The sequence below is a fragment of the Thermus oshimai DSM 12092 genome (genome assembly GCF_000373145.1).
Classification (GTDB): Bacteria; Deinococcota; Deinococci; order Deinococcales; family Thermaceae; genus Thermus; species Thermus oshimai.
The window spans coordinates 1-105,680 of the sequence record NZ_KB890614.1 but is presented as its reverse complement, the minus strand read 5'-3'; the positions used below and the strand labels follow the sequence as shown (position 1 = coordinate 105,680).

At 69.0% G+C, this 105,680-nt stretch carries 119 protein-coding genes, 4 tRNA genes and 2 pseudogenes (1 of these 125 running past the window's edge); 52 read left to right on the top strand and 73 right to left on the bottom strand.

All coding sequences use genetic code 11. The features are described 5' to 3' along the window. Nucleotides 1-1,419: the 5' portion of a form I ribulose bisphosphate carboxylase large subunit gene (locus tag B043_RS0106170; protein ID WP_018461324.1), read on the bottom strand. Its footprint begins 27 nt before the window's first position; only the first 1,419 of its 1,446 coding nucleotides appear in the window; it begins with the start codon at nt 1,417-1,419; its stop codon lies beyond the left edge, outside the window. 15 nt (nt 1,420-1,434) lie between these two features. Continuing rightward, nucleotides 1,435-2,409, bottom strand: a complete 975-nt coding sequence (glpX, locus tag B043_RS0106165; protein WP_018461323.1) for a class II fructose-bisphosphatase — start codon at nt 2,407-2,409, stop codon at nt 1,435-1,437. A gap of 70 nt (nt 2,410-2,479) precedes the next feature. Here glpX and B043_RS0106160 point away from each other — a divergent pair, with 70 nt between their 5' ends. Next, the gene (locus B043_RS0106160) at nt 2,480-3,385 is read left to right on the top strand and encodes a LysR family transcriptional regulator (RefSeq protein ID WP_016329936.1); all 906 of its coding nucleotides are present in this window, start codon (nt 2,480-2,482) and stop codon (nt 3,383-3,385) included. Here the strand turns inward: B043_RS0106160 and B043_RS0106155 are convergent. From B043_RS0106155 to tkt, 8 genes are read right to left on the bottom strand one after another with little or no spacing between them, the layout of a single operon-like run. Then, nucleotides 3,363-3,803, bottom strand: a complete 441-nt coding sequence (locus B043_RS0106155) for a phosphate-starvation-inducible PsiE family protein (RefSeq protein ID WP_018461322.1) — start codon at nt 3,801-3,803, stop codon at nt 3,363-3,365. The genes B043_RS0106160 and B043_RS0106155 overlap by 23 nt on opposite strands. A 4-nt stretch (nt 3,804-3,807) precedes the next feature. Beyond that, nucleotides 3,808-4,077, bottom strand: a complete 270-nt coding sequence (locus tag B043_RS0106150) for a hypothetical protein (RefSeq protein WP_016329938.1) — start codon at nt 4,075-4,077, stop codon at nt 3,808-3,810. 11 nt (nt 4,078-4,088) lie between these two features. Then, nucleotides 4,089-4,361 carry a hypothetical protein gene (locus tag B043_RS0106145; RefSeq protein WP_016329939.1) on the bottom strand — a complete coding sequence of 91 codons (273 nt, stop codon included), beginning with the start codon at nt 4,359-4,361 and terminating at the stop codon, nt 4,089-4,091. After that, nucleotides 4,349-4,654, bottom strand: coding sequence for a Dabb family protein (locus tag B043_RS0106140; RefSeq protein WP_016329940.1), 306 nt, complete (start codon nt 4,652-4,654; stop codon nt 4,349-4,351). Before B043_RS0106140 ends, B043_RS0106145 begins: the two co-directional genes overlap by 13 nt. Next, nucleotides 4,639-5,391 (bottom strand): HAD-IA family hydrolase, encoded by a 753-nt coding sequence (locus B043_RS0106135; protein ID WP_018461321.1) that lies wholly within the window; start codon nt 5,389-5,391, stop codon nt 4,639-4,641. Before B043_RS0106135 ends, B043_RS0106140 begins: the two co-directional genes overlap by 16 nt. Next, nucleotides 5,379-6,185, bottom strand: a complete 807-nt coding sequence (locus B043_RS0106130; protein ID WP_018461320.1) for a class II fructose-bisphosphate aldolase — start codon at nt 6,183-6,185, stop codon at nt 5,379-5,381. Before B043_RS0106130 ends, B043_RS0106135 begins: the two co-directional genes overlap by 13 nt. After that, nucleotides 6,185-6,877, bottom strand: a complete 693-nt coding sequence (locus B043_RS0106125) for a 2-phosphosulfolactate phosphatase (protein WP_018461319.1) — start codon at nt 6,875-6,877, stop codon at nt 6,185-6,187. The genes B043_RS0106130 and B043_RS0106125 overlap by 1 nt, the downstream gene beginning before the upstream one ends. Beyond that, complete coding sequence (gene tkt / locus B043_RS0106120) at nt 6,874-8,829, bottom strand: transketolase (protein ID WP_018461318.1); 1,956 nt, start codon at nt 8,827-8,829, stop codon at nt 6,874-6,876. Before tkt ends, B043_RS0106125 begins: the two co-directional genes overlap by 4 nt. Nucleotides 8,830-8,983: 154 nt before the next feature. Between tkt and B043_RS0106115 the strand changes: the two genes are divergently transcribed. Then, a tRNA-Arg gene (locus B043_RS0106115) sits at nt 8,984-9,060 on the top strand. Between the two features lie 53 nt (nt 9,061-9,113). Here B043_RS0106115 and B043_RS0106110 read toward each other — a convergent pair. From B043_RS0106110 to nth, 4 genes are all read right to left on the bottom strand, one after another. Beyond that, complete coding sequence (locus B043_RS0106110) at nt 9,114-10,640, bottom strand: DEAD/DEAH box helicase (protein ID WP_026234151.1); 1,527 nt, start codon at nt 10,638-10,640, stop codon at nt 9,114-9,116. 82 nt (nt 10,641-10,722) lie between these two features. Beyond that, nucleotides 10,723-11,937, bottom strand: coding sequence for a molybdopterin molybdotransferase MoeA (locus B043_RS0106105; RefSeq protein WP_018461316.1), 1,215 nt, complete (start codon nt 11,935-11,937; stop codon nt 10,723-10,725). Between the two features lie 10 nt (nt 11,938-11,947). Beyond that, nucleotides 11,948-13,099 (bottom strand): MFS transporter, encoded by a 1,152-nt coding sequence (locus B043_RS0106100; protein WP_338010748.1) that lies wholly within the window; start codon nt 13,097-13,099, stop codon nt 11,948-11,950. Further along, nucleotides 13,048-13,701 (bottom strand): endonuclease III, encoded by a 654-nt coding sequence (gene nth / locus B043_RS0106095; RefSeq protein ID WP_018461315.1) that lies wholly within the window; start codon nt 13,699-13,701, stop codon nt 13,048-13,050. The genes B043_RS0106100 and nth overlap by 52 nt, the downstream gene beginning before the upstream one ends. A 23-nt stretch (nt 13,702-13,724) precedes the next feature. On the opposite strand from nth, the gene B043_RS0106090 reads away from it, so the two are divergent. Beyond that, nucleotides 13,725-14,090 (top strand): ASCH domain-containing protein, encoded by a 366-nt coding sequence (locus B043_RS0106090; RefSeq protein ID WP_016329949.1) that lies wholly within the window; start codon nt 13,725-13,727, stop codon nt 14,088-14,090. Here B043_RS0106090 and B043_RS12515 read toward each other — a convergent pair. After that, nucleotides 14,056-15,792 carry a GNAT family N-acetyltransferase gene (locus tag B043_RS12515; RefSeq protein ID WP_016329950.1) on the bottom strand — a complete coding sequence of 579 codons (1,737 nt, stop codon included), beginning with the start codon at nt 15,790-15,792 and terminating at the stop codon, nt 14,056-14,058. The two genes, B043_RS0106090 and B043_RS12515, sit on opposite strands and share 35 nt — an antisense overlap. Then, nucleotides 15,792-17,225, bottom strand: coding sequence for a proline--tRNA ligase (gene proS / locus B043_RS12510; RefSeq protein ID WP_016329951.1), 1,434 nt, complete (start codon nt 17,223-17,225; stop codon nt 15,792-15,794). The genes B043_RS12515 and proS overlap by 1 nt, the downstream gene beginning before the upstream one ends. A gap of 152 nt (nt 17,226-17,377) precedes the next feature. Between proS and B043_RS0106075 the strand changes: the two genes are divergently transcribed. Beyond that, nucleotides 17,378-18,805 (top strand): S8 family peptidase, encoded by a 1,428-nt coding sequence (locus tag B043_RS0106075; protein ID WP_018461314.1) that lies wholly within the window; start codon nt 17,378-17,380, stop codon nt 18,803-18,805. Between the two features lie 54 nt (nt 18,806-18,859). Beyond that, a complete protein-coding gene (locus B043_RS0106070; protein ID WP_018461313.1) occupies nt 18,860-20,080 on the top strand; it encodes a 2,3-bisphosphoglycerate-independent phosphoglycerate mutase in 1,221 nt (406 codons plus the stop codon). Here B043_RS0106070 and B043_RS0106065 read toward each other — a convergent pair. The 17 genes from B043_RS0106065 to B043_RS0105985 form a co-directional block, all read right to left on the bottom strand. Beyond that, nucleotides 20,077-21,015 (bottom strand): DHH family phosphoesterase, encoded by a 939-nt coding sequence (locus tag B043_RS0106065; protein ID WP_425425184.1) that lies wholly within the window; start codon nt 21,013-21,015, stop codon nt 20,077-20,079. The genes B043_RS0106070 and B043_RS0106065 overlap by 4 nt on opposite strands. A 49-nt stretch (nt 21,016-21,064) precedes the next feature. Next, entirely contained in the window at nt 21,065-21,202 is a 138-nt protein-coding gene (locus tag B043_RS12930; RefSeq protein ID WP_018461311.1) for a hypothetical protein, read from the bottom strand. A gap of 80 nt (nt 21,203-21,282) precedes the next feature. Further along, nucleotides 21,283-21,987: a bifunctional dihydropteridine reductase/dihydrofolate reductase TmpR gene (tmpR, locus tag B043_RS0106055; protein ID WP_018461310.1), complete on the bottom strand. Its 705-nt coding sequence runs from the start codon at nt 21,985-21,987 to the stop codon at nt 21,283-21,285. Further along, a complete protein-coding gene (locus B043_RS0106050; RefSeq protein WP_016329958.1) occupies nt 21,984-22,394 on the bottom strand; it encodes an NUDIX domain-containing protein in 411 nt (136 codons plus the stop codon). Before B043_RS0106050 ends, tmpR begins: the two co-directional genes overlap by 4 nt. Then, nucleotides 22,358-23,131 carry a CDP-alcohol phosphatidyltransferase family protein gene (locus B043_RS0106045; protein ID WP_016329959.1) on the bottom strand — a complete coding sequence of 258 codons (774 nt, stop codon included), beginning with the start codon at nt 23,129-23,131 and terminating at the stop codon, nt 22,358-22,360. Before B043_RS0106045 ends, B043_RS0106050 begins: the two co-directional genes overlap by 37 nt. 33 nt (nt 23,132-23,164) lie before the next feature. Then, nucleotides 23,165-23,779, bottom strand: a complete 615-nt coding sequence (gene cmk, locus B043_RS0106040; RefSeq protein WP_016329960.1) for a (d)CMP kinase — start codon at nt 23,777-23,779, stop codon at nt 23,165-23,167. Beyond that, nucleotides 23,764-25,053: a 3-phosphoshikimate 1-carboxyvinyltransferase gene (gene aroA, locus B043_RS0106035; RefSeq protein WP_018461308.1), complete on the bottom strand. Its 1,290-nt coding sequence runs from the start codon at nt 25,051-25,053 to the stop codon at nt 23,764-23,766. Before aroA ends, cmk begins: the two co-directional genes overlap by 16 nt. A gap of 93 nt (nt 25,054-25,146) precedes the next feature. Then, nucleotides 25,147-26,283 carry a cysteine desulfurase family protein gene (locus tag B043_RS0106030; protein ID WP_018461307.1) on the bottom strand — a complete coding sequence of 379 codons (1,137 nt, stop codon included), beginning with the start codon at nt 26,281-26,283 and terminating at the stop codon, nt 25,147-25,149. Between the two features lie 6 nt (nt 26,284-26,289). Further along, nucleotides 26,290-26,733, bottom strand: coding sequence for an RrF2 family transcriptional regulator (locus B043_RS0106025; RefSeq protein WP_018461306.1), 444 nt, complete (start codon nt 26,731-26,733; stop codon nt 26,290-26,292). Between the two features lie 15 nt (nt 26,734-26,748). Further along, nucleotides 26,749-27,555, bottom strand: a complete 807-nt coding sequence (locus tag B043_RS0106020; protein ID WP_016329964.1) for a metal ABC transporter permease — start codon at nt 27,553-27,555, stop codon at nt 26,749-26,751. After that, a complete protein-coding gene (locus B043_RS0106015) occupies nt 27,548-28,288 on the bottom strand; it encodes a metal ABC transporter ATP-binding protein (protein ID WP_018461305.1) in 741 nt (246 codons plus the stop codon). The genes B043_RS0106020 and B043_RS0106015 overlap by 8 nt, the downstream gene beginning before the upstream one ends. Nucleotides 28,289-28,327: 39 nt before the next feature. Beyond that, entirely contained in the window at nt 28,328-29,149 is an 822-nt protein-coding gene (locus B043_RS0106010) for an ABC transporter ATP-binding protein (protein WP_016329966.1), read from the bottom strand. A 47-nt stretch (nt 29,150-29,196) separates the two neighbouring features. Beyond that, entirely contained in the window at nt 29,197-30,399 is a 1,203-nt protein-coding gene (locus B043_RS0106005; RefSeq protein ID WP_016329967.1) for an ABC transporter substrate-binding protein, read from the bottom strand. A 14-nt stretch (nt 30,400-30,413) separates the two neighbouring features. Next, nucleotides 30,414-31,481 carry a branched-chain amino acid ABC transporter permease gene (locus B043_RS0106000; RefSeq protein WP_016329968.1) on the bottom strand — a complete coding sequence of 356 codons (1,068 nt, stop codon included), beginning with the start codon at nt 31,479-31,481 and terminating at the stop codon, nt 30,414-30,416. Further along, on the bottom strand, nt 31,478-32,371 hold the full coding sequence (locus B043_RS0105995; protein WP_016329969.1) for a branched-chain amino acid ABC transporter permease: 894 nt from the start codon (nt 32,369-32,371) through the stop codon (nt 31,478-31,480). The genes B043_RS0106000 and B043_RS0105995 overlap by 4 nt, the downstream gene beginning before the upstream one ends. Continuing rightward, a complete protein-coding gene (locus B043_RS0105990; RefSeq protein WP_016329970.1) occupies nt 32,368-34,296 on the bottom strand; it encodes a long-chain fatty acid--CoA ligase in 1,929 nt (642 codons plus the stop codon). The genes B043_RS0105995 and B043_RS0105990 overlap by 4 nt, the downstream gene beginning before the upstream one ends. Continuing rightward, the gene (locus B043_RS0105985) at nt 34,293-35,054 is read right to left on the bottom strand and encodes an ABC transporter ATP-binding protein (protein WP_016329971.1); all 762 of its coding nucleotides are present in this window, start codon (nt 35,052-35,054) and stop codon (nt 34,293-34,295) included. The genes B043_RS0105990 and B043_RS0105985 overlap by 4 nt, the downstream gene beginning before the upstream one ends. A gap of 179 nt (nt 35,055-35,233) precedes the next feature. On the opposite strand from B043_RS0105985, the gene rpmH reads away from it, so the two are divergent. The 6 genes from rpmH to prmC are packed head-to-tail and all read left to right on the top strand — an operon-like array spanning nt 35,234 to nt 38,695. Beyond that, nucleotides 35,234-35,380, top strand: a complete 147-nt coding sequence (gene rpmH / locus B043_RS0105980) for a 50S ribosomal protein L34 (RefSeq protein ID WP_016329972.1) — start codon at nt 35,234-35,236, stop codon at nt 35,378-35,380. Further along, entirely contained in the window at nt 35,350-35,685 is a 336-nt protein-coding gene (rnpA, locus tag B043_RS12645) for a ribonuclease P protein component (protein WP_081593792.1), read from the top strand. The genes rpmH and rnpA overlap by 31 nt, the downstream gene beginning before the upstream one ends. A 5-nt stretch (nt 35,686-35,690) precedes the next feature. Then, a complete protein-coding gene (yidD, locus tag B043_RS0105970; protein WP_016329974.1) occupies nt 35,691-35,939 on the top strand; it encodes a membrane protein insertion efficiency factor YidD in 249 nt (82 codons plus the stop codon). Continuing rightward, nucleotides 35,936-37,222 (top strand): YidC/Oxa1 family membrane protein insertase, encoded by a 1,287-nt coding sequence (locus B043_RS0105965; RefSeq protein WP_016329975.1) that lies wholly within the window; start codon nt 35,936-35,938, stop codon nt 37,220-37,222. Before yidD ends, B043_RS0105965 begins: the two co-directional genes overlap by 4 nt. A gap of 11 nt (nt 37,223-37,233) precedes the next feature. Further along, a complete protein-coding gene (locus B043_RS0105960) occupies nt 37,234-37,821 on the top strand; it encodes a Jag family protein (protein WP_016329976.1) in 588 nt (195 codons plus the stop codon). Further along, the gene (gene prmC / locus B043_RS0105955; RefSeq protein WP_016329977.1) at nt 37,784-38,695 is read left to right on the top strand and encodes a peptide chain release factor N(5)-glutamine methyltransferase; all 912 of its coding nucleotides are present in this window, start codon (nt 37,784-37,786) and stop codon (nt 38,693-38,695) included. The genes B043_RS0105960 and prmC overlap by 38 nt, the downstream gene beginning before the upstream one ends. A 1,035-nt stretch (nt 38,696-39,730) precedes the next feature. Here the strand turns inward: prmC and B043_RS13420 are convergent. Then, a pseudogene (locus B043_RS13420) lies at nt 39,731-39,952 on the bottom strand (DUF3084 domain-containing protein); the annotation flags it as partial. Next, nucleotides 39,953-40,681: an LPS export ABC transporter ATP-binding protein gene (gene lptB, locus B043_RS0105945; protein WP_018461303.1), complete on the bottom strand. Its 729-nt coding sequence runs from the start codon at nt 40,679-40,681 to the stop codon at nt 39,953-39,955. 54 nt (nt 40,682-40,735) lie between these two features. Here lptB and gltX point away from each other — a divergent pair, with 54 nt between their 5' ends. Genes gltX through B043_RS0105925 form a run of 4 tightly spaced genes read left to right on the top strand, consistent with a single transcriptional unit; the run spans nt 40,736 to nt 43,950 of the window. Continuing rightward, nucleotides 40,736-42,145 (top strand): glutamate--tRNA ligase, encoded by a 1,410-nt coding sequence (gene gltX / locus B043_RS0105940; RefSeq protein ID WP_018461302.1) that lies wholly within the window; start codon nt 40,736-40,738, stop codon nt 42,143-42,145. A gap of 17 nt (nt 42,146-42,162) precedes the next feature. Continuing rightward, complete coding sequence (locus B043_RS0105935) at nt 42,163-42,606, top strand: hypothetical protein (protein ID WP_018461301.1); 444 nt, start codon at nt 42,163-42,165, stop codon at nt 42,604-42,606. A gap of 3 nt (nt 42,607-42,609) precedes the next feature. Beyond that, nucleotides 42,610-43,524 carry a signal recognition particle-docking protein FtsY gene (gene ftsY, locus B043_RS0105930; protein WP_016329982.1) on the top strand — a complete coding sequence of 305 codons (915 nt, stop codon included), beginning with the start codon at nt 42,610-42,612 and terminating at the stop codon, nt 43,522-43,524. A gap of 18 nt (nt 43,525-43,542) precedes the next feature. After that, on the top strand, nt 43,543-43,950 hold the full coding sequence (locus B043_RS0105925) for a disulfide oxidoreductase (protein WP_016329983.1): 408 nt from the start codon (nt 43,543-43,545) through the stop codon (nt 43,948-43,950). Here the strand turns inward: B043_RS0105925 and B043_RS0105920 are convergent. Beyond that, nucleotides 43,938-44,657 (bottom strand): hypothetical protein, encoded by a 720-nt coding sequence (locus tag B043_RS0105920; RefSeq protein ID WP_016329984.1) that lies wholly within the window; start codon nt 44,655-44,657, stop codon nt 43,938-43,940. The two genes, B043_RS0105925 and B043_RS0105920, sit on opposite strands and share 13 nt — an antisense overlap. Next, nucleotides 44,654-46,735: an ATP-dependent helicase gene (locus tag B043_RS0105915; RefSeq protein ID WP_018461300.1), complete on the bottom strand. Its 2,082-nt coding sequence runs from the start codon at nt 46,733-46,735 to the stop codon at nt 44,654-44,656. The genes B043_RS0105920 and B043_RS0105915 overlap by 4 nt, the downstream gene beginning before the upstream one ends. Nucleotides 46,736-46,770: 35 nt before the next feature. On the opposite strand from B043_RS0105915, the gene B043_RS0105910 reads away from it, so the two are divergent. Genes B043_RS0105910 through B043_RS0105895 form a run of 4 tightly spaced genes read left to right on the top strand, consistent with a single transcriptional unit; the run spans nt 46,771 to nt 50,137 of the window. Beyond that, the gene (locus B043_RS0105910) at nt 46,771-47,724 is read left to right on the top strand and encodes an MBL fold metallo-hydrolase (RefSeq protein ID WP_016329986.1); all 954 of its coding nucleotides are present in this window, start codon (nt 46,771-46,773) and stop codon (nt 47,722-47,724) included. Nucleotides 47,725-47,782: 58 nt separating this feature from the next. Beyond that, nucleotides 47,783-49,429, top strand: a complete 1,647-nt coding sequence (locus B043_RS0105905; protein WP_018461299.1) for a long-chain-fatty-acid--CoA ligase — start codon at nt 47,783-47,785, stop codon at nt 49,427-49,429. 9 nt (nt 49,430-49,438) lie between these two features. Then, nucleotides 49,439-49,645: a dodecin gene (locus B043_RS0105900; RefSeq protein ID WP_016329988.1), complete on the top strand. Its 207-nt coding sequence runs from the start codon at nt 49,439-49,441 to the stop codon at nt 49,643-49,645. Nucleotides 49,646-49,702: 57 nt separating this feature from the next. Next, on the top strand, nt 49,703-50,137 hold the full coding sequence (locus tag B043_RS0105895) for a DUF2267 domain-containing protein (RefSeq protein ID WP_018461298.1): 435 nt from the start codon (nt 49,703-49,705) through the stop codon (nt 50,135-50,137). 10 nt (nt 50,138-50,147) lie between these two features. On the opposite strand, the gene B043_RS0105890 is transcribed toward B043_RS0105895, so the two are convergent. The 4 genes from B043_RS0105890 to B043_RS0105875 all read right to left on the bottom strand — a co-directional run bounded on the left by B043_RS0105890 (nt 50,148) and on the right by B043_RS0105875 (nt 53,305). Beyond that, a complete protein-coding gene (locus B043_RS0105890) occupies nt 50,148-51,023 on the bottom strand; it encodes a hypothetical protein (protein WP_016329990.1) in 876 nt (291 codons plus the stop codon). An 81-nt stretch (nt 51,024-51,104) separates the two neighbouring features. Continuing rightward, complete coding sequence (locus tag B043_RS0105885; protein WP_016329991.1) at nt 51,105-51,926, bottom strand: enoyl-CoA hydratase/isomerase family protein; 822 nt, start codon at nt 51,924-51,926, stop codon at nt 51,105-51,107. Between the two features lie 30 nt (nt 51,927-51,956). Continuing rightward, nucleotides 51,957-52,664 carry a phosphorylase family protein gene (locus B043_RS0105880; protein WP_016329992.1) on the bottom strand — a complete coding sequence of 236 codons (708 nt, stop codon included), beginning with the start codon at nt 52,662-52,664 and terminating at the stop codon, nt 51,957-51,959. Nucleotides 52,665-52,675: 11 nt separating this feature from the next. Beyond that, nucleotides 52,676-53,305, bottom strand: coding sequence for an ABC transporter ATP-binding protein (locus B043_RS0105875; protein ID WP_026234149.1), 630 nt, complete (start codon nt 53,303-53,305; stop codon nt 52,676-52,678). A 48-nt stretch (nt 53,306-53,353) separates the two neighbouring features. Here B043_RS0105875 and B043_RS0105870 point away from each other — a divergent pair, with 48 nt between their 5' ends. Then, nucleotides 53,354-54,004 carry a Crp/Fnr family transcriptional regulator gene (locus B043_RS0105870; protein WP_016329994.1) on the top strand — a complete coding sequence of 217 codons (651 nt, stop codon included), beginning with the start codon at nt 53,354-53,356 and terminating at the stop codon, nt 54,002-54,004. 9 nt (nt 54,005-54,013) lie between these two features. After that, nucleotides 54,014-54,727: a 2-phosphosulfolactate phosphatase gene (locus B043_RS0105865; protein ID WP_018461296.1), complete on the top strand. Its 714-nt coding sequence runs from the start codon at nt 54,014-54,016 to the stop codon at nt 54,725-54,727. 44 nt (nt 54,728-54,771) lie between these two features. Here the strand turns inward: B043_RS0105865 and B043_RS0105860 are convergent, their stop codons facing one another. From B043_RS0105860 to B043_RS0105850, 3 genes are read right to left on the bottom strand one after another with little or no spacing between them, the layout of a single operon-like run. Beyond that, complete coding sequence (locus B043_RS0105860; RefSeq protein WP_016329996.1) at nt 54,772-56,085, bottom strand: dipeptidase; 1,314 nt, start codon at nt 56,083-56,085, stop codon at nt 54,772-54,774. Next, complete coding sequence (gene hspR, locus B043_RS0105855; RefSeq protein ID WP_016329997.1) at nt 56,082-56,780, bottom strand: heat shock protein transcriptional repressor HspR, fused homodimer type; 699 nt, start codon at nt 56,778-56,780, stop codon at nt 56,082-56,084. Before hspR ends, B043_RS0105860 begins: the two co-directional genes overlap by 4 nt. A 40-nt stretch (nt 56,781-56,820) precedes the next feature. After that, complete coding sequence (locus B043_RS0105850; protein WP_016329998.1) at nt 56,821-57,582, bottom strand: IclR family transcriptional regulator; 762 nt, start codon at nt 57,580-57,582, stop codon at nt 56,821-56,823. Nucleotides 57,583-57,679: 97 nt separating this feature from the next. Here B043_RS0105850 and aceB point away from each other — a divergent pair, with 97 nt between their 5' ends. The 8 genes from aceB (at nt 57,680) to B043_RS0105810 (ending at nt 66,504) form a co-directional block, all read left to right on the top strand. Then, on the top strand, nt 57,680-59,242 hold the full coding sequence (gene aceB, locus B043_RS0105845; RefSeq protein WP_016329999.1) for a malate synthase A: 1,563 nt from the start codon (nt 57,680-57,682) through the stop codon (nt 59,240-59,242). Further along, nucleotides 59,242-59,934, top strand: coding sequence for an alpha/beta hydrolase (locus tag B043_RS0105840; RefSeq protein WP_018461295.1), 693 nt, complete (start codon nt 59,242-59,244; stop codon nt 59,932-59,934). The genes aceB and B043_RS0105840 overlap by 1 nt, the downstream gene beginning before the upstream one ends. An 11-nt stretch (nt 59,935-59,945) precedes the next feature. Further along, on the top strand, nt 59,946-61,328 hold the full coding sequence (locus B043_RS0105835; RefSeq protein WP_018461294.1) for an FAD-linked oxidase C-terminal domain-containing protein: 1,383 nt from the start codon (nt 59,946-59,948) through the stop codon (nt 61,326-61,328). Beyond that, on the top strand, nt 61,321-62,358 hold the full coding sequence (locus B043_RS0105830; RefSeq protein ID WP_018461293.1) for an FAD-binding protein: 1,038 nt from the start codon (nt 61,321-61,323) through the stop codon (nt 62,356-62,358). Before B043_RS0105835 ends, B043_RS0105830 begins: the two co-directional genes overlap by 8 nt. A 4-nt stretch (nt 62,359-62,362) precedes the next feature. After that, nucleotides 62,363-63,649 (top strand): glycolate oxidase subunit GlcF, encoded by a 1,287-nt coding sequence (glcF, locus tag B043_RS0105825; RefSeq protein WP_018461292.1) that lies wholly within the window; start codon nt 62,363-62,365, stop codon nt 63,647-63,649. Nucleotides 63,650-63,723: 74 nt separating this feature from the next. Next, the gene (locus B043_RS0105820; RefSeq protein ID WP_018461291.1) at nt 63,724-64,944 is read left to right on the top strand and encodes a glycerate kinase type-2 family protein; all 1,221 of its coding nucleotides are present in this window, start codon (nt 63,724-63,726) and stop codon (nt 64,942-64,944) included. Nucleotides 64,945-64,955: 11 nt separating this feature from the next. Next, nucleotides 64,956-66,068 carry a radical SAM family heme chaperone HemW gene (hemW, locus tag B043_RS0105815; RefSeq protein ID WP_018461290.1) on the top strand — a complete coding sequence of 371 codons (1,113 nt, stop codon included), beginning with the start codon at nt 64,956-64,958 and terminating at the stop codon, nt 66,066-66,068. A gap of 28 nt (nt 66,069-66,096) precedes the next feature. Then, a complete protein-coding gene (locus B043_RS0105810; protein WP_016330008.1) occupies nt 66,097-66,504 on the top strand; it encodes a PaaI family thioesterase in 408 nt (135 codons plus the stop codon). Here the strand turns inward: B043_RS0105810 and B043_RS0105805 are convergent. The 3 genes from B043_RS0105805 to B043_RS0105795 form a co-directional block, all read right to left on the bottom strand. Further along, complete coding sequence (locus B043_RS0105805) at nt 66,494-66,886, bottom strand: NADH-quinone oxidoreductase subunit 15 (protein ID WP_016330009.1); 393 nt, start codon at nt 66,884-66,886, stop codon at nt 66,494-66,496. The two genes, B043_RS0105810 and B043_RS0105805, sit on opposite strands and share 11 nt — an antisense overlap. Nucleotides 66,887-66,929: 43 nt before the next feature. Beyond that, a tRNA-Val gene (locus tag B043_RS0105800) sits at nt 66,930-67,006 on the bottom strand. Between the two features lie 7 nt (nt 67,007-67,013). After that, a tRNA-Cys gene (locus B043_RS0105795) sits at nt 67,014-67,088 on the bottom strand. Between the two features lie 82 nt (nt 67,089-67,170). Between B043_RS0105795 and B043_RS0105790 the strand changes: the two genes are divergently transcribed. Continuing rightward, nucleotides 67,171-68,598 (top strand): ATP cone domain-containing protein, encoded by a 1,428-nt coding sequence (locus B043_RS0105790; protein ID WP_018461289.1) that lies wholly within the window; start codon nt 67,171-67,173, stop codon nt 68,596-68,598. Next, complete coding sequence (locus B043_RS0105785; RefSeq protein ID WP_018461288.1) at nt 68,591-68,929, top strand: hypothetical protein; 339 nt, start codon at nt 68,591-68,593, stop codon at nt 68,927-68,929. The genes B043_RS0105790 and B043_RS0105785 overlap by 8 nt, the downstream gene beginning before the upstream one ends. Here B043_RS0105785 and B043_RS0105780 read toward each other — a convergent pair. Genes B043_RS0105780 through B043_RS0105765 form a run of 4 tightly spaced genes read right to left on the bottom strand, consistent with a single transcriptional unit; the run spans nt 68,902 to nt 71,599 of the window. Continuing rightward, a complete protein-coding gene (locus B043_RS0105780) occupies nt 68,902-69,198 on the bottom strand; it encodes a hypothetical protein (RefSeq protein ID WP_016330012.1) in 297 nt (98 codons plus the stop codon). The two genes, B043_RS0105785 and B043_RS0105780, sit on opposite strands and share 28 nt — an antisense overlap. Next, entirely contained in the window at nt 69,198-69,503 is a 306-nt protein-coding gene (locus B043_RS0105775) for a hypothetical protein (RefSeq protein WP_018461287.1), read from the bottom strand. Before B043_RS0105775 ends, B043_RS0105780 begins: the two co-directional genes overlap by 1 nt. 12 nt (nt 69,504-69,515) lie before the next feature. Then, nucleotides 69,516-70,571, bottom strand: a complete 1,056-nt coding sequence (gene thrC / locus B043_RS0105770) for a threonine synthase (protein WP_018461286.1) — start codon at nt 70,569-70,571, stop codon at nt 69,516-69,518. A 32-nt stretch (nt 70,572-70,603) separates the two neighbouring features. After that, complete coding sequence (locus B043_RS0105765; protein WP_018461285.1) at nt 70,604-71,599, bottom strand: homoserine dehydrogenase; 996 nt, start codon at nt 71,597-71,599, stop codon at nt 70,604-70,606. On the opposite strand from B043_RS0105765, the gene queG reads away from it, so the two are divergent. Further along, nucleotides 71,598-72,752 carry a tRNA epoxyqueuosine(34) reductase QueG gene (gene queG / locus B043_RS0105760; RefSeq protein WP_018461284.1) on the top strand — a complete coding sequence of 385 codons (1,155 nt, stop codon included), beginning with the start codon at nt 71,598-71,600 and terminating at the stop codon, nt 72,750-72,752. The genes B043_RS0105765 and queG overlap by 2 nt on opposite strands. Here the strand turns inward: queG and B043_RS0105755 are convergent. Continuing rightward, on the bottom strand, nt 72,681-73,385 hold the full coding sequence (locus B043_RS0105755) for a metallophosphoesterase family protein (RefSeq protein ID WP_018461283.1): 705 nt from the start codon (nt 73,383-73,385) through the stop codon (nt 72,681-72,683). The genes queG and B043_RS0105755 overlap by 72 nt on opposite strands. A gap of 68 nt (nt 73,386-73,453) precedes the next feature. On the opposite strand from B043_RS0105755, the gene lnt reads away from it, so the two are divergent. Both lnt and B043_RS0105745 read left to right on the top strand, forming a co-directional pair. Next, nucleotides 73,454-74,788: an apolipoprotein N-acyltransferase gene (lnt, locus tag B043_RS12635; RefSeq protein WP_026234147.1), complete on the top strand. Its 1,335-nt coding sequence runs from the start codon at nt 73,454-73,456 to the stop codon at nt 74,786-74,788. Next, a tRNA-Leu gene (locus B043_RS0105745) sits at nt 74,767-74,854 on the top strand. The genes lnt and B043_RS0105745 overlap by 22 nt, the downstream gene beginning before the upstream one ends. A gap of 23 nt (nt 74,855-74,877) precedes the next feature. Here B043_RS0105745 and B043_RS0105740 read toward each other — a convergent pair. The 13 genes from B043_RS0105740 to B043_RS0105680 form a co-directional block, all read right to left on the bottom strand. Beyond that, complete coding sequence (locus tag B043_RS0105740; protein ID WP_018461282.1) at nt 74,878-75,621, bottom strand: YkoF family thiamine/hydroxymethylpyrimidine-binding protein; 744 nt, start codon at nt 75,619-75,621, stop codon at nt 74,878-74,880. Then, nucleotides 75,615-76,253 (bottom strand): class I SAM-dependent methyltransferase, encoded by a 639-nt coding sequence (locus B043_RS0105735; protein WP_018461281.1) that lies wholly within the window; start codon nt 76,251-76,253, stop codon nt 75,615-75,617. The genes B043_RS0105740 and B043_RS0105735 overlap by 7 nt, the downstream gene beginning before the upstream one ends. A 4-nt stretch (nt 76,254-76,257) precedes the next feature. Continuing rightward, a complete protein-coding gene (locus tag B043_RS0105730) occupies nt 76,258-77,844 on the bottom strand; it encodes an alpha-amylase family glycosyl hydrolase (RefSeq protein WP_018461280.1) in 1,587 nt (528 codons plus the stop codon). 9 nt (nt 77,845-77,853) lie between these two features. Next, the gene (locus tag B043_RS0105725; protein WP_018461279.1) at nt 77,854-78,090 is read right to left on the bottom strand and encodes a DUF1653 domain-containing protein; all 237 of its coding nucleotides are present in this window, start codon (nt 78,088-78,090) and stop codon (nt 77,854-77,856) included. Further along, nucleotides 78,077-79,042 (bottom strand): tRNA-5-methyluridine(54) 2-sulfurtransferase, encoded by a 966-nt coding sequence (gene ttuA, locus B043_RS0105720; protein ID WP_018461278.1) that lies wholly within the window; start codon nt 79,040-79,042, stop codon nt 78,077-78,079. Before ttuA ends, B043_RS0105725 begins: the two co-directional genes overlap by 14 nt. 1 nt (nt 79,043) lies before the next feature. Then, on the bottom strand, nt 79,044-79,241 hold the full coding sequence (gene ttuB, locus B043_RS0105715) for a sulfur carrier protein TtuB (protein ID WP_016330024.1): 198 nt from the start codon (nt 79,239-79,241) through the stop codon (nt 79,044-79,046). A 4-nt stretch (nt 79,242-79,245) separates the two neighbouring features. Beyond that, nucleotides 79,246-80,373, bottom strand: coding sequence for an acetoin utilization protein AcuC (locus B043_RS0105710; protein ID WP_018461277.1), 1,128 nt, complete (start codon nt 80,371-80,373; stop codon nt 79,246-79,248). Then, the gene (locus B043_RS0105705) at nt 80,367-80,993 is read right to left on the bottom strand and encodes an acetoin utilization AcuB family protein (RefSeq protein ID WP_018461276.1); all 627 of its coding nucleotides are present in this window, start codon (nt 80,991-80,993) and stop codon (nt 80,367-80,369) included. Before B043_RS0105705 ends, B043_RS0105710 begins: the two co-directional genes overlap by 7 nt. Before the next feature lie 111 nt (nt 80,994-81,104). After that, a complete protein-coding gene (locus B043_RS0105700) occupies nt 81,105-82,088 on the bottom strand; it encodes an ABC transporter ATP-binding protein (RefSeq protein ID WP_016330027.1) in 984 nt (327 codons plus the stop codon). After that, nucleotides 82,085-83,104 carry an ABC transporter ATP-binding protein gene (locus B043_RS0105695; protein WP_016330028.1) on the bottom strand — a complete coding sequence of 340 codons (1,020 nt, stop codon included), beginning with the start codon at nt 83,102-83,104 and terminating at the stop codon, nt 82,085-82,087. Before B043_RS0105695 ends, B043_RS0105700 begins: the two co-directional genes overlap by 4 nt. 80 nt (nt 83,105-83,184) lie before the next feature. After that, complete coding sequence (locus B043_RS0105690; RefSeq protein WP_018461275.1) at nt 83,185-84,540, bottom strand: ABC transporter permease; 1,356 nt, start codon at nt 84,538-84,540, stop codon at nt 83,185-83,187. 10 nt (nt 84,541-84,550) lie between these two features. Next, nucleotides 84,551-85,534, bottom strand: a complete 984-nt coding sequence (locus tag B043_RS0105685) for an ABC transporter permease (protein WP_016330030.1) — start codon at nt 85,532-85,534, stop codon at nt 84,551-84,553. A gap of 55 nt (nt 85,535-85,589) precedes the next feature. Continuing rightward, on the bottom strand, nt 85,590-87,338 hold the full coding sequence (locus B043_RS0105680; protein ID WP_018461274.1) for an ABC transporter substrate-binding protein: 1,749 nt from the start codon (nt 87,336-87,338) through the stop codon (nt 85,590-85,592). A gap of 106 nt (nt 87,339-87,444) precedes the next feature. Here B043_RS0105680 and B043_RS0105675 point away from each other — a divergent pair, with 106 nt between their 5' ends. The 4 genes from B043_RS0105675 (at nt 87,445) to B043_RS0105660 (ending at nt 91,186) form a co-directional block, all read left to right on the top strand. Next, a complete protein-coding gene (locus tag B043_RS0105675; RefSeq protein WP_018461273.1) occupies nt 87,445-88,476 on the top strand; it encodes a zinc-binding dehydrogenase in 1,032 nt (343 codons plus the stop codon). 76 nt (nt 88,477-88,552) lie between these two features. Next, the gene (locus tag B043_RS0105670; RefSeq protein ID WP_018461272.1) at nt 88,553-89,560 is read left to right on the top strand and encodes an NAD(P)/FAD-dependent oxidoreductase; all 1,008 of its coding nucleotides are present in this window, start codon (nt 88,553-88,555) and stop codon (nt 89,558-89,560) included. 56 nt (nt 89,561-89,616) lie between these two features. Then, on the top strand, nt 89,617-90,165 hold the full coding sequence (locus B043_RS0105665) for a LabA-like NYN domain-containing protein (protein WP_016330034.1): 549 nt from the start codon (nt 89,617-89,619) through the stop codon (nt 90,163-90,165). Nucleotides 90,166-90,169: 4 nt separating this feature from the next. Further along, nucleotides 90,170-91,186 carry a hypothetical protein gene (locus tag B043_RS0105660; protein ID WP_018461271.1) on the top strand — a complete coding sequence of 339 codons (1,017 nt, stop codon included), beginning with the start codon at nt 90,170-90,172 and terminating at the stop codon, nt 91,184-91,186. Here B043_RS0105660 and B043_RS0105655 read toward each other — a convergent pair. Then, on the bottom strand, nt 91,183-91,701 hold the full coding sequence (locus tag B043_RS0105655; RefSeq protein ID WP_018461270.1) for a ribonuclease FAU-1 family protein: 519 nt from the start codon (nt 91,699-91,701) through the stop codon (nt 91,183-91,185). The genes B043_RS0105660 and B043_RS0105655 overlap by 4 nt on opposite strands. Continuing rightward, on the bottom strand, nt 91,698-91,889 hold the full coding sequence (locus B043_RS0105650) for a YgaP family membrane protein (RefSeq protein WP_016330037.1): 192 nt from the start codon (nt 91,887-91,889) through the stop codon (nt 91,698-91,700). Before B043_RS0105650 ends, B043_RS0105655 begins: the two co-directional genes overlap by 4 nt. A gap of 70 nt (nt 91,890-91,959) precedes the next feature. On the opposite strand from B043_RS0105650, the gene B043_RS0105645 reads away from it, so the two are divergent. Continuing rightward, nucleotides 91,960-93,009, top strand: a complete 1,050-nt coding sequence (locus B043_RS0105645; protein WP_018461269.1) for an MFS transporter — start codon at nt 91,960-91,962, stop codon at nt 93,007-93,009. A 9-nt stretch (nt 93,010-93,018) separates the two neighbouring features. Beyond that, nucleotides 93,019-93,672 (top strand): FAD-binding oxidoreductase, encoded by a 654-nt coding sequence (locus tag B043_RS0105640; RefSeq protein ID WP_018461268.1) that lies wholly within the window; start codon nt 93,019-93,021, stop codon nt 93,670-93,672. On the opposite strand, the gene B043_RS0105635 is transcribed toward B043_RS0105640, so the two are convergent. Beyond that, nucleotides 93,669-94,649 (bottom strand): asparaginase, encoded by a 981-nt coding sequence (locus tag B043_RS0105635; protein ID WP_026234146.1) that lies wholly within the window; start codon nt 94,647-94,649, stop codon nt 93,669-93,671. The genes B043_RS0105640 and B043_RS0105635 overlap by 4 nt on opposite strands. Next, on the bottom strand, nt 94,646-94,927 hold the full coding sequence (locus B043_RS0105630; RefSeq protein ID WP_018461266.1) for a DUF309 domain-containing protein: 282 nt from the start codon (nt 94,925-94,927) through the stop codon (nt 94,646-94,648). Before B043_RS0105630 ends, B043_RS0105635 begins: the two co-directional genes overlap by 4 nt. Nucleotides 94,928-94,944: 17 nt before the next feature. On the opposite strand from B043_RS0105630, the gene B043_RS0105625 reads away from it, so the two are divergent. The 3 genes from B043_RS0105625 to B043_RS0105615 are packed head-to-tail and all read left to right on the top strand — an operon-like array spanning nt 94,945 to nt 97,029. Further along, a complete protein-coding gene (locus B043_RS0105625) occupies nt 94,945-95,739 on the top strand; it encodes an ABC transporter substrate-binding protein (protein WP_018461265.1) in 795 nt (264 codons plus the stop codon). Next, entirely contained in the window at nt 95,726-96,358 is a 633-nt protein-coding gene (locus B043_RS0105620) for an ABC transporter permease (protein WP_016330043.1), read from the top strand. Before B043_RS0105625 ends, B043_RS0105620 begins: the two co-directional genes overlap by 14 nt. Continuing rightward, nucleotides 96,355-97,029 (top strand): ATP-binding cassette domain-containing protein, encoded by a 675-nt coding sequence (locus B043_RS0105615; protein WP_018461264.1) that lies wholly within the window; start codon nt 96,355-96,357, stop codon nt 97,027-97,029. Before B043_RS0105620 ends, B043_RS0105615 begins: the two co-directional genes overlap by 4 nt. A gap of 47 nt (nt 97,030-97,076) precedes the next feature. Here the strand turns inward: B043_RS0105615 and B043_RS0105610 are convergent, their stop codons facing one another. Next, nucleotides 97,077-97,589 (bottom strand): ubiquitin-like small modifier protein 1, encoded by a 513-nt coding sequence (locus B043_RS0105610; protein ID WP_018461263.1) that lies wholly within the window; start codon nt 97,587-97,589, stop codon nt 97,077-97,079. A 52-nt stretch (nt 97,590-97,641) separates the two neighbouring features. Continuing rightward, complete coding sequence (locus B043_RS0105605) at nt 97,642-99,465, bottom strand: aldehyde ferredoxin oxidoreductase C-terminal domain-containing protein (RefSeq protein WP_026234145.1); 1,824 nt, start codon at nt 99,463-99,465, stop codon at nt 97,642-97,644. Nucleotides 99,466-99,595: 130 nt separating this feature from the next. On the opposite strand from B043_RS0105605, the gene B043_RS0105600 reads away from it, so the two are divergent. Then, a complete protein-coding gene (locus B043_RS0105600; protein WP_018461261.1) occupies nt 99,596-100,510 on the top strand; it encodes a carbohydrate kinase family protein in 915 nt (304 codons plus the stop codon). Here B043_RS0105600 and B043_RS0105595 read toward each other — a convergent pair. After that, nucleotides 100,499-101,458: a quinone oxidoreductase family protein gene (locus B043_RS0105595; RefSeq protein WP_026234144.1), complete on the bottom strand. Its 960-nt coding sequence runs from the start codon at nt 101,456-101,458 to the stop codon at nt 100,499-100,501. The genes B043_RS0105600 and B043_RS0105595 overlap by 12 nt on opposite strands. A gap of 25 nt (nt 101,459-101,483) precedes the next feature. On the opposite strand from B043_RS0105595, the gene B043_RS0105590 reads away from it, so the two are divergent. The 5 genes from B043_RS0105590 to B043_RS0105570 all read left to right on the top strand — a co-directional run bounded on the left by B043_RS0105590 (nt 101,484) and on the right by B043_RS0105570 (nt 103,481). Further along, nucleotides 101,484-101,870: a HEPN domain-containing protein gene (locus B043_RS0105590; RefSeq protein WP_018461259.1), complete on the top strand. Its 387-nt coding sequence runs from the start codon at nt 101,484-101,486 to the stop codon at nt 101,868-101,870. Continuing rightward, nucleotides 101,821-102,192 (top strand): nucleotidyltransferase domain-containing protein, encoded by a 372-nt coding sequence (locus B043_RS0105585; RefSeq protein ID WP_026234143.1) that lies wholly within the window; start codon nt 101,821-101,823, stop codon nt 102,190-102,192. Before B043_RS0105590 ends, B043_RS0105585 begins: the two co-directional genes overlap by 50 nt. A 61-nt stretch (nt 102,193-102,253) precedes the next feature. Next, a complete protein-coding gene (locus B043_RS0105580) occupies nt 102,254-102,661 on the top strand; it encodes a hypothetical protein (RefSeq protein WP_018461257.1) in 408 nt (135 codons plus the stop codon). Then, entirely contained in the window at nt 102,658-103,209 is a 552-nt protein-coding gene (locus B043_RS0105575; RefSeq protein ID WP_018461256.1) for a hypothetical protein, read from the top strand. The genes B043_RS0105580 and B043_RS0105575 overlap by 4 nt, the downstream gene beginning before the upstream one ends. Further along, nucleotides 103,206-103,481 (top strand): winged helix-turn-helix domain-containing protein, encoded by a 276-nt coding sequence (locus B043_RS0105570; RefSeq protein WP_016330052.1) that lies wholly within the window; start codon nt 103,206-103,208, stop codon nt 103,479-103,481. The genes B043_RS0105575 and B043_RS0105570 overlap by 4 nt, the downstream gene beginning before the upstream one ends. On the opposite strand, the gene B043_RS0105565 is transcribed toward B043_RS0105570, so the two are convergent. Next, nucleotides 103,478-104,527 (bottom strand): NADH:flavin oxidoreductase/NADH oxidase, encoded by a 1,050-nt coding sequence (locus B043_RS0105565; RefSeq protein ID WP_018461255.1) that lies wholly within the window; start codon nt 104,525-104,527, stop codon nt 103,478-103,480. The two genes, B043_RS0105570 and B043_RS0105565, sit on opposite strands and share 4 nt — an antisense overlap. Nucleotides 104,528-104,554: 27 nt before the next feature. Here B043_RS0105565 and B043_RS0105560 point away from each other — a divergent pair, with 27 nt between their 5' ends. The 3 genes and pseudogenes from B043_RS0105560 to B043_RS12995 form a co-directional block, all read left to right on the top strand. Next, nucleotides 104,555-105,214, top strand: a complete 660-nt coding sequence (locus B043_RS0105560) for a hypothetical protein (protein WP_018461254.1) — start codon at nt 104,555-104,557, stop codon at nt 105,212-105,214. 1 nt (nt 105,215) lies between these two features. Next, nucleotides 105,216-105,395: pseudogene (locus B043_RS0105555) on the top strand (Clp1/GlmU family protein); the annotation flags it as partial. 30 nt (nt 105,396-105,425) lie between these two features. After that, the coding region (locus B043_RS12995; protein ID WP_018461252.1) for a helix-turn-helix domain-containing protein at nt 105,426-105,680 on the top strand (255 nt) is incomplete at its 3' end.

The window sequence follows — 105,680 nt, the reverse complement described above, 5'->3', positions numbered from 1 at the left end:
GGTGTCGGTGGAGGCGAAGTCAAAGGTCACGCTCCCCCAGGTCTCCAGGGCCGCGGCCAGGGCCTTGGAGTGCTGGGCGGCCTTCTTGAGGATCTCGGGGCCCTCGGCCAGGATGTCCCGGCCCTCGTTGCGGGCCTTAACCATGGCCTCCAGGGCCACCCGGTTGGCCGTGGCCCCCGCCTGGATGCCCATGGGGTGGCCGATGGTGCCGCCCCCGAACTGCAAGACCACGTCGTCCCCAAAGAGGGAGAGGAGGAGGTGCATCTGCCCCGCGTGGATGCCCCCCGAGGCCACGGGCATGACCGCGGGCAGGTAGGCCCAGTCCTGGTCAAAGTAAATCCCCTTCACGGGGTCGGCCTTCACGTACTGCTCCCGCAGGATGTCGTAGTAGCCCCGGGTCAGGTTGGGGTCCCCCTCCAGCTTACCCACCACGGTGCCCGCGTGGATGTGGTCCACCCCCAGCATGCGCATCCACTTGGCCAGGACGCGGAAGTTGATGCCGTGGTTCTTCTGGCGGGTGAAGGTGGCGTGGCTGGCCCGGTGGAGGTGGAGGATCATGCCGTTTTTGTGGCACCAGTTGGAGACGGACTGGAGGGCGGTGTAGCCCATGGTGAGGTCCACCATGACGATGATGGAGCCGATCTCCTTGGCGAACTCCAGCCTCTCGTAGACGTCCTCCATGGTGGCCGCGGTGACGTTCATGTAGTGCCCCTTGCGCTCCCCCGTCACCTGCTCGGCCTTCATCACCGCCTCCTGGGCGTAGAGGAAGCGGTCCCGCCAGCGCATGAAGGGCTGGGAGTTGATGTTCTCGTCGTCCTTGGTGAAGTCCAGCCCCCCCGCCAGGGCCTCGTAGACCACCCGGCCGTAGTTCCGCCCGGAAAGGCCCAGCTTGGGCTTCACCGTGGCCCCCAGGAGGGGCCGGCCGTACTTGTTCAGCATGTCCCGCTCCACGGGGATGCCGTGGGGGGCGCCCTTGAAGGTCTTGAGGTAGGCCACGGGGATGCGGAGGTCTTCAAGCCTCAGGGCCCTCAGGGCCTTGAAGCCGAAGACGTTCCCGATGATGCTGGAGGTCATGTTGGCGATGGAGCCTTCCTCAAAGAGGGCGAGGTCGTAGGCGATCCAGGCGAAGTACTGCTCGGGGTTGCCGGGCACGGGCTCCACCCGGAAGGCCTTGGCCCGGTAGCGATCCAGGTAGGTAAGCCGGTCCGTCCAGACCACGGTCCAGGTGGCGGTGGAGGACTCCCCGGCCACCGCCGCCGCCGCCTCCTCGGGCTCAATCCCGGGCTGGGGGGTGATGCGGAAAAGGGCGATGGTGTCGGTGTCCTTGGGCTCGTAGTCGGGGTCAAAGTACCCCATCTGCTTGTACTCCAAAACGCCCGCCTTGCTGTACTTGCCTTTGCCTGCGTACTGGGTGGACATCTTCCTAACCTCCTTTCAGTAGGCCACGGGGCTGATGCCCCGAAGCTTCTCAAGCCGGTGCCGGGCCTCCACCTTGCGCAGGGTGCGGGTGGCCCCGCGGATGACCAGGCTCTCCGTCCAGGCCTCCTGCGCCCCGTAGCGCACGCCCCTCAGGAAGGGCCCATCGGTGATGCCGGTGGCGGCGAAGTGGGTGTCCTCCGCCCGGCAGAGCTCCTCCAGGGTGTACACCTTTTCCAGGTCAAACCCCGCGTGGATCAGGTTCCAGCGCTCCTCCTCGCTCTGGGGGTCCAGGCGCATCTGCATCCCGCCCCCCAGGGCCCGCACGGCCACCGCGGCGATGACCCCCTCCGGGGTCCCCCCGGTGCCCATGAGGACGTCCACCCCCGTTCCCGGAAGCACCGCGGCCAGGGCCCCGGCCACGTCCCCGTCCGTCTGGAGGGTGATGCGGGCCCCCGCGTAGCGGATCTCCTCTATGAGCCGGGCGTGCCGGGGCTTGTCCAGGACGAAGACCGTAAGCTCCCGCACCGAGCGCTTCAGGGCCCGGGCGATCTCCTTGAGGTTGTCCGCCGCCGAGGCCTTCAGGTCGATGGCCTCCCGGGCCTCCGGGCCCACCACCAGCTTGGCAGCGTAGAACCCCGGCCCCGGGTTGAAGAGGGTGCCCTCGGGGGCCGCGGCCAGGACGCTGATGGCCCCGGGGCGCCCCAGGGCGAGAAGCCGGGTGCCCTCCACGGGGTCCACCGCCAGGTCCCAGAAGGGGCCCTCCCCCTGGCCCAGCTCCTCGCCGTTATAGAGCATGGGGGCCCGGTCCTTCTCCCCCTCGCCGATGACCACCCGGGCCCGGAAGTCCAGGCTGGAAAGGATGAGGCGCATGGCCTCCACCGCGGCCCGGTCCCCCTCCTCCTTGTTCCCCAGGCCCACCCAGCGGGCGGAGGCTAAGGCGGCGGCCTCCGTGGCCCGCATGAGGTCCAGACCCAGGTTGCGCGTAGGCATAGCCATGCGCTTACCTTAGGTGGGGGGTTTTATTATTGCAATCATATGTTTTGGGCTATACCATAAGCCCATGCTCATATCTAAAAACGCTAAACTGCCCAACCCCGCGGCATTACGGGTCTTCGTCACGGTGGTGGAGGAAGGAGGGGTGGGCCGGGCGGCCTTGGCCTTGGGCATCACCCAGCCCGCGGTGAGCCAGTACCTGAGGACCCTGGAGGAGCAGGTGGGCCACCCCCTCTTTGAGCGGCAGGGGCGGCACCTGGTCCTCTCCCGGGTGGGGGAGGCCCTCCTCCCCGAGGCCCGGCGGGTGGTCCAGGCCCTGGAGGGGTTCCAGCGGGTCTCCCAGGCCATGGGCCGCCTGGAGCTGGGGGAGGTGACCTTTGGGGCCTCCACCACCATGGCCACCTACGTGGTGCCCACCTTCCTCAAGCGCTTCCACCAAGAGCACCCGGGGATCCGGGTGCACCTGGAAAGCGGAAGCTCCGAGCGCCTGGCGGAGCGGCTCCGGATGGGGGAGCTGGAGTTCGCCATCCTCGAGGGCGTGGAGGGCTGGGAGGGGTACGACCGGCGGCTTTTCTACGAGGACGAGCTGGTCCTCATCGTCCCCCCCGAGCACCCCTGGGCGAACCGGAGCACCGTGCCCCCCACCTGGCTGGCCCAGGAGAGCCTGGTGGTGCGCAAGCCGGGCTCCATGACCTGGCGGGTCCTGGAGCGGGCTTTTGAGCAGGCGGGTCTGGAGCTCAAGCCCACCTTCTACACGGACAACAACGAGGTGACCAAGCGCCTGGTCATGGCCGGGGCAGGGGTGGGCATCGTGAGCCGGGTGGTGATCCAGCCCAACCTCAAGGTGGGCAACCTCCGGGCCCTGAGGCTGGAGGAGCCCGTGGGGGAGCTCCGGCGCATTTTCTGGCTGGTCTACCCCAGGAACGTGGCCAACCCCGCGGCCCAGGCCCTCATCGCCCTTCTAGGCTCTTGACCAGGCGGATGGCCAGGGCGAAGGCCACCACCAGAAGGGCCAGGAGGCCGAGCTCCGCCAGGACGGCCATAAACGCGGGGTCGCTGAGGTCAAACTTCTCCACCGCCTCCGCGGTGAGCACCAGGACCCGGCGCACCGCGGCGATGATGCCGATGATGAGGAAGGGGGTGGCCTCGAGGCTCCCCTCCCGGGCGAAGCGCACCAGGGTGTAGAGGATCTCCGCCAGCATCAGGGCCAGGAGGACCCGGTCCAGAAGGGTGAGGGCCACCTCGTGGTACCGCCCCGCCAGGAGGTTCTCCACCCCCTCCAGCAGGGTGGTGAGGAGGAGGATGGCCGCCCCGGCGGCGATGAGGAAGCCCGCGAAGAGGTAGATGACCGTCTCCGTGGCCTGGAGGATGCGGTAGGCGTCCCGCCTCACAGGGTTAGTCTACATCGTTGAGGAAATCGGGCTCTCCCACCTCTTCCAGGAACTTCTTCATCTCGTAAGGGGAGCGGATGGCCCCCACCTCCCCCAGGGGGCCCTCCATCCAGTGGGGGGTGGCCGCAGGGGGCGGGGTCTGGGCCCAGTAGAAGTAGTACAAGGCCCAGTAGCCGTGCTCGTCCTTAAGGACCACCGCGTCCCCATAGCCGTCCTCCAGCACCCTCACCGCCCGCTTCCTGGCCTCCTCGTAGGGCATCTCCGCGTACTCCATCCTTCCCCCTCCTACTTGGACTCGTTGATGAAGAGCATATACCCGTTGGCCTCCAACCACTTCGCCTGGTCGTAGGGCTCCCGGAAGCCCTCTGGGCTGGGCCTTGGGCCCTCCACCCAGTCGGGGGTTTCCTCGGGGTCGGGGGCCTTCCGCCCGTAGAGGCCAAAGAAGTAGTAGAGGGCGTAGTAACCCCCCTCCCCCAGGAGGACCAGGCCCTCCCCTACCCCGTCCACCAGCACCTTCAGGGCCTGGGGCTCGGCCTCCCGATAGGTCAGGGTGCGCATGGCCCCTCCAGGACCAGGTAGTCGGTGGTGATGCGGTCCTTGGCCATGGGCCGGAAGACCCGGTTGGCGAAGTCCACGTGCAGGGGGTGGTCCCGGTAGACCTCCACCACCTCCGGCCCCGCAAAGACCACGGAAAGCCAGTACCGGTACCGGGCCCCCGGGCTCAGGGCCTCCCCGTAGCGCAGGCCCAAGACCCCAGGAATCTGGGTGAGGACCGCCTTGGCCTCGGCCACCATGCGCCGCACCTCCTCCGGGCTCGCCTCCGCGTTGAAGACGATCAGGTGCTCCACCATCCCCTCACCTCCTCCAGGTAGTCCAGGTCCACCACTCCCCTTTCCCCCGCCCGGGGGCCCTGGAGGAACCGGGCCGGGTGCCCCGGCTCCCCCAGGTGCTCCGCCACCCCTTGGGCCTCGGAAAAGTCCTGGTCCGCGGTGTAGAGCCCCGGGGTGATGAGCACCGGGAAGCCCGCCCCCCGGGCGGAGAGGAGGCCGTTCCGGGAGTCCTCCACCGCCACCCCCTCCCCCTCCCCTAGGCCCAGCTCCCTTCGGGCCAGGTGGTAGATGGCGGGGTCGGGCTTCTTGCGGGGCACGATGTCCCCCGCCAGGACCAGGTGAAAGACCCCCTTTAGCCCGCTGGTCTCCAAAAAGGCCCGGGCGTTCTCCGGGCTGGTGGTGGTGACCAGGGCCAAGAGGAGCCCCGCCTCCCGGGCCTCCCCCAGAAGCCTTCGCACCCCCGGGCGCAAAGGGGCCCCCTCCTCCCGAAGAAGGGCCTCGTAGAGGGCGTTTTTCCGCTGGTGCAGGCGGGTTAGGGCCTCCTCGGAAAGCCGGGGGGCATCCGGGAAGGAGCGGAGGAAGTGGGCGATGCGCTCCTTGCCCCCCGTCACCTCCAGAAGGGCCTTGTAGAGGGGCCGGTCCCAGGAGAAGGGGAGGCCCGCCTCCCGGAAGGCGCGGTTGAAGGCCTCCCGGTGGAGCTCCTCCGTCTCCGCCAGGGTGCCGTCCAGGTCCAAGAGCAGGGCCTTTACCCCCACCATAGGCGCATCCGGGCCATGGCGAGCCCCTTCAGGGCCTCCTTCATCCCCGCCATGAGGTCCAAGTAGCCTTCCCCCGAAACCTCCCTCAGGGCCCGGGCCGCCTCCAGGGCCAGGTCGGCGTAGAGGTTGATCTTGCGGATGCCCCTCTGCACCAGGGCCCGGTACTCCTCGGGGCTAAGCCCCGAAGCCCCGTGGAGCACCAGGGGCACGGGGAGGGCGGAAAGGCGCTCCAGAAGGGGGAGGTTGAGCCGGGTGGGCCCCTTGTAGAGGCCGTGCCGGGTGCCGATGCTCACCGCCAGGGCGTCCACCCCTGTTTCCGCCAGGTAGCGCTCGGCCTCGAGGGGGTCGGTGTAGAGGGGGGCCTCCCGGTCCTCCCCGGGGCCGTAGTGGCCCGGCACCACCCCCACCTCCCCCTCCACCCCCGCGCCGAAGGCCCGGGCCACCTCCACCGCCAGGCGGGTGAGGCGGATGTTCTCCTCCAAGGGGAGGTGGCTTCCGTCCAGCATCACCCCCGTAAACCCCAGGCGCAGGGCCTCCACCACCTCCTCTAGGGTTTCCCCGTGGTCCAGGTGGAGGGCCACGGGCACCCGGGCCGCCTCCGCCAGGTGGCGGAGGCCGGGGGCCAGGGCGGGGAGGGGCGGCCCCCCCAGGTGGGGGGCCACGCTGAGGATCACGGGCAGGCCCAGGGTTTCCGCCCCCTCCAAGACCGCCTCCGCCCACTCCAGGCCCACCACGTCAAAGGCCCCCACCGCCCGGCCCTTCTCGGGGAGGACCTCTTTTAGGCTCAAGAGCATCAGCCCCTCCCGAAAACCATCCCCCCGTCCCGGAAGCCCTGGAAGACGGGCACCACCCCGTGGCGGTCCACCTGGGCGCACAGGGCCACGTCCGCCCCCAGGCCCACCCGCTCCAGGGCCTGGGCGGCCTCGGAAACCCAAAGGACCTCCAAAGGCGGGCTCTGGGCCAGGAAGAGGGCCAGATGGGCCATCTCCCCTTCGGGCCGGAACCCCAGGGCCAACAGCCTAGCCCCGATGACCCCCACGGCGTAGAGGTCGTCCAAGGCCACCTGGCCCTCCTTGCCCGCGGCCACCAGGGCCACCTCCTCCCCCAGCTCCGAGGCCTTTTGGGCCACGCTGGAGGCGTTCTGCAACGATCCCAAGAGGATGGCCCGGGCCCCCTTGACCGCGTGGGCCGCCCGGGTGCCGTTGGTGGTGGCCATGACCACCGTCCGGCCCCGGACCCCCTCCGCCTCCTTGGGGGAGTTCCCCAGGTCAAACCCCTCGGGCCTAAGCCCCCCCACCTCCCCCGCCAGGACCTCCCCCGGGCGCCTGAGGGCCCGGGCGGCCTCGAGGGAGGGGGCCAGGACCAGAGCCTCGGCCCCCGCCTCCAGGTAGACCCCCGCGGTGGTGGTGGCCCGGATCACGTCCACCACGATGGCCACCTCCCGGTAGGCCCCAGGGCGGGGTAGGGGGTCCACCCAGAACCTCATAGGAGCTCTTCCAAGGCCTCCGCCACCCGCTCCGGGGTGAAGCCCAGGCGCTCGTAGACCTCGGGGTAGGGGGCGCTGGCCCCGAAGCGGTCCAGGCCCACTGCCCTATGGGCGTACCGCTCCCAGCCCAAGCTGGCCCCCGCCTCCACCGCCACCGTGGGAAGCCCTTTGGGGAGAACCTGCTCCCGGTACTCCGCAGGCTGGGCCTCAAAGAGCTCCCAAGAAGGCAGGCTCACCACCCGCACCCGCCGCCCCTTTCCGTTCAGGAGGGCCTTGGCCCTGAGGGCCAGGTGGACCTCGCTCCCCGTGGCCACCAGGATGCCCTCGGGCTCCTCGTCCTCCTCCAGGACGTACCCGCCCTTTAGGAGCCCTTTCGCCTTCTCCGGGGAAAGGAGGGGCACCGCCTGGCGGGTGAGGATGAGGGCGGTGGGGCCTTCCTTCCGCCTCAAGGCCACCTGCCAGGCGTAGAAGGTCTCGTGGGCGTCCGCGGGACGGATCACCCAAAGGTCCGGCATGGCCCTCAGGGCCATGAGGTGCTCCACGGGCTGGTGGGTGGGGCCGTCCTCCCCAAGGGCGATGGAGTCGTGGGTGAAGACAAAGACCGTGGGGGTCCCCATGAGGGCGGCAAGGCGGAGGGCGGGGCGCATGTAGTCGGAGAAGACCAGGAAGGTCCCCCCGTAGGCCCTATACCCCCCGTGGAGGTTGAGCCCGTTCAGGATGGCCCCCATGGCGTGCTCCCGCACCCCGAAGTGGAGGTAGCGGCCGGAAGGGTTCTCCCGGGAAAAGTCCGCCATCCCCTTGGCCTGGGTGTTGTTGGAGGGGGTGAGGTCGGCGCTACCCCCAAGGAGCTCGGGCATCCTGGGGGCGATCTCGTCCAGGGTGCGGCCGCTTGCCGCCCGGGTGGCCACGGGCTTGTCAAAGGCGGGAGGGGTTTCGGGCAAGGGGGGTAGCTCCCCCTTGAGGCGGCGGAGGAGCTCCTCGTAGAGGTCAGGGTAGGCCTTGGCGTAGGCCTCGAGGCGCCTTTCCCATTCCTCCTTCAGGGCCCGGCCCCTCGGGCGCATGTCCATGTGGCGGTAGACCTCCTCCGGCACCACGAAAGGCGGGTAGGGCCAGCCCAGGGCCTTGCGGGTGGCCTCCACCGCCTCCGGCCCCAAGGGCTCCCCATGGGCCTTGTGGGAGTCCTGCTTGGGGGAGCCGTAGCCGATGTGGCTCCGCACGGCGATGAGGGTGGGCCGCTCGTCCAGCTGGGCGAGCCGTAGGGCGTGCTGGAGGGCGGAGAGGTCGTTGGCGTCCTCCACCCTCAGGGTCTGCCAGCCGTAGGCCCGGTAGCGGGCGAGGACGTCCTCCGTGAAGGCCAGGTCCGTGGGGCCGTCAATGGAGATGCGGTTGTCGTCCCAGAAGACGATGAGCTTGGAAAGCCCCCAGGTGCCCGCCAAAGAGCTCGCCTCCCCGGAAACCCCCTCCATCAGGTCCCCGTCCGAGGCCAGGACGTAGGTCCAGTGGTCCACCACCGTGTGCCCCGGGCGGTTGAACTCCAGGGCGAGCTTCTTCTCCGCCAAGGCCAGGCCCACCGCGGTGGAGATCCCCTGGCCCAAGGGCCCCGTGGTCACCTCCACCCCTGGGGTGTGGCCCCGCTCGGGGTGGCCGGGGGTCTTGGAGCCCCATTGGCGGAAGCGCTGGAGCTCCTCCAGGGGAAGGTCGTAGCCCGTGAGGTGGAGGACGGCATAAAGGAGCATGGAGCCGTGCCCTGCGGAGAGGACGAACCGGTCCCGGTCCGGCCACAAGGGGTCTTCGGGGTGGTGGCGCAGGACCTCCCGGAAGAGGAGGTAGGCCAGGGGGGCCATGGCCATGGGCATGCCGGGGTGGCCGCTTCTCGCCTTCTCCACGGCGTCTATGGCCAAAAAGCGGATGGCGTTCACCGAAAGGGCGGCTAGGTCTTTGGTCTCGGTCATCTTCCCTCCAGGCTAAGGGCGCGTGAGGCCGGGCACAAGCCAAGCCCTCCGGGGCATCCATAAAAGCTCCCTTATACAAAGGGCCCTTAGCCCCGGAAAAAACTATACGCCTTGCCTTCGCCCTTCCCGGGTGCTAGAATCGCCAAAGGTGTGGGCGCCCGTAGCTCAGCAGGATAGAGCGGGGGCTTCCTAAGCCCTAGGCCGGGGGTTCGAATCCCTCCGGGCGCACCAAGCCCCACCTCCCCCTAAGGGGGAGGTGGGCTCCTTTTGTATGGCTTGGCGCTCTAGCGCCTTTTCGGGCCAGGGGCCGCCAAAACCCCCTCCACCCGCTTGGCCTGCTCCAGGCGAAGGCCCTGGAGCTGGCTGAGCTTGGGAAGATCCTGGGGGCGGAGGTCTACGTAGAAGCCGTCCTCCGCCTCGAGGATCTTCCCCACCTCGAGGCCCCGCTCCTTGAGGAGGGCCACCAGGCGGGGCAGGGTGAGCCGGGCCCCGGTGGCCTTAAAGGTGCGCCAGCCCTCCTCCCCCGTGAGGAGGCTCTTCTCCTTGGGGGCCCCGCCCAGGAGGAGGGCCATGAGGGCCGCCACCACCTCCACCCGCCCCTCGGCGAAAAGGCGCTGGGCGAAGTCCAGGTAGAGCTTGTAGTCCCGCTCCGGCACCCCGGCCAGGCGGGCCAGGAGGTGTTGCCATTTGGCCTCCAAGACCTCCTCCGGCGTGGGGGGGTTCACCCGGCGGAAGGTGCGGCCCACGGCCTTTTCCAGGGCCATGAGCTCCCGCTTCTCCCTAGGGCCATAGAAGGCCACCACCTCGCCCCCCCGCCCGGCCCGGCCCGTGCGTCCGGAGCGGTGCTGGTAGGCCTCGGGGCTTTGGGGCAGGCGGTAGTGGACCACCAGGTCCACCTCGGGGATGTCCAGGCCCCGGGCGGCCACGTCCGTGGCCACGAGAACGCGCACCTCCCCCTCCCGGAAGGCCTTCAGGACCCGCTCCCGGTCCGACTGGGAAAGGTCCCCGTGGATGGCCCGGGCGGGGTGGCCCGCCTGGAGGAGGCCCGCGGCCACCTCCTCCGTTTCCCGCTTGGTGGAGGTGAAGACGATGGCCCGCTTGGGGGCCTTCACAAAGAGGAGGTCGGAAAGGAGGCCCAGGCGGTCGGTGGGGGCCAGGATGGCCTCCTCCTGGTAGGTCACCCCCTCCTCCCTCACCACGTTGATGAGCACGGGGGCGCGCATGTAGCGCTCGGAAAGCTTCCGGGCCCAGGAGGGCAGGGTGGCGGAGAAGAGGAGGGTCTGGCGCTCCTTGGGGGTGGCGGAAAGAAGCCTTTCCACCTCCTCCTCAAACCCCATGGAGAGCATCTCGTCCGCCTCGTCCAAGACGGCGATCTCCACCCGGGAGAGGTCCAAGACCCCCTGCTCCAAATAGTCCAGGGCCCGCCCGGGGGTGGCCACCACCACGTCGGCCCCCCGGGCCAGGGCCTCCTTTTGCTTGCCGTAGCCGGTGCCCCCGTAGACGGCCACCACCTTGAGGTGGGGGGCCACGGAGGCCACCTCCTCCGCCACCTGCAGGGCCAGCTCCCGGGTGGGGGTGAGGACCAGGGCCCTGGGGGGGCGGCCCCGCTCGGAAGAGGGGGCCAGGCGCTCGGCGATGGGCAGGGCGAAGGCCAGGGTCTTGCCCGTGCCCGTGCGGGCCTGGCCGATGAGGTCCCGCCCGTCCAGGGCGATGGGCAACGCGGCGGCCTGAATGGGGGTGGGGGCAAAGATGCCCTTGGCCTTTAGGGCCTCCAGGATCTCCGGCTTCAAGGGAAAGTTGGCAAACTCCATCCTCTTCGGTTCCTTTCCGGGCCTCACCCGCACGCCCAAGGAGGAAGAGGGGGATGCCCGTAAACCTTCTTAGGTTAGTGATTCAAGGAACAAAAGTCAAGGGGATGACGGTGGCCTCCTCCCCGGCCTCGAGGTCCCGGTCCGGGGGGAGGACCACCAGGACGTTGCCAAAGGCCATGGAGCGCAGGACCCCGCTGGACTGGTTCCCGGTGGTGCGCACCACCGGCCCCTCCTCAAAGGAGAGCACCCCCCGGCGGAAGACCTTCTTCCCCTTGGCCCCCTTGAAGGGGGTAAGGGCCCGGGCCTTAAGGGTCCCGTAAGGGGCCTCGGTGCGCTTCAAGAGGCGGAAGAGGAAGGGGCGGCCGTAGAGGAAAAAGGTCACCAGGCTGGAGACGGGGTTTCCGGGGAGGCCCAAAACCGGCACCCCCCTAAGCCGGGCCAGGAGAAGGGGCCCCCCCGGCTGCTGGCGCACCTTCCAGAAGACCACCTCCCCCTCCTCCTCCAAGACCCGGCGCACCACATCGTAGGCCCCCATGGACACCCCCCCGGAGGTGAGGAGGAGGTCCAGGGGCAGGGCGGCTTCCAGGGCGGCAAGGAGCCGCTTGGGGTCGTCGGGGACCTTCCCCAGGAGGACGGGCTCCCCCCCGGCCTCCCGCACCAGGCCGAGGAGCCCGTAGGCGTTGGAGTTGTACACCCCCCCAAAGGGCAGGGGCTCCCCCGGCTCCACCACCTCGTCCCCCGTGGAGAGGATGCCCACCCGGGGCCTCCGGAACACCGGAAGGCGGGGGTGGCCCATGGCCGCGGCCAGGGCCAGGCGGCCCGGGGTGAGGAGGTCCCCCCGGCGGAGGTAGACCTCCCCCTTCTTCAGGTCGTCCCCCCTGGGCCGGATGTCCTTGGGGCTCGCGGGGGCATAGAGGAGGACCCACTCCCCTTCCCTTTTCGTGTCCTCCACCCGCACCACCGCGTCCGCCCCCGTGGGGATGGGGGCCCCGGTGTAGACCGCCACCGCCTCCCCCCTTTTCACCTCCCCCAGGAAGGGCTTCCCCGCGGGGGCCTCCCCCACCACCCTAAGGCGCACGGGGTTTTCCGGGGAGGCCGAGAGGGTGTCCTCCTCCCGGCAGGCGTAGCCGTCTATGGCGGTGTCGTCCTGGTCGGGGTGGTCCACCAAAGAGACCAGGTCTTCCGCCAGGACGCGGCCAAAGGCCTCGGGTAGGGGAAGGACCTCCTTTTCGGGCTCAAAGCGGGCCTCCTCCAAGACCAGTTCCAGGGCCTCTTCCACGCTAAGGTTCGTCCGCATAGGCCCCAGTTTAGCGCCGGAAGGCCCAGGGCCAGAGGGCGATGCCCAGGGCGTAGAGGGTGAGGGTGGTGGCGAAGAGGTAGTGGAAGGCCGTGAGGCCCAAGGCTTCCTGGACCATCCCGGAAAGGGCGCTTCCCAAAGCGAAGAGAAGGCTCCAAAGGGCCCCTTCCATGAGGAAAAAGCCGGGGCGCTCCTCCTCCCTAAGCCGCTCCGTCACCAGCGCGGCGTAGACCGGCCCCGCGGCGTTCATCAGGGCCCCCCGCACCAAAAGGGCCAGGGTCACCAGGGAAAGCCACGGGGCCCAGGCCAGGGCGGCCAGGAAGGGGAGGGAGAGGGCCTGGACCAGGACCACCGCCCCCACCCCTCCCACCCGGCGCACCAGAAGGGGCTGGAGGAGCATGGCGAGGCCCGTGGCCAAGGAGGAGAGGGCGAAGACGAACCCCGTGGCCCCGTAGGTGAGGCCGAACTTCTCCTTTAGGTACAGGTTCAAAAAGGGGATGACAAGCCCCGCCCCAAAGGCGATGACCGCGTTGGGGAGGAAGAGCCTAAGCCAAAGCCCAAACCGCCCCCCAAACCGGGGGATGCCCCCCTGCCCCTCCGCCACCCCACGGACGAAGGGGAGGGCCAGGAGGAAAAAGGGCAGGGCGAAGGGGAGGACGGAGCGGGCCCCCAGGAGGTCGGAGAGGAAGCCGGCGAGGAGGGTGGAGAGGAAGCCGGTGGCGGTGGTGAGGGCCGCCTGGAGGCTAAAGACCCGGACCCTCTCCCCCTCGGGCACCACCCGGGCGAGGAGGGCGGGCAAAGCCCCCTGGAGCGCCGCCCCCGCCAGGCCGTAGAGGGCCACGCCCAGGAGGGGGAGGAGGCCCAGGGTGAGGAGCCCCCCGCCGAGAAGGGCGAGAGCCAAGGCCAGGTAGAAGCTCCTCAGGTACCCCAGCTTGGGGATGAGCCAGGCCAAGGGTAGGGCGAAGACCACCCCCACCCCCACCAGGAGGGCCTGGGCCAGGCCGATGGCCTCGCGGGAGAAGCCCAGGGCCTCGAGGTGGAAGTTCAGGAAGAAGTAGACCAGGTTGGCCCCCAAGGACCAGAGGAAGCTGGCGAGGAGGAGCCTCGGTATCACGCCCCCTCCCGGCTGGGGCAGTGGGGGGCGAGCGGGCAGGCGGCGCACTTGGGCTTCCTTGCGGTGCAGACGTAGCGGCCGTGGAGGACCAGGGCGTGGTGGACGAAGACCCAGTCCTCCTTGGGGAAGAGGGCCTCGAGGTCGGCCCCGATCTTTTCCGGGCGCTTGGCCTGGGAAAGGCATAGCCTCCGGGCGAGGCGGGCCACGTGGGTGTCCACCGCAATCCCCGGCACCCCCAAGACCCCCAGCACCACGGTGGCCGTCTTCCACCCCACCCCGGGGAGGCGCATCAGGGCCTTCTTGTCCCGGGGGACCTCCCCCCCGTGCTCCTCCACCAGCCTCCTCGCCAGGGCCACGAGATTTCTCGCCTTGGTGCGGTAAAGCCCGATGCGCTTTATGTAGGGCTCCACCTCCTCCGCCCTCGCCTCCGCCAGGGCCTCTGGGGTGGGGAAGCGGGCGAAGAGGGCCGGGGTGGCCTGGTTCACGCTTTTGTCCGTGGCCTGGGCGGAAAGGACCGTGGCCACGAGGAGCTGGAAGGGGTTTTCGTGGTGGAGCTCCGTGCGGGCCTTGGGGTAGGCCCCTCTCAGGGCCTTCAGGATGGCCTGGGCCCGTGCCTTCTTCTCCTCTAGGCCTTCCCTAGGGCAACCCACGCCCCCAACTCTACAATGAAAAGGTGGAACGGCCCAAACTGGGGCTCATCGTAAAGGAGCCCTACGCCAGCCTCATCGTGGACGGGAAGAAGACCTGGGAGCTCCGCAAGCGGAGGGCCCGCCACCGGGGGCCCTTGGGCATCGTAAGCCGGGGCTGGCTCATCGGCCAGGCGGACCTGGTGGGGGTGGAGGGGCCCTTTACCGTGGAGGAGCTTTTGGCCCACGGGGAAAAGCACCGCGCGGAGGAGGCCTTCCTCCGGGCCTACGCCGGGGAGGAGCCCCTCTTCGCCTGGGTCTTGGAAAACGCCTTCCGCTACGAGCGCCCCCTCTACGTGCCGAAAAGACCCGGGCGGGTCATGTTCGTGGACCTCTCCGAGGTACGGCCATAACCCCCCCGTAGCCCACGTAGACCAGGAGGTCCGGGTCCAGGGCCTGCACCACCTCAGGCCGGTGGGTGGCGGCCACCAGGGTGATCCCCGCCGCCCGCAGGAGCTTGGAAAGGCCCAGGGCCACCCGGCGGGCGGTGGGCACGTCCAGGTGCGCGGCGAGCTCGTCGATAAGGAGGAGGTCGGGCCGCTTGGCGAGGAGAAGGGCCAGGCGGAAGCGCTCCCTTTGCCCAGTGGAAAGCTCCTTGGGCCGGGCCCGGTAGAGCACGGCGTCGGAAAGGCCCACCCGGTTCAGGACCTCTATGGCCGCCCCCACGTCCCCCATCTCCCCGTACACCCGCTCCAGGATGGGGAGGTCCCCAAGAGGCTCCTCCACCTCCCCCGGGATGTGGGCGGCGAGGCGGCCCGGGGGGAGGATGACCTTTCCCTCCTCGGGGGGTTCCCCCAGGAGGAGGCGGAGCAGGGTGGTCTTCCCCGCCCCGCTGGCCCCCGAGAGGACCACCAGGGCCCCGGGGGGGATGGTGAGGTCCACCCCCTTCAGGACCAGCCGCTCCAGCCTTCGGGCCCTGACCCCAAAGGCGAGGAGGGCCTCCTCCACCTCCTTGGAAAGGGCCTTCAGGTCCAAAAGGCTCCGGTAGCCCTTGCGCACCCCTTCCAGGCGGATGGGCGCTTTAAGCCCCTCCACCCGGCCGTAGCGGGGGCGGAAAAGCCGCCCCCCGTGGGCCCGGGCGTAGGGGTCTTCCTGGAGGAAGCGCTCCAGGTGGGCCTGGGCCTCCTCCGTGAGGGGGTAGGCCAGGACGGGCCGGCCCGAGGCGGTGTCAAAGAGGTAGCGGAAGCCCACCCGTTCAAAGAAGGGGTGGTAGCGGGCCATCTGGGCGATGGTGTAGACCAGGTGCTTGGCCCGCCGCCCCTCGGGGGCCCCCCGCTCCCGGGCCCAGGCCAAGGCCATCTCCACGAGAAGGGCCCCAAACCCCTCCGAGCGGTAGTCGGGGTGGACCACCACCCGGGCGATGCGGGCCGCGGCGGTCTCCACCCGGGCGAGCCTTTCCTCCCAATCCGCCCCCCCCTCGTAGGTGGGGTGGAACCAGTCCGGAGGGAAGATCCGCTCCCGGATGTTCCGCTCCACCCCTTCCGGGGTCTTCCGGTGCATGCGGGGGATGGGGGGGTCCAGGCGGAGGTAGCCGAGGATTCTGGGCTCAAAGGGGAGGCGCTCCCGGAGCTCCAGCACCAGGAAGCGGCTCGCCGGGGTGGAGCCCCGGATCTCCTTGAGGCGGGCCTCGCCCCCGCAGTCGCACAGGGGCTTGCTGTTGGCGAGAAGGGTCCTGTGGCAGCGGGGGCAGGCCCAAAGGGCCACCACCTCCTTCTCCGAGGCGTAGTGGTACTGCTCCAGCTCGGCGATGGCCTCGAAGTCCCCCTCGTAGACCGCCTCCCGCACCCTCAGGCGGTAGCGGTAGGCCTCGCCTCCCAGGGGGCCTTCCCGCACATGCTCTAAAGTCTTCTCAAAAGGGGGCCAGATGGGAAAGGCGCCGGAGAGGGCGTACTCGTCAAAGCCCAGAATGGGCTTTTTCTCCTCCGTTTCCAGGCGCACCCGGTCCCCGGGCCTAAGCCACTTGGCCGCGTCCCCGCTCATGCGGAGGAGGAGGCCCCCCTCCAGGAGGACCTCCCCGTACCAGCGCCAGTAGATCCTGTGCCCCAGGACCCGCATCAGTAGGCCTTGGCGAAGACCACCCGCTTCCCGTAGGCCGCGGGCCTTCCGCAGCGCACGCAAAGGCCCTCTTCCTCCTCCCCCTCAAAGGGCACGCAGCGGGTGGTGGCGGTGGTCTCCTCCTGGATGAGCCGCTCGCAGGCCTTGTCCCCGCAGTGGAAGGCCAGGGCGAAGCCCTCCTGCACCGCCTCCTTAAAGGCCTCGTAATCGTCCACCTTGCGGGTGTGGGCCTCCCGGAAGGCCAGGGCACGTTGGTAGAGGGCCTCGTGGAACGCGGTAAGCTTTTCGGGAAGGAGGGCGGGGAAGGCGGCGAGGGGCACCCTCTCCTTCCCCCCCAGGCGGCTCGCCAAAACGGCCTCCCCGGCCTCGAGGTCCTTGGGGCCGAGCTCAATCCGGTAGGGCACCCCTTTGAGCTCCCACTCGTGGAACTTGTAGCCCGGGGTGTACTGGTCCCGGTCGTCCACCTGCACCCGGACCCCCGCCTGGAGGAGGGCCTGCCTAAGCCCATAGGCGGCCTCCAGCACCCTTTCCCGGGTCTCGTCCTTGTAGATGGGCACGATCACCGCCTGGATGGGGGCGAGCCTCGGGGGGAGGATGAGGCCTTGGTCGTCCCCGTGGGTCATGATGATGGCCCCGATGAAGCGCCAGGAGAGGCCCCAGCTGGTGGTGTGCACGTACTTCACCTGGAGGTCCTTGTCCTGGAACTTGATGTCAAAGGCCCGGGCGAAGTTCTCCCCCAGGTAGTGACTGGTGCCCGCCTGGAGGGCCTTGCCGTCTTTCATCATGGCCTCGATGGTGGTGGTGTAGACCGCCCCGGCGAACTTCTCCTTCTCCGTCTTTAAGCCCTCCAGGACGGGGATGGCGGCGTACTCCCGGGCGAGCCTGGCGTAGACCCCGAGCATCCGGCGCACCTCCTCCTCCGCCTCCTCCTTGGTGGCGTGGGCGGTGTGCCCCTCCTGCCAAAGGAACTCGCTGGTGCGGAGGAAAGGCCTGGTGCGGAGCTCCCAGCGCACCACGTTCCCCCACTGGTTCAGGAGCTGGGGCAGGTCGCGCCAGCTCCGGATCCACTTGGACCACATGTAGCCGATGACCGTCTCCGAGGTGGGCCGGACCGCAAGGGGCTCCTCCAGCTCCTCCCCCCCGGCGTGGGTGACCACGGCGAGCTCGGGGGAGAAGCCCTCCACGTGCTCCGCCTCCTTCTTCAGGAAGCTCATGGGGATGAAGAGGGGGAAGTAGGCGTTCTGGTGGCCCGTCTCCTTGAACATGCGGTCCAGCTCCCGCTGGATGTTCTCCCAGATGGCGTACCCGTAGGGCCGGACCACGATGGTGCCCCGCACGGGGCCGTAATCGGCGAGCTCGGCCTTTTGGATGACCTCGAGGTACCACTCGCTGAAGTCTTGGCTTTGGGGGGTGAGGCCCTTCTCCTTCGCCATACCCGCCCATCATACCCGGTGTAAGATAGACCTGCCCCTTTAGGAGGTGGCTCATGAAGATTCGTTGGGCGTTTATTGGCATTCTCGGTCTACTGGGCATGGGGCTTTGGGCCTGCACCCAGCCGGCCGGAGAGGGCCCTGGGCTTGCCCCTATGAGCGCCAAGCCCCAAGAGGCCCGGCGCTACCTGGTGGTCTTCCGCGCGGAAACCCTCCCCGCGGGGGCCCGGGCCTGGGCGGAAGGCCAGGGGGCGCGGGTGCTTAAGGCCCTGGAGCCCATCGGCACCCTGGTGGTCCAGGCCAGCCCCCAGGCGGCCCAGCGCCTGGCCCGGGACCCTCGGGTCCTCAGCGTGGGGGTAGAGCACCGCTACGCCCTCCCCAAGCGGGAGATGGTCCTGGAAACCGAGGAAACCTACGGGGCCCCCACCCCAGCGGACACCCTCTACCGCTGGCAGTGGGACATCCGCCGGATCAAGGCCCCCGAGGTCTGGGCCCGGATTCCCCTGGAAGCCCAGGCCCAGGCCACGGTGGCCATCCTGGACACCGGGATCATGGACAACCACCCGGACCTCCAAGGCCAGATCGTGGACTTCGTGGCCACCAACTACTGCCAGGAGGTGGGCGGGCCCAGCGCCACCCCCAGCTACCCCAAGTACAGCCTCTGGATAGACTTTGACCGGCCCATAGACCCTGAGAACCCCTGCACCCCCGCCCCCTCGGTGATGTACGAGGCCCACGGCACCCACGTGGCGGGCACGGTGGCCGCCCGCTTTGGGGGGGGCCGGGTGGTGGGGGTGGCCCCGGGCCTGCGCCTGGCGGCCTACAAGGTCTTTGACCGGATTCACTACACCGTGGGGAACGAAGAGGTGGACGACGTGGGCGCCTTTGACGGGCCCATCTTTGAGGCCATCCTGGACGCGGCCCGGAAGGGGTACGCGGTCATCAACATGAGCCTGGGGGGCACCCTGGACACCCGCAACCGGGAGGACGTGGCCGCCCTGGTGGCCTGGGACCGGGTGATGAAGTACGCCAACCAGATGGGCACCGTCATCGTGGCCTCCGCGGGGAACGCCGGGGAGAACGCCAACGGCGTTCTCGTCCACATCCCCTCGGACCTCCCCACGGTGATCTCCGTCTCCGCCACCGGCACCGCCACCCCCTTGTGGCAGTACCCTTACCCCACCCCCGAAACCCTGAACGCCGAGCCCGGCCAGGACGTGCTGGCCTTCTACTCCAACTACGGCGCGGCGGTGGACCTGGCCGCCCCTGGAGGGGACTGCGGCCTGGACGAGAACGGGGTCACCTGGTGCGCGAGGCCCAGCAATGAGCGCCCTGCGGGCTGGCACTACCACCTCATCCTCTCCACCGTCATCGTGAACGAGACCACCCCGGCCTATGCCTGGTACGCGGGCACCTCCATGGCAAGCCCCCATGTGGCCGCGGTGGCGGGGCTGGTGAAGGCCCTCCACCCCACGTGGACCCCGGGGGAGGTGCGGGCCCACCTGAAGGCCACCGCGGAGAACCTAGGCCAGCGCCAGCTCTTCGGCCACGGGCTAGTGGACGCGGACCGCGCGGCCCGATAAGCCCTTAAGCCCCCTCGCCCCGCCGCTTGTGAGCGGCGGGGTTAAAATCTCGCCATGGACCTCTTCCCCATCTTCCAAGAACTGATGCAGGCCTCGGAGAGCAAGATCCTCCTGGTGGTCCTGGACGGGGTGGGGGGGCTGCCCCTGGAGCCCGGAGGCCCCACGGAGCTCGAGGCCGCCAGAACCCCCAACCTAGACCGCCTGGCGGAGGAAAGCGCCTTAGGCCTCCTCACCCCCGTGTACCCCGGCCTGGCCCCCGGATCGGGCCCCGGCCACCTGGCCCTTTTCGGCTACGACCCCTTCCGCTTCCTGGTGGGCCGGGGGGCCCTCAGCGCCCTGGGCCTAGGGGCGGACTTCCGGGAGGGGGACGTGGCCCTAAGGGGGAACTTCGCCACCCTGGCCCCTGACGGCACCGTGCTGGACCGCCGGGCCGGCCGGCCCAGCACGGAGGAGAACCGAAGGGTGGTGGCCCGGCTCCAGGAGGCCATCCCCCGGCTGGAGGACGTGGAGGTCCACTTCTACACGGAAAGCGAGCACCGGTTCCTGGTGGTCCTCCGGGGGGAAGGGCTTTCCGACGCGGTGACGGACACCGATCCCCAGAAGGCGGGCCTCAAACCCCTCCCCGCCCGGGCCCTGGAGGCGGGGGCGGAGCGCACCGCCCGCCTCGTGGGCCTCCTCTCCGAACGGATCCGGGAGGTGTTAAGGGACGAGCCCAAGCTGAACGGGGCCCTCTTCCGGGGGGCTTCCAAGCGCCCAAGCTTCCCCAGCATGGGGGAGGTCTACGGCCTGCGGGCGGCGGCCATCGCCAGCTACCCCATGTACAAGGGCCTGGCCAGCCTGGTGGGCATGGAGGTCCTCCCCGTGGAGGGGGAGGGGGACGCCCACGAGGGGAAGCTCAGGACCCTACGGGAGAACTGGGACCGCTACGACTTCTTCTACCTCCACTTCAAGAAGACGGACGCCAAGGGGGAGGACGGGGACTTCTGGGGGAAGGTGGGGGAGATAGAGCGCTTTGACGCCCTTCTGCCCGAGCTCCTCGCCCTAGGGCCCACGGTCTTGGCCCTCACCGGGGACCACTCCACCCCCGCGGCCCTCAAGGCCCACTCCTGGCACCCCGTGCCCCTCCTCCTCAAGGCCCCCTATCTGAGGAGGGACGAGGCCAGGCGCTTCACGGAAGGGGAGGCCCTGAAGGGAAGCCTCGGGCACCTTAGGGGGGTGGAGCTCATGCCCCTCCTCCTGGCCCACGCGGGGCGGCTCGCCAAGTACGGGGCCTAAAGGTACCCCGCCCGCCTCAGCTCCTCCGCCACCGCCTCCAGCACCCGCTCGTAGGCCTCCTCCAGGCCCAGGCCCTCGAGGGTGGCCCCCGCCGCGGGCACGTGCCCCCCGCCCCCCAGCTTCAGGGCGATGTTCTGGGCGGAAACCCCGCCCCGGGAGCGGATGGAAACCTTGATCCCCTCCCCTTTGCGCCTCAGGTAGACGGCCACCAGGCTCCCCTCCACGTAGCGGATGACCCCCACGAAGCCGTCGGAGTCCTCCTCGGGGATGTCCACGTCCTCCGGGAGGTGGGCGGTGACCAAAAGGCCCCCAAAGTGCAGGCGCAGGGTGGAAAGCACCGCCCCAAGCCCCTGGTAGTACACGGGCGGGCGGTACTGGAGGCGGTCGGTGATCTCGGAAAGCCTCACCCCGTAGGAGAGGAGCTCCGCCGCCACCCTTAGGACCTCCGGGGTGGTGTTGGCGAAGCGGAAGTTGCCGGTGTCGGTGACGATGCCGGTGAGCACGGGGGTGGCCAGCTCCTCCGTCCAGGGCACGCCCAGGAGGTCAATGAGCTCCTTCACCATCTGGGCCGTGGCGGCCTTGGTGGGCTCCACCACGGCCAGCTGGCCGAAGCGGGGGTTGGTGCCGTGGTGGTCAATGTTGATCACGAACCCCTCCACCGGCGCCCCCACCACCCGGCTGGGGTCGGCGGCGTCCAGGGCCACCAGGGTGGCCCCGGGGGGGAGCTTATCCACGGGGTCCGCGTACTCCTCCTCCTTGGCCAGGAAGCGGAGGAAGCGGGGGGGCTCCGCCACCCAGTAGGCCTCCTTGCCCAAGGCCTTTAGGGCCCGGTAAAGCCCCAGGGAGCTTCCGATGGCATCCCCGTCGGGGTCCACATGGGTGGCGATGTAGATGGGGCCCTCGAGGGCCTTCAGAACCTCGGCCACCAGGCGCATCTTCTCCCAGTACTGGGGGTCGGCAAGCGTGTCCACGTAGGCTAGGCTATCACGGGAAGGGGTTTTTCACCCGCAGGCCCCCGTAGTCCTGGGGGTTAAGGTCCTCGCTCCAAACCACCCGTGCCCCCAGGGCCCGCGCCCGGCGCACCAGGTCCTCGGTAAGCCTTGGGGCGAGGTTCCGGCCCATGGCCCTACTCCATGATGCGCTCTAAAGGGCCGGTCCTCCCAAGCCCCTTCCCCACCGTAGCGCAATACGGCGGGGTGGCCTCAAAGGTTCCACCCCCCCGCCACCTCCAGGACCTGCCCCGTGAGGTAGGGCTCGTTCACCAGGAAGACCACGGTGCGGGCGATCTCCTCAAGAAAGGCGAGCCGCCCCATGGGGATCTCGTGCAGGGGCTTGGAGATGGAGTTCTCCGCCACCCCCGGGGCCACCACGTTGGCGGTGATCCCACTCATGGCGAAGCGCTTGGCGATGGCCTTGGTGTAGAGGACCACCCCCGTCTTGGCGATGACGTAGGGGGTGATGTGAGGCCGGGCCAGGAGGTTCGTGGCCCCCGCGTAGCCCAGGTTCACGATGCGGCCGAACCCTTGGGCCACCATGAGGGGCAGCACCTTTTGGGTGAGGAGGAAGGTGGCGGTGAGGTTGGTGTCCAGGATCCAGCGCCACTCCTCCAGGGTCACCTCCTCAATGGGCTTGTAGAGGTAGTCCCCCACGTTGTTCACCAGGACCCCTACCCCCCCCAGGTGGTAGCGCACCTCCTCCACCAAAAGGGCCACCTCCTCCTCCCGGGTGAGGTCGGCCCGCACCTTGATGGCCTTCACCCCCAGGGCCTCCGCCTCGGCCCGCGTGGCCTCGGCCAGGGCCTCGGAGGTGCGGTAGTGGACGCAGACATGGTAGCCCTCCCGGGCCAGGGCCAGGAGGATGGCCCGGCCGATGCCCTTGGCGCTGCCCGTGACCAGGGCCACCCTCATGCGCCCTCCAGGTAGGCCTCAAGGAGGGTCCGGGTGAAACGGTTGAGGGGGTAGGAAAGGCCCTTTTCCGGCTCCACCCAGGCCCACTCCAGGATCTCCCCATTCGGCCGCACCTCCCCTTCCCCTCGGGCGAAGTAGTTGATGAGGAGCATGTGGGTGGGCCTATAGAACTCCTCGCTAAAACGGGCCTCCTGGAGGAGGGCGAAGCGGATTTCCGAAAGCGTTAGGCCCACCTCCTCCCGGATCTCCCGCCGAAGGGCCTCCTCCAGGGCCTCCCCCCACTCCACCTTCCCCCCGGGGACGCCCCAAAGCCCCCGCCACTTGGCCGTCCTCACCAGGAGGACCCGCCCCTCCCTTTCCACCAAAGCCCCTACCGTGGGGATGGGATGCTCCGGACGATCCGCCATAGGTACCAGGCCCCAAGATACAGGGCCTGGAGGAGGGCGAAGGTAAGGTAGGCCCTAGGTTGCCCCAAGGCCAGGAAAAGCCCCAGGAAGAAGAGCTGGGTGGAAAGCCCCAGGTTCACCACCCCCGCCAGGGCGGCCTCGTCCCAAAAGCGCAAGGGGTCTAGGCCCAAGCGCCCCTGGAGGAAGCGCTCCAGGGCCCGGATGGCCCGGTCCTGGGGGGCGAAGAGGAGGGCGTAGAGGCCCTGGAGGAGGGTGAGAAGGGGGGTCTTTTGCTCTTCAGGAGAGTCCCTGAAGGCCTCTCCCCGGGCCTCCCGGTAGAGCCTTTCCAGGTTGAAGTCAAAGGACTGGGCCAAGGTGAAGGCCAAAAAGGCCAGGAGGGCCAGGCCCACCTCCCCCGTCCTCGCCCCCAGGGCGAGGAAAAGGGCCAGGTTGCCCAGGAAGTCCATTTCCGTGTCCAGATACCGGCCGAGCTCGGAAACCTCCCCCCTGAGCCGGGCCAGCTGGCCGTCGGCGTTGTCCAACACGGTCTTGAGCTGGAGGAGAAGGGCGGCCATGAGGTCCTCCCCCCTAAGGATGAGCCCCGCCGCGAGGAGGACCAGGGCGGTGTGGAAGAGGACGAGATGGGGGGGTTTGACCGGGGTGGGGAGGAGGAGGCGGACCAGGAGGTGGGCCAAGGGGCGGTAGAGGAGGACGTTTAAGAACTCCTGCACCGGCCTGGCCTTGGCCCCGGGCACCATGGTCAATACCCCACCGCAGCTTGCCCCATACCCCTAGTCCCTAAGGTGCTCCAGGATGCGGGCCACCACCTCTTCCAGGCCCATCTCGCTGGTGTCAATGACCAGCGCGTCCGGCGCGGGGGCGCTTTGGCGCCGGTCCTTCTCGTCCCGCGCCAGGAGCTCCCGGAGCACCTCCTCAAAGGCCTGGGGCCTTTCCTTGGCCCGCCTTCTCGCCCGCACCTCGGGGCGGGCGGTGAGGTAGAACTTGTGGGGGGCTTGGGGGAAGACCGCGGTGCCCATGTCCCGCCCCTCGGCCACGAAGGGCGGGGGGACCTCCTTGAGCCTGGCGTTCACCCAGGCCCGAACCCCCTCCTTCCGGGCCACCTGGGAGACGAGGCGGTCCACCTCCGGGGTGTGGAGGAAGGGGGTGAGGTCCTCCCCGTTCTGGAGGACGCGGTCGGCCTCGAGGCGCACCCCCTTCCCCTCCAAGAGGGCGAGGAGGGCCTGTTCGTCCTCTGGGTCCACCCCGTGGCGGAGGGCCAGGTAGGCCGCGGCCCGGTAGAGGAGGCCGCTGGAGAGGTAGGGCACCCCCAAGGCCTCCGCCACCCTCCTCGCCACCGTGCTCTTCCCCGAGGCCGAGGGGCCGTCGATGGTCACGATGCCGCGCATAGCCTCTTCAGGTCCTCAAAGAAGCCCGGATAGGAGATCTCCGCCCACTGGGGCTCGTAGACCCTAACCCCCACGGGCAACCCCGCCACGGCGAAGGCCATGGCGATGCGGTGGTCGTGGAAGGGCTCCACCGCCCCAGGCCGCACCCCGCCCCCCCGGATCCTGAGCCAGTCCGGCCCCTCCTCCACCTCCACCCCCAGGGCGCGGAGGTTCTGGGCGATGGCCGAAACCCGGTCCGACTCCTTCACCCGGAGCTCGGAAAGGTTCGGGATGTGGGTCTCCCCTTCCGCCCAGGCGGCGGCCGCGGCCAGGACGGGCACCTCGTCCACCATGAGGGGGATGAGGCTGGGATCCACGGAAACCCCTTTTAAGGGGCTATGCCGGGCCCGCACCCAGCCCACGGGCTCCCCACCCTCCCCCTCCTCCACCCGCCACTCCAGGTCCGCCCCCATGGCCTTTAGGACCTTTAGGAGGCCGGTGCGGGTGGGGTTCAGGCCCACCCCCTCGAGGGTCACCTCCGAACCCGGCACCAGGAGGGCCGCCACCAGGAAAAACGCGGCGCTGGAGAAGTCCCCAGGCACAATAAGGTCCCGCGCGGGGAAGGGCTCCGCAGGACGGGTGCGCACCCGGGGGCCCTCCTTCTCCAGGGGCAGGCCGAAGTGCAGGAAGAGCCTCTCCGTGTGGTCCCGGGTGGGGACGGGCTCCTCCACCTCCGTCACCCCTTCCGCGAAGAGGCCCGCCAGGAGGAGGGCGCTTTTCACCTGGGCGCTGGGCACGGGGAGGGTGTAGCGGAGGCCCCGGAGGGGCACCCCCCGCACGGCCAAGGGGGCCCTCCTCCCCCCTTCCCGCCCCTCAATCCGGGCCCCCATGGCCCTCAGGGGCTCCACCACCCGGCCCATGGGCCTCCGCCTTAAGGAGGCATCCCCGGTGAGGACGGCGAAAAGCCCCTCCTGCCCGGCCAGGAGGCCGAGGAGGAGGCGCATGAGGGTCCCCGCGTTCCCGCAGTCTATGACGTCCTCGGGCTCCTTCAGGCGGAGCCCCACCCCCCGGACGCGGAAGTGGGGGCCCTCCTCCGCGATCTCCGCCCCCAGGGCGGCCATGGCCTTGGCGGTGGAGAGGGTGTCCCCCGCCTTCAAGGGGTAAAGGAGCCGCCCCTCCCCCTCGCTTAGGGCCAGGAGCATGAGGCCCCGGTGGGTCACGGACTTGTCCCCGGGGACCCTCAAGACCCCCCTTAAGGGGCCTTCCGCCTTGAGGTCCAAAAAGGGCCGGTTCATGCCCTAGAGTCTACCGGGCACCGAAGCCGGTGGGAAACCCCATCGCCTTTGAGCTTGGGGGCCCCCGCCGGAGCAGGTGCTCCGGCGGGGTACCTAGGCCCTGGCCCTCTCCACCGCCTCCCGGAAGACCCCTATGGCCTCCTCCACCTCCTCTTCCGTGGTGAAGCGGCCCAGGGAGAAGCGCAAGGAGGCCCGGGCCTCCTTGGGGGTGCGGCCCATGGCCAGGAGGACGTGGGAGGGCTCGAGGCTCCCCGCGCTGCAGGCCGAGCCCGAGGAGACGGCCACCCCCAGGAAGTCCATGGCGAGAAGGAGGGTCTCCCCGTCCGCCCCCTTCACGGTGACGTTGGTGATCTTGGGAAGCCGCCCCTCCCTGGGGCCGTTAAGCTCCACCCCCTCCACGGAGAGGAGGCCGGCCTCGAGGCGGTCCCTTAGGGCCCTAAGCCTCTCCGACTCCTCGGGGAGGAGCCTTAGGGCCTTCTCCAGGGCCACCGCCATCCCGTGGGCCAGGACGGGGCTTGGGGTCCCCCCCCGCCTGCCCCCCTCCTGCTTGCCCGGCACCAGGGGGTAAAGGCTCACCCCCCGGCGCACCAAAAGCCCCCCGATGCCCTTGGGGCCGTAGAACTTGTGGGCGCTGAAGGAGAGGAGGTCCACCCCAAGCTCAGAAAAGCTCACGGGCACCTGGCCCACGGCCTGCACCGCGTCCGTGTGGAAGAGGGCCCCGTGGCGGTGGGCCACCTCCGCGAAGGCCCGAACGGGGTAAAGGGCCCCCGTCTCGTTGCCCGCCAGCATCACGCTCACCAGAAAGGTGTCGGGGCGGAGGGCCTCCTCCAGCTGTTCGGGGTAGACCATCCCCTCCCGGTCCGGCTTCAGGCGGGTCACGGAAAAGCCCAGGCGCTCAAGAAGGCTTAGGGCCCCCAAAACGGCGGCGTGCTCCACCTCCGTGCTCACCACGTGCCCCCGCCCCCGGGCCAGGGCCACCCCCAAAAGGGCCAGGGCGTCCGCCTCCGAGCCCGAGCCGGTGAAGACGAGCTCCCTGGGGGAGGCCGCAAGGAGGTGAGCGATCCGCTCCCGGGCCTCCTCCAGCACCCTTCGCGCCCTCTGGCCGAAGCGGTGCACGCTGGAGGGGTTGCCGAAGACCCCCTCCACCTCCCGCATGGCCTCGGCCACCTCCGGGTCCAGGGGGGTGGTGGCGGCGTAGTCCAGGTAAATCCCCCGCTCCCTGCGCTCCATGGCGATCTAGGAAGCCTCCAGCTGGATGAGCCTCTTGGCCTCCAGAAGCTTCCGCTCCTCTATGAGGTCCTGGAGGGTGGTGCCCCCCAAAACCCCCCGCATGGCCAGGTCCACCCGTTTCCAGAGGAGCTCCGTGGAGCACTGGCCCACCTTGGCGCAGCTTTCCGGGTCCTCAATGCAGGACACGGGGGCCAGGCTCCCCTCCAGGGCCTCCACCACCTCGAGGGCGGTGACCCGCTCGGGGGGGCGGGCCAGGCGGTACCCCCCCTTGGCCCCGCGCACGGAACGGATGAAGCCCGCGCGGCGGAGCTGGGCGGCGATCTGCTCCAGGTAGTGGAGGCTGATGCCCTGGGCCTCGGCCACCTCCTTGAGGGGCACCGCCTGGGGCGCGCGGAGGCCGATCTCCACCAGGGCGCGCAGGCCGTACTGGGCCTTCGTGGACACCCACATGCCCTCAGTATACGCCTATTTTCCGCCTGAGAATACGGGTTTAAAGAGGGCTAGGGCGAAGAGGAGGGTCTGGACCAGGACGATGCTGGCCCCGCTGGGCAGGTCCAGGAGGAAGGCCACGAGGAGGCCTAAGAGGGTGGCCAGGAGGGCCAGGCCCAGGGAAAGGAGGGTCATGCCCGCGAAGGTGCGGGCCAGAAGCCTCCCCGTGGCCCCGGGGATGACCAGAAAAGCGGCCACCAGGATGGCCCCCACCAGCTTCACCGCCAGCACCAGGCCCAGGGCCACCAAGGCGGAGAGGAGGTAGTCGTGAAGGACCACGGGAAGCCGGTCCGCCTGGGCCAGCTCCCGGTCTAAGGTGGCGTAGGCCCAGGCCCCCCACAGGGGGAGGAAAAGGAGGAGGAAGAGGAGGAGAAGCCCCAAGGCCAAAAGGTCCTGGGGCCCCACGAAGAGGAGGGAACCGAAGAGGTAGCCCATGGCGTCCCCCACGTACCCCCGGGCCCGGGAGAGGAAGACCGCCCCCAAGGCCACGGAGAGGGCGAAGAACACCCCGATGGCCGTGTCCTCGGAAAGGGGGGTTTTCTCCTTGACCCAGGTGATGAGGAGGGCCACCAGGAGGGTGAAGGGGAGGGCCAGGTAGAGGGGCTCCTCCCTTAGGAAAAGCCCCAGGGCCACCCCGGCGAAGGCCGCGTGGGCCAGGCCATCCCCCAGGAAGGAAAGCCGCCTTTGCACCACGAAGGGGCTTAGGAAGCCGGCGAAAAGGGCCACCCCAAGCCCCGCGAGAAGGGCCCGCTGGAAGAAAGGGTAGGCCAGGGCCTCAAGCATCCTTGCCCCCCGCGTAAACCCCATGCGCATGCCCCAGGTGGCCGAAGGCCTGGCGCAGGCAGGCCTCGGAAAGGGCCCGCTCCGGGGGCCCGAAGCCGATGACCTTTCGGTTCAGGACGAGCACGTGGCTCGCGTGGTGGGCCGCGTCCAGGTCGTGGGTGATCATGAGGACCGTGGCCCCGGTCTCCGCCTGGTAGGCCTCGAGGTAGCGGTAGAGGTCCACCTCCCCCACCCGGTCCACCCCCGTGGCGGGCTCGTCCAGGAGGAGGAGCTTGGGCCGGCGCACCAGGGCCCGGGCCAGGTACACCCGTTGCAGCTGCCCCCCGGAAAGCCGCCCCAGGGGGCGCTCCGCCAGGTCCTCCGCCCCCACCCGCCTCAGGGCCTCCAGGGCCAAGGCGCGCGCCTCCCTCCCCAAGCGGAAGGGCCAGGTGGGCCTTAGCCCCGTGGCCACCAGCTCCAGGCTCAGGGCGGGAAAGGTGCGGTCAAAGGTCTTGATCTGGGGCACGTAGCCGATGCGCTTGGGGTCCACCGCCCGAAGGGGATGGCCAAAAAGCCGTACCTCTCCCCTAAAGGGGACCAGGCCCAGAAAGGCCTTCAAGAGGGTGCTCTTCCCCGCCCCGTTGGGGCCGATGACCGCCACGAAGGCCCCTTCGGGGACCTTCAGGGAAACCCCCTCCAGGGCCACAAAGTCCCCAAAGCGCACGGAAAGGCCTTCCGCCTCGAGGGCCCACACCCCCTGATGATAATAACTTTTCAATATCCCGTCAAGGCCTCACATGAAGCGCTTGCGCCTTTTGTAGGCCTTCACCTCCTTGAAGCTCTTCCGCCCCCCGCCCTTGGCCACCCCCAGGTAGAACTCCTGCACGTCCGGGTTCTCCAAGAGGTCCTCCCGGCTCCCCTCCAGGACGATGCGCCCCGTCTCCATGATGTAGCCGTAGTGGGCCACGGAAAGGGCCATGCGGGCGTTCTGCTCCACCACCAAGACCGTGACCCCCTCCTCCGCGTTCACCCGGGCCACGATGTCAAAGATCTCCCGCACCAAAAGGGGGGCAAGGCCCAAGGAGGGCTCGTCCAGGAGGAGGAGCCTGGGCCTGGTGAGGAGGGCGCGGCCGATGGCGATCATCTGCTGCTCCCCCCCGGAGCAGTACCCCGCCAGGCGGTGGCGGAGCTCGGCTAGGCGAGGGAAGTAGTGGTAGATGCGCTCCAGCTCCTCCCCGGCCCGCCCCCCCCGCACCAGGGTGCCCACCCGGAGGTTCTCCTCCACGGTGAGGTGCTTGAAGACGCGCCGCCCCTCCAGCACCTGGACGATCCCCAGGCGGACGATCTCCTCGGGGGGGCGGTTGTGGATGGGCTTCCCCCCATAGAGGATCTCCCCCCGCACCACCTCCCCGTCCTCGGGGATGAGGAGGCCGGAGATGGCCCTCAAGGTGGTGGTCTTCCCCGCGCCGTTGGGGCCTAGGAGGGCGGTGATCCGCCCCTCGGGCACCTTGAGGGAGACCCCCCTGAGGACCTGGATGATGTCGTGGTACACCACCTCTATGTTGTTGACCAAAAGAAGGATGGGGCCGAGGTCTTCGGGTCGGACCGGGGTCATGGCTGGGAAAAGGGGGGTGGGGGTTTCCCCACCCCCAGGTCTAAGGGCTACTTGCCGTAGTGGACCTTGCGGAAGAGGGCCGAGGTGAAGGGCTCGGTCACGGGGACGAACCGGCCCCCCTTGGCCTCGAGGATCCGGAGGCCCTCCGCGCCGGTGTGCTCGCTCCTGGTGAAGTCAATCTCAATCCCTTGCTTGGTGGAAACGGCAAAGCCCGGCTTGAAGGCGTTGGGGCCGTTCATGCCGATGATGGCCTGGTACACGGTCTCGTGGGTGATGCGCTTGAACCGCTCCTGGGCCCGGCGCATGGCCTCCACCGCGATGGCCGCGGCCAGCATCCCGTTGGTGTAGTTGGTGCTGCGCACGATGGCCTCCGGGCGGCCGTACTTCTTGCCCAGCTCCTTCTGCAGCTGGATGCCCGCGGCGTCCTCCTCGTACATGTAGAAGCTGGTGGCCCAGAGGAAGCCCTCCGCCGCGTCCCCCGCCAGGTTGATGAGGTCGGGACCCCCGGTGTAATGGGCCCCCAGCTGCTTGATCTTCTTGTCCAGGCCCAGGCGCTTGGCGTCTTTCAGGATGTTGGCCACGGGCCCGGCCACGTTCTGGTGGACGATGTACTCCACCCCCTGGGCCTCGAGGCGCTTCAGGAGGGCGGTGTTGTCCAGGTTGCCCCCGCCCACCTCCTGCACGTCCACAATCTGGAGGCCCAGCTGCTGGGCCGCTTTCCGGGCGTCCGCCACCGGGGCCCGGCCGAAGGGCGAGGGGTTGACCACCAGGGCCACCTTGGCCCCCTTCTTCTGCTTGGCGATGTACTCCAACAGGGCCACCACCTGCTCGGAGTAGGTGGAGGTGGGGATGAAGAAGTAATCGTTGTTGGGAGGATCCACCAGCTCCACGTGCATGGAGGCGGGGATGGTGGGAATCTTCAGCTCCTGGATCAGGGGCTTAAGCTGCAGGTTGGCCCCCGTGGCGTAGGAGAGGAAGAGGGGGATCTTGAACCGGTCCACCGCCTCCTCAAAGAAGCGCTGGGTGTTGGCGTTGTTGTACTGGTCGTCCCGCACCACGCAGTTCAGGACCACCCCGGGAATGAGCTTCCGCTCGTTGGCGTACCGGCAGTAGTCCTCCACCGCCGCCCCGTAAGGCGCCCCCGCGTCCGAGGTGGGCCCGGTGATGGCCCCCGACCAGAACAGGGTCACCTGCTGCTGGCCCAAGGCCAGCCCCGCCGCCGCTAAAACGCCTAGCCACCGCTTCTGCATACCCATCCCTCCCTCTAGTACTTAAACGGCCAGGTGCGAAGGTAGCTTCGCACCAGACGCCACCAGTTGTAAAGCCCCCGGGGCTCAAACATAAGGAAGAGCAGGATCACGAGCCCGAAGACCAAAGGACGAAGCGCGCTGGCCACGTCCACCCCCGCCACGCTGAAGCCCAGGGCCTTGATGGCCTGGGACAGGGCCTCCATGTTCACGTCCAAAAGCTCCAGGAAAAGGGGGCCCAGGAAACTCCCCACCAGGGTGCCCAACCCCCCCACGATGGCCATGGCCAGGAGCTTGATGGAAACCGCAAAGGTGTAGTCCTCAATCACCACCGCCCGGGAAAGGTAGGCGTAGAGCACCCCGGCCACCCCCGCGTAAAAGGCCCCCAGGGCGAAGGCGAACAGCTTGGTCCGGCCCGGGTCCATGCCCATGGCGTCCGCGGCCCGGTCGTTGTCCCGCACCGCCACCAACGCGCGGCCGTACTTGGTGCGGAGGAGGTTGCGCCAAAAGAGGGCCAGGCCCACAAGGAGGGCCAGGCTCACGTAGTACCAAAAATGGTAGTGGTTGCGAAACCCCACCTCGTAGCCGAAGAAGGCCACCCGGGGCATCTCCATGGCCCCCCCTTGGCGCAAAAGGGGCAGGTGGCCCACGCTCCACTCAAAGATCACCTGGAAGGCCAGGGTGGCCAGGGCCAGGTAGAGGTGCTTCACCCTGAGGCTTGGGATGCCCACCAAATAGCCGAAGAAGGCCGCCACCACCCCCCCCAAGGGCAGGACGAGCCAGAAGGGCAGGCCCAAGGGGGCGAGGAGGGCCGCGGTGTAGGCCCCCACCCCCATGAAGGCCGCCTGGCCGATGTTGATGAGCCCCGCGTAGCCCGTGGTGATGTTGAGGCCGAGCACCGCGATGCTGTAGACCAGGATGAGGTCCAGGATGAAGACCTGGGTCCGGGCCAGAAGCTGGGGCAGGACCAAAAGGGCCCCCAGGAAAAGCAGGAGGGAAACGAGCTCCCGGTGGGTGGCGAAGATGGAGGCGTCCTCCTCGTAGCGGGTCTTGTAGTTGCCGGTCTGGGCCCAAGGGTTCTTCATACGCGCTCAATCTCCTCCGTGCCGAAAAGGCCATGGGGCTTGAACCAGAGGACCAACAAGAGGACCAGGAAGGGGAAGACGTCCCGCGTCCCCCCGCCGGGGACGTAAGCGTCCAGGTAGCCCGCGGCCAGGTTCTCCAGCACCCCGATGAGGATGCCCGCCACCACCGCCCCGGGGATGGAGTCCAGCCCCCCCAGGATGACCACGGGGAAGACCTTGAGGCCGATGTGGACCAGCCCGTCCAGGTTCAAGCCGGAGATGGTGCCCACCACGAGCCCCGCCGCGGCGGCCGTAAGCCCCGCGGCCGCCCAGGCCAGAGCGAAGACCTTTTCCACAGAAACCCCCAGGCTCATGGAGGCCATCTGGTCGTCGGCCACGCTGCGCATGGCGATGCCCAGGGTGGAGCGCTGGAAGAACCAGGTGAAGAGGAGGAGGAAGACCAGGGTGAAGGCCACCGCCAAGAGCTGGGCGTAGGAGATCTGCACCCCCAAGAAGGCCACGCCCCCGGCCGGCAAGAAGGGGGGGTAGCTGAAGTTGCCCGCCCCAAAGGGGGTGAGGTGGATGAGGCCGTCTAGGAGGGAGGCCAGGCCGATGGTGGCCATGATCACCGCGATGATGGGCTGGCCCACCATGCGCTTCAGGAAAACCCGCTCCACCCCAAAGCCCAAAAGGGCGGTGAAGGCCAGGGCCAAGGCCGCGGCCAGCAGGAAAGGAAGCCCCAAGGAGACCGCGGCGAAGTAGGCGGTGAAGGCCCCGATGGCGATGAACTGCCCCTGGGCGAAGTTCACCACCCGGCTGGCCTTGTAGATGAGCACAAACCCCAAGGCGGCCAGGGCGTAGACGAGACCCAGCACCACCCCGGAAAGGAGGACCTGCAGGAAAAAGCTCACGCCGGCACCCCCTCCCCTAAGGTCAGGACGGGCACCCGCGCCCTAACGCGCTGGACGGTGCCGTCTTGGTAACGGAACTCCGTCTCCACCTCCGCCTCCTCCTGCCCCGAGTAGAGGGCCTCCACCAGGGGGCCGTACTTCCTCGCGATGAGGCCCCGCCGCACCTTGCCCGTGCGGGTGAGCTCCTCATCGTCCGCGTCCAAAAGCTTGGGCAGGAGGAGGAAGCGGCGCACCTTAAGGGTCTCGGGCAGGTCCCGGTTCACCCGCTCCACCTCCTTCTGGATGAGCTCGGCCACCTCGGGCTTGGTGGAGAGGTCCAGGTAGGTGGTGTAGGCCAGGCCCCGGTCCTCCGCCCACTTGCCCACGGTCTGGGGGTCCACGTTGAGGAAGGCGGCCAGGTAGGGCTTGCGGTCCCCAAAGACCACCGCCTCCTTGATGTAGGGGCTGAACTTGAGCTTGTTCTCCACAAACTGGGGGCTGAAGATCTCCCCGCTTTGGGTGCGCATCACGTCGCTGAGGCGGTCTATGACCACCAGGTGGCCGTCCTCCGTGAGGTAGCCCGCGTCCCCCGTGTGGAGCCACCCCTCCCGGAAGGTTTCCGCCGTGGCCTCCGGCCGCTCCCAGTACCCCGCGCAGACCGCGTCCGAGCGGCAGAGGATCTCCCCTTCCTCGCTGATCCTGACCTCGGTGCCGGGGATGGGCTTGCCCACGGTGTCGTAGCGGATGTCCCCATCCCGGTGGACGAAGGCGATGCCGATGATCTCCGTCTGCCCGTAGATCTGCTTGAGGTTCACCCCGATGGCGTGGAAGAAGCGGAAGGTGTCGGGGCCCAGGGCGGCCCCCCCCGTGTAGGCCCGCCTGAGGCGCAGGAAACCCAACTGGTCCCTAAGGGGCTTGAAGAGGAGCTGGTCGGAAAGCCAGTAGGCGAGGCGCAAAGCGAGGGGCATGGGCCTCCCCCGCATGCGGTACTCCGCCGCCCGGTAGCCTATCCTTAGAAGCCTTTCGTAGACGAAGCGGTTAAAGCGGGGGCTTTCGGAGATGCGCACGAAGATGTTGCTCTGGATGCTCTCCCAGACCCTGGGGGGGCTGAACATCACGTGGGGTCCGATCTCTTTAAGGTCGTGCATGGCCGTCTCCACCGCCTCGGGGAAGTTCACCGCGAACCCCCCGGTGAGGGCCATGGCCACGGACATCATCTGCTCCCCGATCCAGGCGAGGGGCAGGAAGGAGAGGTAGTCGTCCGTGGGCGCCAAAGGGTCCACCTCCTGCAGGGCCACGCCCATATGGACCATGTTCCGGTGGCGGAGCATGGCCGCCTTGGGGCGGCCGGTGGTGCCGGAGGTGGAGGAGAGGTGGCAGACCTCCTCGGGGCTGGCGGAGAGGAGGAGCTTTTCCACCGCCTCGGGGTGTTTCGTGCGGTGCTCCCGGCCCCGTTCCAGGACCTCCTGGAAGGAAAGGAGCCAGGGGTCCCGGTAGCCCCCCATGCCCTTCTCATCCTCGTAGATCACGTGGCGCACCTGGGGGATCTCGTTTCTGATCTCGTAGAGCTTGTCCACCTGCTCCTGGTCCTCCGCCAGGACGATGCTGGCCCCGGTGTAGGTGAGCATGTAGGCGATCTCGGGGGGAAGGCTGCTCTGGTACACCCCCACGCTGATCCCCCTTACGGCCTGGGCCCCAAGCTCCGCGTAGAGCCACTCGGGGATGTTGTCCGCGAGGATGGCGAGCCGGTCCCCCGGGTTGAAGCCCAGGGAGAGGAGGCCGTGGGCGAAGAGGAGGACCTTCTCGTAGTACTCGGCGTAGGTGATCTCGTTCCATATGCCGAGGTCCTTCTCCCTCAAGGCCACCCGGTCCCCCTCCTCCAGGGCCCTGAGGCGGAGGAGCTGGGGCAGGGTGTAGCGCTTGAGCTCGTAAGAGGGCCGGATCACGCTTCCACCCCCAGGTAGGCCTCCTGGACCCGGGGGTTTTTGGCCACGGCCTCCGGGGCACCCTCGGCGATGACCTGGCCGAAGTCCAGAACGTAGATGCGGTCGGAGATGTCCATGACCACCCCTAGGTCGTGCTCGATGAGGACCACGGTGGTCCCCCGGGCGCGGATCTCCAGGATGAAGCGGACCATGTCCTCCTTCTCCTCCAGGGTCATCCCCGCCATGGGCTCGTCCAGAAGGAGGAGCTTGGGGGAAAGGGCCAGGGCCCGGGCCACCTCCACCCGCTTCCTCACCCCGTAGGGGAGGTTGCCCACGGGGGCTTTGCGGTAGGCCTCGAGCTCCATGAAGTCTATGACCTCCTCCACCGCCTTGCGGTTCTCCACCTCCTCCTTCAGGGCCCGGCCGTAGAAGAGGCCCGCCCCGAAGAGGCCGTAGCGGAGGTGGGTGTGGCGGGCCAGGAGGAGGTTTTCCAAGACGGTGAGCCCCGAGAAGAGCTCGATGTTCTGAAAGGCCCGGGCGATCCCCTTGCGGGTCACCTCGTGGGGGGTGGCCCGGGTGAGGTCGTGCCCCTCAAAGAGGATGCGTCCTCGCTGGGGGTGGTAGAAGCCGGAGATGCAGTTTAGAAGGCTCGTCTTCCCCGCCCCGTTGGGGCCGATGACCGAGACCAGCTCGCCCCGTTCCACCTCCAGGGAGACCCCGCTCAGCGCCGCAAGCCCCCCAAAGGTAAGGGTGATGTTCTCCACCTGAAGCTGGGCCACGCCTGCCTCCCTAACGACCGTTTGCCGGGGAGTATAGCAGGGGCCACAAAAGGATGTCAATCCTATGCACGCCCGCGAAAAAACGTTACACCGAATCCATCCCGGGGGTTGGGCCTGGCCAGGGGTCTATGGTACACTCTTCGGGGTATCGGGGGCTAGGCCCCAAGGGAGGGAGATGGATGAAAAGGACCTGGCAACCCAACCGCAGGAAACGGGCCAAGACCCACGGCTTCCGGGCCAGGATGCGCACCCCCGGGGGGCGCAAGGTGCTGAAGCGCAGGCGGCAGAAGGGCCGCTGGCGGCTCACGCCCAGGGTGCACCGCTAAAGAGCCTTAAGGGGGACAGCGCCTTCCGGCGCCTCCGCCAGGGGCGGACCGGGCGGGGGCGGTACGTCACCGTCCGCTGGCTTCCCGCCCCGGAGCTCCGGGTGGGCATCGTGGTGTCCAAGAAGGTGGGCAAGGCGGTGGTGCGGAACCGGGTGAAGCGCCGCCTGAGGGAGATCCTCCGCCGCCTCCACCTGCCCCGGGCCCACCTCCTCCTGGTGGCCACCCCGGAGGCCCGGGAGGCGGGCTTCGCCGAGCTCTTCCAGGACCTCACGCGGGCTCTGAAGAAAAGCGGGCTGGTACAATAGGCCCCGTGCGTGGGTTTCTCCTCCTTCTGGTCAAGTTCTACCGGCGTTTCCTCTCGCCCCTAAAGCCCAAAATCTGCCGCTTCCACCCCACCTGCTCGGCCTACGCCCTGGAGGCCCTGGAGCGGCACGGGGCCTTTTGGGGAAGCTACCTCGCTGTAAGGCGGATCCTCCGCTGCCACCCCTTGCACCCTGGGGGCCTGGACCCTGTGCCCCTGGTCTTTCCTCCCAAAAAAGTCAAGGGGGTGGGGCGGTGAGGCGGCTCCTCGCCCTCTTCGCCCTTTTGGGGTTGGCCCTGGGCCTCGAGGCCCGCTTCAAAGAGGCGGACGTGAACGGGGACGGCCGGGCCGAAAGGGTGGCCGAGACCAACCTCATGGACCTGGCCTTCACCCCCAGCGGGGAGGTCCTGGGCTGGTACGTGAAGACCTACAAGGGCACCGCCTTCTCCGACTACACCCGGGCCCCGAGCCTGGCCCAGGGGGGGCCGGTGGTGGCCCCCGTGGGCTTCCAGGCCCAAGGGGCGGAGTTCAAAGAGGAGGATGGCCGCCTCATCGCCCGCTTTAAGGGCCAAGAAGGCACCCTCACCTACACCATCCAAAAGGGCCGGTACACGGTGGAGGTCCAGGCGGACTTCCCCCTTACCCTCGCCCTAAGCGCCAATGGGACGCCCAAAATCCTCCTCCAAGGGGCCCAAAGCCCCGCAACAAGCGGGGAGGGCGAGGCGGTCTACCTGGCCTTCCAGACCCGGCCCAAGGCGGGCTACGCCCTGGTGGCCTGGGAAGGGTTCCCGGCCAAGCTGGTGGGCCAGAAGGCGGAGGTGAGCCTGGCCCCGGGGGAGGTCCTTAGGGTCTATGGGGGCCAGAACGAGCTGGTGCGCTTCCACGTGGAAGGCCTCCAGGGGCTTCCCGGCCTCTTCCAGCCCAACATCTGGGGCCAGCTCTCCTTAGGCCTCCTCTACGTGATGGAGTGGGCCTTCCGCTACACGGGAAGCTGGGCCTTGGCCATCCTCGTCCTCACCCTCCTGGTGCGCCTCCTCCTCTGGCCCCTCATGCACCAGCAGTTCAAGAGCATGGCGGAGATGCAGCGCCTCCAGCCCCTCATCCAGAAGATCAACGAGAAGTACAAGGACGACCCGGAAAAGCGGGCGGAGGCCACCATGAAGCTCTACCAGGAGCACAAGGTGAACCCCGCGGCCGGGTGCCTGCCCCTTTTCATCCAGATGCCCATCCTCTTCATCCTCTGGAAGGTCATCGCCAACTACGAGTTCGGGCAGGGCTTCCTCTGGATCCCCGACCTGGCCCTCCCCGACCCCTTCTACGTCCTCCCCGCCCTCTACGTGGCCAGCACCTTCCTCTCCACCTGGCTCTCCGCCCACGGGAACAAGGACCTCATCCGGCAAAGCCTCTTCATGAACCTGATCTTCATCTTCCTGGTGCTCCAGTTCCCCTCCGGGGTGACCCTGTACTGGGTGCTCTCCAACCTCATCGGGCTCGTCCAGCAGTGGCTCATCAACCGGAGCCTGGCCCCCCTGAAGGCGTAAACTAAAGGGGCATGGACGAGCGCAAGAAGAACATTGACGAGCTCCTTTCCGACCTGGGGGTCCTGGAGGAGGGCCCCATTGGGGTGGAGCTTAAGGAAACGGGGAAGGAGCCCAAATCCAAAGGCCCCAAGGAAGTTCTGGAGGAGTTCCTGGTGGGCCTCCTCCTCCGCCTGGACCCCGCCCACTACGTGGAGGTGCGCCAGGAGGAAACCCTCTTCAAGGTGGAGGTCAAGGGGGGGGACTTGGGCCGCTTCATCGGCAAGGAGGGCAAGACCCTGAGGGCCGTGGAGTACCTGGCGGGGGTGGTGCTGGCCAAGACCTTCGGCGGGGCCTACCGGGTGCAGCTGGACGCGGCGGGCTACCGCAAGCGCCGGGAGGAGAAGATCCGCCGCCTGGCGCAAGAGGCGGCGGAGACGGTGATAAGGACGGGAAAACCCCTCCCCCTTCCCCCCATGCGCCCTTCGGAAAGGCGCCTGGTGCACATGCTCCTCAAGGAGCACCCCCAGGTGACCACGGAAAGCCAGGGGGAAAGGGAGGAGCGGCACGTGGTGGTCTACCCCCGTGGCGGGGCTTCTGGGACGCCTGCGGAGGAGGCTTAGGGCGGCGGGCCTTCCCGAGGCCGAGGCCCTGGACCTCCTAGCCCTGGCCCTGGGGAAGGGCCGCTTAGAAGCCCTCCTAGCCCGGGAGGTGCCTAAGGAGGCGGAGGAGAAGGCCCTTCGCCTCCTGGAAAAGCGCCTCCAAGGCTACCCCCTCCAGTACCTTCTGGGGGAGGTGGAGTTCTTCGGCCTCCCCCTCAGGGTGGAGGAAGGGGTGCTCATCCCCCGTCCGGAAACGGAGGGGCTGGTGGAGCTGGCCCTAAGGCTTCCCCTCCCCCGGGCGGCGCGCATCCTGGACGTGGGCACGGGGAGCGGGGCCATCGCCTTGGCCCTGAAGGTCCATCTCCCCGAGGCGGAGGTCCACGCCACGGAAATAGACCCCAAGGCCCTGGCCCTGGCCCGGGAGAACGCCCGGAGGCTGGGCCTCGAGGTGATCTTCCACCAGGCCCCCCTCACGGGAGGGCTAAGGGACCTGGACCTCCTGGTGAGCAACCCCCCCTACCTGCCCGAGGCCTACCGGGAAGAGGCCCCCAAAGAGCTCCGCTACGAGAACCCCCAGGCCCTCTACGCGGGCGAAGAGGGGCTTTCCGTGGCCCGGCCCCTGGCGGAGGAGGCCTGGCAGGCCCTGAAGCCCGGGGGGTACCTCCTCCTGGAGCTCGCCCCGGAAAACGTCCACCTCCTGGCGGGGGAGCTCAGGGCGAGGGGCTGGGAGGAGGTGGCGGTCCTAAGGGACCTGGCGGGTCGGGACCGGTACCTCCGGGCCCGGCGGCCCCCCCAGGAGGCGGAAGGAGAGAAGGGGCCGCTCCCAAGTCCAGGCCTCGGCCTCCACCACCACCCCCACCCGGACCACCCCCCGCCGCCCCCGGAGGAGGCTTAGGCCCTGGGCCAGGGCCTCGGGGGTGGGGAAGGCGGCGTACTCCGGGGGGAAGCCGGCCTCCAGGAGCCGGGCCTGGGCCCGCTTTCCCAAGGCCTCCAGGGCCTCCCGGGCCTGGGCCTCGCCCGTAAGGCGGAAGGTGGCGCTGGCCAGAACCTCCCCCTGGGCAAAGGCCTTCTTGGCGGGGTAAAAGCGGCCCTGGACCTGGAGGAGGCCCTCCCGGTAGCCCGCGCCCTCCAGGACCACCACCCCCGGGCCTGGAAGCTCCAGGGGCAGGAGCTCGGCCCCCCGAAAGCCCAAGGCCCGGGCCCGCCGCTCCGCCTCCCTCAGGAGGACCTCCCGCCCCTCCCCCTCTTTGAGCACCGCCGCCCCCAGGTCCAGCCCCTGGGCCAGGCGGGCCAGGTTGAGGGAGAGCTGTCCCCTTTGCCCTTCCAGCACCTGGGCCTGGACCACAAGGTCCCTAAGCCGCTCCTCCGCGCGGCGGAGCTCCTCCCGGCTCTTGGCTAGGGCCTCCCGCAGGGCCTTTGCCTCCTCCTCCAGGTGGGCCTTTTCCCGTTGGACCTGGAGGAGGAGGCCTTTTAGCTCCGCCACATCCCCCTCCAGCCTGGCCCGGGCCCTAAGGAGGGCCTTCCGCTCGGCCTCCAGGGCCTGGGATTCCTTTTGGAGTTTTTCTAGTCTTGCTTCTAGGGCCCTGGCCCGGGCCTCCTTGGCGGAAAGCTCCGCCTCCAGGGAAGAAAGCTTGGCCTCCAAAGCCTCCGCTTCCCCCTGGAGGCGGTCCCGCTCGGCCTTCAGGCGGTCCCGTTCCGCCCTTAAGGCCTCCGCCTCGGCCTTAAGCCCCTCCGCCTCCTTCGCCAGGGCGCGCCTCAAGGCCTCCCCCCGCTCCAGGGCCTCCAGGAGCTCCCGCCGCTCCCCCCTCAGGGCGTTGAGCTCCGCTAGGGCCCTCGAGGCCTCCGCCTCCATGGCCTTTTGGCTTTCCCTTAGGGCCCGGACCTCCTCCTTCAGGCGGTCCCGCTCCTGGCGGACGGCCTGGGCCTCGAGGATGGTCTGCCGCGCCTCCTTGAAGACCAGGAGGAACCCCAGGTAGGAGAGGAGGGCGATGCCCACCCCCGTGAGGACCGCCACCAGGGTGGCCGTCTGGCGGGGTCGGAGGCGGAAAAAGCGCAGGTGGCGCTTCCCCGCCCACTTGGCCACCCGGTCCCCCAGGTAGGCCACCAGGGCAGAAAGGAACAGAATGAGGAGGAGAAGCGCCCAGAAGGTCATCTACAGCTCGTAGTCCTCGCCCAGGTAGTGCCGCCTCACCCCCTGGTCCAGGGCGAAGGTCTTGGGGTCCCCGTGGAAGAGGATGGCCCCGTCGTACATCACGTAGACCCGGTCGGTGATGGCCAGGGTTTCCCGCACCGCGTGGTCGGTGATGAAGACCCCCACCCCCCGCCTTTCCCGGAGCTCGGCGATGACCTTTTGGATCTCCCGCACGTTCTTGGGGTCTACCCCCGTGAAGGGCTCGTCCAGGAGGATGAAGTCGGGGTCGGTGGAAAGGGCCCGGGCGATCTCCAGCCTCCGCCTCTCCCCCCCCGAGAGGCTGTAGGCGTAGCGGTCCTTTAGGTGGTAGATGGCCAGCTCCTCCAAAAGGGCCTTGGCCTTTTCCAGCCTTTCCTTTTTAGAAAGGGGCTGGAACTCCAGGATGGCCAAGAGGTTTTCCAAGGCGGTCATCCGCCGGAAGGCGCTGGGCTCCTGGGGGAGGTACCCGAGGCCGAGCCGCGCCCTCTTGTACATGGGTAGCCCCCCCACCTCCTGGCCTTTCAGGAAGATGCGCCCCGCGGTGGGCCGGATAAAGCCCACCACCATGTAGAAGGTGGTGGTCTTCCCCGCCCCGTTGGGCCCGAAGAGGGCCACGATCTCCCCCCGCTTCAGGAAGAGGTCCACCCCCCTCACCACCTCCTTGGGGCCGTAGCGCTTTCTTAGGCCTTCCGCCCTAAGCTCCCCGTCCATTACCCCTTAGCCTAAAGCCCAGCCTTTAGCCCCGGATGAGATAATGGGCGAGGTATGGTGGTCACCCGCATCGCCCCAAGCCCCACCGGCGACCCCCACGTGGGCACGGCCTACATCGCCATCTTCAACTACGTCTGGGCCAAGAAAAACGGGGGGCGCTTCATCGTGCGCATAGAGGACACGGACCGGGCCCGCTACGTGCCCGGGGCCGAGGAGCGCATCCTGGCCGCCCTCAAGTGGCTCGGCATCCCCTACGACGAGGGGCCGGACATCGGGGGGCCCCACGGACCCTACCGGCAGTCGGAAAGGCTTCCCCTCTACCGCACCCACGCGGAGGAGCTCCTCAGGCGGGGCTTTGCCTACCGGGCCTTCGAGACCCCGGAGGAACTGGAGAGGATCCGCAAGGAGAAGGGGGGCTACGACGGCCGGGCCCGGAACATCCCCCCCGAGGAGGCGGAGGAGCGGGCCAGGCGGGGGGAACCCCACGTGATCCGGCTCAAGGTGCCCAGGCCGGGGGTCACGGAGGTGCGGGACGAGCTTAGGGGGGTGGTGGCCTACGACAACGCGGAGATCCCCGACGTGGTCCTTCTCAAGTCCGACGGCTACCCCACCTACCACCTGGCCAACGTGGTGGACGACCACCTCATGGGGGTCACGGACGTGATCCGGGCCGAGGAGTGGCTGGTGTCCACCCCCATCCACGTCCTCCTCTACCGGGCCTTCGGCTGGGAGGTCCCCAAGTTCTACCACATGCCCCTGCTGAGGAACCCGGACAAGACCAAGATCTCCAAGCGCAAAAGCCACACCTCCTTGGACTGGTACCGGGCGGAGGGGTTTTTGCCCGAGGCCCTCAGGAACTACCTCTCCCTCATGGGCTTCTCCATGCCCGACGGGCGGGAGATCTTCACCCTGGAGGAGATGATGGCCGCCTTCACCTGGGAGCGGGTCTCCCTGGGGGGGCCGGTCTTTGACCTGGAGAAGCTCCGCTGGATGAACGGGAAGTACATCCGGGAGGTCCTCCCCCTGGAGGAGGTGGCGGAGAGGGTGAAGCCCTTCCTCCAGGCCCGGGGGTTCTCCTGGCCGGACGAGCGCTACCTCCTCCGGGCGGTGGAGCTCATGCGCCCCCGGTTTGACACCCTGAAGGAGCTGCCCGAGAAGGCCCCCTACCTCTTCACCGAGGACTACCCCTTCTCGGAAAAGGCCCAGGCCAAGCTGGAGGAGGGAAAAGGGCTCCTCGTAGAACTCCTCCCCCGCCTACGGGCCCTGGAGGACTGGCGGGAGGAGGCCCTGGAGGCCCTCCTCCGGGGCTTTGCCGGGGAGAAGGGGCTTAAGCTCGCTCAAGTGGCCCAGCCCCTCCGGGCCGCGGTCACGGGCTCCTTGGAAACCCCGGGGCTCTTTGAGATCCTGGCCCTTCTCGGCCGGGCGCGGGTCCTGGCGCGGCTGGAGCGGGCCCTCGGTTTGTGAAGCCGTATACTAAGGGCATGCGGCGCCTTTTCGCCCTCCTTCTCCTTTTCGGCCTGGCCTCGGCCCAAAGCGCCCTAAGCCTCCGCTTCGGCTACGGGGAGGCCTTGGGCCTCACCTTCGGGGCCGGGGTGGAAAACCGCCTAAGGGAAAACCTCTCGGGGAGGCTCCTCCTGGAGCTCGCCCCCGCTGCACCTGGGCTTTTCGCCTCGGGGGAGCTCCTCTTCAAGCCCGACCTGGGCCGCTACGACCCCACCCTCCGGGGCCTCCTCCCCTACCTGGGCGGGGGGCTTGGGGGGGTGCTGGCCTTCCAGGGCCCCTCCACCTTGGGGGTGGGCTTCACCGGGGGCCTCGAGGCCCTCTTGGACCCCACCACCGGCTTCTTCCTGGAGGGGAGCTACGTCTACGGCTTCGGGGACTGGCCCAAGACCTGGCGCCTGGCCTTCGGGGCCAACTTCCGCTAAGCCATGGGCTTTTTTGACCGGCTTAAGGCGGGGCTCGCCAAAACCCGGGAAAGGCTCCTCAGCGCCATCCCCTGGGGGGGCAACCCCGAGGAGGTCTTGGAGGAGCTGGAAACCGCCCTCCTCGCGGCGGACGTGGGCCTTAGGGCCACGGAGGAGCTCCTGGAGGCCCTCCGGGCCTCGGGGCGGAAGGACCTGAAGGAGGCGGTGAAGGAAAAGCTCGTCCAGATGCTGGAGCCTGAGGAGCGGCGGGCCACCCTCAGGCGGCTTGGCTTTAAGCCCCAAACCCCCAAGGCGGTGGAGCCCAAGGGGCACGTGGTCATGGTGGTGGGGGTGAACGGGGTGGGCAAGACCACCACCGTGGCCAAGCTGGGGCACTACTACCGGAACCTGGGGAAGAAGGTCCTCCTGGGGGCGGGGGACACCTTCCGGGCCGCGGGGAGCGCCCAGCTTGTGGAGTGGGCGGAGCGGCTTGGCCTCCCCGTGATCCAGGGCCAGGAAGGGGCCGACCCCGCCGCCTTAGCCTTTGACGCCGCCACCGCCAGGAGGGCCCGGGGCTACGACCTCCTCCTCCTGGACACCGCGGGCCGCCTCCACACCAAGGGGGGGCTCATGGAGGAGCTCAAGAAGGTGAAGCGGGCCATCCATAAGGCGGACCCCGGGGAGCCGGGGGAGGTCTGGCTGGTCTTGGACGCGGTCACGGGCCAAAACGGCCTGGAGCAGGCCAAGCGCTTCCACGAGGCGGTAGGGCTTACGGGGGTCATCGTCACCAAGCTGGACGGCACGGCCAAGGGAGGGGTGGTGGTCCAGGTGGTGGAGGCCCTGAAGGTGCCCGTGCGCTTCATCGGCGTGGGGGAGGGGCCGGAGGACCTCCAGCCCTTTGACCCCGAGGCCTTCGTGGAGGCCCTCTTGGAGGCCTAAACGGGTAGGCTATAGAGGATGAAGCGCGGACCCCTCCTCCTGGCCTTCGCCTGGACCGTGGCCCTGGTGGCCACCTTAGGCAGCCTCTACTACTCCGAGGTGCGGCTTTTCCTGCCCTGCGAGCTCTGCTGGTACCAGCGCATCTTCATGTACCCCCAGGCCCTCCTCCTGGGGCTTGCCCTCTTCCGGAACGACCTGGGCGTTTGGCCCTATAGCCTTCTCCTCTCCCTGGTGGGGGGAAGCATCAGCCTCCTCCACCTGGCCCAGCAACGCTTCCCCGACCTCTTCACCCTGGCCTGCAAGCCCCCTGTGCCCTGCACGGTGGAGTATATCCCAGCGTTCCCCATCCCCCTGCAGGCCCTCATCGCCTTTACCCTCATCGCCCTCAGCATGCTCCTCCTGGCCCGGAGCCCTCAAAAGGCGTAGCCCAGCCCCTCCAGAACCGCCCGCACCCGGAGGTCCAGCAGCTCCTCGAGCCCGTGCACCCGCTCCACCCGCTCCCCCAGGCGGGGGTCCTCCGGGGTCAAGGCCAGGAGGTGGTGGAAGGGCTGGAGGAGCTCCAGGGAAAGCCTGCCCCCGGCGTGGATGAGGAGGTCGGACTTCAGGGCCAGGGCCTGGACCTCCTCCCGCCTCAGGGCCACGTGCCCCCGGACCCCCTTGGGAAGCCGGGCCAGGAAGGCATCCCCTTCCGCAAAGCTCTCCGCCGCCACGGAGACCTGGCCCAAGGGGCGAAGCGCAGGGGCCAGGTGGGGGCGGAGGGGCCCAAGCCAAAGGGCCCGGGCCCCGGGGTAGTTCCGGCTAAGGAAGCGCTCCAGGGCCAGGGCCTCCGTGTGCTGGCCCAAAAGGCCCCCAGGGTAGGGCAGGAGGAGGTCCACCCGGCCGGTCCGCTCCGCCTCCGCCTCGAGGCGCACCCCTTCCGGAGGGGGAAGGGCCTCCTCCAGGACCAGGCCCGCAAAGTCCAAAAGGCCCAGGCAGGGAAGGGCCTGGAAGGGGTCTGGGAGCTCCAGGGGGTAGGGGAAGAGGGGGAGCCGGGCCGCGGCCACCTGGGCCTGGAGGAGATGGAAGAGGGGGGAGGCCTTCCGGTAGACCACAAGGAGGGGCCTCGGCTTCTGGTAAGGGGGCCAGGGGTTCATGCCGGGCGCAGGTCCGCGTACTTGAGGGAAAGGCGCTTCAGGCCCACCCCCTCAAAGTGGACCGTAACCTCGTCGCCGCTTGCCGCCACCACCGTGCCGGGGCCGAAGCGGGGGTGGACCACCTTCTCCCCGCCCCGGAAGGCCCCCTGGGCTCTGGGGGCGGGCTTGGGCTGGGCCCCCTGGCGGTAGGGGTCATGGGGGAGGTAAAGCCCTTCGGGCACCTCCTCCAGGAAGCGGCTCATCCGCCTGGGCTCCCGCCTGCCGTACACCTCCCGCTCCCGGGCGTAGGAGAGGTAAAGCCTGTCTTGCGCCCGGGTCACCCCCACGTAGAAGAGGCGGCGCTCCTCCTCCAGGCCCTCCAGGGTGCTCAAGGAGGACTGGTGGGGCAAAAGCCCCTCCTCCACCCCCACCAGGAAGACCACCGGGAACTCCAGCCCCTTGGCGTTGTGCAGGGTCATGAGGGCCACCCCCCTCCCCCCGTCCTGGTCCGCCCGGGCGGTGAGGGCCACCCGGTCCAGAAACTCCTGGAGGTCCTGGGCCTCCTTGGCCGCCCGGAGCAGCTCCTCCACGTTCTCCAGCCGGTCCTCCGCGTCCTCGGGGTGGTGCTCCTTGAGGTACTGAAGGTAGTCCGTGGCGGAAAGGAGGTGGCGGAAGAAGGCCTCCGGGGGGCCAAAGGCCAGGTCCGCAAGCTCGTCCAGAAGCGCAAGGAAGGCCCTTAGGGGCTCGGGCTTGGGGAAGCGTTCGGCCCCAAGCCGGATGGCCCCGAGAAGGGGCACCCCCTCCGCCTGGGCCAGGGCCTCGAGGCGGGCTAAGGTGGCGGGGCCGATGCCCCTTGGGGGGGTGTTGAGGACCCGCTTTAGGCTCACCCCGTCCTCGGGGTTCAAGCTCAAGCGGGCGTAGGCCAGGAGGTCCTTCACCTCCGCCCGCTCAAAGAACCCCACCCCGCCCACCACCCGGTAAGGGAGGCCCTTTGCCGCCAGGGCCTGCTCCAGGAGGCGGCTTTGGGCGTTGGTGCGGTAGAGCACGGCGAAGCGCTCGTAAGGGGGCCCCAGGCGGAGGATCTCCTCCGCCACGAACCGGGCCTCCTCCCGGGCCTCGGGGGCGGCGTAGACCCTGACGGGCTCCCCCCCGGGCTTCACCGGGCGGAGGGTCTTTTCCAGCCGCAGGCGGTTCTTTTGGATGACCGCGTTGGCGAAGCGCAGGATGGCCTCCGTGGAGCGGTAGTTCTCCTCGAGGCGGTACACCCTAGCCCCGGGGAAGTCCCGGGTGAAGTCCAGGATGTTGCGGATGTCCGCGGCCCGGAAGGAGTAGATGCCCTGGTCGGGGTCCCCCACGGCCATGAGGTTGGCCTCCTCCCCCGCGAGGAGGCGGGCGAAGCGGTACTGGACCGGGCTCGTGTCCTGGTACTCGTCCACGTGGATGAAGCGGGCCCGCTTGCGCACCTTGGCCAGGACCTCGGGGTTTTCCTCAAGAAGCCTCAGGGCGTAGACCAGGATGTCCCCGAAGTCCAGGGCCCCTTGGGCCCTTAGGGCCTCCTGGTAGCGGCGGAAGACGTCCAGGACCTTCCCTTTGGGAAGGCCCGCGTAGTAGTCCGGGATCTCCAACGCCTCCCACGCCTCCCCCCGGTTCTTGGCCCGGTCCAGGAGGGCCTTTAAGGGGCCCGGCTTGGCGGAAAGCCCAAGCTCCTTCAAGACCTCCTTGAGGAGGGCCTCCTGATCCGCCTCGTCGTAGACCACGAAGCCGGGCTTGAGGCCGATGGCCTCCCCATAGACCCGGAGGATCCTTAAGGCGGCGCTGTGGAAGGTGGCCACCCAAAGCTCCCCCGCCCCCGGCACCAGGGCCTTGAGGCGCCCCTTCATCTCCTCCGCGGCCTTGTTGGTGAAGGTCACCGCCAGGATCTCCCCCGGGTACACCCCCCGGTGGGCCATGAGGTAGGCCACCCGGTGGACCACGGTGCGGGTTTTGCCGCTCCCCGCCCCGGCCACCACCAAGGCGGGGCCCTGGAAGTGGAGAACCGCTTCCTGCTGGGCGGGGTTTAAGGGGGCAAGGAGGGCATCGGGATGACCAGGGGCCGTCACGGGGCCAAGTGTACCACGGGGGGTAGACTCTAGGCATGGAGGCCCTGGCGGAAGGCCTTTACCTGCTTCCCGTGCCCATCCCCTACCCCCTGAAGACCGTGAACCTCTACCTCCTGAAGGGGGACGGGGAGGTGGCCCTCCTGGACACCGCCCTGGACACCCGCACGGCCCGGGGAAGCTTAGAGCTCTACCTGGCCGAGCTCGGCCTCTGCTTCAGCGACATCGGGACCGTCCTCCTCACCCACCACCACCCCGACCACTACGGCCTTTCGGGGTTTTTGGAGGGGCTTGGGGCCCGGGTCTTCCTCCACCGGGAGGAGCTTGCCCGGGGCCACCGGTTCTGGCGGGAACCGGAGGCCTTTGAGGAGGCCTCCTGGCGGCTTTTCCGGGAGCACGGCACCCCCGAGGAGGCCCTTTTGGGCATCCGGGAGACCATGGAGAAGACCCGGGCCCGGGTCCACCCCCCCCAAAGCCCCCTTCCCCTCCAGGACGGGGCGGTGCTGGAGGTGGCGGGGCGGAGGCTTAGGGCGGTCTGGACCCCCGGGCACGCGGACGGGCACCTGGCCTTCTTCCTGGAGGAGGAGGGGGTGCTCCTCCTGGGGGATGCCCTTCTGGAAAGGGTCTCCCCCAACGTGGGCCTTTGGGCCTACACCCGGGAAAACCCCCTAAAGGACTTCCTGGCCTCCTTGGACCGCCTGGCGGAGCTAAAGGCCCAGGTGGGCTACGCGGGCCACTTCGGCCCCATCCCGGACGTGAAGGGCCGGGCCCAGGAGCTCAAGGCCCACCACATGGAAAGGCTAGAGACCCTTCTCGCCCTCCTGGAGGCCCCCATGGACGCCTGGAGCCTCTCCCTAAGGCTTTTCCCAAAGGAGCTGGACGCGGCGGGGCGGCGCTTCGCCTTCGCCGAAACCCTGGCCCACCTGGAGTACCTAAGGGCCGAAGGGGTCTTGGAACGGGAAGGCCCCCCCTACCGCTACTTCCGGGTCTAAGCGCCCTTGCCAGGCGGAACGGGTGGGGGTAAACTTTGACCCGGTTCAAGGAGGTGGCATGAACCCCTGGCACGCCCACTACGATCAAGGGGTCCCCAAGGAGGCCCCCAAGGCCCGGCCTTTGCCCGAGCTCCTCAGGGAAAACGCGGCCCGCTACCCCAAGAAGGTGGCCCTGGAGTTCTTAGGCCGAAGTCTTACCTACGAGGCCCTGTGGCGGGAAGCGGAGGCCTTCGCCAAGGGGCTTCAGGAGGCGGGGCTTCCTAGGGGGGCGCGGGTGGCCATCATGCTCCCCAACTCCCCCCAGTTCGTCATCGCCTTCTACGGGGCCCTTCTTGGGGGGTACGTGGCGGTGAACACCAACCCCATGTACACCCCCCGGGAGCTTAGGCACCAGCTTTTGGACTCGGGGGCCGAGGCCTTGGTGATCCTGGACCAGCTCCTCCCCCGCTACCAGGAGATCGCCCTCGAGGCCCCCCTGAAGCTCCTGGTGCGCACCGGCATCCAGGACTACCTCCCCTTCCCCAAAAACCTCCTCTACCCCTTCCTGCAGAAGCGCAAGGGGGCCTGGCCCAAGACCCTGATGGGGGTGCCCTGGCGGGCCTTCCTCCGCCCCGGGCGCCCGAGCCCCGTGGCCCTGGACCTGGACGACCTGGCCCTCCTCCAGTACACTGGGGGGACCACCGGGGTGGCCAAGGGGGCCATGCTCACCCACCGGAACCTCGCCAGCAACGCCCTGCAGGTGCGGGCCTGGATCCCCGACTTCCGGGAGGGGGAGGAGGTGGTCCTGGGGGCCATCCCCTTCTTCCACGTCTACGGCATGACCGTGGCCATGAACCTGGCCCTCCTGGGGGGGGCCAAGCTGGTCCTCCTCCCCAGGCCCGAGATCGGCCCCATCGTGGAGGCCATTGAGAAGCACAAGGTCACCCTCTTCCCCGGCGTGCCCACCCTCTACGTGGCCTTCAACAACTTCCCCGGCATTGAGGGAAGGAACCTCAGAAGCGTCCGGGCCTGCATCTCGGGCTCGGCCCCCCTGCCCTTGGAGGTGGCGGAGCGCTTTGAGAAGCTCACGGGGGCCAAGCTGGTGGAGGGCTACGGCCTCACGGAGGCGAGCCCCGTGACCCACTGCAACCCCCTCTACGGAAAGCGGAAGCTGGGGAGCGTGGGCCTGCCCTTCCCCGGGGTGGAGGCCAAGGTGGTGGACGAGGAGGGGAAGGAGGTCCCCCTGGGCGAGGTGGGCGAACTCATCGTCAAAGGCCCCAACGTCATGAAAGGCTACTGGAACCGCCCCGACGAAACCAGCCGCGCCCTCAAAGACGGCTGGCTCTTCACCGGCGACCTGGCCCGCATGGACGAGGAAGGCTACTTCTACATCGTGGACCGCAAAAAGGACATGATCATCGCCGGCGGCTACAACATCTACCCCAGGGAGGTGGAAGAGGTCCTCTACCAGCACCCCGCCGTCCAGGAAGCCGCCGTGGTGGGCGTCCCCGACCCCTACCGGGGGGAGACCGTGGCCGCTTTCCTCGTCCTCAAACCCGAGTACCAGGGCAAGGTCACGGAAAAGGACCTCGAGGCCTTCTGCCGGGAAAACCTCGCCGCCTACAAGGTCCCCCGCATCATCCGCTTCCGGGAAAGCCTCCCCAAGTCCAGCGTGGGCAAGGTCTTGAAGCGGGAGCTCACCAAGGAGGTGGGGGCCAGGGGGTAAACTCTTCCCATGGGCAAGGTCTACAAGAAGGTGGAGCTGGTGGGCGCCAGCGGCGAGGGCCTCGAGGCCGCCATCCAGACCGCCCTGGAGCGGGCCGCCAAGACCCTAAGGCACCTGGACTGGTTCGAGGTGAAGGAGATCCGGGGCACGGTGGGCCCGGAGGGGGTCAGGGAGTACCAGGTGGTCCTGGAGGTGGGTTTCCGGATAGAGGACTAAAGTCCCTTGACAATCAAGCGCTCAAGTCTTACCCTGGGCCTCGAGGGGGTGAAGGGTATGAGCGCCACGGGGCTGGAGGTGTTTGACACCACCCTGCACAAGACCCACACCTGGCTCAAGGAGGTCATGGAGGAGCTGGGCACGGAAGACCGCCACCGGGCCTACATGGCCCTCAGGGCGGTCCTCCACGCCCTGAGGGACCGGCTCACCGTGGAGGAGGTGGCCCAGCTTTCCGCCCAGCTGCCCATGCTCGTCCGGGGCTTCTTCTACGAGGGCTGGGACCCCACGGGCAAGCCCCTGAAGGAGCGGCACCTGGAGGCCTTCCTGGCCCACGTGGCCCAGGAACTCAAGACCCCTTCCGGGCCCGCGGTGGACCCGGAAAAGGCGGCGCGGGCGGTCTTTAAGGTCCTGGCCCACCGGATCTCCCAAGGGGAGATCGCGGACATCCGGGGGCTTTTGCCCAAGGAGCTGAGGGCCCTTTGGCCGGAGTAGGCCCTCCCCTTTAGTCCAGGACGAAGCGGTCTTCCTTCTCGTGGAGCCGCACCCGGTGGACGATGCGCTGGTCGTGGCCCCCATTGGGCTCCGTCATGGCCACCACGGTCACGTAGGGGCGCAAGGGGCTTTTCAGCACCTTCTTGGTGAGGGTCTCCTCCACCTGGAAGATCCCGGCGGAGTTGTTCATGGTCACCTGGATCTCCACCGGGACCTTTTCCCCTTTGAGGATCCGCACCTCGTCCACCGCCAGGGCGCTGATGGAGTGGATGTCTATGCTCCCTAAGGCGAAGGCCTTCCGGCCCCGGCCCTTGGTGATGTCCGTGCCGTCGGCCACCGCGGTGATGCCCGCCTCGATGGTGAGGGGCTCGGGCTCGAGGTCGTGGCTGTAGATGCTGTGGAGCATGAGGGCGCGGAGGGCCGTGCGCTGCTCCGCGTCGGGGTAGATCTTCTCCAGGATGCGGTTCAGGATGGGGAGGGCCAGGGTCACGCCGAAGGCCTCGTGCCCGAAGCGGTGGACCCCGTTGCCCAGGTCGTGGAGCATGGTGGAGAGGAGGACCACCACGTAGGCGTCCTCCACCCCCCCCGCCCCGGACTCCACGGTGTCCAGGCGCACCCCCGCCTCCACCAGAAGGGCCAGGATGGCCACCGCCGCCGCCCCCGTGAGGAGGGCGTGGACCCGGCCGTGGTCGTTGTAGCCCAGCTTGCGCATGGTGAGGTAGTTGGCCATGTTCCAGCCGGCCCGGGCCTCGGGGTCCTGCACCAAAAGGTCGTAGGCCTTGAGGGCCTTGGGGAAGGCCTTGAGCCGCTCGCGGATGGCCTGGTCGGCCTCCGCGTAGAGCTTGGCCTTGGGGCTCGCTACGTGGACCACGCGCTCTTCCGTCATGCCTCCTTACCTTACACCCAGGGCCAAAAGGGGAAAAGGAGGAAGACCCCGGAAGGCCTTCCCCCAAAAGGGCCTTTAGGCCTACTCCCCTTTGAAGTTGGGGGGGCGCTTCTCCAAAAAGGCCTTGACCCCTTCCTTCATGTCCTCCGTGGACGCGGCGTAGCCGAAGAGGTCGGCCTCGATCTCCAGGGCATCGGAAAGGGGCATGGCCTCCCCCCGGACCACGCTCTCCTTGGCCAGGGCCAGGGCCACGGGGGCGTTTTTCAGGATCTTCTGGGCCAGGCGCTTGGCCTCCTCCAGAGCGTCCTCCGCCACCCGGTTCACCAGGCCCATCTCTAGGGCCTCCTCCGCCTCCACGTGCCGCCCGGTGAAGATGAGGTCCAAGGCCCGTCCCCGGCCGATGAGCCTGGGCAGGCGCTGGGTGCCCCCGAAGCCCGGGATGAGGCCCAGGCCCACCTCGGGCAGGCCCAGCTTGGCCCCCTTGGCCGCCACCCGGAGGTCGCAGGCCAGGGCGAGCTCCAGGCCTCCCCCCAGGGCGTAGCCGTGGATGGCGGCGATGGTGGGGATGGGCAGGGCGGCGATCTCCGCGAAGACCTGCTGGCCCAAAAGGGCGTACTCCCGCGCGGCGAAGGGGTCCTTGAGGGCGGCGATCTCCTTGAGGTCCGCCCCGGCGGCGAAGGCCCGCCCCTCCCCGGTGAAGATGGCCACCCGGGCCTCGGGGTCCTGGTGGATGACCTCGGCCACCTCGGCGAGCTCCCGCAGGAGGTCCTGGGAGAGGGCGTTTAGGGCCTCGGGGCGCTTCAGAGTAACCAGGGCGATGCCCCCCTCCACCTCGTAGCTCAGGTGCTCAAACTCGGGAATCTCCAGGATGAACTCGTGCTCGTGTTCGTGCTCGTGGGCCATGGGATCCTCCCCTTCCGAGTCTACCGGACCCTAGACCTGGAGGAGGGCCTCCAGGGCCACCTCCACCATCCGCCGCACCCCCTCCCCGAGGACCTCAGGGGGCACGAGCTCAGGGTCCCCGATGCGGTTGGACACGGTGAGGATGGTCCCGGCCTTAACCTTTCGCATCCGGCCCAGGAGGAAGAGGACGCTGGCCTCCATCTCAAAGGCCAGGACCCCGTAGCGGGCCCACCGGCGGGCCCCTTCCGGGGTGGTGGCGTAAAAGGCGTCCTCCGTGGCGATGAGGCCCACGTGGTGGGGGTAGCCCTTGGCCTCGGCCTGGGCCCAGAGGGCCCGGAAGAGGAGGGGGTCGGGCAGGGGGGCGTAGGGAAGGCCCTCGAGGTACTGGCGGGTGGCCCCGTCCAGGGGCACCGCCCCCTGGGCGATGACCAGGTCCCCCGGGGCCAGGGCCTCGTCCGCGGCCCCGCAGGTGCCCACCCGGAGGAGGACCCGGGCCCCTAGGGTGATGAGCTCCTCCGCCACGATGGCCGCAGAAGGGGCCCCCATCCCGGTGGCCTGCACGGAAACGGGCACCCCCTTATACCGTCCGGTATACCCCCAAAGCCCCCGGTGGGTGGCGTACTGCACCGCGCCTTCCAGGAAGGTCTTGGCGATCCACTCCGCCCGGTAGGGGTCCCCAGGGAGGAGGACCCTTTCCGCCACATCCCCCTCCTTGGCGCGCACGTGGATCGGGCTCATACCCTCCCATCCTACAGCCTCAGGGCGGGAAGGCCCTCCACCAGGGCCTCGTCGTGGGTGGAGAGGAGCACCGCGGCCCCCACCTCCTTGGCCAGGCGGAGGAGGAGGGATAAGACCTCCCGGGCCTGGCGGCGGTCCAGGCTGGCGGTGGGCTCGTCCGCCAGGAGGAGCCGGGGCTTTAGGTAAAGGGCCCGGGCCACGGCCACCCGCTGCCTCTCCCCCCCGGAAAGCCTCTGGGGGAGGAAGTGGGCCCTTTCCTTTAGGCCCAGCCTCTCCAAAAGGGCCAGGGCCCAGGCCCGATCGGGCCGCCCCACCAGGTAGCCGGGGGCCAGGACGTTCTCCAAGGCGGTGAGCTCCGGGAAGAGGAAGTGGTGCTGGAAGATGAGGCCCAAAAAGGAAAGCCGCTTCCGGGCCAGGGCCTCCTGGGAAAGGCCCCGGATGGGCACCCCTTCCCAGAACACCTCCCCCTCCTGCAAGGGGAGAAGGCCCGCGAGGAGGTGGAGGAGGGTGGTCTTGCCGCTTCCCGAGGGCCCCAAGAGGGCCAGGACCCCGCCCCCTTCCAGGGTGAAGGAAAGCCCCCGGAAGAGGGGGCCCTGCCCGTAGGAGAACCCAAGACCCTGCACCTGGAGGACGGGCGGCACCCTCTCATGGTCTAGGCAAAGGATGAGGTCTAGGTTAGAGTAGGGGCGATGCGACCAAGCCCCCTCTTCCAAGGCTTTTCCCCAGAGGAGGTGGAAGAGGCCCTGGTCTACTTCCGCCCCCTTCCCTACCCCAAGGGGCGGCTCGTCTTCCGCCAGGGGGACTTAGGCCAGGCCCTCTACCTGGTGGGGCGGGGCCAGGTGCGCCTCTTCCGGCTCCACCTGGGGGGGCAGGAGCGCACCCTGGGGTACTTGGGGGAGGGGGAGATCTTTGGGGAGATGAGCCTCCTCGAGGGCAAGGAGCGAACGGCAAGCGCCCTCACCGAGGCGGAAAGCCTCCTCTATGCCCTTTACCCCGAGGAGTACTTCGCCCTCATCCGCCGCTTTCCCCTGGTGGCCCACAACCTGGCCCGGATCCTGGCGGCAAGGCTCAGGGAGGCCGACCTGGAGATGGACCTCCTCTCCTTTGAGGAGGCCAAAAGCCGGGTGGCCTACGCCCTTTTGAAGCTCCTCCGCCAGGGCCAGGGGCCCCTTTTCCGCCTAAGGCACCAGGAGCTTGCGGCCCTCGCGGGCACCAGCCGGGAGACCGTGACCCGGGCCCTGCACGAGCTTAGGGCCCTGGGGGCGGTGCGGCTGGGGCCGGGGGAGGTGGAGGTGGTGGCCCCCGAGCTTCTGGAGGAGGTGGCCTTCGGCCTGGCTTAGGAGGGTGGGATGCGCCTGAGGGTGGACCTCTTGCCCAGGGAAGAGCTGGTCTATCCGGACGTGGTCCTGGTGGTGGACGTGATCCGGGCCACCACCACCGCCGCCTGCTTCCTGGAAGCGGGGGCGGAGGCGCTTTACCTGGTGCCCTCCCTGGAGGCCGCCCGGGCCTTCAAGGACGAGGACGTGGTCCTGGCGGGGGAAGCCGGGGGGCTTAGGCCCTCGGGGTTTGACCTGGGGAACTCCCCCCGGGAGGCCCTGGAGGCCCCCGTGGGGGGGAAGGTGGTGGTCATGGCCACCACCAACGGCACCAAGGCCGCCCACCTGGCGGGGATGACGGCCAAGCACGTCCTCCTGGCCTCCCTCTTTAACGCCCACGCCGCGGCCAGAAAGGCCCTAGAGCTCGCCACGGAGGAGGTGGCCATCCTGTGCGCGGGCAAAGAGGGGCGGGTGGGCCTGGACGACGTGTACACCGCCGGGGTCCTGGCGGAGTACCTGGGCCTCATGCGGGAGGTGGAGCCCGACGACGGGGCCCGGATCGCCCTGGCGGTGCGGCGGGCCCACCCGGACCCCCTGGAGGCCCTAAGCCTTTCCGCCGCCGCCTTGGCCCTAAAGGGGGTGGGCCTCGAGGCCGACGTCCCCTTCTGCGCCCAGGTGGCCAAAAGCGCCCAGGTGCCCCTCCTTTCGGGGAGGGTGGGGGAGGCCCTCATCTTCAAGCGCGGCTAAAGGCCCCGCCGAAGCCTGCGCTTCGGCGGGGGCCCCAAGCAGCCCTATCCGCCTTCGGCCAAAAGCTCGTAGAAGCGGCGGAGGGCCAGGAGGCCCTTTTCCAGGTTGACGAGGTCGATCTTTTCGTTCGGGGCGTGGAGGTTGTCGTCGGGAAGGCCGAGGCCGAGAAGAACGATGGGGGCTTTTAGGGCCTCCTTAAGCTCCGCCACCACGGGGATGGTCCCCCCCTCCCGGGTGTACACGACCGGCCGGCCCCAGACCTCCTCCAGGGCCCGGGCCATGAGGCGCATGGGGGGGCTTTGGGGGTCGGTGAGGACGGGCTTTCCCCCGTGGAGCCTCCGCACCTCCAACCGGTGGCCCCTGGGGCAGACCTCCTTCAGGTAGGCCTCCGCGAGCTCGGCGATCTCCTCCGGGTCCTGGTCGGGCACCAGGCGCATGGAAAGCTTCATGCCCGCCTCCGAAGGGATCACCGTCTTGGAGCCCTCCCCCTGGTAGCCCCCCCAAACCCCGTTGGGGTCCAGGGTGGGCCGGGTCCAAAGGCGCTCCAGGGGGCTATACCCTTCCTCCCCAGGGAGGACCTCCACCCCCAGCTCCGCCTTCAGGGCCTCCTCGTCCAGGTGGGGCCAGAGGGCCTTCTCCTCCTCGGAGACGGGGCGGACCCTTTCGTAAAAGCCGGGGATGAGGACGCGGCCCGTCCTCTCGTCCTTGAGGCGGGCCAGGAGCCAGCCCAGGGCCTGGATGGGGTTCGGGGCCACCCCGCCGAAGGCCCCGGAGTGGAGGTCCCGCCGGGCCCCTTTGAGGCGGACTTCCAGGTAGCAAAGCCCCCTTAGGCCGTAGGTCAGGGTGGGCACCCCGGGGGCGAACATGGCCCCGTCGGAGATGAGGACCGCGTCCGCCCGAAGCCGTTCCCGGTGGGCCTGGACAAAGGGGAGGAGGTGGGGGCTTCCGATCTCCTCCTCCCCCTCCACCAGAAACTTCACGTTCACCCGGGGGGCGAAGCCCTCCAGGGCGGCCACGTGGGCCCAGAGCTGGCCCTTATCGTCCGAAGCCCCCCGGGCGTAAAGCCGCCCCTCCCGCACCGTGGGGGTGAAGGGGGGGGTTTCCCAAAGCTCTAGGGGGTCTGGGGGCTGGACGTCGTAGTGGCCGTAGACCAGCACCGTGGGGGCGTCCTCGGCCACGATCCGCTCGGCGTAAAGGATGGGGTGGAGGGGGGTTTCGTGGAGCTCCACCCGGAAGCCCAGGGCCCTAAGGCGCTCCCCAAGCCAAAGGGCCGCCTTCCGCACGTCCTCCTTGTGGGCGGGGTCCGTGGAGACCGAGGGGATGGACAGGAACTCCAACAGGGGGTCTAAGGCGTTCACGCCCCCATGCTACCCTCTTGGGCGGGGGTCTTGCCCTCCTCCAGGAGGAGGAGCTTGAGCCGGGCCACCTCGGCCTCAAAGCGGGCCTGGAGGGCCTCGAGCTCCGCCCGAAGCCGCATGATCTCCTCCACCCCCGCCAGGTTCACCCCAAGCTCCTGCGTCAGACGGCGGATCTCCCTGAGCTTCTCAATGTCCCGCTCCGAATAGAGCCGCGTCTTCCCCGAAGACCGCTTCGGCTTGATGAGCCCCTTCCGCTCGTACAGCCGCAGGGTCTGCGGGTGCATCTCCAAAAGCTCCGCCGCCACGCTGATCACGTACACGGGACGGTCCTTGGGGGAGGGCTTGGCCGTCTCCCCGGGGGGCGGGAGGGCCTTGCGCTCCAGCTCCTGGAAGCGGTCGCCGATCTCCGCTTTAAGCCTCTCCACCTCCTGTTCAAAGCGGGCCTGGAGGGCCTCGAGCTCCGCCCGAAGCCGCATGATCTCCTCCACCCCCGCCAGGTTCACCCCAAGCTCCTGCGTCAGACGGCGGATCTCCCTGAGCTTCTCAATGTCCCGCTCCGAATAGAGCCGCGTCTTCCCCGAAGACCGCTTCGGCTTGATGAGCCCCTTCCGCTCGTACAGCCGCAGGGTCTGCGGGTGCATCTCCAAAAGCTCCGCCGCCACGCTGATCACGTACACGGGACGGTCCTTGTCCATACCCCCCTGTGCCTCCTCGGCTAAAGGCACTTAGCCTTTTTTAGTATACACCCCCTGTATAACCCAGGCGCAACGAAGCTTTCCTTGCGGCTTCCACCACCCGGGGGGCCAGGCGGTGGGCCTCCTCCAGGGTGAGGCGGCTTGCGGGGGCGGAGAGGGAGAGGGCGGCCACCACCCGGCCGTCGGGGCCAAACAGGGGGGCGGCCACGCAGCGCACCCCGAGCTCCTTCTCCTCGTTGTCCAGGGCGTACCCCCGGGCCCGCACCGCCCTTAGCTCCTCCTCCAGGTCCTCCCTTTGGGTGAGGGTGTGGGGGGTAAAGGGGGTGAGGGGAAGCCCCTCCGGCACCCCCCGGAAGGCCAGGAAGACCTTCCCCACCCCCGTGGCGTGGAGGGGGGCCCGGGAGCCGGGAGCGGTGAAGAGGCGGACCAGCTTGGGGCCCTCCACCTGGTCCACGTAGAGGGCCTCGAGGCCCGCGGGCACCGCCAGGTTCACGCTCTCCCCCACCGCCTCCGCCAACGCCTCCATCTCCGGGCGCGCGGCCAGAAGGAGGTTTTGGCTCAGGTAGGCCCGGCCCACGGCGAAGGCCTTGGGGCCCACCCGGTAAAGCCCCCCCTCCTCCTCCACAAACCCCCGCCGGGCCAGGGTCTGGAGGAGGCGGTAAAGGGTGCTCTTGGAAAACCCCAGCCGCTCCGCCAAGGGGGTAAGGCCCACGGCCCGGGCTTCGGCCAGGGCCTCCAGGACCTTAAGCCCCCGCTCCAGGGTGCGCACCTCCTCAGGGCCTTCCTTGCGCCTGCGGGCCATGGCCCCTAGGGTAGCGCACCCTCCGGGATTTTTCAACCTACGAAAAAAGATTTTGGATATTGACAACCCCACCCCGGCCCCGTAGGCTAAGGCCACCATGAAGGGCGTGGAGATCAGGAAGGACCACCCCCTCTTAGGGGAGGTGCTCACGGAAGAGGCCCTTAGGTTCGTGGTGGCCCTGCACCGGGAGTTCAACCCCGTGCGCAAAGGCCTCCTGGCCCGCCGGCAGGAGCTTTGGGCGCGCTACAAAGCGGGGGAGAGGCCGGACTTCCTGGAGTCCACCCGCTTCGTGCGGGGGGGGAGCTGGCGGGTGGCCGAGGCCCCGGAGGACCTACAGGACCGCCGGGTGGAGATCACGGGCCCCGTGGAGCGGAAGATGATCGTGAACGCCCTAAACTCCGGGGCCAAGGTCTTCATGGCGGACTTTGAGGACGCCCTCTCCCCCACCTGGGACAACGTCATCCGCGGGCAGAAGAACCTCATGGACGCGGTGCGCCGCCAAATAGACTTCGTCTCCCCCGAGGGGAAGGAGTACAGGCTCAAGGAAAAGGTGGCCACCCTGGTGGTGCGCCCAAGGGGCTGGCACCTTCATGAAAAGCACGTCTACGTGGACGGGGAGCCCATCTCCGCCAGCCTCTTTGACTTCGGCCTCTACTTCTTCCACAACGCCCACGAGCTCCTAAAGCGGGGGAGCGGGCCCTACTTCTACCTGCCCAAGCTGGAGAGCCACCTGGAGGCCCGGCTTTGGAACGAGGTCTTCAACTTCGCCCAGGACTACCTGGGCCTCCCCCGGGGGACGATCCGGGCCACGGTCCTCATCGAGACCATCCTGGCGGCCTTTGAGATGGAGGAGATCCTCTACGAGCTTAAGGAGCACGCCGCCGGGCTCAACGCCGGCCGCTGGGACTACATCTTCAGCTGCATCAAGAAGTTCGCCACCACCGCCCCCATCTTCCCCGACCGGGCCCAGGTCACCATGACCGTGCCCTTCATGAAGGCCTACACCGAGCTTCTGGTGAAGAGCTGCCACCTCCACGAGGCCCACGCCATCGGGGGGATGGCGGCCTTCATCCCGAGCCGCAAGGACCCCGAGGTGAACGAGCGGGCCTTAAAGCAGGTGCGGGCGGATAAGGAGCGGGAGGCAGGCCAGGGGTTTGACGGCACCTGGGTGGCCCACCCCGACCTGGTGCCGGTGGCCATGGAGGTCTTTGACCGCTTCCTGGGGGATAAGCCCCACCAGAAGCATGTGAAGCGGGAGGACGTAAGGGTGGGGGCGGAGGACCTCCTGGACTTCCAGGTCCCCGGGGGGAAGGTGACGGAAGCGGGCTTTAGGAACAACGTCTCCGTGGCCCTCCAGTACCTGAACCAGTGGCTTCTCGGCAACGGGGCCGCGGCCATCTTCAACCTCATGGAGGACGCGGCCACGGCGGAGATCGCAAGGGCCCAGCTCTGGCAGTGGGTCCACCGGGGGGCCACCCTGGAGGACGGCCGCCCGGTGACGCCCGAGCTCTACCAGAAGGTGAAGGAGGAGGAGCTCCAAAAGCTTGGGGGCCGGGAGGCGGGCCGGTATAGGGAGGCCGAAGAGATCCTGGACAAGCTGGTCCTTTCGGAAGAGTTCATTGAGTTCCTCACCCTGGTGGCCTACGAGTACATCGACTGATGGCGGGCGTCCTCCTCCTCCACGGGCTTTCCTCCCACCCCGTCCTCACCCTGGGGCCCCTGCCCGGGGCGCTAAGGGCGGCGGGGTACGCCGTGGCCCAGCCCGCCCTGCCCGGCCACGGGACCCGGCCCGAGGACCTTAGGGGGGTGGGCTGGAGGGACTGGTACGGGAAGGCCCTGGAGGCCTACCGCGCCCTCCCCGAACCCAAAGGGGTGGTGGGGCTTTCCATGGGGGCCCTCCTCGCCGCCATGCTCGCGGCGGAGGAGGGGGCCTCCTTCCTGGTGGCCCTGGCCCCGGCCCTGGTCCTGAGGAACCCCCTGGCGGGCCTCGCCCCCTACCTCCACCCCCTCATCCCCAAGGCCCCCCGCACCCGCTCCGTCTCCGACGCAAAAAGGCGGCGGGCAAGCCCCAACTACCCCTGGATCCCCACCTCCGCGGTGGCGGAGCTCGTAAGGCTCCAGAAGGCGGTGGACCCCCTTCTCCCCAAGGTGCAGGCCCCCGCCTTGGTGGTCCAGGCCCTCTGGGACACCACCCTTTCCCCCAAGGGGGTAAAGCGCTTTTACGAACGCTTGGGGAGCGAAAGAAAAGACCTGGTCGCTTATGAGAGCGAGCACGACCTCCTCCTGGACCTCAAGGCGGAGGAGGTGGCGCGGGACGTGGCCTTATGGATCCGGGGGGTTCTCCCCCCTTAGACTGAAGGGAAATGGAAATCCTCAGGGAGCTCAAGGCCCTCTTCGGCCCCCGCCTCCTCACCAAAGAGGCGGAGCTTGCCCCGTACGAGTCGGACGCCCTCACCGCCTACCGGGAAAGGCCCCTCGCGGTGGTCCTCCCCGAGCGCAAGGAGGAGGTGGTGGAGGCGGTAAGGATCTGCCGCCGCCACGGGGTGCCCTTCGTGGCCCGGGGGAGCGGCACCAGCCTCTCCGGGGGGTCCTTGCCGGTGCGGGGAGGGGTGGTCATCGCCCTAAACCGCCTGAACCGCATCCTGAAGCTGGACCCCAAAGCGCGCCTCGCGGTGGTGGAGCCCGGGGTGGTGAACCTGGAGGTGTCCCGAAGGGCGGCCCCCTTCGGCCTCTACTACGCCCCCGACCCCTCCAGCCAGCCCGTCTCCACCATCGGGGGGAACGTGGCCTTCAACTCCGGGGGGGCCCACTGCCTGCGCTACGGCATGACCGCGAACCACGTCCTGGGCCTCGAGGTGGTGACCCCGGAGGGGGAGGTGGTGCGGCTCGGGGGGGAGGGGCTTGAAGGGGTGGGGCCGGACCTTCACGGGTTCTTCGTGGGCACGGAAGGCCTCCTGGGCATCGCCCTGGAGATCACCCTGCGCCTCCTCCCGCGCCCCGAGGCCTACCACACCCTGCTGGCCGCCTACCCGAGCCTCGAGGCCGCCGGAGAGGCGGTGGCCCGGGTCCTCCGCTCGGGCCTCCTCCCGGGGGCCATAGAGATCATGGACCGCCTGGCCATCGAGGCCGCGGAGGCCGCGGTGCGGGCGGGCTACCCCAAAGCGGAGGCCCTCCTCATCGTGGAGCTGGAAGGGGAAAGGGAGGAGGTGGCCGAGGGGGCGAGGCGCCTAGCAGAGGTCATCGCGGAAAGCGGGGCGGAGGAGGTGCGCATCGCCCGGGACGAAGCCGAGCGCCAGGCCATCTGGAAAGGCCGCAAGGCGGCCTTCAGCGCCGTGGGCCGGCTTTCCCCGGACTACATCGTCCAGGACGGGGTGGTGCCGAGAACCCGCCTGGCGGAGGCCCTGAGGGAGATCGGAAGGCTCTCCGAGGCCTACGGCCTCCGGGTGGCCAACGTCTTCCACGCGGGGGACGGGAACCTCCACCCCCTCGTCCTCTACGACGGCAAGCGCCCGGGGGAGCTGGAGCGGGCGGAGGCCCTGGCCGGGGAGATCCTCAGGCTTTGCCTCCGCCTCGGGGGCTCCATCACCGGGGAGCACGGGGTGGGGATGGAGAAAAGGGCCTACCTGGCGGAGATGTTTAGCCCCCTAGAGATCGCCGCCATGGAGGAGGTGAAGGCCGGGCTGGACCCTCTCGGCCTCGCCAACCGGGGCAAGGTCTTCCCCCCCAAGGAGGAGGCCCATGCTTAGGCCCAAGACCCCGGAGGAGGTGCAGGAGGCCGTCCTCGCCCACCCCAGGCTCCGGGTCCGGGGGGGCGGGAGCAAGCCCGCCCTTTCGGGGCCGGAGGAAGGGGAGGCCCTTTTGGACCTCTCCGAGCTCAAGGGCGTGGTGGAGTACGACCCCGAGGAACTGGTCCTGGTGGCCCGGGCCGGGACGCGGGTGGCGGAGGTGGAGGCCCTCCTCAAGGCCCACGGCCAGCACCTCCCCTTCCACCCGCCCCTTTCCGCCCCCGGGGCCACCTTGGGGGGCACGGTGGCCGCGGGGCTTTCCGGCCCCCTGGCCCAGCGGTTTGGGGGGGTGAGGGACTTCCTCCTCGGGGTGCGGTTCGTGGACGGCCAGGGCCGGCTTCTGAAGGGGGGCGGCAAGGTGGTGAAGAACGCCGCCGGCTTCCCCTTCCACCGGCTCATGGTGGGGGCCCTGGGGGCCTTTGGGGTCCTGGTGGAGCTGGCCTTCAAGGTCTTCCCCGCGCCCCCCGCCACCCGCACCCTACGGGTGGCCTTCCCCTCCCTGGAGGAGGCCCTCTCCGCCCTGGAAAGGCTCCTCCTCGCCCCCCTGGACCTCATGGCCTTAGACCTCCTCCCCCCAAACGCCCTCGAGGTCCGCATCGGGGGCTTCCCGGAAGCCCTCGGCCCCAGGCTGGAAAAGCTCAAGCGCCTCCTCGGGCGGGACGGGGAGGTCCTGGAGGAGGACGAGGCCCACTGGGAAGGGGTGCGGAACCTGGCCTTTTTGGAAGGCCCCCTCCTCCTAAAAGTGCCAAGCCGCCTGGACCTCATCCCCCTCCTGGAGGGCCTGCCCCTGGGGAGGCGGCGCTACCTCCTGGGGGGCAACGTCCTCTACGCGGAAGGGGACGGGGAGGCCCTAAAGGCCCTTAGGGCAAGGGGCCTCGCCCACCTGGTCCTGAAGGGGGCGGAAGACCCCCTCTTCCCGAGGCCCCAAAACCCCTTCTTCCAGAAGGTCAAAGCGGCCCTGGACCCTCTGGGGCGCTTCCCCTTAAGGTGAGACCATGCAGCACAAGATTCCCGTGGAAACCCTAGGGCCCCTGGGCGAGCCCATGGCCCACGCCATCGAGGCCTGCGTCCACTGCGGCTTCTGCCTCCCCACCTGCCCCACCTACCAGGTCCTGGGGGAGGAGATGGACTCTCCCCGGGGCCGCATCTTCCTCATGAAGGAGGTGCTGGAAGGAACCCTCCCCCTGGAGGAGGCCCTCCCCTACCTGGACCGCTGCCTGGCCTGCCAGGCCTGCGTCACCGCCTGCCCCAGCGGGGTGCCCTATGGGGAGCTCATCGGGGCCTTCCGCCTCTACAGCGAGGAAAAGCGCCACCGCTACCCCTTAGAAAGGGCCTACCGCCTGGCCCTCCTCAAGACCCTTCCCTACCCCGGGCGCTTCCGCCCCCTGGCGGAGCTCGGGGTAAGGCTCAAGCCCCTGCTTAAGCCCCTTCCCCTTCCCGAACCCCTAAAGGCCCCCCTCAAGCTCCTCCCCGACCGCCTGGAACGGGAGGAGCCCTATGAAGAGGTCTACCCCGCCAAGGGGGCACGCCGGGCCCGGGTGGGCCTCCTCCTGGGCTGCGCCCAAAGGGCCTTAAGGCCCTCCATCAACCGGGCCACCCTAAGGGTCCTCCAGGAAAACGGGGTGGAGGTGGTGGTCCCCAAGGGGCAGACCTGCTGTGGGGCCTTAAGCCTCCACGCGGGGGACCAGGAGGGGGCCAGGGCCTTCGCCCGGGCCACCATGGAGGCCTTCCGGGAGGCGGAGGTGGTCCTCTCCAACGCCGCGGGGTGCGGCTCGGGGATGAAGGAGTACCCCCTCCTCTTCCTGGGGGAGGCGGAGGAAGCGGAGGCCCGGGCCTTTGGGACGAAGGTGAAGGACCTCACCAGCTTCCTGGACGAGCTGGGCTTCCTCCCGCCCCCGCCCCCCAAGGCCCCCCTTCGGGTGGCCTACCACGACGCCTGCCACCTGGCCCACGCCCAGGGGGTGCGGGAGGCCCCAAGGCGGCTCTTAAGGGCCTCTGGGGTGGAGGTCCTGGAACCCGGGGAGTGGGAGCTTTGCTGCGGGAGCGCGGGCACCTACAACCTCTTCCAGCCGGAGCTGGCCGAGGCCTTAGGCCGGCGGAAGGCGGAAAACCTGAAGGCCACGGGGGCGGACCTGGTGGTCACGGCCAACATCGGCTGCCTCACCCAGCTTCAGGCCTACCTGGACCGGCCCGTGCTCCACATCGCCGAGCTTCTGGCCCTTCTCTACGAGGGGAAAGACCCCCTCGAGGGGCCATCCGGGACAAAGGGGTGGGGCGCCTAGCGGAGGCGCACGGGGGAGAGCAAGACCGAGGCCATCCGCTAGAAGGGCGAGGGTTTTGACCGTAGGGATTTGAAGTGGAAGCCCTCCTGAAGGAAGCCTTCTTCCAGGCCCTAAAGGCCACGGACCCTTACCGCCTCACCCTAAAGGCCCTCCCTAGGGAAAGGCCCCACCTCATCCTGGCGGTGGGGAAAGGGGCGGCCCCCATGCTGAAGGCGGCCCTCGAGCGCTACGGGGAGGTGCCCTACCACCTCACCCTCCCCCTGGGGCAGGACCCCATGGGCCTAAAGGCCCGCTTCGCCCCCCATCCCCTGCCGGACGAAAGGAGCCTGCGGGCGGCGGAGGAGGCCTTGGCGCTGGTAAAGGAGCTTCCCCCCAAGGCCCACCTCCTCGCCCTCCTCTCGGGGGGCGGGAGCGCCCTCTGGTGCGCCCCCTTGGGGGTTTCCCTGGAGGAGAAGCGGGCCCTCACCGAGGCCCTCCTCAAGAGCGGGGCCAGCATCGGGGAGGTGAACGCGGTGCGCAAGCACCTCTCCCGCCTCAAGGGGGGAAGGCTCCTCCTCGCCACAAGGGCGCGGGTCACGGCCCTCCTCCTCTCCGACGTGCCGGGGGACGACCCTTCGGTCATCGCCTCCGGCCCCTTCAGCCCCGACCCCACCACCTACGCCGAGGCCCTAGCCGTCCTGGACCGTTACGGCCTGGACTTCCCCGGGGCGCGCCGGGTGCTGGAGGAGGGGCTAACGGGGGGCCTCCCGGAAACCCTAAAGCCGGAAGACCCCGCCCTAAAGCGCCTCCGCCTGCGGATCGTCGGGAAAAACCTGGACCTCCTCAAGGCGGCCCAGGCCTTTTTGAGGGGAGAGGGGCACCGGGCGGCCATCCTCTCTGACCGCTTCGGGGGGGAGGCCCGGGCCCTGGCCCGCTTCCACGCGGAGCTGGTGGAGAGCGTCCGGGCCCACGGGGTCCCCTTCCGGAAGCCCCTTTTCCTCCTCTCCGGCGGGGAGGCCCAGGTGCGGGTGCAAGGCGGAGGCAAGGGGGGGCGGAACCTGGAGTTCCTCCTCGCCCTCTACGCCCACCTGAACGCCCCCCTCTACGCCCTGGCCGCGGACTCCGACGGCCTGGACGGGACGGGCGGGGCCGCGGGGGCCCTCCTCACCCCGGGGGTCTGGGCCCTGGGCCTGGACCCCAGGCTCTACCTGGAGGCGAACGACAGCCTGGGCTTTTTCGCCCGTACAGGGACCCTCCTCCAAACCGGCCCCACGGGCACCAACCTGAACGACTTCCGCCTCCTCTTTGTAGACTGAGGGGTGCACCCATGGGTAGCCTCTACGTCCACGTCCCCTTCTGCCCCACCTTGTGCCCCTACTGCGACTTCCACGTGGTCCGGCGGGGGCCGGGGTGGGTGGAGGCTTACCTCAGGCGGCTTAGGGAGGAGGCGGAGGCCCTTTACCAAAGGTACCCTTCCCCCCTCGCCACCCTCTACCTGGGCGGGGGCACCCCGAGCTACCTGAGGGACCGGGAGCTGGTGGCCCTCTTCCAAAGCCTCCCCTGGGCCCTACAGGAGGGGGCGGAGGTGACCCTCGAGGCCAACCCCGGCACCCTGAACCGAAAGCGGCTCGCCTTCCTCAAGGACCTGGGGGTGAACCGCCTCTCCCTAGGGGTGCAGAGCTTCCAGGACCCCGTTCTCCGCTTCCTGGGCCGGGCCCACGGGCGAAAGGGGGCCCTAAGGGCGGTGGAGGAGGCCCTGGAGGCGGGGTTTAGGGTCTCCCTTGACCTCATCCTGGGCCTGCCCATGCAGGACGTGGGAAAGGACCTGGAAGAGGCCGCGGGGCTCGGGGTGGGCCACATCTCCGCCTACACCCTCCAGGTGGAAAGGGGCACCCCCTTCGCCCTCCTGGGCCTGGAGGAAGACCCCGAAAGGGGGGCCTGGGCCATGGAGCGGGCGGAAGAGGTCCTGGGCGAGGCGGGGTTCTCCCGCTACGAGGTCTCCAACTTCGCCCGCCCCGGGGAGGAGGCCCGGCACAACCTGGTCTACTGGCGGGCCGGGTTCTGGCTGGCCCTGGGCCCCGCGGCCACGGGCCAGTACCCCGAAGGGCCCTACGCCCTCCGCCGCACCAACCCCCCCCTCCCCCGCTGGCTCCTGGGGGAGGCCCCCAGGGAGGAGGCCATCCCCCCCCTGGAGCACGCCAAGGAGGCCCTCATGCTGGGCCTAAGGCTCAGGGAAGGGGTGGACCTGGAGGCGCTGGCCCACAGGACCCGCCTCCCCCTCCCGGCCCTCCTGGCGGGGAGGGTACGGGCCCTGGAGGAGGGGGGCTTCCTGGAGCGGGCAGGGCCCCGGATCCGGCCCACTCCCCGGGCCTTCCCCCTCCTCCACCGGGTTGTCCTGGAGCTGTGGGAGGCCCTTGACGGGGCCAGGGCGGCGGAATAAACTTTGACTCAGTACAAAAGGAGGCCCTATGGACTTCAAAGCCCTGGCCCAGTCCGTTCTGGAACGCCAGCCCTTCAACCGGCTTCTCGGGGTGGAGCTTCTGGAGGCCGGCCCCGGCGCCGTGGCCTTCCGGCTTCCCCTGAAGGGGGAGTTCTACCAGCACCTGGGGGCGGTGCACGGGGGGGTGGTGGCCACCCTGCTGGACAACGCCCTCACCTACGCCGCGGGGAGCCTCCTGGGCCCCGAGGTGCTCACCGTGGAGTTCAAGGTGAACTTCCTCAAGCCCGCCAAAGGGGAGGCCCTCCTGGCCCGGGGCTACGCCGTGGGCCAGGGACGGCGGCTGGCCGTGGCCCGGGCCGAGGTCTACGCCCTGAAGGAAGGGGAGGAAACCCTGGTGGCCCTGGGCCAGGGCACCATCGCGGGCCTTAGCGGGTGAAGGCCAAGGCCGCCCGCGCCCGGTCCGCCAGGGCGAAGAAGCGCTCCCGGGTGAGGGGAAGCTTTTCCAGCACGAGCCCCTTCCCCTCCTCGTAGTGGGCGTGGAGGTGGATGTGGGCCCGGGGGAGCCTCAGGCCGATGCGCTTCAGGCGGGCGTGCCGGGGGGAGACGTCCGCGAGGAGGAAGGGCTCCCCAAGGCCATCGGATAGGGAGGCGGTCATGATGGTGGTGGGGAGGTCGTAGGGGCGCTCCATGCGGTAGATGAAGTCGGGGAAGTCCGCCTCCTTCTCAAAGCGGACGCCCTTCTCCTCCGCATAGGCCCGCATCCACCCGAGAAGCTCCACCCACGCCTCGTACAGCTTGGCCTCGTGCGCGCTGCTCATGGGCCTTAGTATACGGGAAAGGCCCGCCTTTCGGCGGGCCCTTTGGTGGGCGCGAGTGGACTTGAACCACCGACCCCTACCGTGTCAAGGTAGTGCTCTGGCCACCTGAGCTACGCGCCCTTGCCTTTGGAGGCGCCGGCCGGATTCGAACCGGCGAATGGAGGTTTTGCAGACCTCTGCCTTACCACTTGGCTACGGCGCCAAGCCGAAGGATAGGATACCATAGCCCCAAAGAGGATGTCAAGAAAAGGCTTTCCCATCGCAAAGATGGTATCATGCCGGTAGTGGACGAGGTTTTCGTGCGGCTGAAAAAAGGGCGCTGGCCCTTCTCCAAGGGGCTTTTATTGGAGGCCCTTCTCCCCTTGGGCGTGCCCCCGGAAGCAGCCCAGGCCCTGGCCCACAGCGTGGAGGAGCGGCTTAAGGCGGAAGGGCGAAAGGAGGTGACGCCCAAAACCCTAAGGCGCCTCTTCCTGGAGGAGGCGGCCAGGGTCCTGGACGAAGGGACCCTCGAGGCCCTGGCCCGGGAAACCCTCCCCTTTGAGGAGATCCTGGTGGTGGAGGGGCAAAGGGCCAGGCCCTTCTCTAAAGGCCTTCTCGCCAGAAGCCTGGAGGACGCGGGCTTCTCCCTAAAGGAGGCCCACGAGCTGGCCAAGGGGGTGGAGCGCCGCCTGAGGGCCCTGGGCATCCGGCGCATCACCGCCCGCAAGCTGGAGAACCTGGTGGCCGACGAGGTGCTCTCCCGCTACGGCAAGGCCGCGGGCCGCCGCTACCGGGAGCGATTGTTCTACGCGGGGGAGCTTTTTGTGGAGGAGGAGGAAGGGGAGCCTAGGGTGCCCTTTTCCAAGGGCATCCTGGCCCAGTCCCTCATGTCCATCGGCCTCTCCCCCGACCGGGCCTACCGGCTGGCCCGGGAGGTGGAGGCGGGCCTGAGGGAGGAGCGGCTTAAGGTCATCCGCCGGGACGAGCTGCGGCGGCGGGTCTACGAAACCCTCCTGAAGGAAGCGGGGGAGGAGATGGCCCGGCGCTACCTCCTCCTACGGGGCCTCCGCCGGAGCCTCCGCCCGGTCCACATCCTCATCGGCGGGGTCACGGGGGTGGGGAAAAGCGTCCTGGCCTCGGCCCTGGCCTACCGGCTGGGGATCACCCACATCATCCCCTCGGACGCGGTGCGGGAGGTCTTCCGGGCCTCCCTCTCCCAGGGCCTCCTCCCCACCCTGCACCTCTCCAGCTTTGAGGCCTGGAAGGCCCTCCTGGCGGAGGAGAAGGAGGCGGCCCACGAGGAAAGGGTCATGCGGGGTTTCCTGGACCAGGTGGCCCGGGTGGCGGTGGGCCTTAGGGCCATCCAGGAGCGGAGCGCCCTAGAGGGCACCTCCATGGTGCTGGAGGGGGTGCACGTGGTGCCCCGCTTCCTGGACCACCCCCATAAGGACAAGGTCCTCACCGTACCCATGCTGGTGGTCCTGCAGGACGAGAAGCTCCACCGGGACCGGTTCCTCCTCCGGGACCGGGAGACGGGCCACGCCCGCCCCCAGGAGAAGTACCTGGCCCACTTCGCGGAGATCCGCCTCATCCAGGAGCACCTCCTGCGCTTCGCGGAGGAGGAGGGGGTGCCGGTGATCCCGGGGGAGGACCTGGACGAGGCGGTGGAGAAGGCTCTGGAGGTTTTGGTGAGCTACCTCGAGGCCCAAGGCCGGCTCCTCGCCCATGCTTGACCTCCTCCCCTTTTTCCTCCTCCTCTTCCTGGCCTTCCGGCTCAAGGGGTGGGCCCCCCTTTGGGCCTTAGGGGTCTGGGTCAACCTCCTCTGGTTCATCTTCCAAAACGAGTGGGGCTCGGGGTGGCTCTCCTACCTCCGGGGCCTGGGGGTGGGGCTTTTCCTGGCCGCGGGGTACGGGGAGGCGGGGCTTGCCTGGGCCCTTCTCCCCTGGCCCCTCCTCCTCTACCTGCGCCTGGACGTGGGGGACCTCCTCCCCTACCTCCCCGCCCTGGGGGAGGGGATGATGCTGGGCCTTCTCCTCTACCTTCTCGGCCTACGGAAGCGGTAGAGGAGGTAGGGCAGGCCCACCCCCAGGAGAAGCCCCAACGCGTAGGGCAAGGGGTGGCCGAAGAAGAGCTGGAGCAGGGCGATAAGGGCGGCAATCCCCGCGAACAGGGGGACGGGGAAGGGCTTCTCCCCATACGCCAAGACCGCGCTCCCCAGGATAAGGCCGATGGCGAAGGCCATGGCCCCCTGGTCCGGACGGAAGAGGAGAAGGTAAAGGTAAAAGGCCCCCCCAAGGAGGGTGAGCCCCTGGGAAAAGCGGCCGGGGTCCATCAGGCGCGCACGAAGCGGAGGACAACGAGCTCCGCCAGCACCAAGGCCACCCCGCCCCAGGCCACCTGGGGCTCCCGGCCCAAGAACCCCATGACCGCGGAGAAGACCCCGGCCATCAGGAAGGCCTTGGCGTACTTAGGGCTCACGGTAAGCCCCAGGACGAAGGCCACCAGAAACCCCGCCACCCCTGGGGGGAGGCTCGCTCCCAAGGCGATGAAGAGGAGCATGAGGGCGAGGGTGATGGCCCCCGCCAGGTAGTAGGCCCCGGGAAAGGGCTCCTTGCGCCGCTTGGTCCGCTCGGCCATGGCCTAAGCCTATCACGAAAGCCCCGCGGCCCGGGCCACCGCCTCGAGGTCCGGGGGCACAGGGGGGGGGAGCTCGGCCACCTTCTCCGCGGTGGCCGGGTCCTTGAGGCCGTGGCCGGTGAGGGTGAGGACCACCGTGCTCCCCTCCTCCAGCCGCCCTTCCCTCAGGAGCTTCCAGACCCCCGCGAGGGCGGCGGCGCTTGCGGGCTCGCAGAAGATCCCCTCCTCCCGGGCCAGGTAGCGGTAGGCCTCGAGGATCTCCCCGTCCGTCACCGCCTCAATCAGGCCTCCGGACTCCTCCTTGGCCTTAAGGGCCCCTTCCCAGCTTGCGGGGTTGCCGATGCGGATGGCGGTGGCCAGGGTCTCGGGCCTCTCCACGGGCCGCCCCAGGACCAGGGGGGCCGCCCCCGCCGCCTGGAAGCCCAGCATCCTGGGAAGCCCCTTGGCCTTCCCCAGGGCGTGGTACTCCTTGTACCCCATCCAGTGGGCGGTGATGTTCCCCGCGTTGCCCACGGGGAGGGCGTGGTAGTGGGGGGCCTCCCCCAGCTCGTCCACCACCTCAAAGGCCAGGGTCTTCTGCCCTTCCAGGCGGTAGGGGTTTAGGGAGTTCACCAGGGCCACGGGGTAGCGCTCCGTGAGCTCCCGGGTGAGGCGGAGGGCCTGGTCAAAGTTCCCCTCCACCTGGACGATGCGGGCCCCGTGCACCAGGCTTTGGGCCACCTTGCCTAAGGCCACGTACCCCGCGGGGAGGATGACCAGGGAGAGGACCCCCGCCCGGGCGGCGTAGGCCGCGGCCGAGGCCGCGGTGTTCCCCGTGCTGGCGCAGGCCACCGCCTGGGCCCCCGCCTCCACCGCCTTGGACACCGCCAGGGTCATCCCCCGGTCCTTGAAGCTCCCCGTGGGGTTCAGGCCCTCAAACTTGGCGTAAAGCCGTATACCCCGCTCCCTGGCCTCCTTAGGGCCCTTCAGGGGGATGAGGGGGGTGGAGCCCTCCAGAAGGGAGACCACCGGGGTGTTCAGGGAGACGGGCAGGTGGGCGCGGTAGCGCTCTATGAGGGGCAGGCGCATGGGTCTATGCTCGGGGAAACCGCCCCCTCGGGTCAAGCCTCGGGGAAGGGGCGCCCCTCCCCCAGGGGCCCCTTGGCCAGGGGGGCGGGCCGGTGGCCGGGGGCCCCGGAGAGGAAGCGGAAGAGGTCCGCGAGGAGGCCGCTGGCCGTGGCCCCGCCCCCGGCCCCAGGGCCGGTGACGAAGACCTCCCCAAGGGGGGCGGTGCGCACCCATAGGGCGTTCCCCTTGGCCCGGGCCAGGGGGTGGTCCTCGGGGAGGCGGGCCGGGGCCACCCTGGCCCGCCACCTCCCCCCCTCCCCGTAGAGGCTGGCCAGGAGGCGCACCCTTTCCCCTTTCTCCCGGGCCCTTTCCAGGTCCTCCGGGGTGAGGGCGGTGATCCCCCGGGCCTCCACCGCCTGGAAAGGAAAGGCGGGGTCTATGAGGAGGCGGGCCAGGAGGGTGAGCTTGTGGGCGGCATCAATCCCCTCCACGTCCAGGGTGGGGTCGGCCTCGGCAAAGCCCAGGCGCTGGGCCTCCCCTAGGGCCTCCCCGTAGGTCCTTCCCCTTTCCATCTCCTGGAGGATGTAGAGGGTGGTGCCGTTCAGGATGCCGTGGAGCTCCAGCAGCTCGCTTCCCCTTAGGGTTTCCAGGAGGCTTAGGGCGGGGGTTCCCGCCATGACGCTGGCCTCGTGGTAGAGGAGCCCCTCCTCGGCAAAAGGGCGAAGCTCGGCCCAGGCCTCGGCCAGGAGGGCCTTGTTGGCGGTGATCACGGGGATCCCCGCCTCCAAAACGGGGCGGAGGAGCTGTAGGGGGGCCTCCACCCCCCCTAAGGCCTCCACCACCAGGTCGGCCTCGAGGAGGTCAAAGGGCTCGGTGTGGAGGAGCTCCTGGGGGATGGGCCGGGGCTTCGTCCTGTCCCGCACCAGGACCCCCAGGAACCGGGGCTCTACCCCGAGGGCCCGGAAGTCCTCCAGGCGCTCCAGGACCAGGGTGTAGAAGGCGCTCCCCACGGTCCCCCCTCCCAGGAGGGCGATCCTTAAGGCCTCCATGGGGGGATTATACGATGGGGGGGTGGAAGGGGCCAGGCGGCTTCTGGAGGAGGCGGCCCGGGAGGAGGGGCTCTTTTTCGCCTGGGCCCCCCTGGAGCTCCCTGAGGCGGCCAAAGCCCGCTACCGCGCCTGGCTGGAGGCGGGCCGCCAGGCGGGGATGGCCTACCTGGCCCGGGGGGTGGAGGAGAGGCTAGAGCCGAGAAGGCGCTTTCCCGAGGCCCATAGCGCCCTCCTCCTCTTTGCCCCCTACGCCCTGGAGGACCCCGGGGCCCCCAAGGGGGGCCTCCGGGTGGGCCGGGTGGCCCGCTACGCCTGGAGCCGGGACTACCACCTGGTCCTGGGGGAAAGCCTGACCCGCCTAGAGGGGGTGGCCCAGGCCCTCGGGGTTTGGGCCCGGGGCTATGTGGACCACGGGCCCCTGCCCGAGCGGAGCCTGGCCGCCCTCTCGGGGGCGGGGTGGGTGGGGAAAAGCGGGATGTTCCTCTCCCCCCAGTTCGGGGTCCACGCCTTCATCGGGGTGCTCCTCACCTCCTTGGAGGTGGCGGCCCCGCCCCCCCACCCCAGCCGCTGCGGGCGGTGCACCCGCTGCCTTTCCGCCTGCCCCACGGGGGCGCTTCCCGGGGACGGCACCCTGGAGGCGGGGCGGTGCGTGAGCTACCTGACCATTGAGCACAAGGGCCCCGTCCCGGAGGCCCTCTGGGAGGGCATCGGGGACTGGCTCTTCGGGTGCGACCTCTGCCAGGAGGTCTGCCCCTGGGGGCGGTTCGGAAAGGCCTGGGAACGGCTCCGCCCCGAGCCGGAGCTGGCCCACCCGGACCTTTTGGATTTCTTCCGCCTTTCGGGGCGGGCCTTCCAGAGGAAGTACCAGGGCACCGCCTTCCTCCGCGCGGGCCGGGCCCGCATGGCCCGGAACGCCCTCATCGTCCTGGCCAACCTGGGCCTGGGGGAACGCCTCATGGAGGAGGCCCTACGGGACCCCCACCCCCTGGTGCGGCGCACCGCCCTAAGGGCCCTCCACCGCCTGGGGCGGGAGGTGGGGGCCTTCCTCCGCTCCCCCGACGAGGCCTTGAGGGCCGAGGCTTTAGACCTCTTGGGGGAAGCGCCCGGTGCGGTAGACGGTCTCCAGGACGGGGGGCAGGTCCCAGGCCCTTAGGTCAAAGAGGAGGGGGCCCAGGTCGTAGGGCACCTTCAGGGCCTTGACCTCGAGGCTCTCCGTATCCACCACCAGGGCGTCCGCCCCCGGCTCCCCCGAGAGGGAAAGGCCCACGCTCCCCGGGTCCGCCACCAAACCCTGCCCCACCCGCCGGAGAAGGGGGAGGTGCCGCCCCCCCAGGAGGAGGATCCGGGCCCCGTAGCGGTCCATAAGCCCCTGGAAGGTGCGGGCCGGGCCCTGGAAGTCCAGCTGCGCCTCGGGCCGGCCGGGGGTGCCGTGGAAGGCCACCAGGCGCTTGTCCCCATAGGTGCGGCGGTGGGAGGCGCGGAGGGTGCGGAGGTAGGCGATCTCCTTCTCCGAAAGCTGGGCGCGGGTCCACTCCAGGGTGGCCCGGCCCACCCCCTCGGGGACGGCCCCGGGCATGGGGTAGGCCACCCTCAGGTCCCAGGCCCCGGCGATGGCCGAAAGCCCCTCGTCCAGAACCTTTCGGATCACCTGCTTGGGGTGGGGGCCGTAGCCCACCAGGTCCCCCAGGAGGAGGACCTCGTCCACGCCCTCCCCCCTTAAGGCCTCCAGGACCGCCTCCAGGGCGGGCAGGTTGGCGTGGAGGTCCGAGATGACCCCTAGGCGCATGGCCCCATTCTCCCATGCTTTCTACCAAACCCCTGTGAAAAGGGGGCCCGGGCCCTTATGGTAAGGGGGTGCGGGCCTTGGCCTTCGGCCTTCTCCTCGCCTTAAGCCTCCCCCCCTTCCCCCTGGGGCCTCTTTCCCCCCTGTTCCTGGCCCCCCTTCTCCAGGGGGGGTTCCGGGTGGGCTTCCTGGCGGGGCTTGGGTTCTGGGGGCTCCACCTCCTCTGGCTCCCCTGGAGCTTCGCGGAGAACTTCGGGCCCTGGGGGGCGGTGCCCTTCCTCCCCCTGGTGCTCTTCAAGGCCTTCACCTTGGGCCTCCTCTTCGCCCTCACCCCCACCCCCCTGGCCCGGGTGGGGGGGTGGGTGGTCCTGGAGTGGCTTTCGGAGCAGGGGGAGCTGGCCTTCCCCTGGGGCTTTTTGGGGTACAGCCTCCTCGAGGCCCCAGGCCGCCTCCTGGCCGCGCTTGGAGGGGTCTACCTCCTCTCCCTCCTGGTCCTCCTGGTGGCCCTGGGGCTTAGAGGGCGCTTCTACGCCGTCCTCCTCCCCTGGACCCTCCTCTGGCTCTTCCCCTTGCCCCCGGTTTCCCTCCCCCAAGAAAAGGCTCTCCTGGTCCAGGGGAACGTGAACCCCTTGCGGAAGGCCCAGGGGGAGCTGGACGAGGCGGTCTACCTAAGGCTCACGGAAGGGGGGCTTAAGGCCCACCCCGAGGCCCGGCTCGTGGTCTGGCCCGAGACCGCGGTATGGCGCCTCCCGGAAGGGGTGGACGCCCTTTTGGGGGAGCGCTTCCTCCTCACCGGGCTAAACCTCTTCGGCCCCAACCGGGCGGTGCTCTACGGGGGCGGGAAGGTCCTGGCCCACTACGACAAGACCCGGCTGGTGCCCTTTGGGGAGCGCTTCCCCTTCCGGGAGGCCCTAGGGGGGGTGTACGGCTTCTTCTTCCGGGCCTTCGGCCTGGGGGAGCTCTTAGACCGCACCCCAGGGGAGGCCCTACGGCCCCTTGGGCCCTACGGGGCCATGATCTGCTACGAGTCCGTCTTCCCCAGCGTGGCCCGGGGGCTGGTGCGGGAGGGGGCCCAGGCGCTGGTCCTCCTCACCAACGACGCCTGGTTCGGGCCCTCCTTTGGGGGCCTCCAGCACTTCGCCCTCGGGCGCTTAAGGGCGGTGGAGACGGGAAGGTGGCTCCTCCGGGCGGGGAACGACGGGGTGACCGCCGCCATAGACCCCCTGGGCCGGGTGGTGGCCCGGATTCCCCCCAAGGCGGAGGGCTTTCTCCTCGCCCCCTACGCCCTCCGGGACGGGGAAACCCCCTACGTGCGCCTTGGGGACTGGGCGGTGGGGGTGGCGTTGACCTTCTTCCTCCTCGGCCTTATCCTTAGGGTGCGCCCGCCGGGGTGGCGGAATCGGTAGACGCGGCAGACTCAAAATCTGTTGCCCGATGAGGGCGTGCGGGTTCGAGTCCCGCCCCCGGCACCAAAGGCCCCTTTGGGGGGCCTTTTTTATGCCCCGTACAGGGCCAGGGTGTACTCCTCCTCCAGGAAGAGGCGGGGTTCCCCCCCCAAGGCCTCCCGGAAGAGGGCCCTTAAGGCCTCGGGGGAAAGCCGGCGGGCAAGGGGCGGGCCCACCTCCTCCTCCCGGTAGGGCCACTCCAAGACGGCCACCCGCCGGGCCACCCGGGCCGCTTCCCGCAGGGCGGGGATGGGGTCCAGGTGGTGGAGGGCCAGGCCGAAGAAGGCCAGGTCAAAACTCCCGTCGGGGAAGGGAAGGGCCTCCGCCCGCCCCTCCACAAACCGGGCCCCGGGGACCTTGGCCCGGGCCACCTCCAGCCGGTCCGCCCGGGGGTCCAGGCCCACGGTGAAAAGGCCGAGCTCCTGGAAGGCCCCGGCGAAGACCCCGGTGCCGGTGCCGATGTCCAGGACGCTTTTGGCCTGCAACCCCTCCAGGGCCTTCCTCGCCACCCCCAGGGGGTTAAAGCGCCGAAGCCGGTCCGGCCTGCGGAAGGGGTCTTGGGCCTCGCAGGCGTTGGTGAGGAGGGCCCAGAGCACCAAAGCCCCTTCCCCGGCCGCTTCCTCGTAGGCCGCCCGCAACGCCCGGAAGACGGCCTCCGCCTCTCCCCAAAGCTCCGTATGGGTGGGGAGGACCCGGTGGTCCACCCCCGCCTTCCCCAGGGCCTCCAGGGCCTTTTCCACCGCCTTGTAGTCCCCCTGGAGGAGGGGGTAGAGGGCGAAGAGGGCCTTCACCATCTCCCCAAGTATAGGGCGGGGCGGTTCCCCGCCCTCCGGCCCGCCCGGTCCGCCTCCGGGAAGGGGGGGTGGGCCTCGGGGGCCAGGAAGACCGCCTCCCCTTCGGCCACCGGAGGCCCCAGAAGGGCCTGGAGGTCCTCCCGGGCGAGGAAGCGGGCCTGGGCCCAAGGGGGCACGCCCCTTTCCGAAAGCCTCCGGTAAAGGGCCGCCCAGGGGGAGAGGGCCTCCAGGACCCCCACCACCAGGGCCCCGCCCGGCCTCAGGACCCGCCTGGCCTCCTCCAAGGCCCTCTCCACGTCCTCCACGAACTCCAGCACCGTGAAGAGGAGGACCACGTCAAAGCTGCCCTCAGGAAAAGGCAGGGCCTCGGCCCGCCCCAGGACCCACTCCGCCTCGGGGGTCCGCGCCCTCCCCACCCGGAGCATGGCCGGGGAGGCCTCGAGGCCCACCCTCCTGGGGTAGGGGAGGCGCCGGAGCCACCAGCCCGTGCCCGCCCCCACCTCCAGGAGGCTTTCCCCCGGGGGAAGGAGGGCCCTTAAGGCCCTTTCCTCCTCGCCGATGACGTAGGCCCCCAGGGGGGTCTCGTACCAGGCCTCGTAGGCCTCCGCCAGGGGGGCGAAGGGGTCCTCCACGCCTTCAGTCTAGGCGGAGGACCACCCCCTCGTGGGGCCTCAAGAGGAGCCTCCCCCCCACCCCCTCCTCCCGGTCCAGGTGGGTGGAGAGGACCACCCGCCCCCCCCTGGGCAGGTCCAGGGCCCTTTCCTTGTCCGTGAAGTTGAGGGCCACGAGCCACCCCTCCCCCCGGAGGTAGGCGTAGACCCCCCCTTCCGCCCGGTGGGTGCGGTAGGCCCCGTAGAGGAGCTCTTTGTCCTTCCTCAGGGCGATGAGGCGCTTCACCAGGTTCAGCATGGAGCGGGGGTCTTGCTCCTCTAGGGCCACGTTCCGCGTGGGGTAGTCGGGGTTTACGGGAAGCCAGGGCTCGGCGGTGGAAAAGCCCGCATAGGGGGAGGCGTCCCACTGCATGGGGGTGCGGCAGGGGTCGCGGCCCGGGGGGAGGCCGTGCTCCCCTTTCCGGCCCCGTTGCCTAAGGGCCGCGGGGTCCTGCACCTTCTCCCAGGGGATCTCCCCGTTCACCATCCCGAGCTCGTCCCCGTAGTACCAGGTGGGGGTGCCCCTTAGGGTGAAGAGGAGGACCGCCGCCACCCGGGCCTGGGCCTCGCCGATCCTCGAGGCCACCCGGGGTTGGTCGTGGTTCCCCAGGACCCAGTTGGGCCAGTCCCAGGGGGTGAGGAGGCTCTCGTACTCCTCCACGATGCGGGCGATGTTCTCGGGCCGCCAGTCCACGAGGCCCCGGAAGATGAGGTGGAAGTTAAAGGGCAGGTGGCAGCCCGCCTGGTAGTAGCGCACCAGCTGGGGGAAGGGGAGGTAGATCTCCCCCACCATGACCCGCTCCCGCCCCGCTTCCGAGAACTCGTCCAGGACGTAGCGCATCTCCCGCACGTAGGCGTGGGTTTCGGGCTGGTCCTCCATGTGAATATGGAGGTGGCGGCCCCGGTCCCACATCCCCGGGCGCCAGTCGGGGTTGCCGGGCTCGTCCCGGAGGAGGAGGTCCTCGGCGAGAAGCCAGAGGGTGTCCACCCGGAACCCGTCCACCCCAAGCCTTAGCCAGAAGCGCATGACCTCGTGGATGGCCGCCCGCACCTCGGGGTTGCGCCAGTTGAGGTCGGGCTGCTCGGGGAGGAACTGGTGGAGGTAGTACTGGCCCGTCCTTTCGTCAAAGGTCCAGGCGGGGCCGCCGAAGAAGCTCTGCCAGTTGTTGGGGGGGCCGCCATGGGGCGCGGGGTCGGCCCAGACGTACCAGTCCCGCTTGGGATTGTCCCGGGAGGACCGGGACTCCAAAAACCAGGGGTGCTGGTCCGAGGTGTGGTTGGGGACGAGGTCAATGAGGACCCGAAGCCCTAAGCGGTGGGCCTCCTCCAGAAGGCGCCTAAAGTCCTCCAGGGTCCCGAAGATGGGGTCCACGTCGCAGTAGTCGGCCACGTCGTAGCCGAAGTCCTTCATGGGGCTTTTGTAGAAGGGGGAAAGCCAGAGGGCGTCCACCCCCAAGCCCTTGAGGTAGGGAAGCCGCCTCCTAATCCCCTCCAGGTCCCCGATGCCGTCCCCGTTGGCGTCCTGGAAGCTCCGGGGGTAGATCTGGTAGATCACCGCCTCTTTCCACCACATGCCCCGAGTCTACACCCCGGGGTGGAAGGGCTCCTCCCCCACCCACTGGAAGCGGGGCACCGCCCGCCCCTCCACCCAGACGGGGGCCAGGAAGAGGGCCAGGGGGCGGACCCAGTACCCCTTCTCCCCGTAGAGGGCCTGGTAGACCACCATCTCCTCCTCCGTTTCCGAGTGGCGGGCCAGGAAGAGGACCCGGTAAAGCCCCCCCTTGTAGTGGCGGTACACCCCCGGCCTAAGGCCCCACACGGCTGGGCTCCACCTTCGGGCGGAACTGGGCCTCCTCGGGGAGGAGGCGGCGCTTCTTGGCCCGCCTATAGACCGCGTCCCACATGCGGCAGAAGGAGCAGACCGCCCCCGTGGTGGGGTAGCCGCAGCGCTCGCACTCCCGTAAGGGGGGGTCCTCCCCTTTCAAGTAGGGCTGGATTTTGTCCAGGAAACCCTCCAGGAAGCGGAGCTTGGCCCCGGGGAGGTTCTTCTCCACCAGGTTCAGGGCCTCCTTGTAGAGGAGGCTCTTCGCCCCCTTGGCGTTGGGGCACTCCTCGTGCAGGAAGGGGATGCCCCTTAGGAGGGTGTAGGAGAGGACCTCCCGCTCGGAGAAGCGGTAGAAGGGCTTGATGCGGGCGGCGAGGCCGGGCTTTTCGGGCAGGACGGGCCCCTGGCGCACCAAGGCGTCCTCCTGGGGGTTCAGGAGGTTTCCGAAGAGGACCGCGGCCTCGTCGTCCAGGTTGTGGCCCGTGGCCACCACCCGGAAGCCCTCCTCCACGGCCACCTGGTTGATGATGTAGCGCTTGGAAAGCCCGCAGGCGGAGCAGGCCACCCGCCCCGAAAGCTCCGCCAGCTCCGGCACCCCGAAGCCGAAGGCCCCCTTGAGGTCCACCACCAGGAGGGGGAGGCCCCTTTCCTCCGCGAAGCGGCGGGTGACCTCGAGGCTCCTTTCGGAGTACGCCCCAATCCCAAGCTCCAGGTGGAGCCCCACCGCCTGGTAGCCCAGCCGGTGGAGGACGTCCCAAAGGGCCAGGGAGTCCTTCCCCCCCGAGACCGCCACCAGGACCCTCTCCCCAGGGCTTAGCATCCGGTGGCGGCGGATGGCCCGCTCCGTTTCCTTAAGGAACCACTCCAGGTAGTGCTCCCGGCAGAGGGCAAGCCCCCGCCCCCTTAGCTCCACCTGGGCCTTGGCCTCGCAGAACTTGCAGCGCACCCTAGCCCCCCGAGATGGCGGAGAGGACCTCCACGGTTTCCCCTTCCCCCACCCAGTCCTCGAGGGTGAGGAGCTCCTCGTTCCGGATGGCCACCACGGTCTCGGGGTTCACCCCCGCCTCTTCCAAAATGGCCCTGAGGGGCCGCCCCCCGGAAAGCTCCAGCTCCTTGCGCTCGGGAAGGCGCAGGATCAGCCTCATCCCCCTAGTCTACCAGGTGGGGCGCGGCAAGCTCCAGGAGGCGGCGCAGGGTGAGGCGGTTCCGCTCGGCGATCTCCGCCCTCCGGGGGATCTCCGGGTAGGGGCCCTCGGGGTCGTGGAGGGTGGGGGTGAGGGGGGCCCCAAGCCGCTCCTCCCACGCCCGAAGCCAACCCTCCGGCAAGCGTTCGGGGAGGGGCAGGCCGTGGAAGAGGTGGTAGAGGAGGGTCCAGACCCGCACCGTGGCGTCCAAGCTGTACCCGCCCCCCAGGGTGAGGAGGACCCTCCCCCCCGCGTAGGCCTCCGCGTACTCCAGGATGAGGCGGAAGAGGGCCTCGTAGGCCCGGGTGGTGAGGAGGAGGTCCGCCAGGGGGTCTTGGTAATGGGCGTCCGCCCCCGCCTGGACCACCAGCACATCGGGCCGGAAGGCCTCTAGGGCCCAAGGGACGAGGGCCTGGAAGATCTCCAGGTAGCTCCCGTCCTCGGTAAAAGGCTCCAGGGGGAGGTTGAGCTTCCGCCCCAGGCCCGCCCCCCGGCCGAGCTCGTGGATGTGCCCCGTGCCGGGAAAGAGGTAGCGGCCGGACTCGTGGAGGCTTAGGGTGAGGACCTCGGCCTCTTCGTAGTGGATCCACTGCACCCCGTCCCCGTGGTGGACGTCTATATCCAGGTAGGCCACCTTTAGCCCCGCCCGGGTGAGGTGGCGGATGGCCACGGAAAGGTCGTTGTAGACGCAAAACCCCGAGGCCCGGTCGTACTGGGCGTGGTGGAGGCCGCCTCCAAGCTGGAGCACCCGCTTTTCCCCCGCCAACATCCGCCTCGCCCCCTCCAACGTGCCCCCCACCAGGATCCGGGCCGCCCGGTCCATGCCGGGGAAGACGGGGGTGTCCCCCGTGCCCAGGCCGTAGTGCTCCAGGTCCGCCACCTTTTCCCCCCGGCTCGCCGCCTCCACCCGCCGCACCAGCCGCTCGGAGTGGACCGTGAGGACCTCCTCCCGGGTGGCCTCCGGGGGCGCAAGGGGAGGGCGCCACACCCCTAGGGCCTCCAGGAGGGAGGTGAGCATCTCCAGACGCAGGGGGCTAAAGGGGTGGGTGGGGCCGAAGTTGTAGAGGCGGTACTCGTCCCGGTAGATCACCATGGCTTCTTGGGCGGCCAGACCACGTCAAACCCCGCTTCCCTTAAGGCCTGGGCCAGGAGGTGGGTTTCCAGGGTGTTCACCCGCACCACCGCCCGCACGTAGTCCCCGTCCTCGGGGTAGGAGAGGAGGGAGTGGATGTTCACCCCCCGCCCCGCCAGGAAGCCGGTGAGCCGGGCGAGCTCCCCCACCCGGTCGGGGAGGCGGACCTCGAGGCGCCCCGAGGGCTCCGTGACCCCCGTGAGCTTGAGGAGGGCGTCCAGGAGGTCGATCCCGGTGACGATCCCCACCAGCTCCTCCCCCTCCAGCACCGGGAGGGAGCCGATCTTCCGCTCCCGCATGACCCGGGCCGCCTCCTCCACGGGGTCCAGGGGGTGGGCGGTGACCACCCCCTTGGTCATCACCTCCCCCACCTGGGTGCACCCCGGGCAGGGGCCCTTGGGGTTCAGGTGGCTGGTGGCCAGGCGGATATCCCGGTCGGTGACGATGCCCACCAGCCTCCCCCCCTCCACCACGGGCAGGTGGCGGATGCCCCGCTCCAAAAGAAGCCGGTAGGCCTCCTCCAGGGTGGTTTCCGGCCCCACGGTGAGGACCGGCCCCTTCATCACGTCCTTCACCAGCATGCCCTAAGCCTAACACCAAACCCCCAGGGGGACTCCCTGGGGGTTTGGCGCCCCACTAGGGGGTTACTCCCTTTTGGGGCCGCTACCGAAGCTTTCGCTTCGGCGGGGTGCTTAGAGGATGTCGTCCCGGATGCAGGCCTTGAAGTGCCCGGGGGCCACCTCCTTGAGCTCGGGTACGGTGTGGGCGCACTCGGGCAGGGCGTAGCGGCAGCGGGTGCGGAAGACGCACCCCGAGGGGGGGTTGATGGGGGAGGGGATGTCCCCCTGGAGGACGATGCGCTCCCGCTTCACCGTGGGGTCGGGGATGGGCACCGCGGAGAGGAGGGCCTCGGTGTAGGGGTGCTTGGGGTTGCGGTAGAGCTCCCGGGAGGAGGCCAGCTCCATGACCTTCCCCAGGTACATCACCGCCACCCGGTCGGAGATGTACTCCACCACCGCCAGGTCGTGGGCGATGAAGAGGAGGGTGAGCCCGAGCTCCTCCTTGAGGTCCTGGAGGAGGTTCACCACCTGGGCCTGGATGGAGACGTCCAGGGCGGAGACGGGCTCGTCCGCCACGATGAACTCCGGGGCCACCGCCAGGGCGCGGGCGATGCCGATGCGCTGGCGCTGCCCGCCGGAGAACTCATGGGGGTAGCGGCGCATGTGGTCGGGGGAAAGGCCCACGAGCTTCAAAAGCTCCGCCACCCTTTCGGTGCGCTCCTTGGGGTCCTTGGCCAGGCCGTGGATGATGAGGGGCTCGGCGATGATGTCCCCTACGGTCATCCGGGGGTTAAGGGAGCTGAAGGGGTCCTGGAAGATGATCTGCATGCGGCGGCGGTAGGGGCGGAGCCTGTCCTTGGGGAGCTCGGTGATGTCCTCCCCCCCGAAGAAGATCCGCCCCCCCGTGGGCTCGATGAGCCTTAAAAGGGTGCGGCCCACGGTGGTCTTGCCGCTTCCCGACTCCCCCACCAGGCCCAGGACCTCGCCCTTTTTGATGGCGAAGGACACCCCGTCCACCGCCTTCACGCTCCCCACCACCCGGGAGAGGATGCCCCCCCGGATGGGGAAGTGCTTTTGGAGGTCCTTGACCTCCACGAGGACGTTGTCCGCCTTCATGCCCTAACCTCCCGGATCTCCTTCCAGCGCACGCACCGCACCTGGCGCCCGTCCCCGGTGTCCTCCAAGGGGGGCACCTCCCGGTCGCAGAGGCCCTCCACGTAGTGCTTGCACCGGGGATGGAAGGCGCACCCCGGGGGGAGGTAGAGGGGGTTGGGGACGTTGCCGGGGATGGCCTCGAGGCGCTCCTTGTGCTCCGCGGCCAGGTCCAGCCGGGGCACGGAGTGGAGGAGGCCCCGGGTGTAGGGGTGGAGGGGGTCCTTGAAGAGGGGGACCACGTCCGCCTCCTCCACCGCCCGGCCCGCGTACATGACCACCACCCGGTCGGCCATCTCCGCCACCACCCCCAGGTTGTGGGTGATGAAGAGGATGCTCATCTTGAGCTCCTCCTGGAGCTTCTTCATGAGCTCCAGGATCTGGGCCTGGATGGTCACGTCCAAGGCGGTGGTGGGCTCGTCGGCGATGAGGAGGGAGGGGTTGCAGGACAGGGCCATGGCGATCATCACCCGCTGCCGCATCCCCCCGGACATCTGGTGGGGGTAGTTGGCGAGGCGCTTTTTGGGCTCGGGAATCCCCACCAGGTTCAGCATCTCCGCCGCCAGCTCCATGGCCTCCTTGCGGCTTTTCCCCTGGTGGAGCATGATGGCCTCGGCGATCTGGTCCCCCACCGTGTACACCGGGTTCAGGGAGGTCATGGGCTCCTGGAAGATCATGGCGATGTCGTTGCCCCGGATCCTCCGCATCTCCGCCTCGGAGAGCTTGGTGAGGTCCTTAACCTGCCCGTCCTTCCCCCGGAAGAGGATCTCCCCGCCCACGATGCGCCCCGGAGGGGTAGGGATGAGGCGCATGATGGCCAAGGAGGTGACGCTCTTCCCCGAGCCCGACTCCCCCACCACGGCCAGGGTTTCCCCCTTGTCGATGTGGAAGGAAACCCCGTCCACCGCCTTCACCACCCCGTCGTCGGTGAAGAAGTGGACCTTGAGGTCCTTCACCTCTAAAAGCCGGTTTTGGTCCATGCCTGCTCCTTGCCTCTCATGGGCCTAGGCCCCGAAAACACCTCAACCGTTATACGGCATACTCGGTCAAAAGAGAAGACCTACTGCCGCCTTCGGGGGTCAAAGGCGTCCCGAAGCCCATCCCCCAGGAAGTTCCAGGACAAAATAGAAAGGAAGATAAAGAACCCCGGCCACAGCACCCAGGGGCGGTCGGTGAAGCTGGCAAACCCCCCCTGCTGGGCCGCCTGGAGGAGGAGCCCCCAGCTGGTGTAGGGCTCCGTGACCCCAAGCCCCAGGAAGGAAAGCCCCGACTCCCCCAGGATAAACCCGGGAATGGTGAGGGAAAGGCTCACGATCACGTAGCTGGCGGTGGCGGGGAGCACGTGGCGGGCGATGATGCGCCCGTCGGAGGCCCCCAGGGCCCGGGCGGCCTGCACGTAGTCCATCTCCCGCACGGAAAGGACGATCCCCCGCACCACCCGGGCCAGCCCCCCCCAGCCGATGAAGCCCAAAAGGCCCACCACCAGGTAGAAGGTGAGGAGGGGGTCGATGTTCGTGGGGAAGACGGCCCTTAAGGAGATGAGGAGGAAGAGGCTCGGGACGGCGGCGATGATCTCCACGGTGCGCATGATGAGGTCGTCGGGGTCCAGACGGATGGGTTCGCGGAACACCTTGCGAAGGACGGCGTAAGCCCCAAAGAGGCCAAAGAGGAGGATGGCCCCGTCCACCCCGTAGCTCCAAAGCCCCCGCACCGGGGTGATGCGCACGAAGGTCCAGGCCAGGTAGAGCACCCCTAAGGCCGCCCCCAGCCAGAGGAGAAGGCTTAGGGGACCGAAGAAGGCCCCCAGCCCCCGCCAGAGCCTGGGGGGCAGGGAAAGGGCGAAGGGCCGCCCGGAGAAGTAGCCCGCAATGCCCCCAAGGAGAAGGCCTAGGAAGAAGGAGACCACCGCGGAGAGGATGCCGATGGTGAGGGAGACCTGGGCCCCGTAGACGATGCGGCTAAAGAGGTCACGGCCGAAGTTGTCCGTGCCCATGAGGAAGATGCGCCCGGGAGGGTCCACCCCGAAGAGGCGGAGGTCCGCCTTGAAGAGGCGGAAGACGGTGTAGGGCTGCTCCGGGGTGCGAACGAAGAAGCGGAGGTAGAACTTCCCTTGGGAAGGGTCCTCCTGGTAGCGGGGCTGGAGGGTGACGGGGTCAATGGTGCGCACCGTGGCGTAGACGAAGGGGCGGGAGAGCCGGCCCGTCTCCGGGTCCCGGAAGTGAATGCGGGTGGGGGGATGATTGCCCTTAGGAGGGTAGAGCTCGTAGAAGTTGGGGTCGTAGGGGCTGAAAAACCCCGCAAAGGCGGCCATCAGGTAGAGGACGAGGAGGATCCTTCCCCCCCAGACCGCCAGGCGGTGCTTGCGGAACTGGTGCCAGACCAGCTGGGCGCGGGTGGTGGCGGGTTTAGCGGTCACAGGGCACCTCCTACTCGTAGCGGATCCTGGGGTCCACCCAGGCCAGAAGCAGGTCGGAAAGCAGGTTGCCCACCATGAGGAGCACCAGGCTCACGGTGAGGAACCCGGCGATCACGTAAAGGTCCTGGTTGGCCACCGCGTCCAGGAAAAAGGGGGTGATGCCCGGCCAGGCCATGACCACCTCCACAAAGCCCGCCCCGGAGATGAGGCCGGGGAGGAGGCCCCCCAAGGTGGCCACAAAGGGGATGACCGCGTTGCGGAAGGCGTGCTTGTAGATCACCGCCCGCTCGGCCAAGCCCTTGGCCCGGGCGGTGCGGATGTAGTCCTGGGACAAGACCTCGAGCATCTGCCCCCGCATGAGGCGGGAAAGCCCGGCGATGTCGTTGGCCGTGGCCACCAGGACCGGCACCACCGCGTGCCAGGCGATGTCCAGGATCTGGCGCAGGGGGGGCATCTGCTCAAAGCCGCTGCTGGTCATGCCGGACACGGGAAAGAGGAGGGTGCCGGTGGCGAACTTAATCTGCAGGAGGACGTAGATGGCGATGAGGGCCAGGAAGAAGCTGGGCACGGAAAGGCCCACGTAGGCCAAGAAGGAGAGGACCCGGTCCCCCAGGGTGTAGGGGCGGAGGGCCCCGTAGACCCCCACGGGGATGGCCACCAGGTACAAGAGGACCGTGGAGGGGATGACGATGACCATGGAGTTCAGCACCCGGGGCCAGATGACCTCCAAAACCGGGGCCTGGTAGGCGAAGGAGTAGCCCAGGTTCAGGTGGAAGAGGTTGTTCATCCAGAGGAGGTACTGCTCGTAAACGGGGCGGTCTAAGCCGAACTGGGCCCTCAGGCGGGCGATGGTCTCCGGGGTGACCTTGGGGTCCAGTTCCAGCTGGGTGAGGTAGTCCCCCGGGGCCATCTGGATGATGAGGAAGGCCAGGAAGGTGGCCCCAAAGAAGGTGGGGATGAGGTAGAGGACGCGGCGGAGGATGTAGGCGGTCATGGCGTCTGGCAAAGGGTCCCCGGGGCCAGGTGGCCCCGGGGCACCCTAGGCTAGCTCATTTCTTGATGAAGGTGAGTTCCAGCTCCCGCTGGCCCCAGATGCTGGAGATGATGGCGTCCGGGTGTTCGCCGCCCAGGCGGTTGTTCCAGGCGGGGTGGTAGTTGGGCCCGGCGATGTAGATGACGGGGAGGAGCTGGGCCTCGATCTCCTGCATGCGGTAGCCGATCTCCACCCGCTTCTCAAAATCCAGCTCCGCACGGCCGCGGGAGTAGAGGGCGTCCAGCTGGGTCTCCCGGGGGTCCAGGCACTGGCCGGACTTGTTCCACATGTGGAGGTTCCCCTTGCAGGGGACCACATTGGCGCCGAAGGGCCAGTCCAGACCACCCCCGGTCAGGCCGATGATGATGGCGTCAAAGGGCCGGTCGGGCCCGGAGGAGAGGAGCTGGCCCACCAGGGTGTTGAAGTCGATGGCCTGGAAGTTGACCTTCACCCCCACCTTCTTGGCCTCGTCCACGATGAGCTTGGCGATCTGCTCCCGCTGGGTGTTGCCCGCGTTGGTGGCCAGGTTGAACTCCAGGCGGCGGCCCTTAGAGTCCACCAGGTAGCCCTCCCGGTCCTTCTTGGTGAAGCCGAGCTCGGCCAGGAGCTTGGCCGCCTGCTGGAGGTTGTACTCGTACTTGGGCACCTTGGGGTTGATCCACTGGGTGAGGACGGGGTAGACGCTGGAGTACATGGGGGTGCCCAGGCCGCCGTAGACGATGTCAATGACCGCCTGGCGGTTCACGATGTGGCTCATGGCCCGGCGGAACTTGTCGGAGCGGAAGAGGCTTTGCTTGAAGGGGTCCGAGGCCTTGTTCCAGTTGAAGACCATGAACTGGCTACTGGCCACGGGGGAGGCGTTCACCTTGATGGTGGCGTCCAGGCGGCCCTGCTGGATGGCCTGGCGGATCTGGGAGATGTGGTCCACGGTGGCGGGGGCGATCACATCAATGTTCCCCGCCAGGAACTCCGCCAGCTGGGCGTTCACGTCCTTCACGATCTTGATCTCGTAGCGGTCCAGGTAGGGCAGGGGGTTGCCCGCCTCGTCCTTGTTCCACTCCCCGAAGGCGGGGTTCCGCTTGAGGACGAGCCTTTCCCCGGGGCGGTAGCTCTCAATGAGCCAGGGGCCGCCGGAGACGATCTTATCGGGGTCCTCGTTCAGGCCCCACATCTTCTTGATGCCCTCGGCCCCCTCCCGCTGGTAGACGGGGCCGAAGATGTGGGCCGGCCAGGGCTCAAAGGAGGCCACGGCAAAGGCCTCGGCGTCCGTCTTGGGGTAGATGAAGCGGACGGTGTAGTCGTCGATCTTGCGCAGGGTGATGGGCTTGCCATCCAGGAAGAAGGAATCGTAGCTGTTGGAGCCTACGGCCTTGTCCGTGTGGATGCGCCAGGTGGTGATCCAGTCGTCCGCGGTGATGGGGCGGCCGTCGGACCACTTCATCCCCCGGCGGATCTTGAAGGTGATCTCCAGCTTGTTGGGGCTCACCGTCCAGGACTCCGCCATGTAGGGGATCCAGTTGCCCGTGGTGGGGTCGCGCATGACCAGACCCCGGCCCCCAGAGATGAGATCCGGCACGTTGGTGGCCTCCGCGGTGATGAAGGGGTTGAAGGTGCGGTAGTCGCTGATCACCGCCGCCCGCAGGGTGCCCCCCCGCTTGGCCTCCTGGGGCTTGGCCACCGTCCACTTCTGGGGCCAGACAAAGGTCTGGGCGCTGGCCAGGCCGCCCAAGGCCAAAAGACCGACAAGCCACAGCGCTTTTCTCATAGTGTTTCCCTCCTAAAAGGGCCTACGCCTGTGAGGTTAAGGGGAGGGGGCGGGGGTTGTCAAGGGAAGAGGCCCCATGGAAAAATCCCCCCATAAAGGAGGTCCCATGCGCGCGGTGGTCATGGAAGCGAGGGGCGGCCCGGAGGTGCTGAAGCTGAAGGAGGTGGAAACCCCCACCCCCGGGCCCAAGGAGGTCCTCCTCCGGGTGAAGGCGGCGGGGCTCAACCACCTGGACATCTGGGTGCGCAAAGGGGTGGCAAGCCCCAAGCTCCCCCTCCCCCACGTCCTGGGGGCGGACGCGGCCGGGGTGGTGGAGGCGGTGGGGCCCGGGGTCACGGCCTTTAAGCCGGGGGACGAGGTGGTGGTGAACCCGGGGATCTCCTGCGGCCTCTGCGAGCGGTGCCTAAAGGGCGAGGACAACCTCTGCCCCCGCTACGAGATCCTGGGGGAGCACCGCTGGGGCGCTTACGCGGAGGGGCTCGTGGTGCCGGAGGCCAACCTGCTTCCCAAGCCCAAGGGGCTTTCCTTCGTGGAGGCCGCGGCCATCCCCCTCACCTTCCTCACCGCCTGGCAGATGGTGGTGGACAAGCTCCAGGTGAGCCCGGGGGAGGACGTGCTGGTGATGGCCGCGGGGAGCGGGGTGAGCGTGGCCGCCATCCAGATCGCCAAGCTCTTCGGGGCTAGGGTCATCGCCACCGCCGGCTCGGAGGAGAAGCTCAGGAAGGCCCTGGAGCTGGGGGCGGACGAGGGGGTGAACTACACCCACCCCGACTGGTTCAAGGAGGTGCGCCGCCTCACCGGGGGGAAGGGGGCGGACAAGGTGGTGGACCACACCGGGGCCCTGTACTTTGAGGGGGTCATCAAGGCCACGGCCAACGGGGGCCGGATCGCCATCGCCGGGGCCTCCTCGGGGTACGAGGGGACCCTGCCCTTCGCCCACGTCTTCTTCCGCCAGCTCTCCATCCTGGGCTCCACCATGGCCTCCAAAAGCCGCCTTTTCCCCATCCTGCGCCACGTGGAGGCGGGGAGGCTCAGGCCCGTGGTGGGCCAGGTGCTCCCCCTGGAAGCCGCGGCGGAGGGCCACCGGCTTCTGGAAGAGCGGCGGGTCTTCGGGAAGGTGGTGCTGGAGGTGGCCTAAAAGGCCAAGCGTCCCTAAGGAAAAGCCAAGCACGCGAGCGCCTGGGGTGCGCGTAGAATGCAAGGGAGGTGAGGGCATGGAGCACACGGACGTGATCGTCATCGGCGCGGGGCCGGCGGGGCTTTTCGCGGGGTTTTACGTGGGCATGCGGGGGCTTTCCTTCCGGTTCATAGACCCCTTGCCGGAGCCGGGGGGGCAGCTATCCGCCCTTTACCCCGAGAAGTACATCTACGACGTGGCGGGCTTCCCCAAGGTCTACGCCAAGGACCTGGTGCGGGGTCTGGTGGAGCAGGTGGCCCCCTTCAACCCCATCTACACCCTGGGGGAGCGGGCGGAGACCCTGGAGCGGGAGGGGGAGGTCTTCAAGGTGACCACCTCCGCCGGCAAGGCCTACACCGCCAAGGCGGTGATCATCGCCGCCGGGGTGGGGGCCTTTGAACCCAGGCGGCTCGGGGCCCCCGGGGAGAAGGAGCTCGAGGGCCGGGGGGTCTTTTACGCCGTGCGCTCCAAGGCCGACTTCCAGGGCAAGCGGGTCCTCATCGTGGGCGGGGGGGACAGCGCCGTGGACTGGGCCCTAAACCTCCTGGACACCGCCTCGGCCATCACCCTCATCCACCGCCGCCCCCAGTTCCGGGCCCACGAGGCCAGCGTGAAGGAGCTCTTCCGGGCCCACGAGGAGGGGCGGCTTAAGGTCCTCACCCCCTACGAGGTGCGCCGGATAGAGGGGGACACCTGGGTGCGGAGGGCGGTGATCTTCCACAACGGCACCCAGGAGGAGATGGAGCTCGAGGTGGACGCCGTCCTGATCCTCGCGGGCTACCTGACCAAGCTGGGACCCCTGGCCAACTGGGGCCTGGAGCTGGAGAAGAACCGGATCAAGGTGGACACCACCATGGCCACCAGCATCCCCGGGGTCTACGCCTGCGGGGACATCGTCACCTACCCGGGGAAGCTTCCCCTCATCGTGCTGGGCTTCGGGGAGGCGGCCATCGCCGCCAACCACGCGGCGGCCTACGCCAACCCCGCCCTCAAGGTGAACCCCGGCCACTCCTCGGAAAAAGCGGAGGAAAAGGCCCCGGCCTGAGCGGGGCGCACGCGGTGGTGGACTTTTGCATAGCCGGCCCCTTAGGATAAGGGCATATGCGGATTGCCCTTTTCATTGACGGGTCCTACATGTACCAGGCCGCCAAGCGCCTGGGCTGGAACGTGGACCACCGCCGGGTCCTCACCCAGTTCGCCACCCCGGAACAGCTCTACAACGCCTTCTACTACGCCCCCATCACCGACCCTGAGGACGAACGGCAGCAGCGCTTCATAGACGCCCTGGTCTTCATGGGCTACACCGTGCGGAGCCGCCTGGTGCGGGGGGAGGCCCGGTTTGAGGCCATGATGGCCACCGACCTCCTCACCACCGCCCCCCGCTGGGACCGGGCGGTGGTGGCCAGCGGTTCCGGCGACCTGGCCTACACCTTCGGGGTCCTGCGGAACCTGGGCAAGGAGATCCACCTCCTGGGGGCCCATGAGCTGGTGGACCTGGAGCTTAGGAACCAGGCGGACCGCTTCCTGAACCTGGCGGAGTGGCGCGAGGTCCTGGAGAGGACCCCCGGAGGCCGCCGCACCTACGCGGGCTACCCCGTGGAGGCCACGGTGGAGGTCCCCGCTCCGGCGTTGGAAGACGCGGGCGACTAGGCCCATGCCCCGGGGCCCCTGGCTCCTCCTCCTCTTGGCGGGGGCCCTTTTCCTTGCCCTGCCCGAGCCCCAAGCCCCCCCCAAAGCCCCCTCCCTCAGGGCCCTCCTCCCCTACCCGCCCCCCAAGCGGGAGGCCCTGGTGGCCCTGCACCTCAAGAACAAGGCGAGCCTCCATCTCCTCCTGGGAAAGGAGGCCGCCCGGGCCTACGACCGCCTCCTGAGGCTGGAGCTCATGAACCAGGCCGCAGGGAAGCGCTCGGCCTACGAGGACGGGGAAAAGGCCCTGCAGGACGCCAGGAAGTGGATCTTAGCCCTGGGGCAGGCGGTGCGGGGGAAGCCCCTTTCCCTGGAAGGCCTTCCCACCGCCCCCTGGCACGTCCTGCCCCACCAGCAGGCCCTCCGGGCCGCGGGGTATGCCCTCAGGATCCCCCCAGGGGTGCTGGCGGCCATCGTGGACAACGAGCAGTACGGGGGGGATAAGGCCTTAGGGCTTTCCCGGGGGGTGCGGGAAGCGGCGGACGGGCTGGCCTTGGGGCTTTCGGAGCTCCAGGGGGAGGCCCCCCTAAGCCGCACCCTGGGCCTGGCCCAGATGAGCTGGGAGGATGCCCTGAAGCAGGAAGAACGCCTCCGCCTCTTCGGGGCCTGGGACCCAGCCCGGCCCTTCCCCAAGACGGAGGCCGAGGCCCGAAGGGCCCTGGAGGACCCCTACTTGAACCTCCTCTTCACCGCAAGCCGCCTCCGGGGCTACTTTAACGCCCTCCTGGGCCTCCCCAAGGAGGACACCCGGCCCCTGGAGGACCCTTGGCTCTACTATCTGGGCCCCGCCTGGCACAACTACCCCTTGAGGGCCCAGAACCTCGAGACCTGGGAGGACAGCTTCCACGGCTTCTTTAAAGGGCTTCTCTACAGCGTGGTGCTGGAAGGGCGCTGGCGGGTGGAGGGGAGGAGGCTCTACCCCTTGAAGGCCTGGGGGCCGGGGCTTGCCTCCGGAGGGAAGGGAAGGCCCGCCCTCCTCCCCTAGACGCGCTCCATCCAGGGCAAGGGCTCCCCCGGAGGCAGAACGGGCCAGCGCCTCTCCCGCATGTGCCGGAAGATGGCCTCCACCGCCCGCTCCGCCTCCTCCGCCCAGGCCTTGGGGTAGAGGGGGCGTTTGAGGAGAAACTCCTCCCGGTCAAAGACCTCGCAGGTGTGGTCGGCCCGGCAGCGCACGTCCAGCTCGAGGTCGTACTGGCGGAAGCCCCACCCCGTCCATTCCGCGGGGGTCTGGACGTTCCAGTAGTACTCCAAAACCCGCCCCCCGCGCACGTCCGGCCCCCCCGAGTACCAGGCCCCGGGGAAAAAGGCCACGTAAGCGTCGTGGTCCAGGACCACCCGCCGCCCCTTGGCCACGTGGTGGAAAACCCCCCCCTGGGGCAGGAGGGTGAGCACCCCTTCAGGCCGCACCTCCACCACCTCGGCCTCCCAGAAGTAGTGGAGGCGCTCCTCGGGGTACTTCCAAAACTCTATCCGGACCCGCTGGCCGGGGGCGGGGCTCACCGCTTGGTGCTGATGCCGAGGAGCTTATACAGGGCGCAGAAGCCCGTTAGGGCGGTGAAGAGCAGGACCACCCCCACCACGATGAGGACCCAGTTCCAGGGGCTCGCCGCCTGGGCCCCGAAGTAGAAGAGGAGGAGGGCCAGGATAAAGCGGATAACCCGGTCGGCCGTGCTTTCGTTCACCGTCATGCTGTCACCTCCGCCCCTATCCTACCACCCTGCCCCCGGGGCCTATGTCCTTTCCCTTACCATGAGGGGCATGCGCCTGGCGGTGCTCCTTTCCGGAGTGGCCCTCTACAGCGCCCTGTACGCGGTGGTGCCCCTTCTTCCCCTTTTGGAAGGGCTTTTCGGGGCCCCCCCGGGGGCCGCGGGGCCGGGGATGGGCCTGCCCCTCCTCCTCCTGGTCCTCCTCTCCCCCCTGGTGCCCCGCCTGCCCCTGCCCCCTGGGCTCCTCTTGGGGAGTGGCCTCCTCCTGGTGGGCCTGGGCGGGGTCCTGGGGGCCCTGGCCCCAAGCCTCCCCTTCTGGACCCTGGCCCGCCTCCTCCAGGGGGTGGGGGCGGCCTTGGTGCCGGGGCTTTCCATCGCCCTCATCCCCCTTCTCTTCCCCCAGAAGGCCTTGGAGATGGCCGGGGTGTACATGGCGGGGAACGTCCTGGGCGGGGGGCTGGGCCGGGTTTTGGCGGGGCTTTTGGCGGAGGGGGTGGGGGTGCGGGGGGCCCTCCTCGCCCTTTCCTTCCCCGCCCTCCTCCTCGGGGGGCTGGTCCTAAGGGGCCCCAAGGCCCTTCCCCCCTTAGGGGCTCCCCGGTACGACCTAAAGGCCCTGGACCTCTACCTGGTGGGGGCCATCCTCCTTTTCCTGAACCTCTTCCTGGCCAACCTCCTCCCCTACCGCCTCCTGGAGCTGGGCTTCCGCCCGAGCCAGGTGGGCCTGGTCTACCTGGCCTACCTCTTCGGCATCCCGGGGAGCGCCCTCTCGGGCGTCCTCGCCCGCCGGATTGGGGCGGTGGCCACCTTCCGCCTGGCCTTCCTCCTGGTCCTCCTGGGGATCGGGCTTCTCCTCCTGCCGCCCCCCTTTTTGGTCCTGGGCTTCGTCCTGGAGATGGCCGCCCTCTTCACCGCCCAGAGCCTGGCCTCGAGCGCCGCGGGGCGGCGGGGGGCGGGGGTGAGCGGGGCCTACGTGGCGAGCTTCTACCTGGGGGGCACCCTGGCGGGCTTCCTCTACCCCTTTTTCCTCCACAGCTTCCCCTTAGGGGTGGGCCTGGGCCTCCTCCTCTCCCTCCTCGCCCTCCTCCTCGCCCCCGTGCGCTAAGGTATCCCCATGGAGGTCCACGCCGCCGACCAGTACCTCTTGGCCGAGGGGGAGAGGGGGCTTTTGGAGGTGTACGCGGCCCTGGAGGGCACGGGGCTTTTCCCCCCTTTCCCCCCGGTGGAGCTCCCCGGGGGGGTGGGGGGGCTTGTGGAGCGGGGAGGGTTCGCCCAGACCTTCTTCTTCCCCGCGGAGGTCCTGGGGGTGGCCTTCCTCACCCCGGGGGGCCTCCGGGTGCGGGCGGGGGGGGTGGTGGTGAAGAACGTCCAGGGGTACGACCTGGTGCGCCCCTTCGTGGGGAGCTTCGGCCTTTTGGGGAGGACCCTGGAGGCCGTCTTCCGCCTCCGCCCGGGCCGGGCCTCGGCCTTCTTGAAACGGCCCTGGACGGGCGGCTTTCCCCCCTTTCACCCCCTCCCCCGCTTCCTCTTCCGGCTTTGGGACGAGCTCTACGCCTTCCACTTCGGCCCGGAAGGGGAGGTGGCCCGCTTCCGGGAGGCCTTCGGGGGGGAGGAGGCGGGCCCCTTGGACCTAAGGCCCCTCTTCCCCCGGGGGATGGGGGTGGGGGAAGGCCCCCTAGAGGACCCCCGCTTCTCCTGGGCGGACGGGGCCCCCCCGCCCCCGGTGCCCCCGGCCTTCCGGCGGCTGGTGGAGGCTCTTGGGGGCTAGAGCCAGGTGAGGTCCAGGTGGGCCTCGAGGCGCCCCACCTCGAGGCCCCGGTGGTTCCTCAGGACCGGGCGGTCCCAGGGGGTCTCCCCGGGGTCCAGGCCCAGGAGGCGGAGGAGGGCCACCACCGCCACCTCCCGGGCCTGGGAAGCGCCGTCCTCCACCTTCAGGGCCACCCCCAGGGGGCCATGGGGGGTTTCGGGGAGGGCCAGGCCGTAGTACCCGTCCGCCCCCCGCTTGGCGAGGAGGGGAAGGCGCTCCATGAGGAGGGTGTCGATGCTCCCCGGGCCCGCCACCAGCTCCGGGTGGCGGCGCATGGCCGCCCCCACCCGGCGGAGGGGCTCCCGGTAGGGCGGGGGGGCCTCCTCGGGCCGGGCCAGGAGGTAAAAGGCCCGGGCGGCCCGGGCCAGGGGCAGGGCGAAGGTGGGCACGCTGCACCCGTCCGTGGCCGCTATAGGCTCGGCCCCGGTGAGGTCCAGGAGGGTCTTCCGGTTCAGGCGCTGCACCGGGTGGTCCGGGCGCTCGTAGCCCTCGATGGGCGCCCCCAGGGCCAAGGCGGCGGCCAGCATCCCCGCGTGCTTCCCCGAGCAGTTGTGGTGGAGGGGGGTGGGGTCCAGGCCCTTCGCCTCCAGGGCCTTCCGGGCCTCCTTGGAAAAGGGGGGGTGGACCCCGCAGGCCAGGTGCTCCGGCCCCAGGCCGAGCTTTTCCAAAAACCCCTGGGCCACGGCCACGTGGGCCTCGGTGCCGTCGTGGCTGGCGGTGGCGAGGGCCACCTCCTCTTCCGAAAGGCCAAAGCGCTCCACCGCCCCGGTGAGGAAAAGGGCCAGGGCCTGGAAGGGCTTGGCGGAGGAACGCATGTAGGCCACCCGGGCCGGGTCCCCCCCGTAGGCCAAGACCCCCTCCCGCCCGAAAAGGACCAGGGAAAGGGCGTGGCGGTTCTCCACAAGCTCGCCGCGGTAGGCGTACACCCAAGCGCTCACGCCCCAAGTCTACGCCGGGCCTCCCCCAGAAGGGCCTCCCAGTCCACCCCTAGGTAGGGGGAGGGGAGGCCCTTTAGGCGGGCCTCGGCCTTCCTCAGGTTCCCCAAGCCCGTCTTCCCCAGGGCCTTCTGGTGCAGGGCCGCGGCCAGGAGGATGAGCCCCTGGAGGAAGCGCCTCTCCTCCCCTTCCGCCTCCCGCCAGGCCTCCTCCAAGACCTCGTGCACCTCAAAGTAGCGCCCCTCTTCCCAAAGGCGCAGGGCCTCCTTAAGAACCTCCATACCCTAAGCTAAAGGGGATGCGGCTCCTGGGGCTCCTCCCCTTCCTCCTCTTGGCCCAGGCCCTCCGCCTGGCCACCACCACCAGCGTGTACGATTCCGGCCTCCTGGACCGCCTCCTCCCCCCCTTTACCCGGGCCTCTGGGGTGCGGGTGGAGGTCCTGGCGGTGGGCACGGGCCAGGCCCTGACCCTGGCGGAGCGGGGGGATGTGGACGCGGTCCTGGTGCACGCCCCGGAGCTGGAGGAAAAGGCCGTACGCCAAGGGCACATCTCCCAAAGGCTCTGCCTGGCCCAGAACGCCTACCTCTTGGTGGGGCCGAAGGAAGACCCCGCCAAGGTCCGGGAGGCTAGGGAGGTGCTCGAGGCCCTCAGGCGCATCGCCCGGGCCCAGGCCCCCTTTGTCTCCCGGGGGGACCGCTCGGGCACCCATTTGAAGGAGCGTTTCCTTTGGGAGCGGGCGGGCATCCGGCCGGGGCCTCCCTGGTACCTGGAATCCGGCGCGGGGATGGGCCAGACCCTGGCCCTGGCGGCGGAAAAGGGGGCCTACACCCTCTCCGACCTGGCCACCCACCTCACCGTGGGAAAGAAGCGGGGGCTTGCGGCCCTGTACCGGCGGGAAGACCCCCTCCTCCTCAACCAGTACACCTTCTACCTCGTCCCCAAAGGGGCCAAGGCGGGGGAGGCCCGGAAGCTCCGCGCCTTCTTGGCCTCTGAAGAGGCCACCCGCCTCATCCTGGGCCTCACCAAGGAGGGGGAACCCCTCTTCCGGCCCCTAGGGGGGCGGTGTATCCTGCCCCTCGGTGGAAGCCGCTGAGCTTTGGGAGATCACCCTAAGAAGCCTCTGGGTGGCGGGGGCGGCCACCCTGCTTTCGGCCCTTTTGGCCGTCCCCTTAGGGCTTTGGCTGGCCCTGAGGGGCGGGGGGTTTCTGGGGCAGGCGCTCCTCTACGCGGGCATGGCCTTGCCCTCGGTGGTGGTGGGGCTTTTCCTGTACCTTCTCCTCTCCCGCTCGGGGCCTTTGGGCTTTATGGGCCTCCTCTACACCCCTTTCGCCATGGTCCTGGCGGAGGCCCTCCTGGCCTTTCCCCTCATCGCCGCCTTTACCTTTTCCGGGGCCCGGGGGCGGGTGGAGGAGGTGCGGCTTCTGGTGAAAAGCCTAGGGGGGAAGGAGGGCCAGGTCCTCCCCACCCTCTTTTGGGAAAGCCGCCGCACCCTGGCGGCCGCGCTGGCCGCGGGCTTCGGGGGGGCCATCAGCGAGGTGGGGGCGGCCACCTTGGTGGGCGGGGACATCCGCCACCACACCCGGGTCCTCACCACGGCCATCGTGGTGGAGACGCGTAAAGGGGAAGTGGAGGCCGCTTTGGCCCTGGGGCTGGTCCTCCTGGGGGTGGCCCTTTTGGTCACCGCCCTGCTCGTTATCCTGGAGCGGGAATGAGGCCCCTTTTGGAAGCGGAAGGGCTCCGCCACCGGGTGGGGGGGTTCGGCCTCGAGGTGGCCCGCTTCCAGGTGTTTCCCGGAGAGATCCTGGCGGTGCTGGGGCCCTCAGGCAGCGGCAAGACCACCCTCCTCCGCCTCCTTTCGGGCCTTCTTCCCCTTCAGGCGGGCAGGGTGGAAGGGGGCCTCAGGGCCTACCTGCCCCAAAACCCGCCCCTTCTCCGGCGGAGCGTCCTGGAAAACGCCGCCTTCGGCCTTTACCTAAAGGGTGTGCCCAGAAAGGAGGCCAGAAAGCGGGCAGAGGCCCTCCTCACCCGGGTGGGGCTAAAGGACAAGGCCCGCCAGCCAGCCCACCTCCTCTCCGGGGGGGAGGCGGTGCGGTTGGCCCTGGCCCGCACCCTTTTGGTGGAACCGGAGGTCCTCCTCCTGGACGAGCCCACCGCCAGCCTGGACCCGGGGAACACCGCCCAGATAGAAGCCCTCCTGAGGGAGGCCGCGGGGGAAGGGCGGGGGGTGGTGCTGGCCACCCACGACCTCTTCCAGGCCCGGCGCCTGGCCCACCGGGTGCTCTTCCTCTACCTGGGGGAGGCGGTGGAGGAGGCTCCGGCAGAGCGCTTCTTCCAGGCCCCTAAGGACCCGAGGAGCCGGGCCTTCCTCGAGGGCCGCCTATAGCGCCGCTTCCCCTTGGGAGCCCCCCGCAGGGCAAGCCGGGAGGGCATTCAGCCCCCACCCCGGCTCGCCGCCAGGGCGATGCGCCCGGCCCAGGCCTCCCCCTCCTCCCCTTCCACCTCCACCCGGAGCCTGGGGACGGAAAGGCGCCCCACCTGAAGGGGCTCCACCTCAAAAAAGCGCACCCAGGCCCCTTTAAGGCGGTACACCCCTTCCCCCTCCTTCGCCCCGCCCCAAGAACGCAGGTACTCCTCCAAAAGCCACGCGGGCAGGCCCCCGTAGTCCTGCCGGAAAACCCCACCCCCCGCCACCGGGGGGAAGAGGTCCAAGGTGGCCCCCTCCTCCAAGGGGGTGGCCAGGCCCTCCAGGTAGCGCACGTCCCGCCCCTCCAGGAAAACGGAAACCCGCTCCGCAAGCCCCTCCCCCTCAAAAAGCTCCGCCCTCAAGGCGGGGTAGCGGGCCACCAGGTTCTCCAGGACCTCCCCCACGGTCCGGCCCTCCACGTGGAGCTGGGCCTTTCCCGTGAGGTCGCGGAAGGTGGCGTACAGGTTCACCTTGGGCATAGGAAGGAGTATACGGGGCCCGGGGTCGTCCGGGCCCCGTTTGGGCTTCCCTTTAGTCCGCGGCCTGGCCCAGGATGCCCAGGGCCTGGAGCTTGTCGGGGGGCACCACCCCCTTCACCCAGCCCCGCTCGCGGTAGTACTCCTCCAGCATGAGGTCCAGCTCGGCGGTCTGCCCCTTGGAGCCCTGGCAGTCCGAAGGCTCCTTCAGGAAGCGCTCAGGCAGGTAGTCCGAGCCCTCGGCCCAGCCCGCCAGGTTATTGTAGTAGCGCTCCAGGTTGTAGATGCGCTCCCCGATGAGGAGGATCTCCTCCGGGGTCACGGGCCGGCCCCAGTAGGCGGCAAGCTGCTTGGCGTACTCCTCGGGCCCCTCGGCGAACTGGCTGAACTTGCAGAGGTCCAAGGAGTCGGTGAAGGCGGAGAGGTCCTGGAACAGCTTGGTGAGCTTGCCCTTCCCCTCCCAGGCCAGGGGGTCGGTCTTGTAGGGCACCCCCAGGATCTCCGAGGCGGGGGTGTAGGCCCGAAGGTGGCAGGCCCCCCGGTTGGAGGTGGCGTAGGCGATGCCCATGCCCTTGAGGCCCCGGGGGTCGTAGGCGGGGATGGACTGGCCCTTCACCTCCAGGGCGATCTCCGGGTGGCCGATGGCCTTGGCGAAGCGGGCCGGCCCCTCCGCCAGGAGGTCCCCCACCCCCCGGCGGTGGGCGATGGCCTCGAGGACCCGGGCCTCCCCCTCCTTGTCCCCGAAGCGGAGGCCGTCTTGCCCGGTGTAGTAGCCCTTCTCCGTGGCCTCCATGAGCACGGCGATGGCGTTCCCCGCCTCTATGGTGTCCATGCCGTAGGCGTTGCAGAGGTAGATGGCGTAGCCCGTCCAGTCGGTGTCCGTGTGGCCCGCGTGGGCCCCCAGGGCCCAGGCGGACTCGTACTCGTAGGACTCAAAGCGGATGGTCTTCCCGTTGACATGGACCTCCACCATCTTCTTGCAGGCCACGGGGCAGGCGTGGCAGGTGTTGTCCTTGATGAGCCGGTGCTCGCGGATGTACTCCCCGGAGATCTTCTCCGCCCCCTCAATGCAGGTGTGCTGGGCGTTGAAGGTGGGCAGGGCCCCCATGACGTTGGTGATGTTCATGAGCACGTTGGTGCCGTACAGGGAAAGCCCGCCCTTCTTGGGGGCGGTCACGTTCTTGGGGTCGTTGATGGTGGCCGAGGCCAGCCGGTCCGCCTCCCGCCAGAGCTCGGGGTCCTTGGGCTGGGGCATGGCCTCCTGCCGCCCCACCACCACGATGGCCTTGAGCTTCTTGCTCCCCGCCACCGCCCCCGTGCCCCCGCGGCCCGCGGCCCGCTCGTCGTTGTTGATCCAGTTGGCGAAGCGCACCAGGTTCTCCCCCGCGGGGCCGATGGCCATCACGTCCGCGTCCTCCCCGTGGCGCTCGCGCAGGATGCGGTGCACCTCGTGGGTGGTCTTGCCCCAAAGGTCCGAGGCGTCGTGAACGGACACCTCCCCGTCCTTCACCAGGAGGTAGACGGGCTTATCCGAAGCCCCCTTGATGAGGAGCCCGTCAAACCCCGCCCACTTCAGCTTGGCCGCGGTCCAGCCCCCCATGTGGCTGTCCGTGACCGTGCCCGTGAGGGGGCTTTTGGTCACCACCGCCAGCCGCCCGGACATCTTGGCCCGGGTCCCAGAGAGGGGGCCGTTCATGATGCAAAGCAGGTTCTCGGGGCCCAGGGGGTCCACCTGGGGGCCGTTGTCAAACACGTACTTCACCCCAAGGCCCCGCCCCCCCACGTACATCTCCAGGTCCTTGGGGTCGGGGGCGAAGTACTCCACCTGGCCGCTGGTCAGGTCGATACGGGCCAACCGGTGCGCATACCCTCCAAGCATGCCTGACACCTCCCTAACGGGCGAAACGGACCGCGCAAAACGGGAAGGCTTTAACCCAACGCACGCCCTGGTTCGGGGGGATTATACCACCTCCTCCAGCCAAGAAGGTGAGCCCTGGAATAATGGGGGCATGCTGGCCCTGGTGGGGGAGGTGCTCCTGGACCTGATCCTGGAAGAGGACCAGGGGGCGGCCTTGGGGTTTAGGGGGGTCCTGGGGGGGTCGGTGCTGAACACCGCCAGCGCTTTGAGCAGGATGGGGCTTCCGGTGCGCTTCCTCTCCGAGGTGGGGGCGGACTTCCTCTCGGAGTGGGCGGAAGGAGCCATGCGGGCGCGGGGGCTGGACCTCTGGCTTTTCCGCCACCAGGCCCCCATGCCCCTGGCCCTGGTCCGGCTGGACGAAGCGGGAAACGCCCTCTACAGCTTCCACCGGCCCTTCCAGGAGGCCTTCCGGCTAAAGCCCGGGGGGCTCAAGGGGGCCTGGGGCTTGCACTTCGGCTCCCTCTTCGCCCTGGAGGGGCGTACCGCCAGGGGGTTGGAAGCCCTCCTCCTGGAAGCCGAGGGGGAGGGGGCCCTCCTCTCCTACGACCCCAACCTGCGCCAAAGCCCCTCCCCCGAGGAACGGGCGCGCACCCTGGCCTACGCGGAACGGGTCCAGCTCCTGAAGCTTTCCTTGGAGGACGCCCGCCTCCTCTTCCCCGAAAGCCCCTTAGAGGAGGTGAAGGCCCTCCCCACCCCCCTTAAGGTCCTCACCTTAGGCCCCGAGGGGGCGGTGGCCTTTTGGGGAGGGGAAGAGGTTCGGGTTCCGGGAGAAAGGGTGGCGGTGGCGGACACCGTGGGGGCGGGGGACACCTTCACCGCAGGGCTCCTCGCCCTCCTCTACCGGAAGGGCTACGGCCGGGCCACCCTGGGGGCCCTCGAGCGGGAGGATCTGGAGGAGGCCCTAAGGGGCGCGGTGGCCCTCTCGGCCCTGGCCTGCACCGTGCGGGGGGCAGGGCTTCCCGAAGAGGGGCTTAGGGCCTGGATGGCCCGCTTCCTAGGGGAGTAGGAGAACCTTGCCCACGGTCTTCCGCCCCTCCAGGGCCTCGTGGGCCTCCTGGGCCCTCTCCAAGGGGAACTCCGCCCCGATCTCCACCCGAAGCCACCCCTCGCGGGCGGCGCGGAAGACCTCCCCCGCCCGCCAGAGGAGCTCTTTGCGGTCTTTGGTGTAGTGGTGGAGGGTGGGGCGGGTGAGGAAGAGGCTCCCCATGCGGTTCAGGACCTGGGGGTCCATGGGGGGCACGGGCCCCGAGGACTGGCCGAAGAGGACCAGCATCCCCCGGGGCCTTAAGGCCTCGAGGCTCCCCAGGAAGGTCTCCTTCCCCACCCCGTCGTAGACCACGTCCACCCCCCCGCCGGAAAGGGCCTTCACCGCCTGGGCGAAGCCCTCGTAGGGCAGGGCGTAGTCCGCCCCCAAAGCCCGGCAAAAGGCCCGCTTCTCCTCCGTACTGGCGGTGGCGTAGACCGTGGCCCCCTTGCGCTTGGCCCACTGGATGAGGAGGCTCCCCACCCCCCCCGCCCCCGCGTGGACCAGGACCTGGTCCCCGGCGCGCACGGGGTAGGTGCTCTCCAGGAGGTAGTGCACGGTCATGCCCTGGAGGAGAAGGGCCGCGGCGAGCCTAGCGTCCAGCCCCTCGGGGATGGGGACGAGCCTCTCCGCGGGCACGGCCTGGTACTCCGCGTAGCTCCCCTGGACGTTGGCGAAGGCCACCCGGTCCCCGGGGCGCACCCCCACCACGCCCTCCCCCACCCGCTCCACCACCCCGGCCCCCTCCTCCCCCAGGGTGAAGGGGAGGGGCACGGGGTAGAGGCCTTTCCGCTTGTAGGTGTCAATGTAGTTCACCCCGATGGCCTCGAGGCGCACCAAGACCTCCCCCGGCCCCAGCTCCGGAGTGGGAAGCTCCTCCAGCCGCAAGACCTCGGGCCCACCCGTTTCCCGCACCCGTATGGCCTTCATGGGAAAAGTCTACTAGACTGGGCTTGTGAACCGGGCTAGGGACTGGCTGGCCCAGGCGGAGAAGGACCTTGAGATGGCCGAGATCGCCCAGAAGGCCGGCCGCCACGAGTGGGCTTGCTTCGCGGCCCAGCAAGGAGCGGAAAAGGCCGTCAAAGCCCTCCACCTCCACCTGGGTCAGGAAGCTTGGGGCCATCTCATCGCCCGCCTCCTCAAGGAACTTCCCCTAGCGGTCCCGGAAACGCTGATAGAGAAAGCTCGGTATCTGGACAGCCTCTACATCCCTACCCGTTACCCCGACGCCTTCCCGGAAGGCCCCTCCGCAGAGCACTATGGCCCCTTACAAAGCCAGGAGGCCCTGGAGTATGCCCGTTCGATCCTTGCGTTCGTCCGTGCTCAGATGGCCGGACCGTGAAGCGGTGGAGGCCGCCCTAAAGGCCTGGCTTCAGGCCCATGCCCCGCCTGGCCTTTTGGCCTTGGGGTACTTCGGCTCCTACGCCCGGGGCGAGGCGGGGGTGGGAAGCGATCTAGACCTCATCCTTCTCGTCAGGGAAAGCCCCCTTCCCCCCTGGCAAAGGCCCGCCCAGCTGCCCCTGGAGGAGCTTCCCGTACCAGCCGAGGCCCTGGTCTACACCATCGAGGAGTGGAAGGCCCTCCCCCAAAAAAGCCCCCGGTTCGCCGAGGCCCTCCGCCGGGAAACCCGTTGGGTCTTTGGAGCCGACCCTTTCCACCCCTAGGGCGGCCTAGGGGGCATTGACTCGCCAATAACTTTGTAGTACAAAGTTATTGGAGGCAAAAATGAAGTGGCTAGCCCTCCTCCTCTTCCTGGCCCTTCCGGCCCTGGCGGGCTCGGTGGGGTACGGCTTCCTCGGCTACGGCCCTGGCTTCCATGGCGGGGGCGGGGGCTTTGGGCTCCTAGAAGGGTTTGCCCTGGGTGGGGAAAGCTGGGGCGGCCTCGAGGCCCGGGGCGGGGTCTTCCTCTTAGGGGTCCCCTTCGCCCCCGGACAGGGGTTTTTGGCCCTCCCTGTCCTGGGCCTTGGGGGCGGAGCCTCCGGGCAAGGGGGCTTCCTCCTGGACCTAGGGGTGCGGGCCTTTCTCTTCCCAAACCCCGAAGGGGGCTGGGCCCTGGGCCTTGGAGCGGGGTACACCTTAGGCCCCTGGCGGGGGCCCTACCTTAGGCTTCTCCTAGGCGGAGGGCGGCCATGAGGCCCGAGGAAGCCAAGGCCCTGCTCTCGGCCACGGAACAGGCCGAGCGGGAGGCGAGGCTCCGCCTGGCCCTCCTCGGGGGCTGGACCCTCGTTCTTTGGGGAGGGCTTTGGGCCCTGGGGAGCTTCCTCCTCGCCCGGGACGAGGCCCTGGGGGGCCGGTTCTGGACCTTCGCCGGCCCCTTGGGGACCCTCCTCACCTTCTACCTGGGCTTCCGGCAGGGGGTGCGGGTGCAGACCCCCCTGGGGCTCCAGACCTTCGCCCTCTGGAGCCTCCTCGCCCTCTTCGCCCTCCTCCACTGGCTTTTCCTCCTGCCCCCTTTGGACCTAAAAGGGGAAAGCTTTCTCATCAGCCTGGTGGCCTTCGGCTACGCCTACACGGGGGTGCTCTGGCGGGTGCCGGGACTTATGGGGGCGGGGGTGGGGCTTTTCCTCCTGGACCTCCTCCTTTACCGCCTCTTCCCCGACCTCTTCCACCTGGGGATGGGCCTCTTGGGCCTCCTGGCCCTGGGGTATGGGGGGGTGCTCCTTTGGCGCTGGACCCGATGATCCACCAGGAAACCCGGCTCCGCCTTATGGCCCTCTTGGCGGGGCTTGGCGAGGGGGCGCGGGTGGAGTTCGGTTGGCTCAAGGAGGCCCTCAAGGTGACGGAGGGGAACCTCTCTAGCCACCTCGGCAAGCTGGAGGAGGCAGGGTACGTGGAGGTGGAAAAGGGCTACCAGGGGAAGCGGCCCAGGACCTGGGTCCGGCTTACCCCGAAGGGCCGGGCGGCCTACGAGGCCCACCGGAAGGCCCTCCTGGCCCTCCTCCAGGGACCCTAGAAGGCCCGCTGGTACTGAGGGGGAACCCCGGGCTTAAGGCCGAGGGCGGAGGCGGCCCGGTGGGGCCAGTAGGGCTCCCTAAGGAGGACGCGCCCAAGAAGGATGAGGTCCGCGCTTCCCGTCTGGAGGATGGACTCCGCCTGCTCCGGAGCGGTGATGAGGCCCACGGCCCCCGTCTTCAGGCCCACCCGCTTGCGCACCGCGTCCGCAAAGGGCACCTGGAACCCGGGGGCCACGGGAACCTTTACCCCCGGGACCACCCCGCCGCTGGAGAGGTCCAGGAGGTCTACCCCCAGGGCCTTAAGCCGCTCGGCGAAGGCCAGGGTGTCCTCGAGGCCCCACCCCCCTTCCGCCCAGTCCGTGGCCGAGACCCGCACGAGAAGGGGCACCTCCTCGGGCAGGGCCCTCCGTACGGCCTCCGCCACCTCCAAAGGAAAACGCATGCGCCCCTCCAGGCTCCCCCCGTACCGGTCCTCCCGCCGGTTGGAAAGGGGGGAGAGGAAGGAGGAGAGGAGGTAGCCGTGGGCCATGTGGAGCTCAATCACCCGGAAGCCGGCCCTCAGGGCCCGCTTTGCCCCTTCCACGAAGGCCTCCAGCACCCTAGCCATCCCCCCTTCGTCCAAGGGCTCGGGCACGGGGTAGCCCTCGGCGAAGGGGATGGGGCTTGGGCCCACCACCCGCCAGCCCAAAGACCCTCCCCCTTCCCAAGGCCGGGCGGTGCCCGCCTTGCGCCCCGCGTGGGCCAGCTGGATCCCCGGCACCGCCCCCGCCTCTCCAATCCTCCGGGCCAGCTTCCTTAGGCCCGGAAGGTGCTCCTCGGACCAGATCCCGAGGTCAAAGGGGCTGATCCGCCCCTCGGGGAGGACGGCGGTGGCCTCCACCAGGACAAGCCCCACCCCCCCTAGGGCCCGGGTGGGGTAGTGGAGGAGGTGCCAGTCCGTGACCTCCCCCCCTTCCGTGGCCGAGTACTGGCACATGGGGGACATGGCCAGGCGGTTTTTGAGCCTTTGCCCGCGGAGTTCCAGAGGGGAAAAAAGCAGGGCCATACCCCCATTATCGGGTAAAATCCCCTTATGGACCCCGGGCTTCAGGCGGCGTTCCGCCACGTGGAACGGCTCCTCATGGGGGATATGGCCCATCCGGGCCTTACCCTGCACGAGCTGGAACGGCTCGTGGGCTACCCCGCCAAGGGTCCGGGCCCCTTGAGCTACACCCTGCCCCCAAGCCCCGAGCTTAAAGGGGTCCAGGCGGTGCGCCTCTTCTACTACCCCAAGGACCCCGCCCTCCAGCTCATCGTGGAGGTGGAGGAGTTCTCGGGCAGGCGGCACCTGCGCCACTTCCGCTGGAACGGCTTCACCTGGGAGGTGCCCGAGGGGCACAAGGACCTCAGGGCCACGGAGGAGCTCTTGGGCTTCCAGAAGGTGGGGGAGGACTACTTCCTGGGCTTCAGCCGGGAGGAGGCCCGGGAGCTGGCGGGGGCCCTGCGCCGCGGGGAGGTCCCCGGGGCCAAGTACCTCCTCTGCCCCAAGTGCAGCGCCCGGATCTTCTACGCCCCCGGCACCAACCCCGTGGGGGTGGCCTGCCCGGCCTGCGGTAACCCCACCCTCCTCTTCAAGACCCTAAGCCCGGGAGAACGCAAAGACCCCCTGGAGGCCCTGGCGGAGGAGCAGAAGGCCCTAAGGCAGGCTTTGGAAGAGCTTTTGGCCTACCTCAAGCGCAAGCTGGGACCCTAGGATGCTCCTCCTCCTAGGCCCCACGGACGTGGGCAAGAGCACCCTGGCGGGGAGGCTTTTAAAGGAGCTGGAGGAAGCCTACCTCCTGGACCTGGACCCGGGGCAAGGGGATCTTCCGGGAACCTTCACTCTCTTCCGCGCCCAACGGGGCACCCTCACCCCCTTGCGGCGCTACCTCCTTTCATACCCTTTTCCATAGTATCCTTCTTTCATGACGGTTGCTGACCACCTCACCTTCCAGGAGCTCAAGGAGAGGGTGAAGAAGGAGAAGGACCCGGTGGCCCGCCTGCGGTTTCTGGCGGTCTACCACGCCAAGCGGGGCCTGGGAGCCCGGGAGATCGCCGAGCTCACCGGCCACACCCCTCGCTGGGTCCACGCCACCGTCAAACGGTATAACGAGGGGGGACCGGGGGCTCTGGCCGATTTCCGCCACAGGAACCCCGGGGCCAAGCCCAAGCTCACCCCC

Excerpts from the sequence above, each read along its gene's own strand:
- glpX (WP_018461323.1), bottom strand. The coding sequence starts at position 2,409 with ATGCCTACGCGCAACCTGGGTCTGGACCTCATGCGGGCCACGGAGGCC.
- B043_RS0106160 (WP_016329936.1), top strand. The coding sequence starts at position 2,480 with ATGCTCATATCTAAAAACGCTAAACTGCCCAACCCCGCGGCATTACGG.
- B043_RS0106150 (WP_016329938.1), bottom strand. The coding sequence starts at position 4,077 with ATGGAGTACGCGGAGATGCCCTACGAGGAGGCCAGGAAGCGGGCGGTG.
- B043_RS0106145 (WP_016329939.1), bottom strand. The coding sequence starts at position 4,361 with ATGCGCACCCTGACCTATCGGGAGGCCGAGCCCCAGGCCCTGAAGGTG.
- B043_RS0106140 (WP_016329940.1), bottom strand. The coding sequence starts at position 4,654 with ATGGTGGAGCACCTGATCGTCTTCAACGCGGAGGCGAGCCCGGAGGAG.
- B043_RS0106135 (WP_018461321.1), bottom strand. The coding sequence starts at position 5,391 with ATGGTGGGGGTAAAGGCCCTGCTCTTGGACCTGGACGGCACCCTGGCG.
- B043_RS0106130 (WP_018461320.1), bottom strand. The coding sequence starts at position 6,185 with ATGCTCTTGAGCCTAAAAGAGGTCCTCCCCGAGAAGGGCCGGGCGGTG.
- B043_RS0106125 (WP_018461319.1), bottom strand. The coding sequence starts at position 6,877 with ATGAGGTTCTGGGTGGACCCCCTACCCCGCCCTGGGGCCTACCGGGAG.
- tkt (WP_018461318.1), bottom strand. The coding sequence starts at position 8,829 with ATGACCGAGACCAAAGACCTAGCCGCCCTTTCGGTGAACGCCATCCGC.
- B043_RS0106110 (WP_026234151.1), bottom strand. The coding sequence starts at position 10,640 with ATGGAGTTTGCCAACTTTCCCTTGAAGCCGGAGATCCTGGAGGCCCTA.
- B043_RS0106105 (WP_018461316.1), bottom strand. The coding sequence starts at position 11,937 with ATGCGGACGAACCTTAGCGTGGAAGAGGCCCTGGAACTGGTCTTGGAG.
- B043_RS12515 (WP_016329950.1), bottom strand. The coding sequence starts at position 15,792 with ATGCGGGTCCTGGGGCACAGGATCTACTGGCGCTGGTACGGGGAGGTC.
- proS (WP_016329951.1), bottom strand. The coding sequence starts at position 17,225 with ATGGCGAAGGAGAAGGGCCTCACCCCCCAAAGCCAAGACTTCAGCGAG.
- B043_RS0106075 (WP_018461314.1), top strand. The coding sequence starts at position 17,378 with ATGAGCGCCAAGCCCCAAGAGGCCCGGCGCTACCTGGTGGTCTTCCGC.
- B043_RS0106070 (WP_018461313.1), top strand. The coding sequence starts at position 18,860 with ATGGACCTCTTCCCCATCTTCCAAGAACTGATGCAGGCCTCGGAGAGC.
- B043_RS0106065 (WP_425425184.1), bottom strand. The coding sequence starts at position 21,015 with ATGCGCCTGGTGGCCGAGGTTCTGAAGGCCCTCGAGGGCCCCATCTAC.
- B043_RS12930 (WP_018461311.1), bottom strand. The coding sequence starts at position 21,202 with ATGGGCCGGAACCTCGCCCCAAGGCTTACCGAGGACCTGGTGCGCCGG.
- tmpR (WP_018461310.1), bottom strand. The coding sequence starts at position 21,987 with ATGAGGGTGGCCCTGGTCACGGGCAGCGCCAAGGGCATCGGCCGGGCC.
- B043_RS0106050 (WP_016329958.1), bottom strand. The coding sequence starts at position 22,394 with ATGGCGGATCGTCCGGAGCATCCCATCCCCACGGTAGGGGCTTTGGTG.
- B043_RS0106045 (WP_016329959.1), bottom strand. The coding sequence starts at position 23,131 with ATGGTGCCCGGGGCCAAGGCCAGGCCGGTGCAGGAGTTCTTAAACGTC.
- cmk (WP_016329960.1), bottom strand. The coding sequence starts at position 23,779 with ATGCGCGGCATCGTGACCATCGACGGCCCCTCGGCCTCGGGGAAGAGC.
- aroA (WP_018461308.1), bottom strand. The coding sequence starts at position 25,053 with ATGAACCGGCCCTTTTTGGACCTCAAGGCGGAAGGCCCCTTAAGGGGG.
- B043_RS0106030 (WP_018461307.1), bottom strand. The coding sequence starts at position 26,283 with ATGGAGCGCAGGGAGCGGGGGATTTACCTGGACTACGCCGCCACCACC.
- B043_RS0106025 (WP_018461306.1), bottom strand. The coding sequence starts at position 26,733 with ATGTGGGTGTCCACGAAGGCCCAGTACGGCCTGCGCGCCCTGGTGGAG.
- B043_RS0106020 (WP_016329964.1), bottom strand. The coding sequence starts at position 27,555 with ATGCTTGAGGCCCTGGCCTACCCTTTCTTCCAGCGGGCCCTTCTCGCG.
- B043_RS0106010 (WP_016329966.1), bottom strand. The coding sequence starts at position 29,149 with ATGACCCCGGTCCGACCCGAAGACCTCGGCCCCATCCTTCTTTTGGTC.
- B043_RS0106005 (WP_016329967.1), bottom strand. The coding sequence starts at position 30,399 with ATGCAGAAGCGGTGGCTAGGCGTTTTAGCGGCGGCGGGGCTGGCCTTG.
- B043_RS0106000 (WP_016329968.1), bottom strand. The coding sequence starts at position 31,481 with ATGAAGAACCCTTGGGCCCAGACCGGCAACTACAAGACCCGCTACGAG.
- rpmH (WP_016329972.1), top strand. The coding sequence starts at position 35,234 with ATGAAAAGGACCTGGCAACCCAACCGCAGGAAACGGGCCAAGACCCAC.
- B043_RS0105960 (WP_016329976.1), top strand. The coding sequence starts at position 37,234 with ATGGACGAGCGCAAGAAGAACATTGACGAGCTCCTTTCCGACCTGGGG.
- lptB (WP_018461303.1), bottom strand. The coding sequence starts at position 40,681 with ATGGACGGGGAGCTTAGGGCGGAAGGCCTAAGAAAGCGCTACGGCCCC.
- gltX (WP_018461302.1), top strand. The coding sequence starts at position 40,736 with ATGGTGGTCACCCGCATCGCCCCAAGCCCCACCGGCGACCCCCACGTG.
- B043_RS0105935 (WP_018461301.1), top strand. The coding sequence starts at position 42,163 with ATGCGGCGCCTTTTCGCCCTCCTTCTCCTTTTCGGCCTGGCCTCGGCC.
- ftsY (WP_016329982.1), top strand. The coding sequence starts at position 42,610 with ATGGGCTTTTTTGACCGGCTTAAGGCGGGGCTCGCCAAAACCCGGGAA.
- B043_RS0105925 (WP_016329983.1), top strand. The coding sequence starts at position 43,543 with ATGAAGCGCGGACCCCTCCTCCTGGCCTTCGCCTGGACCGTGGCCCTG.
- B043_RS0105920 (WP_016329984.1), bottom strand. The coding sequence starts at position 44,657 with ATGAACCCCTGGCCCCCTTACCAGAAGCCGAGGCCCCTCCTTGTGGTC.
- B043_RS0105910 (WP_016329986.1), top strand. The coding sequence starts at position 46,771 with ATGGAGGCCCTGGCGGAAGGCCTTTACCTGCTTCCCGTGCCCATCCCC.
- B043_RS0105905 (WP_018461299.1), top strand. The coding sequence starts at position 47,783 with ATGAACCCCTGGCACGCCCACTACGATCAAGGGGTCCCCAAGGAGGCC.
- B043_RS0105900 (WP_016329988.1), top strand. The coding sequence starts at position 49,439 with ATGGGCAAGGTCTACAAGAAGGTGGAGCTGGTGGGCGCCAGCGGCGAG.
- B043_RS0105895 (WP_018461298.1), top strand. The coding sequence starts at position 49,703 with ATGAGCGCCACGGGGCTGGAGGTGTTTGACACCACCCTGCACAAGACC.
- B043_RS0105890 (WP_016329990.1), bottom strand. The coding sequence starts at position 51,023 with ATGACGGAAGAGCGCGTGGTCCACGTAGCGAGCCCCAAGGCCAAGCTC.
- B043_RS0105885 (WP_016329991.1), bottom strand. The coding sequence starts at position 51,926 with ATGGCCCACGAGCACGAACACGAGCACGAGTTCATCCTGGAGATTCCC.
- B043_RS0105880 (WP_016329992.1), bottom strand. The coding sequence starts at position 52,664 with ATGAGCCCGATCCACGTGCGCGCCAAGGAGGGGGATGTGGCGGAAAGG.
- B043_RS0105870 (WP_016329994.1), top strand. The coding sequence starts at position 53,354 with ATGCGACCAAGCCCCCTCTTCCAAGGCTTTTCCCCAGAGGAGGTGGAA.
- B043_RS0105865 (WP_018461296.1), top strand. The coding sequence starts at position 54,014 with ATGCGCCTGAGGGTGGACCTCTTGCCCAGGGAAGAGCTGGTCTATCCG.
- hspR (WP_016329997.1), bottom strand. The coding sequence starts at position 56,780 with ATGGACAAGGACCGTCCCGTGTACGTGATCAGCGTGGCGGCGGAGCTT.
- B043_RS0105850 (WP_016329998.1), bottom strand. The coding sequence starts at position 57,582 with ATGGCCCGCAGGCGCAAGGAAGGCCCTGAGGAGGTGCGCACCCTGGAG.
- aceB (WP_016329999.1), top strand. The coding sequence starts at position 57,680 with ATGAAGGGCGTGGAGATCAGGAAGGACCACCCCCTCTTAGGGGAGGTG.
- B043_RS0105840 (WP_018461295.1), top strand. The coding sequence starts at position 59,242 with ATGGCGGGCGTCCTCCTCCTCCACGGGCTTTCCTCCCACCCCGTCCTC.
- B043_RS0105835 (WP_018461294.1), top strand. The coding sequence starts at position 59,946 with ATGGAAATCCTCAGGGAGCTCAAGGCCCTCTTCGGCCCCCGCCTCCTC.
- B043_RS0105830 (WP_018461293.1), top strand. The coding sequence starts at position 61,321 with ATGCTTAGGCCCAAGACCCCGGAGGAGGTGCAGGAGGCCGTCCTCGCC.
- glcF (WP_018461292.1), top strand. The coding sequence starts at position 62,363 with ATGCAGCACAAGATTCCCGTGGAAACCCTAGGGCCCCTGGGCGAGCCC.
- hemW (WP_018461290.1), top strand. The coding sequence starts at position 64,956 with ATGGGTAGCCTCTACGTCCACGTCCCCTTCTGCCCCACCTTGTGCCCC.
- B043_RS0105810 (WP_016330008.1), top strand. The coding sequence starts at position 66,097 with ATGGACTTCAAAGCCCTGGCCCAGTCCGTTCTGGAACGCCAGCCCTTC.
- B043_RS0105805 (WP_016330009.1), bottom strand. The coding sequence starts at position 66,886 with ATGAGCAGCGCGCACGAGGCCAAGCTGTACGAGGCGTGGGTGGAGCTT.
- B043_RS0105785 (WP_018461288.1), top strand. The coding sequence starts at position 68,591 with ATGCTTGACCTCCTCCCCTTTTTCCTCCTCCTCTTCCTGGCCTTCCGG.
- B043_RS0105780 (WP_016330012.1), bottom strand. The coding sequence starts at position 69,198 with ATGGACCCCGGCCGCTTTTCCCAGGGGCTCACCCTCCTTGGGGGGGCC.
- B043_RS0105775 (WP_018461287.1), bottom strand. The coding sequence starts at position 69,503 with ATGGCCGAGCGGACCAAGCGGCGCAAGGAGCCCTTTCCCGGGGCCTAC.
- thrC (WP_018461286.1), bottom strand. The coding sequence starts at position 70,571 with ATGCGCCTGCCCCTCATAGAGCGCTACCGCGCCCACCTGCCCGTCTCC.
- queG (WP_018461284.1), top strand. The coding sequence starts at position 71,598 with ATGGGGGGATTATACGATGGGGGGGTGGAAGGGGCCAGGCGGCTTCTG.
- B043_RS0105765 (WP_018461285.1), bottom strand. The coding sequence starts at position 71,599 with ATGGAGGCCTTAAGGATCGCCCTCCTGGGAGGGGGGACCGTGGGGAGC.
- B043_RS0105755 (WP_018461283.1), bottom strand. The coding sequence starts at position 73,385 with ATGCGCCTAGGGGTCATCTCGGACCTCCACGCCAACCTGCCCGCCCTG.
- B043_RS0105740 (WP_018461282.1), bottom strand. The coding sequence starts at position 75,621 with ATGGTGAAGGCCCTCTTCGCCCTCTACCCCCTCCTCCAGGGGGACTAC.
- B043_RS0105730 (WP_018461280.1), bottom strand. The coding sequence starts at position 77,844 with ATGTGGTGGAAAGAGGCGGTGATCTACCAGATCTACCCCCGGAGCTTC.
- ttuB (WP_016330024.1), bottom strand. The coding sequence starts at position 79,241 with ATGAGGCTGATCCTGCGCCTTCCCGAGCGCAAGGAGCTGGAGCTTTCC.
- B043_RS0105710 (WP_018461277.1), bottom strand. The coding sequence starts at position 80,373 with ATGGTGATCTACCGGGACGAGTACCGCCTCTACAACTTCGGCCCCACC.
- B043_RS0105705 (WP_018461276.1), bottom strand. The coding sequence starts at position 80,993 with ATGCTGGTGAAGGACGTGATGAAGGGGCCGGTCCTCACCGTGGGGCCG.
- B043_RS0105700 (WP_016330027.1), bottom strand. The coding sequence starts at position 82,088 with ATGAAGGCGGACAACGTCCTCGTGGAGGTCAAGGACCTCCAAAAGCAC.
- B043_RS0105695 (WP_016330028.1), bottom strand. The coding sequence starts at position 83,104 with ATGGACCAAAACCGGCTTTTAGAGGTGAAGGACCTCAAGGTCCACTTC.
- B043_RS0105685 (WP_016330030.1), bottom strand. The coding sequence starts at position 85,534 with ATGACCGCCTACATCCTCCGCCGCGTCCTCTACCTCATCCCCACCTTC.
- B043_RS0105680 (WP_018461274.1), bottom strand. The coding sequence starts at position 87,338 with ATGAGAAAAGCGCTGTGGCTTGTCGGTCTTTTGGCCTTGGGCGGCCTG.
- B043_RS0105675 (WP_018461273.1), top strand. The coding sequence starts at position 87,445 with ATGCGCGCGGTGGTCATGGAAGCGAGGGGCGGCCCGGAGGTGCTGAAG.
- B043_RS0105670 (WP_018461272.1), top strand. The coding sequence starts at position 88,553 with ATGGAGCACACGGACGTGATCGTCATCGGCGCGGGGCCGGCGGGGCTT.
- B043_RS0105665 (WP_016330034.1), top strand. The coding sequence starts at position 89,617 with ATGCGGATTGCCCTTTTCATTGACGGGTCCTACATGTACCAGGCCGCC.
- B043_RS0105660 (WP_018461271.1), top strand. The coding sequence starts at position 90,170 with ATGCCCCGGGGCCCCTGGCTCCTCCTCCTCTTGGCGGGGGCCCTTTTC.
- B043_RS0105650 (WP_016330037.1), bottom strand. The coding sequence starts at position 91,889 with ATGACGGTGAACGAAAGCACGGCCGACCGGGTTATCCGCTTTATCCTG.
- B043_RS0105645 (WP_018461269.1), top strand. The coding sequence starts at position 91,960 with ATGCGCCTGGCGGTGCTCCTTTCCGGAGTGGCCCTCTACAGCGCCCTG.
- B043_RS0105640 (WP_018461268.1), top strand. The coding sequence starts at position 93,019 with ATGGAGGTCCACGCCGCCGACCAGTACCTCTTGGCCGAGGGGGAGAGG.
- B043_RS0105630 (WP_018461266.1), bottom strand. The coding sequence starts at position 94,927 with ATGGAGGTTCTTAAGGAGGCCCTGCGCCTTTGGGAAGAGGGGCGCTAC.
- B043_RS0105625 (WP_018461265.1), top strand. The coding sequence starts at position 94,945 with ATGCGGCTCCTGGGGCTCCTCCCCTTCCTCCTCTTGGCCCAGGCCCTC.
- B043_RS0105615 (WP_018461264.1), top strand. The coding sequence starts at position 96,355 with ATGAGGCCCCTTTTGGAAGCGGAAGGGCTCCGCCACCGGGTGGGGGGG.
- B043_RS0105610 (WP_018461263.1), bottom strand. The coding sequence starts at position 97,589 with ATGCCCAAGGTGAACCTGTACGCCACCTTCCGCGACCTCACGGGAAAG.
- B043_RS0105605 (WP_026234145.1), bottom strand. The coding sequence starts at position 99,465 with ATGCTTGGAGGGTATGCGCACCGGTTGGCCCGTATCGACCTGACCAGC.
- B043_RS0105600 (WP_018461261.1), top strand. The coding sequence starts at position 99,596 with ATGCTGGCCCTGGTGGGGGAGGTGCTCCTGGACCTGATCCTGGAAGAG.
- B043_RS0105595 (WP_026234144.1), bottom strand. The coding sequence starts at position 101,458 with ATGAAGGCCATACGGGTGCGGGAAACGGGTGGGCCCGAGGTCTTGCGG.
- B043_RS0105585 (WP_026234143.1), top strand. The coding sequence starts at position 101,821 with ATGCCCGTTCGATCCTTGCGTTCGTCCGTGCTCAGATGGCCGGACCGT.
- B043_RS0105580 (WP_018461257.1), top strand. The coding sequence starts at position 102,254 with ATGAAGTGGCTAGCCCTCCTCCTCTTCCTGGCCCTTCCGGCCCTGGCG.
- B043_RS0105575 (WP_018461256.1), top strand. The coding sequence starts at position 102,658 with ATGAGGCCCGAGGAAGCCAAGGCCCTGCTCTCGGCCACGGAACAGGCC.
- B043_RS0105570 (WP_016330052.1), top strand. The coding sequence starts at position 103,206 with ATGATCCACCAGGAAACCCGGCTCCGCCTTATGGCCCTCTTGGCGGGG.
- B043_RS0105565 (WP_018461255.1), bottom strand. The coding sequence starts at position 104,527 with ATGGCCCTGCTTTTTTCCCCTCTGGAACTCCGCGGGCAAAGGCTCAAA.
- B043_RS0105560 (WP_018461254.1), top strand. The coding sequence starts at position 104,555 with ATGGACCCCGGGCTTCAGGCGGCGTTCCGCCACGTGGAACGGCTCCTC.